The sequence below is a fragment of the Streptomyces sp. NPDC026673 genome (assembly GCF_040638135.1).
Lineage (GTDB): Bacteria > Actinomycetota > Actinomycetes > Streptomycetales > Streptomycetaceae > Actinacidiphila.
This window is the reverse complement of sequence record NZ_JBEZXR010000011.1, coordinates 1-113,930: the sequence shown is the minus strand read 5'-3', so window position 1 is coordinate 113,930 and position 113,930 is coordinate 1. Positions and strand designations below refer to the sequence as shown.

At 72.1% G+C, this 113,930-nt stretch carries 96 protein-coding genes, 1 tRNA gene, 2 pseudogenes and 2 CRISPR repeat arrays (1 of these 101 running past the window's edge); of the genes and pseudogenes, 58 read left to right on the top strand and 41 right to left on the bottom strand.

The window, feature by feature from the left end; genetic code table 11:
* Positions 1–670, top strand: partial view of an SDR family oxidoreductase gene (locus AB0F62_RS11650; RefSeq protein WP_361795660.1) — the 3' portion only. The gene continues 77 nt to the left of window position 1, outside the view; only the last 670 of its 747 coding nucleotides appear in the window; its start codon lies beyond the left edge, outside the window; its stop codon occupies positions 668–670.
* Between the two features lie 220 nt (positions 671–890).
* Positions 891–1,634 (top strand): VTT domain-containing protein, encoded by a 744-nt coding sequence (locus tag AB0F62_RS11645; RefSeq protein WP_361795657.1) that lies wholly within the window; start codon positions 891–893, stop codon positions 1,632–1,634.
* Positions 1,635–1,667: 33 nt separating this feature from the next.
* Here the strand turns inward: AB0F62_RS11645 and AB0F62_RS11640 are convergent, their stop codons facing one another.
* On the bottom strand, positions 1,668–2,327 hold the full coding sequence (locus AB0F62_RS11640; RefSeq protein WP_361795654.1) for a TetR/AcrR family transcriptional regulator: 660 nt from the start codon (positions 2,325–2,327) through the stop codon (positions 1,668–1,670).
* Positions 2,328–2,447: 120 nt separating this feature from the next.
* Between AB0F62_RS11640 and AB0F62_RS11635 the strand changes: the two genes are divergently transcribed.
* Positions 2,448–4,712 carry an MMPL family transporter gene (locus AB0F62_RS11635; RefSeq protein ID WP_361795652.1) on the top strand — a complete coding sequence of 755 codons (2,265 nt, stop codon included), beginning with the start codon at positions 2,448–2,450 and terminating at the stop codon, positions 4,710–4,712.
* Between the two features lie 15 nt (positions 4,713–4,727).
* Here AB0F62_RS11635 and AB0F62_RS11630 read toward each other — a convergent pair whose 3' ends face one another.
* The gene (locus AB0F62_RS11630) at positions 4,728–4,931 is read right to left on the bottom strand and encodes a MarR family transcriptional regulator (protein WP_361795649.1); all 204 of its coding nucleotides are present in this window, start codon (positions 4,929–4,931) and stop codon (positions 4,728–4,730) included.
* A 396-nt stretch (positions 4,932–5,327) separates the two neighbouring features.
* On the opposite strand from AB0F62_RS11630, the gene AB0F62_RS11625 reads away from it, so the two are divergent.
* On the top strand, positions 5,328–7,349 hold the full coding sequence (locus AB0F62_RS11625) for a M3 family metallopeptidase (protein ID WP_361795647.1): 2,022 nt from the start codon (positions 5,328–5,330) through the stop codon (positions 7,347–7,349).
* A gap of 139 nt (positions 7,350–7,488) precedes the next feature.
* Here AB0F62_RS11625 and AB0F62_RS11620 read toward each other — a convergent pair whose 3' ends face one another.
* Positions 7,489–7,926 (bottom strand): hypothetical protein, encoded by a 438-nt coding sequence (locus tag AB0F62_RS11620; protein ID WP_361795644.1) that lies wholly within the window; start codon positions 7,924–7,926, stop codon positions 7,489–7,491.
* A gap of 168 nt (positions 7,927–8,094) precedes the next feature.
* Between AB0F62_RS11620 and AB0F62_RS11615 the strand changes: the two genes are divergently transcribed.
* The 6 genes and pseudogenes from AB0F62_RS11615 (at position 8,095) to AB0F62_RS11590 (ending at position 11,284) form a co-directional block, all read left to right on the top strand.
* Positions 8,095–8,613, top strand: a complete 519-nt coding sequence (locus AB0F62_RS11615; protein WP_361795641.1) for an FxLYD domain-containing protein — start codon at positions 8,095–8,097, stop codon at positions 8,611–8,613.
* A gap of 486 nt (positions 8,614–9,099) precedes the next feature.
* Positions 9,100–9,321: a hypothetical protein gene (locus AB0F62_RS11610; protein ID WP_361795638.1), complete on the top strand. Its 222-nt coding sequence runs from the start codon at positions 9,100–9,102 to the stop codon at positions 9,319–9,321.
* A pseudogene (locus AB0F62_RS11605) lies at positions 9,315–9,404 on the top strand (hypothetical protein); the annotation flags it as partial. The gene AB0F62_RS11610 and the pseudogene AB0F62_RS11605, both read left to right, overlap by 7 nt.
* 64 nt (positions 9,405–9,468) lie before the next feature.
* Positions 9,469–9,795: pseudogene (locus AB0F62_RS11600) on the top strand (ATP-binding cassette domain-containing protein); the annotation flags it as partial.
* A gap of 9 nt (positions 9,796–9,804) precedes the next feature.
* The gene (locus tag AB0F62_RS11595; RefSeq protein WP_361795635.1) at positions 9,805–10,392 is read left to right on the top strand and encodes a flavoprotein; all 588 of its coding nucleotides are present in this window, start codon (positions 9,805–9,807) and stop codon (positions 10,390–10,392) included.
* A gap of 595 nt (positions 10,393–10,987) precedes the next feature.
* Positions 10,988–11,284, top strand: a complete 297-nt coding sequence (locus tag AB0F62_RS11590) for a hypothetical protein (protein ID WP_361795632.1) — start codon at positions 10,988–10,990, stop codon at positions 11,282–11,284.
* Positions 11,285–11,481: 197 nt separating this feature from the next.
* Here AB0F62_RS11590 and AB0F62_RS11585 read toward each other — a convergent pair whose 3' ends face one another.
* A complete protein-coding gene (locus AB0F62_RS11585) occupies positions 11,482–11,916 on the bottom strand; it encodes a hypothetical protein (RefSeq protein ID WP_361795629.1) in 435 nt (144 codons plus the stop codon).
* 195 nt (positions 11,917–12,111) lie between these two features.
* Between AB0F62_RS11585 and AB0F62_RS11580 the strand changes: the two genes are divergently transcribed.
* From AB0F62_RS11580 to AB0F62_RS11515, 14 genes are all read left to right on the top strand, one after another.
* Positions 12,112–12,240, top strand: coding sequence for a hypothetical protein (locus AB0F62_RS11580; RefSeq protein WP_361795626.1), 129 nt, complete (start codon positions 12,112–12,114; stop codon positions 12,238–12,240).
* Positions 12,241–12,493: 253 nt separating this feature from the next.
* Positions 12,494–13,798 carry an amidohydrolase family protein gene (locus AB0F62_RS11575; RefSeq protein ID WP_361795623.1) on the top strand — a complete coding sequence of 435 codons (1,305 nt, stop codon included), beginning with the start codon at positions 12,494–12,496 and terminating at the stop codon, positions 13,796–13,798.
* A gap of 266 nt (positions 13,799–14,064) precedes the next feature.
* The gene (locus AB0F62_RS11570) at positions 14,065–14,364 is read left to right on the top strand and encodes a hypothetical protein (RefSeq protein ID WP_361795620.1); all 300 of its coding nucleotides are present in this window, start codon (positions 14,065–14,067) and stop codon (positions 14,362–14,364) included.
* A 249-nt stretch (positions 14,365–14,613) separates the two neighbouring features.
* Positions 14,614–15,102, top strand: coding sequence for a hypothetical protein (locus tag AB0F62_RS11565; RefSeq protein ID WP_361795617.1), 489 nt, complete (start codon positions 14,614–14,616; stop codon positions 15,100–15,102).
* A gap of 376 nt (positions 15,103–15,478) precedes the next feature.
* Positions 15,479–18,374: direct repeats of the CRISPR family, unit length 29 nt; unit sequence CGGCTCACCCCCGCCTGCGCGGGGAGGAC.
* Between the two features lie 185 nt (positions 18,375–18,559).
* Positions 18,560–21,466 (top strand): CRISPR-associated endonuclease Cas3'', encoded by a 2,907-nt coding sequence (locus AB0F62_RS11560; protein ID WP_361795614.1) that lies wholly within the window; start codon positions 18,560–18,562, stop codon positions 21,464–21,466.
* A gap of 197 nt (positions 21,467–21,663) precedes the next feature.
* Positions 21,664–23,220 carry a type I-E CRISPR-associated protein Cse1/CasA gene (casA, locus tag AB0F62_RS11555; protein ID WP_361795611.1) on the top strand — a complete coding sequence of 519 codons (1,557 nt, stop codon included), beginning with the start codon at positions 21,664–21,666 and terminating at the stop codon, positions 23,218–23,220.
* A complete protein-coding gene (gene casB / locus AB0F62_RS11550; protein WP_361795608.1) occupies positions 23,217–23,930 on the top strand; it encodes a type I-E CRISPR-associated protein Cse2/CasB in 714 nt (237 codons plus the stop codon). Before casA ends, casB begins: the two co-directional genes overlap by 4 nt.
* Before the next feature lie 52 nt (positions 23,931–23,982).
* The gene (cas7e, locus tag AB0F62_RS11545; RefSeq protein WP_361795605.1) at positions 23,983–25,152 is read left to right on the top strand and encodes a type I-E CRISPR-associated protein Cas7/Cse4/CasC; all 1,170 of its coding nucleotides are present in this window, start codon (positions 23,983–23,985) and stop codon (positions 25,150–25,152) included.
* Positions 25,149–26,030, top strand: a complete 882-nt coding sequence (gene cas5e / locus AB0F62_RS11540; protein ID WP_361795602.1) for a type I-E CRISPR-associated protein Cas5/CasD — start codon at positions 25,149–25,151, stop codon at positions 26,028–26,030. Before cas7e ends, cas5e begins: the two co-directional genes overlap by 4 nt.
* Positions 26,027–26,683: a type I-E CRISPR-associated protein Cas6/Cse3/CasE gene (gene cas6e, locus AB0F62_RS11535; RefSeq protein WP_361795599.1), complete on the top strand. Its 657-nt coding sequence runs from the start codon at positions 26,027–26,029 to the stop codon at positions 26,681–26,683. The genes cas5e and cas6e overlap by 4 nt, the downstream gene beginning before the upstream one ends.
* A gap of 4 nt (positions 26,684–26,687) precedes the next feature.
* A complete protein-coding gene (gene cas1e, locus AB0F62_RS11530) occupies positions 26,688–27,659 on the top strand; it encodes a type I-E CRISPR-associated endonuclease Cas1e (RefSeq protein WP_361795596.1) in 972 nt (323 codons plus the stop codon).
* 31 nt (positions 27,660–27,690) lie between these two features.
* Entirely contained in the window at positions 27,691–28,017 is a 327-nt protein-coding gene (cas2e, locus tag AB0F62_RS11525; RefSeq protein WP_361795593.1) for a type I-E CRISPR-associated endoribonuclease Cas2e, read from the top strand.
* Between the two features lie 18 nt (positions 28,018–28,035).
* Positions 28,036–29,223: direct repeats of the CRISPR family, unit length 29 nt; unit sequence GTCCTCCCCGCGCAGGCGGGGGTGAGCCG.
* A gap of 304 nt (positions 29,224–29,527) precedes the next feature.
* Positions 29,528–30,763, top strand: coding sequence for a helix-turn-helix transcriptional regulator (locus AB0F62_RS11520; protein WP_361795590.1), 1,236 nt, complete (start codon positions 29,528–29,530; stop codon positions 30,761–30,763).
* Positions 30,760–31,323 (top strand): flavoprotein, encoded by a 564-nt coding sequence (locus AB0F62_RS11515; protein WP_361795587.1) that lies wholly within the window; start codon positions 30,760–30,762, stop codon positions 31,321–31,323. Before AB0F62_RS11520 ends, AB0F62_RS11515 begins: the two co-directional genes overlap by 4 nt.
* 215 nt (positions 31,324–31,538) lie before the next feature.
* On the opposite strand, the gene AB0F62_RS11510 is transcribed toward AB0F62_RS11515, so the two are convergent.
* Positions 31,539–31,934: a winged helix-turn-helix domain-containing protein gene (locus tag AB0F62_RS11510; protein WP_361795584.1), complete on the bottom strand. Its 396-nt coding sequence runs from the start codon at positions 31,932–31,934 to the stop codon at positions 31,539–31,541.
* Between the two features lie 164 nt (positions 31,935–32,098).
* Between AB0F62_RS11510 and AB0F62_RS11505 the strand changes: the two genes are divergently transcribed.
* From AB0F62_RS11505 to AB0F62_RS11450, 12 genes are all read left to right on the top strand, one after another.
* Complete coding sequence (locus tag AB0F62_RS11505) at positions 32,099–32,392, top strand: hypothetical protein (protein WP_361795581.1); 294 nt, start codon at positions 32,099–32,101, stop codon at positions 32,390–32,392.
* Positions 32,392–33,384 carry a DUF2637 domain-containing protein gene (locus AB0F62_RS11500; RefSeq protein ID WP_361795731.1) on the top strand — a complete coding sequence of 331 codons (993 nt, stop codon included), beginning with the start codon at positions 32,392–32,394 and terminating at the stop codon, positions 33,382–33,384. The genes AB0F62_RS11505 and AB0F62_RS11500 overlap by 1 nt, the downstream gene beginning before the upstream one ends.
* The gene (locus AB0F62_RS11495; RefSeq protein ID WP_361795578.1) at positions 33,381–34,028 is read left to right on the top strand and encodes a GGDEF domain-containing protein; all 648 of its coding nucleotides are present in this window, start codon (positions 33,381–33,383) and stop codon (positions 34,026–34,028) included. The genes AB0F62_RS11500 and AB0F62_RS11495 overlap by 4 nt, the downstream gene beginning before the upstream one ends.
* A complete protein-coding gene (locus AB0F62_RS11490) occupies positions 34,028–34,411 on the top strand; it encodes an RRQRL motif-containing zinc-binding protein (RefSeq protein ID WP_361795575.1) in 384 nt (127 codons plus the stop codon). Before AB0F62_RS11495 ends, AB0F62_RS11490 begins: the two co-directional genes overlap by 1 nt.
* Positions 34,412–34,491: 80 nt before the next feature.
* Complete coding sequence (locus tag AB0F62_RS11485; RefSeq protein WP_361795572.1) at positions 34,492–36,729, top strand: cell division protein FtsK; 2,238 nt, start codon at positions 34,492–34,494, stop codon at positions 36,727–36,729.
* Positions 36,730–36,868: 139 nt separating this feature from the next.
* Positions 36,869–37,120 carry a hypothetical protein gene (locus tag AB0F62_RS11480; protein WP_361795569.1) on the top strand — a complete coding sequence of 84 codons (252 nt, stop codon included), beginning with the start codon at positions 36,869–36,871 and terminating at the stop codon, positions 37,118–37,120.
* A gap of 37 nt (positions 37,121–37,157) precedes the next feature.
* Positions 37,158–37,346: a hypothetical protein gene (locus tag AB0F62_RS11475; protein WP_361795566.1), complete on the top strand. Its 189-nt coding sequence runs from the start codon at positions 37,158–37,160 to the stop codon at positions 37,344–37,346.
* An 11-nt stretch (positions 37,347–37,357) separates the two neighbouring features.
* Positions 37,358–37,951 (top strand): hypothetical protein, encoded by a 594-nt coding sequence (locus AB0F62_RS11470; protein WP_361795563.1) that lies wholly within the window; start codon positions 37,358–37,360, stop codon positions 37,949–37,951.
* A gap of 90 nt (positions 37,952–38,041) precedes the next feature.
* Positions 38,042–38,941, top strand: a complete 900-nt coding sequence (locus AB0F62_RS11465) for a bifunctional DNA primase/polymerase (RefSeq protein ID WP_361795560.1) — start codon at positions 38,042–38,044, stop codon at positions 38,939–38,941.
* Complete coding sequence (locus AB0F62_RS11460) at positions 38,938–40,092, top strand: AAA family ATPase (protein ID WP_361795557.1); 1,155 nt, start codon at positions 38,938–38,940, stop codon at positions 40,090–40,092. The genes AB0F62_RS11465 and AB0F62_RS11460 overlap by 4 nt, the downstream gene beginning before the upstream one ends.
* Complete coding sequence (locus AB0F62_RS11455; RefSeq protein WP_361795554.1) at positions 40,089–40,292, top strand: helix-turn-helix domain-containing protein; 204 nt, start codon at positions 40,089–40,091, stop codon at positions 40,290–40,292. Before AB0F62_RS11460 ends, AB0F62_RS11455 begins: the two co-directional genes overlap by 4 nt.
* Positions 40,292–41,680 (top strand): tyrosine-type recombinase/integrase, encoded by a 1,389-nt coding sequence (locus AB0F62_RS11450; RefSeq protein ID WP_361795551.1) that lies wholly within the window; start codon positions 40,292–40,294, stop codon positions 41,678–41,680. The genes AB0F62_RS11455 and AB0F62_RS11450 overlap by 1 nt, the downstream gene beginning before the upstream one ends.
* Before the next feature lie 175 nt (positions 41,681–41,855).
* Here AB0F62_RS11450 and AB0F62_RS11445 read toward each other — a convergent pair.
* A tRNA-Arg gene (locus AB0F62_RS11445) sits at positions 41,856–41,928 on the bottom strand.
* Positions 41,929–42,259: 331 nt separating this feature from the next.
* Here AB0F62_RS11445 and AB0F62_RS11440 point away from each other — a divergent pair.
* The 4 genes from AB0F62_RS11440 to AB0F62_RS11425 all read left to right on the top strand — a co-directional run bounded on the left by AB0F62_RS11440 (position 42,260) and on the right by AB0F62_RS11425 (position 47,719).
* Positions 42,260–43,903, top strand: coding sequence for a dynamin family protein (locus AB0F62_RS11440; protein WP_361795728.1), 1,644 nt, complete (start codon positions 42,260–42,262; stop codon positions 43,901–43,903).
* A gap of 4 nt (positions 43,904–43,907) precedes the next feature.
* Positions 43,908–45,506, top strand: a complete 1,599-nt coding sequence (locus AB0F62_RS11435) for a GTPase (RefSeq protein ID WP_361795548.1) — start codon at positions 43,908–43,910, stop codon at positions 45,504–45,506.
* A gap of 116 nt (positions 45,507–45,622) precedes the next feature.
* Positions 45,623–46,069 (top strand): single-stranded DNA-binding protein, encoded by a 447-nt coding sequence (ssb, locus tag AB0F62_RS11430; RefSeq protein ID WP_361795545.1) that lies wholly within the window; start codon positions 45,623–45,625, stop codon positions 46,067–46,069.
* Between the two features lie 234 nt (positions 46,070–46,303).
* Entirely contained in the window at positions 46,304–47,719 is a 1,416-nt protein-coding gene (locus tag AB0F62_RS11425) for an LAETG motif-containing sortase-dependent surface protein (RefSeq protein ID WP_361795542.1), read from the top strand.
* Between the two features lie 149 nt (positions 47,720–47,868).
* On the opposite strand, the gene AB0F62_RS11420 is transcribed toward AB0F62_RS11425, so the two are convergent.
* Positions 47,869–49,011: a VanZ family protein gene (locus AB0F62_RS11420; protein WP_361795539.1), complete on the bottom strand. Its 1,143-nt coding sequence runs from the start codon at positions 49,009–49,011 to the stop codon at positions 47,869–47,871.
* 389 nt (positions 49,012–49,400) lie between these two features.
* On the opposite strand from AB0F62_RS11420, the gene ettA reads away from it, so the two are divergent.
* From ettA to AB0F62_RS11405, 3 genes are read left to right on the top strand one after another with little or no spacing between them, the layout of a single operon-like run.
* The gene (ettA, locus tag AB0F62_RS11415; RefSeq protein ID WP_361795536.1) at positions 49,401–51,065 is read left to right on the top strand and encodes an energy-dependent translational throttle protein EttA; all 1,665 of its coding nucleotides are present in this window, start codon (positions 49,401–49,403) and stop codon (positions 51,063–51,065) included.
* A gap of 7 nt (positions 51,066–51,072) precedes the next feature.
* Positions 51,073–51,525: a thioesterase family protein gene (locus AB0F62_RS11410; protein WP_361795533.1), complete on the top strand. Its 453-nt coding sequence runs from the start codon at positions 51,073–51,075 to the stop codon at positions 51,523–51,525.
* Positions 51,522–52,214, top strand: coding sequence for a hypothetical protein (locus AB0F62_RS11405; protein ID WP_361795530.1), 693 nt, complete (start codon positions 51,522–51,524; stop codon positions 52,212–52,214). The genes AB0F62_RS11410 and AB0F62_RS11405 overlap by 4 nt, the downstream gene beginning before the upstream one ends.
* 42 nt (positions 52,215–52,256) lie before the next feature.
* Here the strand turns inward: AB0F62_RS11405 and AB0F62_RS11400 are convergent, their stop codons facing one another.
* Positions 52,257–52,661 (bottom strand): globin, encoded by a 405-nt coding sequence (locus AB0F62_RS11400; protein WP_361795527.1) that lies wholly within the window; start codon positions 52,659–52,661, stop codon positions 52,257–52,259.
* A 62-nt stretch (positions 52,662–52,723) separates the two neighbouring features.
* On the opposite strand from AB0F62_RS11400, the gene AB0F62_RS11395 reads away from it, so the two are divergent.
* Positions 52,724–53,884 carry a methyltransferase domain-containing protein gene (locus AB0F62_RS11395; protein ID WP_361795524.1) on the top strand — a complete coding sequence of 387 codons (1,161 nt, stop codon included), beginning with the start codon at positions 52,724–52,726 and terminating at the stop codon, positions 53,882–53,884.
* Here the strand turns inward: AB0F62_RS11395 and AB0F62_RS11390 are convergent.
* The 14 genes from AB0F62_RS11390 to AB0F62_RS11325 all read right to left on the bottom strand — a co-directional run bounded on the left by AB0F62_RS11390 (position 53,865) and on the right by AB0F62_RS11325 (position 72,351).
* On the bottom strand, positions 53,865–54,860 hold the full coding sequence (locus tag AB0F62_RS11390; protein ID WP_361795521.1) for an FHA domain-containing protein: 996 nt from the start codon (positions 54,858–54,860) through the stop codon (positions 53,865–53,867). The genes AB0F62_RS11395 and AB0F62_RS11390 overlap by 20 nt on opposite strands.
* Positions 54,861–54,899: 39 nt before the next feature.
* Positions 54,900–56,261 carry a VWA domain-containing protein gene (locus AB0F62_RS11385; RefSeq protein WP_361795518.1) on the bottom strand — a complete coding sequence of 454 codons (1,362 nt, stop codon included), beginning with the start codon at positions 56,259–56,261 and terminating at the stop codon, positions 54,900–54,902.
* Positions 56,262–56,314: 53 nt separating this feature from the next.
* A complete protein-coding gene (locus AB0F62_RS11380) occupies positions 56,315–57,502 on the bottom strand; it encodes a PP2C family serine/threonine-protein phosphatase (RefSeq protein ID WP_361795515.1) in 1,188 nt (395 codons plus the stop codon).
* Positions 57,503–57,507: 5 nt separating this feature from the next.
* Positions 57,508–60,126, bottom strand: a complete 2,619-nt coding sequence (locus AB0F62_RS11375) for a tetratricopeptide repeat protein (protein WP_361795512.1) — start codon at positions 60,124–60,126, stop codon at positions 57,508–57,510.
* Positions 60,123–61,409, bottom strand: a complete 1,287-nt coding sequence (locus AB0F62_RS11370; protein WP_361795510.1) for a hypothetical protein — start codon at positions 61,407–61,409, stop codon at positions 60,123–60,125. The genes AB0F62_RS11375 and AB0F62_RS11370 overlap by 4 nt, the downstream gene beginning before the upstream one ends.
* Positions 61,410–61,557: 148 nt before the next feature.
* On the bottom strand, positions 61,558–62,568 hold the full coding sequence (locus tag AB0F62_RS11365) for a glutamate ABC transporter substrate-binding protein (protein ID WP_361795507.1): 1,011 nt from the start codon (positions 62,566–62,568) through the stop codon (positions 61,558–61,560).
* Between the two features lie 17 nt (positions 62,569–62,585).
* Complete coding sequence (locus tag AB0F62_RS11360) at positions 62,586–63,995, bottom strand: hypothetical protein (RefSeq protein ID WP_361795504.1); 1,410 nt, start codon at positions 63,993–63,995, stop codon at positions 62,586–62,588.
* Positions 63,996–64,211: 216 nt separating this feature from the next.
* On the bottom strand, positions 64,212–65,228 hold the full coding sequence (locus AB0F62_RS11355; protein ID WP_361795501.1) for a BadF/BadG/BcrA/BcrD ATPase family protein: 1,017 nt from the start codon (positions 65,226–65,228) through the stop codon (positions 64,212–64,214).
* Entirely contained in the window at positions 65,219–66,481 is a 1,263-nt protein-coding gene (locus tag AB0F62_RS11350) for a 6-phospho-beta-glucosidase (protein ID WP_361795498.1), read from the bottom strand. The genes AB0F62_RS11355 and AB0F62_RS11350 overlap by 10 nt, the downstream gene beginning before the upstream one ends.
* On the bottom strand, positions 66,478–67,383 hold the full coding sequence (locus AB0F62_RS11345; protein ID WP_361795495.1) for a carbohydrate ABC transporter permease: 906 nt from the start codon (positions 67,381–67,383) through the stop codon (positions 66,478–66,480). The genes AB0F62_RS11350 and AB0F62_RS11345 overlap by 4 nt, the downstream gene beginning before the upstream one ends.
* 5 nt (positions 67,384–67,388) lie before the next feature.
* Entirely contained in the window at positions 67,389–68,336 is a 948-nt protein-coding gene (locus AB0F62_RS11340; protein WP_361795492.1) for a sugar ABC transporter permease, read from the bottom strand.
* Positions 68,336–69,673, bottom strand: coding sequence for an ABC transporter substrate-binding protein (locus AB0F62_RS11335; protein WP_361795489.1), 1,338 nt, complete (start codon positions 69,671–69,673; stop codon positions 68,336–68,338). The genes AB0F62_RS11340 and AB0F62_RS11335 overlap by 1 nt, the downstream gene beginning before the upstream one ends.
* 130 nt (positions 69,674–69,803) lie before the next feature.
* Positions 69,804–70,970 carry an ROK family transcriptional regulator gene (locus AB0F62_RS11330; RefSeq protein ID WP_361795486.1) on the bottom strand — a complete coding sequence of 389 codons (1,167 nt, stop codon included), beginning with the start codon at positions 70,968–70,970 and terminating at the stop codon, positions 69,804–69,806.
* 322 nt (positions 70,971–71,292) lie between these two features.
* Positions 71,293–72,351, bottom strand: coding sequence for a mechanosensitive ion channel family protein (locus tag AB0F62_RS11325; protein ID WP_361795483.1), 1,059 nt, complete (start codon positions 72,349–72,351; stop codon positions 71,293–71,295).
* 232 nt (positions 72,352–72,583) lie between these two features.
* Between AB0F62_RS11325 and AB0F62_RS11320 the strand changes: the two genes are divergently transcribed.
* Complete coding sequence (locus tag AB0F62_RS11320; protein ID WP_089226958.1) at positions 72,584–73,120, top strand: HNH endonuclease; 537 nt, start codon at positions 72,584–72,586, stop codon at positions 73,118–73,120.
* Positions 73,121–73,222: 102 nt separating this feature from the next.
* On the opposite strand, the gene AB0F62_RS11315 is transcribed toward AB0F62_RS11320, so the two are convergent.
* From AB0F62_RS11315 to AB0F62_RS11300, 4 genes are all read right to left on the bottom strand, one after another.
* Positions 73,223–74,701: an FtsX-like permease family protein gene (locus AB0F62_RS11315; protein ID WP_361795480.1), complete on the bottom strand. Its 1,479-nt coding sequence runs from the start codon at positions 74,699–74,701 to the stop codon at positions 73,223–73,225.
* Positions 74,698–75,402, bottom strand: a complete 705-nt coding sequence (locus tag AB0F62_RS11310; protein WP_361795477.1) for an ABC transporter ATP-binding protein — start codon at positions 75,400–75,402, stop codon at positions 74,698–74,700. Before AB0F62_RS11310 ends, AB0F62_RS11315 begins: the two co-directional genes overlap by 4 nt.
* The gene (locus tag AB0F62_RS11305; protein ID WP_361795474.1) at positions 75,399–75,938 is read right to left on the bottom strand and encodes a PadR family transcriptional regulator; all 540 of its coding nucleotides are present in this window, start codon (positions 75,936–75,938) and stop codon (positions 75,399–75,401) included. Before AB0F62_RS11305 ends, AB0F62_RS11310 begins: the two co-directional genes overlap by 4 nt.
* Positions 75,939–76,031: 93 nt before the next feature.
* Entirely contained in the window at positions 76,032–79,454 is a 3,423-nt protein-coding gene (locus AB0F62_RS11300) for a beta-N-acetylglucosaminidase domain-containing protein (protein ID WP_361795471.1), read from the bottom strand.
* Positions 79,455–79,650: 196 nt separating this feature from the next.
* Between AB0F62_RS11300 and pepN (AB0F62_RS11295) the strand changes: the two genes are divergently transcribed.
* Positions 79,651–82,224 (top strand): aminopeptidase N, encoded by a 2,574-nt coding sequence (gene pepN / locus AB0F62_RS11295; RefSeq protein ID WP_361795468.1) that lies wholly within the window; start codon positions 79,651–79,653, stop codon positions 82,222–82,224.
* Between the two features lie 334 nt (positions 82,225–82,558).
* Here the strand turns inward: pepN (AB0F62_RS11295) and AB0F62_RS11290 are convergent, their stop codons facing one another.
* From AB0F62_RS11290 to AB0F62_RS11280, 3 genes are all read right to left on the bottom strand, one after another.
* Positions 82,559–82,795: a hypothetical protein gene (locus AB0F62_RS11290; protein WP_361795740.1), complete on the bottom strand. Its 237-nt coding sequence runs from the start codon at positions 82,793–82,795 to the stop codon at positions 82,559–82,561.
* A 48-nt stretch (positions 82,796–82,843) separates the two neighbouring features.
* A complete protein-coding gene (malQ, locus tag AB0F62_RS11285) occupies positions 82,844–84,928 on the bottom strand; it encodes a 4-alpha-glucanotransferase (RefSeq protein WP_361795465.1) in 2,085 nt (694 codons plus the stop codon).
* Between the two features lie 306 nt (positions 84,929–85,234).
* The gene (locus tag AB0F62_RS11280; RefSeq protein ID WP_361795462.1) at positions 85,235–86,662 is read right to left on the bottom strand and encodes an amidase; all 1,428 of its coding nucleotides are present in this window, start codon (positions 86,660–86,662) and stop codon (positions 85,235–85,237) included.
* Between the two features lie 183 nt (positions 86,663–86,845).
* Here AB0F62_RS11280 and AB0F62_RS11275 point away from each other — a divergent pair, with 183 nt between their 5' ends.
* Positions 86,846–87,310 (top strand): hypothetical protein, encoded by a 465-nt coding sequence (locus AB0F62_RS11275; protein WP_361795459.1) that lies wholly within the window; start codon positions 86,846–86,848, stop codon positions 87,308–87,310.
* A gap of 72 nt (positions 87,311–87,382) precedes the next feature.
* On the opposite strand, the gene AB0F62_RS11270 is transcribed toward AB0F62_RS11275, so the two are convergent.
* Positions 87,383–90,697 (bottom strand): S8 family serine peptidase, encoded by a 3,315-nt coding sequence (locus tag AB0F62_RS11270; protein ID WP_361795456.1) that lies wholly within the window; start codon positions 90,695–90,697, stop codon positions 87,383–87,385.
* A gap of 419 nt (positions 90,698–91,116) precedes the next feature.
* On the opposite strand from AB0F62_RS11270, the gene AB0F62_RS11265 reads away from it, so the two are divergent.
* The gene (locus tag AB0F62_RS11265) at positions 91,117–92,868 is read left to right on the top strand and encodes a TIGR03767 family metallophosphoesterase (protein WP_361795453.1); all 1,752 of its coding nucleotides are present in this window, start codon (positions 91,117–91,119) and stop codon (positions 92,866–92,868) included.
* Between the two features lie 29 nt (positions 92,869–92,897).
* Here AB0F62_RS11265 and AB0F62_RS11260 read toward each other — a convergent pair whose 3' ends face one another.
* On the bottom strand, positions 92,898–93,872 hold the full coding sequence (locus tag AB0F62_RS11260) for a hypothetical protein (protein ID WP_361795450.1): 975 nt from the start codon (positions 93,870–93,872) through the stop codon (positions 92,898–92,900).
* Positions 93,873–94,117: 245 nt separating this feature from the next.
* A complete protein-coding gene (pepN, locus tag AB0F62_RS11255) occupies positions 94,118–96,697 on the bottom strand; it encodes an aminopeptidase N (RefSeq protein WP_361795447.1) in 2,580 nt (859 codons plus the stop codon).
* A gap of 142 nt (positions 96,698–96,839) precedes the next feature.
* Between pepN (AB0F62_RS11255) and AB0F62_RS11250 the strand changes: the two genes are divergently transcribed.
* Positions 96,840–97,493, top strand: coding sequence for a DsbA family protein (locus tag AB0F62_RS11250; RefSeq protein WP_361795444.1), 654 nt, complete (start codon positions 96,840–96,842; stop codon positions 97,491–97,493).
* 8 nt (positions 97,494–97,501) lie between these two features.
* Here AB0F62_RS11250 and AB0F62_RS11245 read toward each other — a convergent pair whose 3' ends face one another.
* The gene (locus tag AB0F62_RS11245; protein ID WP_361795441.1) at positions 97,502–98,203 is read right to left on the bottom strand and encodes an HAD family hydrolase; all 702 of its coding nucleotides are present in this window, start codon (positions 98,201–98,203) and stop codon (positions 97,502–97,504) included.
* A gap of 53 nt (positions 98,204–98,256) precedes the next feature.
* Positions 98,257–99,186, bottom strand: coding sequence for a carbohydrate kinase (locus tag AB0F62_RS11240; RefSeq protein WP_361795438.1), 930 nt, complete (start codon positions 99,184–99,186; stop codon positions 98,257–98,259).
* Positions 99,187–99,439: 253 nt separating this feature from the next.
* On the opposite strand from AB0F62_RS11240, the gene AB0F62_RS11235 reads away from it, so the two are divergent.
* The gene (locus AB0F62_RS11235) at positions 99,440–100,024 is read left to right on the top strand and encodes a biotin transporter BioY (protein ID WP_361795435.1); all 585 of its coding nucleotides are present in this window, start codon (positions 99,440–99,442) and stop codon (positions 100,022–100,024) included.
* A 68-nt stretch (positions 100,025–100,092) separates the two neighbouring features.
* On the opposite strand, the gene AB0F62_RS11230 is transcribed toward AB0F62_RS11235, so the two are convergent.
* Positions 100,093–100,683, bottom strand: coding sequence for an LPXTG cell wall anchor domain-containing protein (locus tag AB0F62_RS11230; RefSeq protein ID WP_361795432.1), 591 nt, complete (start codon positions 100,681–100,683; stop codon positions 100,093–100,095).
* Positions 100,684–101,026: 343 nt separating this feature from the next.
* Between AB0F62_RS11230 and AB0F62_RS11225 the strand changes: the two genes are divergently transcribed.
* From AB0F62_RS11225 to AB0F62_RS11215, 3 genes are all read left to right on the top strand, one after another.
* Complete coding sequence (locus AB0F62_RS11225; RefSeq protein ID WP_361795430.1) at positions 101,027–102,775, top strand: serine/threonine-protein kinase; 1,749 nt, start codon at positions 101,027–101,029, stop codon at positions 102,773–102,775.
* A gap of 152 nt (positions 102,776–102,927) precedes the next feature.
* Positions 102,928–103,416, top strand: a complete 489-nt coding sequence (locus AB0F62_RS11220; RefSeq protein WP_361795427.1) for a ribose-5-phosphate isomerase — start codon at positions 102,928–102,930, stop codon at positions 103,414–103,416.
* A gap of 7 nt (positions 103,417–103,423) precedes the next feature.
* The gene (locus AB0F62_RS11215; RefSeq protein WP_361795424.1) at positions 103,424–104,239 is read left to right on the top strand and encodes a DNA-formamidopyrimidine glycosylase family protein; all 816 of its coding nucleotides are present in this window, start codon (positions 103,424–103,426) and stop codon (positions 104,237–104,239) included.
* 7 nt (positions 104,240–104,246) lie between these two features.
* Here the strand turns inward: AB0F62_RS11215 and AB0F62_RS11210 are convergent, their stop codons facing one another.
* Both AB0F62_RS11210 and AB0F62_RS11205 read right to left on the bottom strand, forming a co-directional pair.
* Entirely contained in the window at positions 104,247–104,675 is a 429-nt protein-coding gene (locus AB0F62_RS11210; protein WP_361795421.1) for an MscL family protein, read from the bottom strand.
* Positions 104,676–104,849: 174 nt separating this feature from the next.
* The gene (locus AB0F62_RS11205) at positions 104,850–106,079 is read right to left on the bottom strand and encodes a GNAT family N-acetyltransferase (protein ID WP_361795418.1); all 1,230 of its coding nucleotides are present in this window, start codon (positions 106,077–106,079) and stop codon (positions 104,850–104,852) included.
* A gap of 128 nt (positions 106,080–106,207) precedes the next feature.
* Here AB0F62_RS11205 and AB0F62_RS11200 point away from each other — a divergent pair, with 128 nt between their 5' ends.
* Positions 106,208–107,350, top strand: a complete 1,143-nt coding sequence (locus AB0F62_RS11200; RefSeq protein WP_361795415.1) for a PP2C family protein-serine/threonine phosphatase — start codon at positions 106,208–106,210, stop codon at positions 107,348–107,350.
* On the opposite strand, the gene AB0F62_RS11195 is transcribed toward AB0F62_RS11200, so the two are convergent.
* Entirely contained in the window at positions 107,331–108,479 is a 1,149-nt protein-coding gene (locus AB0F62_RS11195) for an acyltransferase family protein (RefSeq protein WP_361795412.1), read from the bottom strand. The two genes, AB0F62_RS11200 and AB0F62_RS11195, sit on opposite strands and share 20 nt — an antisense overlap.
* A 451-nt stretch (positions 108,480–108,930) precedes the next feature.
* On the opposite strand from AB0F62_RS11195, the gene AB0F62_RS11190 reads away from it, so the two are divergent.
* A complete protein-coding gene (locus tag AB0F62_RS11190) occupies positions 108,931–109,125 on the top strand; it encodes a hypothetical protein (RefSeq protein WP_361795409.1) in 195 nt (64 codons plus the stop codon).
* 37 nt (positions 109,126–109,162) lie between these two features.
* Here AB0F62_RS11190 and AB0F62_RS11185 read toward each other — a convergent pair whose 3' ends face one another.
* The gene (locus AB0F62_RS11185; protein WP_361795406.1) at positions 109,163–110,167 is read right to left on the bottom strand and encodes an asparaginase; all 1,005 of its coding nucleotides are present in this window, start codon (positions 110,165–110,167) and stop codon (positions 109,163–109,165) included.
* 116 nt (positions 110,168–110,283) lie between these two features.
* Between AB0F62_RS11185 and AB0F62_RS11180 the strand changes: the two genes are divergently transcribed.
* A complete protein-coding gene (locus AB0F62_RS11180) occupies positions 110,284–110,736 on the top strand; it encodes an Lrp/AsnC family transcriptional regulator (RefSeq protein ID WP_361795403.1) in 453 nt (150 codons plus the stop codon).
* A gap of 22 nt (positions 110,737–110,758) precedes the next feature.
* Entirely contained in the window at positions 110,759–111,670 is a 912-nt protein-coding gene (locus tag AB0F62_RS11175) for a glutaminase (protein WP_361795400.1), read from the top strand.
* 23 nt (positions 111,671–111,693) lie between these two features.
* Here AB0F62_RS11175 and AB0F62_RS11170 read toward each other — a convergent pair whose 3' ends face one another.
* Both AB0F62_RS11170 and AB0F62_RS11165 read right to left on the bottom strand, forming a co-directional pair.
* On the bottom strand, positions 111,694–112,056 hold the full coding sequence (locus AB0F62_RS11170) for an arsenate reductase family protein (RefSeq protein ID WP_361795397.1): 363 nt from the start codon (positions 112,054–112,056) through the stop codon (positions 111,694–111,696).
* 21 nt (positions 112,057–112,077) lie between these two features.
* The gene (locus AB0F62_RS11165) at positions 112,078–113,064 is read right to left on the bottom strand and encodes a CorA family divalent cation transporter (RefSeq protein WP_361795394.1); all 987 of its coding nucleotides are present in this window, start codon (positions 113,062–113,064) and stop codon (positions 112,078–112,080) included.
* 357 nt (positions 113,065–113,421) lie between these two features.
* Between AB0F62_RS11165 and AB0F62_RS11160 the strand changes: the two genes are divergently transcribed.
* Positions 113,422–113,844 carry a hypothetical protein gene (locus AB0F62_RS11160; protein ID WP_361795391.1) on the top strand — a complete coding sequence of 141 codons (423 nt, stop codon included), beginning with the start codon at positions 113,422–113,424 and terminating at the stop codon, positions 113,842–113,844.
* The last annotated feature ends 86 nt before the right edge of the window (positions 113,845–113,930 follow it).

Here is a 113,930-nt window from a genome sequence, read left to right as displayed (position 1 = left end):
CCTCTTCGCCGAGGCCGGCGACCATGTGACCATCGTCGGCCGGCGCCGCGAGGTGCTGAGCGCCACCGCCGACGAGCTGCGCACCGAACACGGCTACGACGTCACCCCCGTCGCCTGCGACCTGGCCGACCCCGACGACGTGGAGGCGGCCCTCGAGCGGCTGCCGCGGCGCATCGACGTCCTGGTCAACAACGCGGGCAGCCGGGAGCTCGCCATCGGCGCCGGTCCGCACGGCGTGCTGGCCCGCTGGCGCGGGGACTTCGAGCGCAACGTCCTCACCACCGTGCTGGTGACCGAATCCGTGCGCGACCGGCTCCCCGAGGGCGGGAGGGTCATCACCGTCACCTCGGTGGCCGCCCTGCGCGGCGGGGGCTCCTACGGGGCCTCCAAGGCCGCCCTGCACGCCTGGAACCACTCCCTGGCCGCCCAGCTCGGCCCGCGCGGCGTGACCTGCAACATCGTGGCCCCTGGCACCGTGGCGGGCACCGAGTTCTTCGGCGCCCGGCTCGACGCCGCCGAGCTGACCCGCAGAGCCGGCCGGACCCTGGTCGGCAGGGTCGGACGGCCGGATGACGTCGCCTCTGCCGTGGTCTTCCTCGCCTCCCCGGAGGCCGGATTCATCACCGGGGAGATCCTGCAGTGCAACGGCGGCGAACTGCTCGGCCGCTGAGCCGCCGGACGCCCGGGCGGCGGGGAGTACGCCGTGCGTACTCCCCGCGCCACAGCCGGACCCGCCGGCCCCGTACCTGAGGATGAGGCGGCCCCGGGAAAACCCTGGGAATGCCCCGATCCCGGTGAAATCGCCTTGCCCCGTCCGTCGCGGCGCTGCGAGCGTTGAGGCCTGGGACGGGACACGGGGGACGGGCCGGGGCGGGAAGAGGGGCGGCCGCATGGACGTTGGACGGATCGTGTCGGCCCTGGACTTCACCGCGGGCCTCGAGGGGTATCTGCGGGACGGCCACGTGGTCTGGGCGTACGCGGTGCTCGCCGCCACCACGGCGCCCCCTCTGGTGCCCAACGCGGCCCTCCTGGTGACGGGCGGCGTGCTCGCGGCCCAGGGGCGGCTGAGCATCGCGGCGGTCCTGCTGGTCGTCGCGGGCAGCGCCCTGGCGGGGGACCTGCTGATCCACCGTACGGGCCGTGCGGTGAGCGGCCGCGTCCTGACCCGGCTCTACCGGCGGCCGCGTCGCCGCGCCCTGCTGGAGTGGGCCAGCGTCCGGATACAGCGGCACGGCGTGCCCTTCGTCATCGCCGTCCGCTTCCTGCCCAGCGGGCGGGTGGTCGGCGGCCTGGCGGCGGGCATCGTGCGCTATCCCGCCCGCCGCTACCTGATCGGCGCGGGCGTGGCCGAGGCGGTCTGGGCGACGTACTCGGTGGGCCTGGGCTACTTCGGCGGCCGCGCCGTTTCCAACTCGCTGTACGCCGTCGTCCTGGGCCTCGGCGTCTCCCTGGTGGTGGCCGGAATCGGAAGCGTGGCGCAGACGGTGTCCGGACGCCGCTCCGTCTCGGCGCCCGGGGGGCGCGTGGTGGCGTCCGGGGGCGCCGCGCCACCGGAACCGCGGCGCGGCGCGGAGGGGACGGAGGAAGCGGACGCCCAGGACACGGGGGCGTCCGGCAGGGCCCTCCGAGGCTGAGGCGGCCGCCGGGGGAGCCCAGGGGTGCCGGGGTCAGGGAGCGCCGACGGCGGGGACCTCGCTTATGGCGACGGCGCCGGTGCCGACATGCGGGGCGAGGTAGCCGTAGAGCGCGGCCTTGACCTCGGCGATGTACGCGTCCCGCTCGGGGCCTTCGTGGGCCAGGACGAGGGCCAGGCCCGCCTTGAACAACCCGAACGCCATGGCTGCCACACGGGCCCGCTCCTCGGCCGACAGGGCGGGTGCGCGCAGGCCCATCAGCGTCTCCACGCGCTCCAGCAGGGAACTGTGCAGCGCGTCGTGCTCCACGACGACCATGCCGGGGATGTCGCTGTCGTGGACCAGGGCGAGGAAGGCGGGGTTCTGGCAGTTGAACTCGATCATCGGGTCGACGATGACGTCGAGCATCTCGCGCAGCGGAAGAGCGGCGTTCTCGGGGGTGAACAGCTCCCCGTGCCCCTCCCGCATCCGGTGGTTGAGGATGCCGCCGAGCTCGATGGCGATGGCCTCCTTGTTCGGGAAGAACTGGTAGAGCGTGCCCGGGGACACGCCCGCCTCGCGGGCGATCGCGTTCGTGGTGGCAGCGGTGTAGCCCACCTTGCAGAACACGTCGGCCGCCGCCTCCAGCAGCTGTGCCACGCGCCGTTCGCCGCGGGCCTGCCGGCGTCGAGGCTGCTTCTGCTCCTCAGGCACGTGTAATCCCCAATCACTTTTGACAAACGCGAGTGGTCGCTCGCATTCTGAGTAAACGCGAGCGATCGCTCGTGTTCGCCAGTTTACGGCGGTTCCTCAGGGGGAGGGGACACCTCTGCCATGTCAGATGTCAACCGTGAGCACCCGCCGGGAGGCTGGACCCGGGCGATGACCGCCCGTCCTCGCCTCACGCTGCTGCTGGCCCTGCTGTTCACCGCGCTCGCCGTGGTCGCGGGCAGCGGTGTCGCGGACCGGCTGCGCGGCGGTGGATGGGAAGCCCCCGGCTCCGAGTCCGCCTACGCGGCCGAAGCGCTGGAGAAGCACTTCCCGGATTCGCAGCCGAATCTGATCCTCCTCGTCGGCGGCCGCGGCGCCGGTGTGGACTCGCCGGAGGTGGCGGCCGAGGGGCGGGAGCTCGGCCGCCGGCTCGCCGCGGACGAGGATGTCACCGGCGTCACTTCGTACTGGACCACCGGGGCGTCCACGCTGCGGGCCGAGGACGGCCGCGAGGCCATGATCGTCGCCCGGATCGGGGGCGACGACGACGCCGTCGCCGCGGCCGTCGAGCGCATCGCCCCCGAGTACCGGGGCCGGCACGGCGCGGTCGAGGTCAAGGTCGGCGGCATGGCCGCCTTCCGGCACGAACTGCAGACGACGATCCAGGAGGACCTGGCCCGGGCCGAGGTCATCGCACTGCCCATCACCCTCCTGCTGCTGGTCATGGTGTTCGGCAGCGCCGTCGCGGCCCTGCTGCCGCTGGGCATCGGCATCGTCGCCATCCTGGGCACGAACGCCGCGCTGCGGGGCATCACGACGTTCGCCGACGTCTCGATCTTCGCGCAGAACCTCACCACGGCCCTCGGCCTCGGACTCGCGATCGACTACGCCCTGTTCGTCGTGCGGCGCTTCCGGGAGGAGCTGGACACCGGCGCCGATCCGCTGACCGCCGTGGGGGCCACGCTGCGCACGGCCGGCCGTACGGTGCTCTTCTCGGCTCTCACCGTGGCCGCCGCGCTCTCCGCGATGTTCCTCTTCCCGCAGTACTTCCTGCGCTCGTTCGCCTACGCCGGCATCGCCGTGGTGCTGCTGGCGGCCGCCGCCGCGCTGGTGATCCTGCCCGCCGCCCTGGTGCTGCTCGGACACCGGGTCAACGCCCTCGACCTGCGCCGCGTCCTGCCTCAGCGGCGGAACAGGCGGGAGCCCGGTGCGGGATACGCGCGGCTCGCCCGACTGGTGATGCGCCGTGCCCCGCTGTTCGCGATCGGCACGGTCGCCGGGCTGCTCCTGCTCGGGCTGCCCTTCCTGCAAGTGCAGTTCGGCACCGCCGACGACCGCCAGCTCCCGGCCACAGCCGAGGCCCATGTCGTTCAGCAGCACATACGCGACGGGTTCCCCGGCAACCCGGGCGGCGAGATCACCGTGCTCGCCGAGGGCCGCCCCACTGCGGCCCAGCTCGGCGCCTACAGCAGCAGGCTCTCCGCGCTGCCCGGCGTGGTCCTCGTCGACGGCCCCGCCGGCCAGTACGCGCAAGGCCGGCGGACCGCGGCGCCCGGCCCCGCCGAGGAGGCCAGGACCGCCGACGGCGTCGCCTACCTGACGGTGCTGCCCAAGGCGGAGGCCGTGGACGAGGTGAGCCAGGACCTGGTGGGCGAGATCAGGGCGGTCGACGCCCCCTTCAAGGCCTCGGCCACCGGGACCGCCGCCCAACTGGTCGACACCAAGGACGTCATATCCGACCGTCTGCCGTGGGCGGCCGCCCTGATCGTCGCGGTGACGCTCCTACTGGTCTTCCTGCTCACCGGAAGCGCGGTCATCCCGGTGCTGGCCGTGGTGCTCAACGCGCTGAGCCTCACCGCCATGTTCGGTGCGGTGGTGTGGGTGTTCCAGGACGGGCACCTGTCCGGCCTGCTCGACTTCACCGCGACGGGAAGCATCGAGACCACGCTGCCGGTGCTGATGTTCTGCGTCGCGTTCGGCCTCTCGATGGACTACGGCGTCTTCCTCCTGTCCCGCGTCAAGGAGGAGTACGACCGCACCGGTGACCACCAGGCGGCGGTCGTCTTCGGAGTCCGCCGCACCGGCGGCCTCATCACGGCGGCGGCCGTGATCCTGGCGGTGGTGATGGTGGCCATCGGCACCTCTCGGATCGCCAACACCAAGATGCTGGGGCTGGGGATCGCGCTCGCGGTCCTGATGGACGCGATGGTGGTGCGCACCCTGCTCGTGCCTGCCGTGATGAGGCTGACCGGGCGGGCCACCTGGTGGGCCCCGCGGCCGCTCAAGGCGCTGCACAGCCGGTTCGGGCTGAGCGAGGGCGAGGGCCCCGGCCGGGCCCCGCTGAGGGAGGAGCCCGTACCCGACCGGGAGCCCGCCCACTCGGGCTGAGCGGAGGCCGGACCGTCAGCCGAGTTCCCGGCGTCCCCGGTTCCCGGGACGCCGGGAACTCCACAGACGGATGCTGTCCGCGTACCAGAACGGCTTGCCGCCCTCCACGACATCGGGGGGCGGCAAGTGCCCGTGCTTGCGGTACGAGCGCACGGTGTCGACCTGCACCCGGATGTGAGCGGCGATCTCGGCGTACGACCAGAGGGTCCGGTCCGTCATCTCCCACGCACCTCCCATGCGCCGGCCTCTCGGGGGGTGGCCGGCCTCGCCGGGACAACGACACTCGATGAGGGGTGGCAGGGCCTGTTGATCATCTGTGACGCGAAGCCCGCGTAACGGTGACAAATGTCGCGGAGGCATGACCGGCCTCCCCTCTTATAGGCCTTGTCCCACCGGGCGTGAAGGGGACAGGCGGCCGCGAAAGCACGCCGGTGACCCGGGCGGTACGCCGAGAACCTCGCCCGCGGCGGTCTCCGCGGTGCGCTGCGGCACCGGCCGACGGGGTCCGGTCGCCGCGTGCCCCCGGCTGCCCGGGACGCCCGGTCTCCACCCGGGCATCCCCATCCCGGAGCGGGCCGCCGCCGGGCCGCGGGCGCCGGGCGTAGGGTCGGACGGGTGACCTCGACGAATCCCTTCCTCAGCCCGAGCACCCTCCCGTACGAGCTGCCGCCGTTCGCGGACATCCGGGAGGAGCACTATCTCCCCGCCTTCGAACAGGGGATGGCCGAGCAGCTCGCCGAGACGGCGGCGATCGCCGCGGACCCCGAGCCTGCGGGCTTCGAGAACACGATCGTCGCCCTGGAGCGCTCCGGCGACCTGCTCAACCGTGTGTCCAACGTCTTCTTCAACCGCACCGGCTCCGACACCGGCCCGGGAATCCAGGCGATCGAGGCCAGGATCAACCCCGCCCTCGCCGCCCACGCCGACGCCGTCCACCTCGACCCCGCCCTCTTCGCCCGCGTGAAGGCGCTCTACGAGGCCCGCGGGGAACTCGGCCTGGACGCGGAGTCGCTGCGGCTGCTGGAGCGGTACCACACCCGTTTCGTGCGCGCGGGCGCCGAGCTCACCGAGGAGGGCCGCGAGCGCCTGCGGGCGCTCAACGCGCAGATCGCGGAGGCCTCCACCGCCTTCGAGCAGAACCTGTTCGCCGACACCAAGGCCGCGGCCCTCGTCCTGGACAGCGCCGACGACCTGGCAGGGCTCTCCGCGGACGCGGTCGCCGCCGCGGCCGCCAACGCCACCGCCCTCGGCCACGACGGGAAGTACGTCCTCAGCCTCAAGAACTTCTCCAACCAGTCCGAGCTGGCCTCGCTCGACGACCGTGCCCTGCGCAGGCGCCTGCTGGAGGCCTCCCTCGGCCGCGGCCTGGTCTCCAACCGCGAACTGGTCGTCAGGCTCGCCCGGCTGCGCGGCGAACGCGCCGCTCTGCTCGGCTACGAGAACCACGCCGCCTACGCCGTCGCCGACCAGACCGCGGGCACGCCCGAGGCCGTCACCGCCCTGCTCGCCCGCCTCGTCCCGCCCGCCGTCGCCAACGCCGAGCGCGAGGCCGCCGCCCTGGCCGCCGCCTCGGGCCTGACGGACTTCGCGGCCTGGGACTGGACGTACTGGTCGGAGAAGGTCCGCAAGGCGGAGTACGACATCGACACCGCCGCCATGCGTCCCTACTTCGAGCTGGACCGGGTCCTGAGGGACGGCGTCTTCCACGCCGCCGGCCAGGTCTACGGACTGAGTTTCACCGAGCGCACCGATCTGATCGGCTACCACCCCGACGTCAGGGTCTTCGAGGTCTTCAACGCCGACGGCTCGCCCCTCGGCCTCTACCTCGGCGACTTCTTCGCCCGCGCCTCCAAGCGCGGCGGTGCCTGGATGAACAGCCTGGTCGACCAGTCCGCGCTCTTCGGCCGCAAGCCGGTCGTGGTCAACAACCTCAACATCGCCAAGCCCGCCGCCGGCGAGCCCGCGCTCCTCACCTACGACGAGGTCAACACCCTCTTCCACGAGTTCGGCCACGCTCTGCACGGCCTGTTCTCCGACGTCCGGCACCCCTTCTTCTCCGGTACGGCCGTCCCGCGCGATTTCGTCGAATACCCCTCGCAGGTCAACGAGATGTGGGTGACCTGGCCGCAGGTGCTCGCCCACTACGCCCGCCATCACGAGACCGGCGAGCCCATGCCCGCCGACCTGGTGGCGCGGATGGAGGCCGCGGAGCGCTTCGGGCAGGGCTTCCGCACGGTCGAGTACCTGGCCGCCGCCGTGCTCGACTGGGCCTGGCACACCATCCCGGCCGGGCACGACCCCGGCGACGCCGAGGAGTTCGAGGCCGCCGCCCTCAAGGAGGCCGGGCTCGCGCTGCCCGCGATCCCGCCGCGCTACCGCAGCACCTACTTCGCGCACATCTTCGCCCACGGTTACAGCGCGGGGTACTACTCGTACATCTGGAGCGAGGTGCTCGACGCCGACACCGTCGAGTGGTTCAAGGAGAACGGCGGCATGCGGCGGGAGAACGGCGACACCTTCCGCCGCGAACTGCTCTCCCGCGGCGGAAGCGTGGATCCGATGCGGGCGTTCGAGGGCTTCCGCGGCCGCGCGCCGCGGATCGAGCCGCTGCTGACGCGACGCGGTCTGGCCGGCTGAGCCGCGGCCGCGGAAGCCGCCGCCGAGGCTGAGGCCGGCACCGCCGCCGTCGCCGGGCGGCGGGGGCGCGCCCGGTCAGGCCCGCGGCCGCGCCCCTGCCGAGCCGGTGGCCCTTCTCGCGGGCGGCGGCCCCGGCGCGTCAGCGCGGTTCCGTGCGGCGGGCCCGCTCGCGCACGCGGTCGCGCAGCGCCCGCAAGCGGTCGGCCGGGGCGCCGAGGCCGTTCAGTTGCAGGCGCGCGGCCTCGGTGCGGTCGTCCGCGTTGGCGGTGAAGGCCAGGTTGAGGGCCTGACGCACCATCCAGTGGTCGTAGGTGACCAGCCGTACCGCCTCGTCGCGGAGCTCGGCGAGGTCGCCGTCGACGGGAAGCTCCCCCAGCCGCAGGGCGATCCGCTGCAGCGCTGCCGCCTGCCGGCTGCCCTCACGGGCCAGTACGCCGGGCACCGGTTGGGGCTCCCCGCACGCCGCCACCACCCGGTCGGCCTCGGGCTGCGCCGCGACGGCCTGGTCCAGGAGCGCGGCCAGCGCGGCCAGTTGCTCGTACGCGGCCATGGCTCCTCCCGGGTGGGACGCGATCACGGAATCCCATGATGCGCCCCGGGCGGTCCGGTCGGGTCATTGGCGCAGACCTATCAGGAATGATCTGTACCGGATCGGTCACGGCCACATTACAGACAGCTCTTGTCTCTGCGCGCATGGTGAAGCTCTGTCACGGTGTCTTCACATCCGAGCCTCAGGGGGTTCACCATGTCTCAGCCGTCGCACGCCTCACCACCGGGTCAGTACCCGCCGCCACATGAGCCGGACTGGGGCCGGCCGCCGAAGAAGTCGGGCGCCGGGAAGATTCTCGGCTTCGGGGTCGTCGCCATCGTTGTCGTGATCGGCGGAAGCGTCGCCTTCGCCATGACGACCGGGGACGACAAGGACAGTTCCGGAGGTGACTCCTCGGCGGTGAGCGCCTCCCCGGCGGGGGACAGCGACGGGAAGCCGGCCCCGGACGACGCGGACGTCACCTCCTGCGGGCTCGGGGACTTCACCAAGTGGCCCAGCGCCGAGGTGAAGGTCACCAACCACAGCTCCGAGGAGTCCGACTACCAGGTGCGCATCGACTTCGTCGACGCCTCCGGAAACCGCATCGCCCAGGCCGTCGCGACCACGACCGGTCTGGCCGCGGGGGATTCGACGCAGGCGAGCGCCCAGGGCTCCGAGCCGGTCGCGGACGACATCAAGTGCAAGATCACCGAGGTGCTGCGCAAGGCGAGCTGACCTCTCGCCCTGCCCTGCCCTGCTCGCGGAAGGCGGAGGGGCGGCGTTCTCCGCCGCTCCTCCCGTCGTCATCGCCGACGAGGGGGAAGCCCCGCGCTCTTGTGTGTCTCCGCCGTGCGCCTCCACAGCGCGCCTCCACCGCTCCCCCTCACCGTGTGCCGTCACCCCGCGCTCCAACCGGGCGCCTTTACCGCGCGCCTTTGTCGCGCCCCTGCCCCGAACGGCCGGGGAACCGGCCGCCGAAGAGGTTTCCGCATCCCGTCGCGGCGTCTTGCGAGTCCGCGCCGCGTGGCGCAAAGCCGTCACCTCCGGGCCCGGTCACGGGTCTTGCCCTGCACTGCCGACGGCCCCGGCCCGGCCCCGGTCCGGCGCGGTGCCACGGGGCGCCGTGGCCGTGCGCGACGATCGGCCGCGGGCCACCCGGGCCGTGCGGAGTGTCACCGTTGCCCCGATCGCGATCACCTTGCGTGGACCTGCACGTCTCGTTTGGCGGCCCTGCTCCTCGGCTTCGCCGTGGACGTGGGCCTGCTCGGGCACGTCCGGCACGCCCGCGACCAGCAGGTGGACTACGCGGCCCTGCGCGGCGACCTCGCCGACGGGATCGCCCCGGTGGGCGGCTCGGGGGAGGGCGTCAAGCCGCTCACCTCCGGGTCCCCGGGCTCGGGCTGCGCGAGGTCGTCGGCGAGGGCACCACCTCGGAGGTGCTGACCCGCGGCCCGGGCCACCGCCGGGACACCCCGCTCCCGGGCCAGTCCGGCATCAGCGTCATCATGGGACGCCAGGCCACCTACGGGGGCCCTTTCCGGCATCTCGACGGACTGCACCCCGGCGAGCAGTTCACGGTGACCACCGGTCTCCGGCGGTCAGCAGCAGCGACTCTGCATCGCGCGCTCGCCGGCTGTGCGCCCCAAGGTGCTGCTTATGGACGAGCCTTGCTCGGCCCTCGACCCCACCTCCACCCGGCGCATCGAGGAGACCATCCGCGAACTCGCCCACGAGGTCACGATCGTGATCGTCACCCACAATATGCAGCAGACCGCCCGCGTTTCGGACCAGTGCGCCTTCTTCCCCGCCGAACAGGGCACCCCCGGCGGCATCGTGGAGCACGGACCCACCACCGTGATGTTTGGCAACCCCACCGATCCGCGTACCGCCGACTACATGGAGGGCCGATTCGGGTAGGGGCAGGTCATGCCTCCTCAACCGCCGCCACCCCCGCACGCCCGGCCCGTTCGCGGGGTCCTCGCCGTCGTCGGCTCGGCCGCCGACGGCGTCGAGACCCTGCGCGAGGGCCTCGTCCTCCCCGCCATCGCCCGCGGCTGGCGCGTCGCTGTGACCCTCACCCCGACCGCCGCGCGCTGGCTGGACGCGCGGGGCGAGATCGGACGGCTGGGCGACGTGACCGGACTCCCGGTCCGCGACCGGCCGCGGCTCCCCGGCGACCCCCGGCCCCATCCGGTCGCCGACTGCTGCGTGCTGGCCCCGGCCAGCGCGGACACCCTGGCCAAACTCGCCCTCGGTATCGCCGACAACCAGGCCCTCACCCTGCTCGCGGAGGTCTTGGGCACGCCGGGGGTGCCGCTGGTGGCCGTTCCGGCCGTCAACGCCGCCCACACCCGGCACCCGGCCTGGCCCCGCCATCTCGCCGCCCTGCGCGAGGCCGGCGTACATCTCCTCCACGACCCGGACGCGCGGCTCCCCGAACCGGGCGAGGCACCGGACGGGCGCGCCCTGCCCTGGCCCGAGGTCCTGGACGCCGTCGACCGCGCGATGGCGTGAGGGCGTGAAGGGGGGCGGGAGCAGGACGACGGCGTTCCCCGGGGCCAGGGGGCGTGGACGGAGAACGGACGGGTCCGGGGCATCGGCCACACCCTTACCGGTCGTACGGACCACCGCGGAGACGGCGACCGGAAGGCCGTCACACTGCTCGGACGCGGTCCGGACACGGTCCGGATGTGGGGCGGATGCGGGGCGGAAGGGTGCCCGACGGATGGCGCATGACACCCGTTTGCAGGAGCACGGGCCCGAGCACGAGGCCCATCGGGGCCGACTCGTCGTGGCGCCGGTCGGCCGCGCGGACACCCGGATCCCCCAAGGTCTCCATGCGGCGGTCACGTCTGCCGTGAGCTGCGAAAACCCATCCCGGCGGCTCGTTCTCGCGCCCTCTTTCTTTTGACTCCGGGCTCCACCCGTGTCACGGTCATGGTCACGGCGTTTGCGCCTTTGCATCGCGGCGTCCTTGCCCTGTGAGCCATAACCTCGTGGGTCGCGTGCCCCTCGTCCTACCGGCTCCGGACGCACGAAGCCGGTTCGACGGCGGTTGGCAGATGACACGGCCGTCGTCCAGCAATTTTCACCTCCAAAGGAGATTGAAATGCGCGCAAAGATCACCGTCCGTCAGGCTGTCGCCGCGGCGCTCGCGGTGCCAGTGATCGCCCTCGTCGGGGCGAGTGCCGCCGACGCGGCCCCGCAGACCACTGCCTCCGCTGTCCACCAGTCAGTCCAGGGCGGCGGTGGCGGCTTCGGCCCCTACGCCCCCATCGGCGGCTACGGCATCTACGGCGGCTACGGCCTCTACGGTGGCTACGGCTACTACGGCGGCTTCGCCCCCACCTACGTGCCGATCGGTGGCTTCGGCACCTTCTACCCCTACTTCCGCCCGCTGGGCTAGGGGCTCCTGCCGCCGGTGAAGCAGCACTGAACCGGCTGGAAGACCCGTGACCTGACGCGAAGGTCCGCGGGTCTTCCAGCCGCCGGTCCTGCCGGCGGCGATTCCCGACACGACTACGACCTCGGCGAATCGGCCCGGTGGAACGCCGACTTATGCCCGTGATTCCCGTGATTCCCGTGGTTCCGATGTGGGCTTTCCTACAGCGACATGCCGCAGTACAGGCGTCGCCGCGGCCCGGCGTCGCGGGCGAGTTCGCCGAGGCGTCCCAGGAAGTCGGCCATGAGCTCCGGGTCCGCCCCACCACCGTCCTCCGTGTGGGTCCACGCGGTGGCGGCTTCCAGCAGGCGCTCCGGGGTGGCCGCCGCGAGGGCGTCACGGAGGGTGTCGGTCAGCGAGACGAGCCAGGGCCCCTCGTGCTCGGCGTCGTTGAGCTGTTCGCAGAAGCGTGGGTCGGCTTCCACCTGGTCCGTGGGTACTCCCGTCAGGTGGGCCTCGACGGTTCCGAGGATCAGGTAGGGGTCTGCCCCTTTGAGGCCGAGGGTGCCGAAGGGGTCGGCCATGCGGTCGTCTTCGAACAGCGCGAGAGCTTGCGTGTCGTCGGTGGCCGCGTAGTAGTCGTAGACGTTTCCCATCGCTGGATTGTGGCAGCCCGGGGGAGCGTCGTTCGGGGGCGCTGTCGGATCGGATCAGGTGATGTGCCACCGCGGGTCCCACTTCGCGTTCCGGGCCTCCCCGGTGGCCGCGCGCCTTAGCGCTGCGAGCGGCGGGAGCACCTTGATGACGAGAGAACGTCCTACCGCGCACGCTCTTCCCCGACGTCTCGCCGGTTGCCCTCGGCCACCGGGAAGGCGACGGCGGACGGCGCGTACCGCTACGACTTCGCGAGCACGAGCCTGACCCGGGCCACGACCGGCTCGGCCGACTTCGTCGACGTGAAGCGAGCTCCGGACCGGTGAAGTGGCCGTCCGCCGCGACCGGTACCGCGGCGGACGGTCATCGGGACCAGGCCCGGTCTTTCACCGCGGAACAACGCCGCACGCGTACGGCTCGCTCCTGGTCGCTTCCGGGGTTCGGCCGCAGTGGGCTCAACGCGTTCTGAGGCGCGCACAGACCACGATTCCGCGCGCTGGGGACCAGTTGACCTGAGGTCGTACGTCGCTCTTGCGTCCCGAACCTCACCACCAAGCGCATCCGTCCGGGAGGGGCCTCGTGCCCAGAGCAACGGCGATCGTCAACGCGAGGGTCTTCGACGGCACCCGGCTGCGGCACTGGACGTCGGTCCGGTTCGCCGACGGCGTCATCACCGACTGCGCCACCGGCCCCACTGCCCAGGACGGCGACGAGGTGGTCGACGCGGAAGGCGGCACCCTCCTGCCGGGGCTGATCGACTCGCACATCCACCTGGTGCCCGGCGCCCTGGCGCAGGGGCTCACCTTCGGTGTGACCACCGCACTGGACATGTTCAGCCAGGCCGACGTGATGGCCGCGGCCAAACAACAGGCCGCCGCTCGGTCGGATGTGTCCGACGTGCGTTCCGCGGGAATCGGTGCCACTGCCCCGGGCGGGCATCCCTCGATGATGTACGACCCGTTCCCGACCGTGACCGGTCCGGAGCAGGCCGAGCAGTTCGTCGCGGACAGGGTCGCCGAGGGCTCGGACCATGTGAAGATCTTCGGCCCTTCGGGCAGAGCGGGTCCGTGGGCAATGCCGTCTTTGGACCTGGACACGATCACCGCCTTGACCGAGGCGGCGCATCGTCGCGGACTCGTGGTCGTCGCGCACGTCAACTCCGTGGCCGGGGTGGGTGACGTCGTGTCCGCGGGCATCGACGTCATCGCGCATGTGCCCGTGGACGGCGAACTGGACAGAGCCCTGGCCGAGCGGATCGCCGAGGCGGGAATCGCGGTCGGCCCGACGCTGGCCACCGTCGAGAACGTCCTGGGCGAAGCGGGCGGGGCCGCCGTGGCCGCCGATCCGCGACTCGCCGGGCCGCTTGGGGACGCACAGGTGCGGCGGCTGACCTCTGGCGGCACATCAGGGCGGCATGGGCAGCGAATGCCGCCCTATTCCCGTGCCGAGGAGAACGTCGGCCGCCTGGTCGACGCGGGCGTCACGATCCTGGCCGGCACCGACGCCCCGAACCCGGGAACCGTGTTCGGGGCAAGTCTGCACCGCGAGCTGGAACTGCTCGGCCGCTGCGGCCTCACGCCCGCTCAGGCGCTGAACGCCGCGACCGCCGCCCCGGCACGAGTGTTCGGCCTCGCTGACCGCGGGAACCTCGCACCCGGTCGGCGCGCGGACCTCATGCTCGTCTCCGGCGACCCCTTGGCCGACATCACCGCGACCCGAGCCATCGAACGGATCTGGCGGGCAGGCGTCCCATGCGACCGGCGTGCGTTCGTGGCCAATCCGGCCGAGGCGGCGGAACTCGACGCCTTCGACGCCCGGGTCGCCAAGGTCGTGGCGGCCGTCCGCGATCGCCGGTACGGCCTCGACCCGAAGAAGGCCGAGTGATACCGGACTGACGGAGCCTCGCGCCGGCTCGGGCCTGGGCCGGTCCTCAGCAGGTCTGCCAAGTGCGCCTTGCAGCCGGGGAATCGGCCGGGGTGGACCGACTTCCGCCGTGATCTTTCGGCCCGTTACGATCGCGGCTCGCCCGCGGATCAGGAGGTGCCGTGAGAGAGGGGCACTCTGTCGAGTGGGGCGCGGTCACGCTCCGGCCCTACGCGCGCGCAGCCCGCGGCTGCGCGGCTGCCCTCGTTTTCACCTTTGCCGCATTCGTGGTGTTCTTCAGTTTCCTGGGGACCGTCGAGATGGAGTCGTTTCCCGGGCTGCGGGAGAACATGGCGCCGATAGCCGTGTACATGTTGGGGTTCGCAGCCTTGGTGGCCGTCGGCGGACTGGCGCTCTCCGGATGGCGGTCCTATGGCGGATGGGCTGCCGTCGCCTGCCTCGGCGTCCTCATGGCACTGCGGATGTGGACGCTCGCGCCCATGCTGCACTGCTGGTCCTACGACAGCGTGGGGCGCAATGACGACGGCTCGTACAACTGCGTGAACCGGGGCGACATGCTTCCCTGAGGCCCCGGAAGCGCCCGAGGGACTGTCGCTCCGGCGATGTGGACTGCACGTGGCGCTGCCGGTCGGGAGCCGGAGGCATCCGGACTCACCGCGGATGACCTGGGTCGTTGCCATGCGCTGAGGCTGGTGGGCGTGGACGGTTCCGAACCGCCGACCGGTACCGGGGGCCGGTCTCCCACCCGTGCTGCTGCTCCACACCCCCAGCCTGAGGTGGGGAAGCGGTGGACGGACACCGGCAAGGTCGATGAGATGGGCGGGCTGAAGGGCAGGGGCAAGGACGACACCCGCGTCGTGCCGTGCCGTCCGGCGCTGACCCGCATCCTGCAGGAGCACGTGAAGGCCGAGGGCTTGAGGCCCGGGGAGCTGCTCTTCCCGGGGGAGCACGGGGACACCCGCGAGGGGTCGGTTTTCCGCCGCGTCTGGCGCACTGCCCGGAAGCAGGTTCCCGCGCCGGCGGAGTTCGCCTCGCCGCTCGGCAAGCGCGTCCATGACCTGCGGCATACGTCTGAGACCTCGTGGCTCAGCGCGATTGTCCCGCCGGCGCAGGCTGCCGAGTGGGCGGGCCGCGGCGCCCGCGTCCTGCGTGCCACCTACGCGCGTTGTAGCCCCGGTCGGCCAAGAGATCGCCGGAGGCGGATCGAGGCCGGGGGAGACCTCTCCGAGCCGGACGAAGTGCGCCGAACCGGTCCCCGGAACTTCGACACGTATGCGACGGAGCCGCCCGCGCGAACCCGGTGACAGCCGGACGGCGCCGGAGCACTCCCGTAATCACCCGCGGGCGGTCCGGGCGCTGCCGTACTCCGGATGGCAAGGCTCTGAACAGCAAAAAAGCCCCTCCATAGGGAGGGGCGCAGTGGGTGCCCCCGGTAGGACTCGAACCTGCGGCCAAGCGCTTAGAAGAGAGATGAGCGCTTTCGGGCAAGTGCGCCGCTGACCCGCACGCTTGCCGTGCAGGGCGTGGCCGGACGCCCGGCATGGCCACGTATTTGCCGGAGGGTGTCATTCCGGCTGTTCCGCGGAGTGCCACGGGGCCGCTGGCTCATGTGCCCGACATGCTTCTTGTCCCCCTCCGTTCAGGTGCTCTGCGGGCGTGTGGGCGTGTCCGGCTTTGAGGTAGCTCACCCCCGCCTGCGCGGGGAGGACGTGATGAAGTCCACGACCGCGCGCTCGAAGGGCGGCTCACCCCCGCCTGCGCGGGGAGGACTTACGGATCAGGTCTTCCGTCGTCTTGAGGGGCGACTCACCCCCGCCTGGGCGGGGAGGAATCGATACGAACTGAGGCCCCCGTGGCGACACGCGGCTCACCCCCGCCTGCGCGGGGAGGACGCACTCAATGCCGGGCCGCGACGGCTCACCTTCGGCTCACCCCCGCCTGCGCGGGGAGGACTCCGGGCCCATCGACAGGCGCTCCCGCTCGGCTGGCTCACCCCCGCCTTCGCGGGGAGGACAGGGTGAGGGCTAGCGTCACGGTGGTGTCCTCCGGCTCACCCCCGCCTGCGCGGGGAGGACGTGGTTCTCGACCATCCGCCGGTTCTCGGCGGCGGCTCACCCCCGCCTGCGCGGGGAGGACGCTTCGGTTCTGGTACCAGCGGACCAGGTCCTCGGCTCACCCCCGCCTGCGCGGGGAGGACACCTGAGCGTCCTTGGGAAGTCCACCCCACACCGGCTCACCCCCGCCTGCGCGGGGAGGACGGGAGCTTGGCGACCTTGCCGTGCATGTCGTACGGCTCACCCCCGCCTGCGCGGGGAGGACACGACGGCGCCGATCACCATGAGCCCGGCAACCGGCTCACCCCCGCCTGCGCGGGGAGGACGAGGACGGTCTCAAGTTCTCCACCGAGCCGGACGGCTCACCCCCGCCTGCGCGGGGAGGACTCACGCTCATTGAGCATCGGCATCTCCAGGTACGGCTCACCCCCGCCTGCGCGGGGAGGACACGCTAGTCCCATGCTCGTATCTGTGGATCGTCGGCTCACCCCCGCCTGCGCGGGGAGGACGAGACGACTCGGGCGGCGGGAACGCCCTTCGGCGGCTCACCCCCGCCTGCGCGGGGAGGACCGGCGCTGCAACGGCGGACTGCACACCGTCCGCGGCTCACCCCCGCCTGCGCGGGGAGGACGCCGTCGGCGCGCCCGGCGTGTAGTGCACGTGCGGCTCACCCCCGCCTGCGCGGGGAGGACTCCCGGGTCGTCATGCTGCGCCGCTCGCGGGCCGGCTCACCCCCGCCTGCGCGGGGAGGACAGGTTCCGGACCATTCCGGAGAACGTGTTGAGCGGCTCACCCCCGCCTGCGCGGGGAGGACATACTCACCACCGAGGACTTGGGACCAGCACCCGGCTCACCCCCGCCTGCGCGGGGAGGACGATGTCCGCGGTCACCGGACCACCCCTATCGACGGCTCACCCCCGCCTGCGCGGGGAGGACGGTGTAGGTGCCGGCGACCGAGTACAGGGTGCCGGCTCACCCCCGCCTGCGCGGGGAGGACATCTGGACCAGGCCCATGATTCCGGACACGTACGGCTCACCCCCGCCTGCGCGGGGAGGACGACTCCCGTCAGTGGGAGGACGCGGGTACGGACGGCTCACCCCCGCCTGCGCGGGGAGGACATGACGCGGGCGGTCTCCTCGGGGTCCTCGGCCGGCTCACCCCCGCCTGCGCGGGGAGGACGATTTTAGGTCTGAAATATCGACCCCTGAAGACGGCTCACCCCCGCCTGCGCGGGGAGGACGTCCCCGCGGCCACCGGACTGGCCGCGGTGGGGGGCTCACCCCCGCCTGCGCGGGGAGGACACCATCCCGGTGGCCGCGATGATCACCGCCACCGGCTCACCCCCGCCTGCGCGGGGAGGACGTGCTGGGGCTGACCCCGGCGCCGCCGTTCGCCGGCTCACCCCCGCCTGCGCGGGGAGGACTGCCCTTTGATGGCGCGTATCTCGGTCACACCCGGCTCACCCCCGCCTGCGCGGGGAGGACGCCGTCCTGCTGGCCGCCGCCTGACCGCCCATCGGCTCACCCCCGCCTGCGCGGGGAGGACCGCATCACCCCGGTCGGCACCGTCCGCATGGGCGGCTCACCCCCGCCTGCGCGGGGAGGGCCGCCGGCCACTCGCGGCGCTGGTACCGGGCCTCGGCTCACCCCCGCCTGCGCGGGGAGGACGTCGACCCGGCCCTGCCTGATCTCTTCCAGCACGGCTCACCCCCGCCTGCGCGGGGAGGACGCAGCCCGGTCGGCCCGAACGCCTGGCCCGAGCGGCTCACCCCCGCCTGCGCGGGGAGGACTCATCGCTGGTCGCGCTGGTGAGGTTCAGCTGCGGCTCACCCCCGCCTGCGCGGGGAGGACGCCGTCATGCCGGGCAACGTCCCTGGGATCTACGGCTCACCCCCGCCTGCGCGGGGAGGACGCCCGCAACCCGCCCCGCGGCGGCTGGCGGCCCGGCTCACCCCCGCCTGCGCGGGGAGGACGAGGACGGGGTGACGCCGGCCGGGGCGCCTTTCGGCTCACCCCCGCCTGCGCGGGGAGGACTGCCCGCCGGACGAGTAGAACACGGTCCACAACGGCTCACCCCCGCCTGCGCGGGGAGGACCGCGCCGCAATGGGGAAGTGACCATGCGACGCCGGCTCACCCCCGCCTGCGCGGGGAGGACGTCGTGAAGCGTCACACCCCGATGGCCTGGTGCGGCTCACCCCCGCCTGCGCGGGGAGGACCCGAGACGTCACCGACGCAGTCCGCTGGGCCGCGGCTCACCCCCGCCTGCGCGGGGAGGACCCATCACGCCACCGCCCTTGCTGCGGCGAGGCCGGCTCACCCCCGCCTGCGCGGGGAGGACCGTCGCCGGGTGCGAACGACAATTTCGCGTCGCGGCTCACCCCCGCCTGCGCGGGGAGGACCGCACCGGCACCGAACCGGCCGGGTACGGCTACGGCTCACCCCCGCCTGCGCGGGGAGGACGGTGAGGCGGTCGGCGAGTTTGTCGGCGACGGCGGCTCACCCCCGCCTGCGCGGGGAGGACCCTTCCGGACCTGGGGCGTTAGGGGGCCTTTGCCTTTTCTTGACCCAAAGTGTGGTGTTGCACGTTCCCGGTCCTAGGTGATCTGTCGCCGCGATCGAACGCTACGTGGTCGGCGGTCACCGCTTCATGCGTGTCGGTAAGTTTGGGCCTTTCAGGCTGTGTTGTCAGTGCTGGCTGCTATTTCTATGTCCGCGGTGAATGGTGCCGCAGGGGAGATGGGGGTCCGTATGGCGGCGGCTGTGGATGCGCGGTTGTGGGGGAAGAGTAGGGGCTTGCCGGGCTCGTATCCGGTGGTCTGTCATTTGTTGGATACCGCGGCAGTGGCTGGGGCCCTATGGGACGTGACCTTGACCGACGAAGCCCGGGACCGGGTGGCCAGCCAGCTTGGCGCGTCGGTGACGGCCTGTCGGCAATGGCTGTGCTTGTGGGCGGGGTTGCACGACATCGGGAAGATCAGCCCGCCGTTCCAGGCGATGGTGCCTGGCGTATTCAAGGGGTTGGCAGACGATCCGACCTATCAGGGTGCGGCAGGTTCCGAGAAGGAGCGGCTGCGCCATGACGTAGCGGGCCACTGGGCATTGACGCAGATCCTGGCTGAGTGGGGTTATCCGCAGACCCGGACTCCGTCTCGGTCGCCGCATCATCAGGTGGCGCAGCTGCTGGGCGGGCATCATGGCTGCTTTCACCGTGCGTTGGAGCCGAAACACTTGCGCGATCCCGTGGGATGGATGCCGGGGTTGGGCGGTTCTGGTTGGGAGATTCAGCGTCGGGAGCATGCGGACGCCGTGCGGCGGCTGATAGGTGGTGACGAAGCGGTGCCGGTACCGCAGGGGGCGTTGCCGGCCGACGTCGCAGTGCGGCTCCTCGGGTTGATCGTCGTGGCTGACTGGCTGGCGAGCCAGGAGACAGTCATCGAGCGCAGGATGCCAGCCGAGAGCTGGCAAGCCGGAGAGAGCGAGTTGCGGCAGCATTGGGACTTGGCGGTGTCCGAGGCCCGCACCATTGTGGGGTCGGCTCGGCTGGGCGTGGCGCGGTTTCATGAGCGCGGTTTTGACGAGCAGTTTCCGTTCCCGCCCAATGACCTCCAAGCCAGCCTCGCGGATGAGCTGACGCACCTAACTGCTGGCGGTGGCGGTGGTCTACTGCTGGTGACTGCGCCAACGGGGGATGGGAAGACAGAGGCGGCATTGCACGCGGCGTCGGTGATGGCCCGGGTGTCGGGCGCGAGCGGGTTGTTCTTCGCGCTGCCGACGATGGCCACGGCGGATGCCATGTTCGATCGGGTCGCCGACTTCGCCGAGGGCAACGTCGGCGGAGACCGGGCTCTAACGCTGTTGCACAGCATGGCTTGGCTGAGCGACGCCTACGCGCAGGCGGCTGTTCCTGCTGTGGTAGATGGCCTGGGCGCGACGGTCGCAGACGGGCACTCGGGCACGGATGCCGGCCGGTGGCTGCGAGGCGGAAAGCGTGGGCTGCTGGCACCGCTGGGTGCGGGCACGATCGATCAGGCGCTGACGGGCGTGCTGCCGGTCAGGTACAACGTGCTGCGGCTGCTGGGTCTGTCGAACAAGGTGTTCGTGGTGGACGAGGCGCACGCCTACGGGCCGTGGATGCATAGCCTGCTGGTGCGGTTGCTGGAATGGCTCGGGGCGATGGGTACCCCGGTGGTGCTGCTATCGGCGACGCTGGCCGGCCGTGCGGCCACGTCGTTGGTCGATGCCTACCGCCGTGGCTGCGGATTCTGTGACCCGAGTGTGGTGGAATCGGTGTATCCGGGCTGGCTCTACGTCGACGCCGCCACGGGCGATGTTTCCCCGCCAAGGCCGGTAACCAGCGGCCGGTCGCGCACCGTACGGCTCCAGATCGAGAGCGTCAAGTGGGGCACCGGCGGCGGACAAGCCATGGACGGTACCGAACCCGGCACCCGAAATGCCGCGCTGATCAAGCATCTGGAACCCGTGGTGTCGGACGGTGGCTGTGCCCTGGTGTGCTGCACCACGGTGGCAGAGGCGCAACAAACGTACAGGCTGCTGCAGACCCGGTTCCCCGAGCTGGCGGGCGAGCCGAACGGCTTGTCGCTGTTGCACTCGCGGTATCCGGCGCAGCGGCGCAGAGAGATCACCGACGCCTGCGAGGAGGCTTTCGGCAAGCCCCGGCCCGGTGACATGGAGGGGCGGCGTCCGCATCGGGCGATCCTGGTGGCCACGCAGGTGGTGGAGCAGTCCTTGGACTTGGACTTTGACCTGGTGGTGAGCGACCTGGCGCCACTGTCTCAGCTGCTGCAGCGGGCGGGCCGGTGCATGCGTCACGACCGGGGTTCCCGTCCTGGCTGGGTCGGAGAGGACCCGCGACTGGTGATCTTGGAACCTGTCGTGGACGCACGCATCACGGTGCCGCGCACGTGGGGAACCGTCTACGACACCGCGCTGCTGCAGCGCACGTCTGTGTTGCTGCGAGAGTCGCAGCCGACGGGGATCGCGGTTCCCTCCGACGTGCAGCGTCTTGTCGACGCCGTCTACGCGGAGGACTTCGCCGACCGTCTTCCCGAGGCGGCTGCTGCTGAGCTACGCCGATTGGACGCTGCCCGCGAGGCGTCGGGTTTGGCCGAGGAGCAATTGGCCGCCATGACTGCGGTCCCGCCGCCCACTGGTCTTCTGGACTTGTCCCGGCTGAGTGACGCCGGTCTGGGCCTACTGGACGAGGCGCTGGTTACCACCCGGCTAGGCGCGGACTCGGAGCGGGCTGTGTGCATATTCCGGCGACCCGGCGGAGACTTCACGCTCGATCCGGAAGGCCGGATCCCCGTGCCGGGCTCTGGGAGCTCGGGCAACCGCAAGCTGGCCACTGACGAAGTCCGGCTGGTAATGCGGCAGACCGTGCCAGTCCCGGGCCGATGGCTCTCGCAGCGTGGGGCCGATCAGGAACTGCCTGCCGGGTGGGCGGGACATCCGGTGCTGGCCGACTTGGTAGTCCTGCGGATGTCGCCCACGCCTGCCCAACTTCTGGCCGGCGATCCGCCCGGTAGTAGCTGGTCGTGTCAGGTCGGAGACCAAACGCTGACGATGGCTGATATCGGACTGCGACGTTCCTGAGACACCCACCCCACTCTTGTCCTACGTTGAGGCGGCACCTCCTCTGCGCTTGCAGGCAGATCGACCCAACACCCCCGCTCACGCGGGGAATTGAGACACGTTCAGGGCGTCTTCCCACCCCACTCGGCTCACCCCCGCCTGCGCAGGGAACCGAGCGGAGCTTACCCATTCGCTGTTTCGGAGGCCTCATGTCTGTTATGGACTCTTACGATCTGTGGGAGCGGCCTGCAGTACCTGTGCGCTGGGCGGAGCATGCACCCCCCGCTGACCGGCCCGAGGCAGTCGGGTTCAGGGAGCTTCTGACGCGCGCCCACGAGATCGCTGGGATTGCAGTGCCGTTGCCGCCCGCACTGTCGGCTCTCTACCGGATCCTGTACGCATTGGCCGCCCGCGTCACCGACCTGGACTCGCCAGACGGATGGCACGAGCGTCGCTACGAGGTGTTGGACCAGGGCCGGTTCACCGCGGTAGCGGTCGACACCTACGTCGACCGCTACCGCGGGCGACTGGGTCTCTACGACCCGCGGCGCCCGTTTCTGCAGGATCCGCGTTTGGCCGCCGAATGCGACAAGTCGGCCGGCGTGAACAAACTGGTGACTACCAGGCCGTCCGGCTCCAACCACTCCTGGTTCCAACATGCTGTCGACGCGCGGCCCGACCACGTCAGCTCCGCGGATGCGCTTCAGCATCTGCTGGTGTGGCGGTACTACGGCCCGTCGGGACGGTGCTCGGCCCGCAGCGTCGGCGGGAGGAAGGAAGCCAATTCCACGGCCGGACCCCTGCGCACTGCCCTCTCCTACCACCCAGTGGGCCGCACCTTGTTCGAGACGCTCCTCGCGGGAGTGGTCGAGCCCGCCCCCTACGCCCGTCCCGAGCAGGACCTATGCCCGTGGGAGCGCGACGACCTGCCTGACCCGCTCGACATCAAGGACGTGGTGACCGGACAGCTGTCCGGACTGACCGCCCGCTCGCAGCATGCGCTGCTTCTGGTACCTGACGACACCGGCGAACAGGTGAAGGACGCCTACATCACCTGGGCGTTCCGGGACCGCATTCCACGGGACGACGACTTCTTGATCTGGCAGATCAGCCAGGCCGGCAACCCCTACGCCCGGTACGCGGATTCCGGGAGGGCGTTGTGGCGGGACCTGGACGCGCTACTGCTGAAGGAAATGCCGGGCAAGGAGATCCGGCGGCCCCGCGTGTTCGACAGCGCCGTGGCCCTGGGGCTTGAGGACTTGCGCGTACAAGCACTGGGGATCGAGCAGGAGGGGCAGGCCAAAGACACACAACTGGTGTCAGCGTCCACGCCCCCGGTCCTGTCGCTGGCTGAGGAACGCGACCCTGAGACCGCCCGCATGGTCGCAAGTTTGAGGATCAGCGGCGAGGCGGCCGGGTCGCGACTGAACCGGGCCACCAAGCAGGCCTGGGCGGCCTTCAGCAGTATCCGCAAAGCGGAGGAGTGCGCCTGGTCCAGGGACGCTGCGGCACGGTACTGGCCACTCGCGGAGGCCGAATTCTGGAAGCGGCTGGCCGAGCGCCGCTTCGACGGCGCCGCCCGTTCGTTCCGGCAGATCGCCGAAGGCGTCTACGACCACGTCACACAAACCGCAGCCGGCACCCTGCGTGGCGCCAAGGCACGTGAGGGCGCCCGTATCGAACTGTACGGAGGACGACCCAAGAAGGCCGCCGGTCAGTCGGCGCGGCCCCTGACCCCCGCAGCACCCGGCAGCGCCGAGACGGAGACCCCATGACGAACCAGACACAGACGATGCCCAGCCCCGCTCCTCAGACGCCCGCCACTCCGACACCGTCAGCGTGGTTGACGCAGGCGCGCATGTTCGTCGCCCGCATCGAGGGGGTCTGTGCCAGCGATCCCGGCGCGCGCGCCGCCCTCCGCAGCGGCTTGGGCAAGCCCCTCGCTGAAGTGCCCCGCATGCACCGCATCGTCGCCCCGCTACTCCCACCTTCGGCGGGAGACGACGAAACCCAGCGCGCCTTCTACGCCGTGGCGTCGCTGATTGCCGCACAAAAGTCCGAGACACTCCGAGCCGGCCGACACAACCCGGACGGCGATGACACCACTGCTCACGCCGAGGCCAACGCAACCGCTCCGTCCAGCCCCCCCGCGTACGGAACATCGCTGGGCTCCACCTTCGCCATGGCGGTAGCCACCGACAGCCGTAACGGGCTACGCGAGAACGCCGCGGAGACCCGCCTCAACCTCCTCACCCGGCAAAGCACCGCTGGACTCCACCGCCACCTGCCCTCAGCAGTGCGACAGCTCTGCGACAAAAGGACCCCACCGGACTGGGCCCAGCTCCTGGTCCATCTGAGGGCCTGGCCGCGTGACCGCAAGGAGATCAGCCGGCGCTGGCTCCAGGACTTCTACCGAGCCCGACACAAAGCCACCCTCGACGCCGCACGCGAAAGCGCCGACACCATGCCTGACCACCAGCCCTAAACGCGTCACTCAGCCCACCCGACCCAGCACCCGCACTCGTGAAGGAACCGCCATGACCACACAGCCCGCCGCCGGCAGCCTCGGACGCTTCCTGTGCATTCACGTCCTGCAGTCCGTGCCCTACTCCAACCTCAACCGCGACGACACCAACTCCGTCAAGACCGTTCAGTACGGCGACCGCGAACGCACCCGCGTCAGCAGCCAGTGCTGGAAGCGCGCCGTACGCCGCTACTTCCAAAACACCATCGGTCAGCAGGCGCTGCGCACCCGCCGCATCGGCGAGGCCGTGGAAAAGACACTGCGCGACCAGCGGCAGTGGCCAGCCGACCTGGCCCGCCGCGCCGGGCAGCACATCGCGACCGGCAGCAGTATCAAGGCCGACCCCCCGTCCAACGACGACCCGGCTTGGAGCACCAACGCCATGGTCTACGTCCCCGCCACTGCGGTCGATGAACTCGCCGACATCGCCGAGACGCACCGCGCACAACTCGAAGCGGCGCAGGACATGAGGAAGGGCGGCAAGAGCATCCTCCCGACCGCCGACATCGACCAGGTCCTGCGCTCCCGCAACGGCGTCATCAACCTCTTCGGCCGCATGCTGGCCGAAATCGACGACGCCGGTGTCGACGGCGCCGTTCAGGTCGCCCACGCCCTGACCACTCACGGCACCGACGTCGAAATCGACTACTTTGCAGCCGTTGACGACATTACCGACGCCTGGAGCGACACCACCGGCAGCGCCCACATGGGCAGCACCGAATACAGCGCCGGCGTCTTCTACCGCTACGCGACCATCGACCTGCATGACCTGCTGCGCAACATCGGCGGCGACCTGGCAGCGGCCCGGGAGCTTACGGCGGCCTTCATCGAAGCGTTCGTGCTGTCCCTTCCTGAGGCCAAGAAGACGGCGACCGCACCGCACACCATCCCCGACCTGGTCCATCTCACCGTGCGTAGCGACCGTCCGGTCTCCTACGCCGCCGCGTTCGAGCAGCCGGTCACCGCCGACCGCACCGGCGGGTTCGCCGCGCCCTCCCGACACGCCTTGGACGCCTACGCGACTGCCGCGAGCCGTCTGCTCGGCGACCGCGCAATGCTGAACGCTGGGTGGGCCAGCTTGGAAACCAAGGACCTGACTGGCCTGGGCGACCGGGCCGACTCCTACCCCGACCTCATCGAGTCCGCCGTCACCGCCGCGCTCGGAAAGGGCGACCAGGCGTGAACTCCCCCAATGACCCGGGGCACGCCCCTGTCGGTATCCTGCTTCACCTGGCCGGACCGCTGCAGTCCTGGGGCACCCACAGCGCGTTCAACGAGCGCGACACCGCTCGCTTCCCCACCCGCTCGGGGATCATCGGCCTGCTCGCCGCCGCCCTGGGCCGGCGACGCGGCGAGCCAGTAGATGACCTGGCCCGACTGTCCCTGACCACCCGCACCGACCGACCCGGGGTACTGCTGCGGGACCTGCACACCGTCGGCGGCGGTCTACCCGTCAAGGGCACCGTCACCACTGCCGAAGGCAAGAAGCGCCCGCCCGCCCAAGGCACCCTGCTCTCCCACCGCACCTACCTCGCCGATGCGGCCTTCACCGCTGCTCTCACTGGCAGTAACTCCGCGTTGCTGCACGAGTGTGCCGAAGCCCTCCGCAACCCCATCTGGCCCCCCTACCTGGGCCGCAGATCCTGTCCACCACAAGGCCCTCTGCTCATCGGCCTCCTGCAAAACCCCCTCCAACACCTCGTCCACCTCCCGCTGGCACGGCGTGCCCGCGACCGAGCTGGGGACGGCAGCGCTAACCGTGCCGAGCCAGTTCCGACGGACAGCGCGACCTTCCACGGCGACGCCCCCCTGGACCGCCTGCCGATCCCCGCCGCCGGTGCCATGCCAGGTCCCCTCGACGGCGGCGCACCCGTCAGCGAACTGACTGACGACCCCATCGACCTGTCCCCACGGCGCCGCACCTACCGGGCCCGCCCGCTCTACCGCCGCACCGTTCACCTGCCCGACACCCCGTGCGGCGGTCTCGGTGCCGACTACCTGACCGCGCTGCACACCTACATGAACCGCCAGCCCAGCCCACTGCAAGGAGGCGCGGCATGACGCTGTGGCTCACCCGCATCCAGCCTGACCTCCGCCACCGCGATGCGCGCCGCGACCTCGCCAGCGCAGTTGGCATGCACCACCGGCTGATGATGCTCTTCCCCGACGACCTGGGACCCACCGCCCGCAACAGCATCGGCGTCCTCTTCCGCATTGAAGACGCCGCCAACCCGCACATACTCCTGCAAAGCCGCGAACGCCCCGACCCCGCCAGGCTCCCCGCCGGCTACGGCACGATCGTCACCAAGGACATCACCGCGGTCCTGGAGCTGCTCACCACCGGCCTGGCAGTCCGCTATCGCATCGATGCCAACGCGGTCCGTAAGCCCGGGCACACCACCCGGGCTGCTACCGGAGCCAAGTCCGTCATCCCACTCGCCGGCGCCGACGCCGACGAGTGGTGGACACGCCAGGCGGAAGAACGATCCGGCCTCAAACTCACCAGCATCCACAGCACCCCGCTTGCCGCCGCCCGCGGCGAACGCCGCCAAGACAAGCACCGGATCAGCCATGCCCGCACCCGCTTCGAAGGCACAGCCGTTGTCGCCGACCACACCGCCCTGCGCCAACGCATCCTCGACGGCATCGGCCGCGGCAAGTCCTACGGCTGCGGCCTTCTCAGCCTGGCGCCCCTGACCAACTCGGCAAGGTAACGCCATGTCCCCAGCGAACTCGGCGCGGCGCAAACTCGCCGCGCCGACCGTCGCCATGCTTCCACGCGTCGGTGACTCCCTGTCCTTTCTCTACCTGGACATCGTCCGCATTCATCAAGACGACACGGGTGTCTGCGCACAAGTCACCACCGAACAACGCGGCACCGAACTTGTGTATCTACCCACCGCGGCCCTCAGCTGCATACTCCTCGGCCCCGGCACCAGCATCACTGCGCGAGCGCTGGCCACCCTGGCACGCCACGGCACTACCGTCGTCATTACCGGATCCGGCGGCGTTCGTGCCTACGCCGGCATGACACCAGACTCCCTGAGTACCACCTGGCTGGAACACCAGGCGCGCTCGTGGGCCGACGACACCCAGCGCCTTGCCGTCGCCACCCGCATGTACGAGCGTCGATTTGGCCGGAACGCCGCCCCACCCGCCAGCACCCTCGCCCAACTCCGTGGGCTTGAAGGTCAACGGGTCAAGGCCCTCTACAAACTCCTCGCTGCACAGCACCGTATCGGACGCTTCAAACGCGCCTACGACCCCGAAGCGTGGGATACCCAAGACCCGGTCAACCTCGCCCTGTCCTCCGCCAACACGTGTCTGTATGGCATCGTCCACGCCACACTCCTGGCCATGGGCTGCTCACCCGCATTGGGCTTCGTCCACAGCGGCAACCAACAAGCCTTCGTGTACGACATCGCCGACCTCTATAAGGCGGAACTCACCATTCCGCTCGCCTTCTCCCTCCATGCCAGCACTGATCCGGAAGGCGAAGCGCGCCGCCGCTTCCGTGACGGCCTACGCCTGTTCAAACTCATGCCGCGCATCGTGGTCGACGTGCAGCGCCTACTGCAGCCCGAGACCGACGTTGACGAGCCTGACCCACAAGAGCAGCTCGTGGATCTGTGGGATCCCGTCTCAGGCGTACTGCCTGGGGGGACCAACTACGCCGGAGATGCCCAGTGATCCGCCCAGGACGGCCCTACGGGAGAGCGCCATGGCCTCCATGATTGCCCTCACAATGTCGGCAGTCCCCGACCATCTTCGAGGAGCACTGAGCCGCTGGCTTCTTGAAGTGACACCTCAGATGTACGTCGGCACAGTCTCTGCAAAGGTTCGTGACCAGCTGTGGTCGGCAGTTAGCGGCTGCGTAGGAGAGGGCGTCGCTGTCATGGTCTACCCAGCAGCAAACGAACAGGGCTTCGAACTACGCACTGCCGGCCATCACCGCCGCTATCCCATCGACTTCGACGGCCTCACTTTGATCGGGTTCCGTCCTTCTGGCGTCGACAACTCAGGTAAAGAAATGGCAAGCACGCTTTAACGGTGCAGGTCGCGAAGGGTCCTCCCCGCGCAGGCGGGGGTGAGCCGGAATCCGGGCCGGTTACTGCCTGTTCCCACCCGTCCTCCCCGCGCAGGCGGGGGTGAGCCGAACCTCCGGCTCCGGGCCGCCGTCCGGCAACAGTCCTCCCCGCGCAGGCGGGGGTGAGCCGGCTCTGGTCGACATCAGCCAGGAGGTCACGTTGTCCTCCCCGCGCAGGCGGGGGTGAGCCGTCCGTGAACTTCACGGTCAGCCGGTCGAAGCCGTCCTCCCCGCGCAGGCGGGGGTGAGCCGGCGACTTGGAGCAGGCCTGCCGCACCGCCGACGTCCTCCCCGCGCAGGCGGGGGTGAGCCGCGGATGGACTCCATCGTCGGGAGCAGGTTCCGGTCCTCCCCGCGCAGGCGGGGGTGAGCCGGCCGCCGGGGAGTGGGTTGAGGACCCGGAGTTGTCCTCCCCGCGCAGGCGGGGGTGAGCCGCCCTGCCCGGCCTTGCTGCCGGCGTCGTACAGGTCCTCCCCGCGCAGGCGGGGGTGAGCCGGTCGGCGGATACGACCTGTACATCGCCAACGCGTCCTCCCCGCGCAGGCGGGGGTGAGCCGTACCACGGCTGGGGCGAGCGGTCCGTCATCGCGTCCTCCCCGCGCAGGCGGGGGTGAGCCGTTCACCGGGAAGTTCTACACGGTGCAGACGAGGTCCTCCCCGCGCAGGCGGGGGTGAGCCGACTCGCGCGCCTACGTGGAGCAGGCCGCCCACGTCCTCCCCGCGCAGGCGGGGGTGAGCCGCCGCGGCCGCTGCCGTTCGAGCGGGCAATGAAGTCCTCCCCGCGCAGGCGGGGGTGAGCCGTAAGGAGGGCGATAGCCCATGAAGGCGGACAGGTCCTCCCCGCGCAGGCGGGGGTGAGCCGACGACGTTCACCGTGGTGGTGCCACCGCCAGCGTCCTCCCCGCGCAGGCGGGGGTGAGCCGTGTTCGTCATCGGCGGGATCATGACGGTGGCGGTCCTCCCCGCGCAGGCGGGGGTGAGCCGCTCGCGTCTCGGCCCGAGCTCGACAGGCTCCTGTCCTCCCCGCGCAGGCGGGGGTGAGCCGTCCGGAATCGTCAACCTGCTGATAGCGCGGCTGTCCTCCCCGCGCAGGCGGGGGTGAGCCGGAAAACGCCGGCGTCTTGGACTACCGCAACGGGTTCTTCCCGCGCAGGCGGGGGTGAGCCGGCTGCGGTCGCGTGGGCTGTCACACCACGGGTGTTACAGCCCTCTGTAACCGGACAGCCCGGACAGCGGCACTGTGAGGTGTCCGGGCTGTTCACGCAGCTGAGAGGAGCAGCCGGACAGTCGGACAACGCGGACATCACCTGGGTGCGCCACGAAACCCGGACAATCTGTCTGGGTCCTCTCAAGTTCTATGCCGCACGCTGGCCATGGCCAGCGTGCGGCGGGAGTTGAGGTCACCTACCCGTTCCCCGCCAGATAGGTACCGTGAGAGGTGCCCCTACTCAGCAGCGGGAGGCAACACCACATGCGTGGTCTTGGGGATCACCTGAGCATCGGCGAGCGCATCGCGTTCTACCGGAAGCGTCGGGGTTACACGCAAGAGGTGCTGGCTGGCCTGGTTGGCCGGAGCACTGACTGGCTCGCGAAGATCGAGACGGGACGTCGGAATCCACCTCGCATCGATATGCTCGCCGAGCTGGCGCGTACCTTGCGCGTGCCGCTTGGGGATCTGCTCGGTCAAAGCCTGCTGGTGGAAGATGAGCGGCAGCAGGACGATGTCCCGGCCGTGCGAGACGCTCTCATGAGCCCGCGCCGGCTTTCGCGTCTGCTGTTCGGCCCAGAGGCCGAAGCCCAACTTCCGGCACCATCACCGGTAGCTGTTCGGGTGGAGCAGGCATGGGATGACTACCAGGGCGGACGAATTGGCAACGTGATCGCTGCCCTTCCGGCACTGCTCCAGACCGCGCAAGAACTAGAGGACCGCGCGGCACGCCACGCCGAAGACCGCGGCGGCTGCTGGGCAGTGTCGGCCCGGACGCATCACCTTGCGGCCACGACGCTCGCGAAGATAGGTGAGTCCGACGTCTCGTGGCTGGCTGCCGAGCGTGCCATGCGAGCCGCTGACGAGTCGGACAACCCTCTTGTGCTGGCGTCGGCCGCGAGGTCCGGTACACACGCCTTGCTTGCCAATGGGCGCTACGACGACGCCTTGGAGCTTGGCAACACGGCAGCCACCTGGTTGTCCGCTCAGGTGACCGGCAGCGATCCCGTAGCGCTCAGTCTCCTAGGCATGATCCATCTGCGTGCCGCTGTTGCGGCAGCGCGACATCAGGACCGGTCCGCCGCGGCGGCGCTGCTCGATCGCGCCGAGCAGCTAGCAAATGACCTCGGGTCCGATGCGAACTACTGGCAGACCGGATTCGGGCCGACGAACGTACTGCTCCATCGGCTGTCCATCGAGCTGGATCTCGATAACGTCTCGTATGTAGTGGAACACGGACGGATCAACGTGGACCACATGCCAGAAGAGCGCAGCGTCTCGCACCGGATCGACTTCGCACGTGCTCTCTCCCTTGCTGGACAGGGAGACGAGGCTTTCGCCGAGTTGCGTACCGCTGAGCGGACTTCTCCGCAGCTCGTGCGGAACAATCCGAGGGTGCGCGAGACAATGCGGGACCTGATCAAGCAGTCGCCTGTGACTGGTGGCTCGCGTTCGTCTGAGGTGTTCGTGATGGCTCAGCGCTGTAGGGCGGTGCAGTGAGTTCAGGCAGGCGCGGGGTTCTTGGTGTCGTTGGGTCGGCAGCCGGCGGCGTGGAGGCCCTGCGTACCGGCCTCGTGGAGCCCGCGTTGGACCGTGGCTGGCAAGTGGCGGTCACCCTCACACCGACCGCGGGCAAGTGGCTCCGGATGATTGGCGAGGTTGAGCGATTGGAGAAGGCCACGGGCCTGCCAGTACGTTCCGAGCCGCGCCTTCCGGGGGAGGCTCGCCCCCACCCGCCGGTTGACTGCTACGTCGTAGCCCCAGCGTCGGCGAACATGGTTGCCAAGCTCGCGGTGGGCATCATGGACAATCAGGCGCTTACGCAGGTCGGCGAAGCCATCGGCACTATCTCTCTGCCCGTGGTCGTCTTCCCGCGGGTGAATGCGGCGCACGCTCGCCATCCTGCGTGGCAAAGCCATATTGCAGCCCTGCGGTCCGGAGGTGTGCAGGTCGTCGACGGTCCGGACGTCTGGCCGCTGTACGAGCCGCGGGAGGCACCCGCCGGGCGCGAACTTCCGTGGCTTGCCGTGCTGAACGCTCTGGATACGGCTCCCCGATGACGAACGTCAAGCCGCCTGATCCGCACGAAGACCGGACCCGGACAGTCTGTCCGGGTCCTTATCTGTTTCCGGATGCATGCTCGTTGTCATGTCAGGGATCAACGAGCAAAGCGGCGGATTACGGGGGCTGACCCCGACGGAGCTTGCCCTACTTGAAGCGGGCCTGAGCGAGACCAGAGCGCTGGTCGAACGACTGCTCAAGCGCGCGGATGACCTCACGGCGAGGGTTGAGTCCCGTTACCCACGATCCGTTCAAGGCGGTCCAGCCGCTCGCCGAGCAGGCGTAGGGCGTTATGGATCGAGCTGAGTTCTGTTGCCAGAGCTGCGAAGGCGGGACTGCTGCCCGGCTCCGTGCCGAGCGGCAGCGAAGGGTCGCGGACGAATGTGCCACGGCCTTGCTGGGTGAGGACGAGTCCTTCGTCGCGGAGTTGGCCGTACGCGCTCTGCACAGTCATCAGCTGCACGCCAAGATCCTTGGCGAGCTTACGTGCCGCGGGGAGTTGGTCTCCCCGTCCGTACTCGGGGTTCGGGCCCGTGATCTTCCCGCGAAAATCCGCGGCGATCTCCTTGGCCGTGGGTGGCTGCTGGCGCGCTTCTGGGCTCTGCTCCATGGCATCGAGAGTATCTGGACCTAGGTCAATCTCTGCGCCCTCATTTGACCCCCTTGACAGCTAGATTGACATAGGTCAATCTGAAGTCCTCGCGGCGATGGGACTCCCCAGCAAGGTCGCCCGCTGCCGCGGTTCTCCCTGTTCCTGCGACTCAGGAGAGCACTATGCGCACTTACGTCGGCGGTCATCAGGCCGTCAGCGACACCGATTTCGTAGAACTGGCCCTCGGGACTCCGGTTGAGCTGTGGCTCGGGGTGGAGGGCGAGAGCGAGATGGAGCGGGCTGCGCGGCTGGCTGCGGCTCGCGACATCCTCGCCGACCACCCGGATCTGCCGGACCTCGTGAGCCAGGTCGCCGCGGAGGCGATCGAGGCATACGCGCCGGAGTTGCTGAACGTTGTCCCGCTATCCCGTCCGGTGCGTCGTCGCCGGCCGCGCGGTAAGGGGGCGGCGGCATGATGGCTGCGACTGAGACGGCCCGGCCGGCGGTACCACCGCTGACCAAGCCGGAGAATGTGCTGCTGGGTACGGTTGCGTTCCTCGCTGCCGGAGTGGGCGCGTTAGGGCTCGCGTCCTCGTTCGAGGCAGTGTCCGCCGCAGGCGCCCGCTGGGGCTTTGCCTCGCCGTGGATGCTGCCGGTCGGTATCGACATTGCGATCCCCGTGTTCACGGCTGCGTTCCTGCTGCTGATCCGCACGGACATGCCGTTGGGCTGGGTGCGGTTCGTGCCCTGGGCTCTGACAGGAGTGACGTGTTGGCTGAACGTGGCGGCCGGGCATTCACTGTCGGCAAAGCTCGCGCATGGCACGATGCCGCTGCTGTGGGTGGTCCTGTCCGAGGTCGTTGCCCACGTCTACGCCTCCCGGATCGGCGCCGTCACGGGTCGGCGGATGGAGAAGATCCGCCGGTCGCGGTGGCTGCTGGCTCCGCTGTCGACATTCGCGCTGTGGCGTCGGATGACGCTGTGGGAGATCACTTCCTACTCCGTTGCGCTGAGCCGCGAGCGGGAGCGGCAGCTGGCCCGTGCGGAGCTGCGGGAGCGGCACGGCCGACGCTGGCGGTCGAAGACCCCGCGCCGGGAGCGGGTGCTGCTGAAGCTGGGCGAACTCTCCCCGGGAGCCGATGTACCCCTGCCGCAGGCCGATCCGATGCCGTCCGTCCCCCCGGCACCGCCGCAGGAGCGAGCGCCCAAGCAATCGCGGAAGCGTACAGCGAGGAAGCAGGCTCCGAAGGCGCCACGAACCCCGGCGGAGCTGCTGGCCGAGGCCCGCGAGGCCACCACTGAGTGGGCGGATGACGCGATCAATGCGGAAGCGATCCGGACCACGCTGCACTGCTCAGCTGCCAACTCACGCGTGCTGCGTGACCTGCTGCTGACCGAGCGGACCGACGGCCGCCGCCTGCACCCCATCGACGGAGACGAAAGCGACGACGAGGGGGCTGCGGCATGAGCACCCTGATAACGGCCCTTGCTGCCGCTGCTCCACTGGCGTCCGGCTGGAGTCTCCACACGCTGTGGATGCGCCGCCGCCTGAACTCCGCCCGCCGCGATCCGCTCACGGGCCTGCGGACCCGCGAGGGCTTCACCCGCCGTGCCGAGGTGCTGTTGCGGGACCCGCGGGCGGTGGTGGTGCTGGCGGACGTGGATCGCTTCAAGCAGATCAACGACCGCCACGGCCATGCCGCAGGGGACACGCTGCTGAAGGCAACCGCGGCCCGGCTCGCTCACTACGTCGGCAGCTCTGGCGTGGCCGGGCGGCTCGGAGGAGACGAGTTCGCCGCGGTAGTCATCGACGCCCACGGCACCGTGGCCGATCTGCTCGCTGTCTTGCACGGCGTATTGGCCCGGTCGGCTGGAGGTCTGGATGCCGCGGTGCAGACGACGGTGTCGCTGGGCTGGGTGCGGGCCGCGGACTTCCCGGGCGAGGACCTGTCCGCTCTGCTGCGGCGGGCGGATGAGGCCATGTACGCCGCCAAGCAGGCCCGCGCCGGGGTCCGCCGCGCCGGACTGGGCCACCTGTTCGCCACGCTGGCCGGACGCCGGGCTGGACGTCGCGGCGCCCGCGCTGCCGCCGGCCCGCAGGTGGTGGCCTGATGTCCCCAACCTTCGGTAAGTGCTACGACCCCCACGGCGCCCAGTACGGGGTTCCGACCTTCCCTTGGCGATACGCGCCCGTGGGTCTGGCCACCCGCCGGCAGTTGAGGGCCCGGGGCCTGCGGCCGGGGGGACAGCCGATTGCCGCGCAGGTGATGCGTCGCAACCGCCGTGCGGGCGGCGTCCAGGTCGCCTACCTCTTCGACATCGCGCGAGCGAAGCCCGTACGGCCCATGACGTCGCGGAAGTGGGGCGCGCTCGCCCTGGCGATGCTCGCCCGCCGCACCTGCTCGTCCTGCCAGACCGACGCCGGATACGTCATCCCGACCTCGCTCGGGATGTGCGTGGCCTGTGCCTATCCCGAGGAACAGCGCGCCGCCTGACCCGTCCACGTGGCCCGGCCGCCCACCTCTCACAGCACACGGCCGGGCCCGCCCTCCCTGACCTTCGGAAGGAAGCACCAGTGAATCACCCCGACGACGACGAACTGTTCAACCGGCTCGAAGCCGAGATGGCCGACGACCGAGGGGATGTGGTCGACCTCGGCAAGGCCCGCGCCGCCCGGAGCGAGTCGGCCGACCCCGCCCCCGACCGGTCGCCCGACTCCCACATCGACTCCCGGCCGACCGAGTCGGCCGATCCTGACACCGACGCGTCGCCCGACTCCCGCGCGGGCTTAGTGGACCGTCCCGGCCCGACCGGGTCGGGCCCGGGGCTCATCGACCGGATCAAGGACTCCAAGCGGCTGGACGTCATCCCCGCATGGATGCGTTCAGTCCCCGAGTTCGCCGACGGTCTGAAATGGCTGGGCGGGCATGTCTGGCACACCCTCGCCTTCCACGCAGTGCGGGTGCCGTTCTTGTACCTGCCCAAGCTGGTCTGGCGTTCCCCGCGCGGTCTGCTCACCGCGCTGGGCCGCATCGGGCGGTGGGGCGTGGACGCCGAAGGCGAGCCGCTGCGGCAGGCCGAGGCCCGCCGGGAGAACTCCGAGCTGTACCTGAAGCTGTCCCGGCAGCGGGACCGCCGGGTACGCCTGCGGATGATCCTGCTCGTCCTCGGAGCCGTGGGCAGCCTGGTCACGGGTCTGTGGCTGGTCTACGGGGCGAGCCTGTCCACGCGGCTCATCACCGCGCTGGTGGCGGTGCTGGTCTTCGGGTGGCTGGGTGCGCCGGCGGATGCGCCACTGGCCACGCGGGCGGTCATCAAGACCGAGGTACAGAAGCTGACCAGCGACATCGTGGTCAAGGCCATGGCGTCCATCGGGATCGGCCAGATCGCGAGCGCGGTGGCCAAGGGTGGCGACGGCATCAAGTTCGTCGCCCCGATCACCCGCGAGGGCCCCGGCTGGCGCGCCGACATCGACCTCCCTCTCGGTGTCACGGTCGCGGACGTGGCCGACCGCCGCGCCCGGCTCGCCTCCGGCCTACGGCGCCCGCTTGGATGTGTGTGGCCGGACGCCGACCCCAACGAGCACGAGGGACGGCTGATCCTATGGGTCGGGGACCGCGACCTGTCCAAGACCGGCATCGTCAAGTGGCAACTGGCCACTGCCCGCCGGCACGACGTGTTCAAGCGCGTGCCGTTCGGACTGGACCCGCGCGGCCGGGCCCAGTCGGTGCCGCTGATCCAGCACAACGTGCTCATCGGCTCCCAGCCCGGCCAGGGCAAGACCGCATCCGTCCGCGTCCTGGCCTGCGGCGCGGCCCTGGACCCGACCGTGGAGCTGTGGCTGCACGAGAACAAGGGCACCGGCGACCTGGACTCCCTCGCCCCGGTTTCTCACCGGTTCGTGTCCGGCATCGATGACGAGTCCATCCAGTACGCGGCCGACTCGCTGAAGCTGCTGCGCGGCGAGGTCATGCGCCGTGCCGCGTCGATCAAGAAGCTGCCGCGGGACCTGTGCCCGGACAAGCGCATCACCCGGCTGATCGCCGACAAGCGCTCGTTGAAGCTGTGGCCGCTGCTCGCCGTGTTCGACGAGTGCCAGAACCTGTTCGCCCACCCCACCTACGGCAAGCAGGCCGGCGAGGACGCCGAGTTCATCATCAAGCTCGGGCGCGCTCTGGGCGTGATCCTCGTCCTGGCCACCCAGCGCCCGGATAAGGACTCGCTGCCGACCGGGATCAGCGGCAACGTCTCCATCCGCTTCTGCCTCCGGGTCGCGGGCCAGGTCGAGAACGACATGATCCTCGGCACCTCCGCCTACAAGAACGGCGTCCGCGCGACCGCGTTCCGGCCGGAGATCGACGCCGGTAACGGCTACCTCGCCGGCGCCGGGCCCCTTCCCAGCGTGGTCCGCACCGCCTACCTGGACGACCCGGCCACCAACGCCATCGCCCAACGCGCCCTCGCGCTGCGCAAGGCCGAAGGCACCCTGTCCGGCTTCGCACTCGGAGACGAGACCCAGACCCCGGCCGGCCCGTCCTACGACCTGCTCGCCGACATCTCCGCCGTCGTCCCGGAGAGCGAAGAGCGGGTGTGGAACGAGCGGATCGCCACCCGCCTGACCGAGCTGCGGCCCGAGGTCTACGCCGGATGGAAGGGGGAGAACGTCACCAGCGCGTTGAAGCCGCACGGCATCCGCACGCGCGACGTCGCCGGCACCACCGACGACGGAACCCGCACCACCCGGCGCGGCATCGTCCGCGCCGACCTCACCAAGGCGATTGCGGAGCGTAACGGAAACCCGGGCGCCGCATAACCCCACAGGGCCGCTACCGGTAGCACCACAACCTGCTACCGGTAGCACCCCCGCTAGCGACCCACACTGCCCCCACCAGCGATCTAGTGCATAGCACCCCACCTGCGGAAACCCCGAAAACCGCCCCGGAGGGACCCTGATGACCCCCATCGTCCTTGCTATCGCCTGCCTGCTCGCCGTCACGCTCGGTTACGCCGCTCTGTGTGCGGGAAGCCCGTTCGGCCGCTGCCGCACCTGCGCCGGGCTCGGCTTCGCGCTCACCCACGACCGCAAAGGACGCCCGAAGCGCGGCAAGGCCTGCCGCCGCTGCAAGGGCACCGGCCACCGCATCCGCGCCGGCCGCTGGCTGTTCAACCGCGCCCAGCGCATCTACCGCGACGGCACCCACTGACCACCCGCCCACCCCCACCGAAAGGAGCCCCCCGGCCGTGGCCGTCACCGTCTCGCTCGTGGCCCTGTTCGGACTCGTCCTGATCTTCCTGCTGCGCTCCAAGTCCCTCAGCTACGGCGCCGCCTTCATCGCCGCCGCCTTCGGGTTCTTCCTCGCCTCCACCGGCGCCGCAGGCCCCATCAACCAGCTCACCCACGCCGTCATCGACGCCATCCCGAACCTGTGAGGAGACCCATCGTGAACGAACAGCTCACCGCCCGGCACTGGCTCCCCGCCACACTGCCCAAGGCCGCACCCGCCGTCGCCACGTCCACCATCCTCATCCTGGCCCGGATCTGGAACGCCAACGGCGCCGAACACTCCCTGGGCAACGCCGTCCTGATGACTGCCCTGTCCCTCGCAGCCGCCGCGGCCGGCGCCCTCGCCGCCCTCGGCCGCTTCGGGGACAGCGTCCTGGCCGGAACCGCCTTCGCCGCCTCCGGCGCCCTGGCTCTGGCAGGCGTTGCCGGATATACCGACGGCCTGCCGCTGCCGCTGCTGCTGTGGGCCCTGGCCACCGCCATCGCCTACGGCCTTGCCGCCCGCTACTGGCGCACCGACCGCCGCGACACCGTCGCCCACCAGCGGCACATGACCGAGCGGCGCGAGGAACACGCCCACATTGAACGCATCGAGACCCTGCGCGCCCACACCCAGATCGAGGTGGCCCGCGAGGGCGCCGCCTACGCCGCCGCACTTGCCGAAGCCATGACCGCCCGCGCCGCACTGCCCGGCTTCAACCCCGAGGCACTGCAGAAGGCCGGACTGCCCGAACTGCCCAACCCTCGCTAGCAACGCCGCGGCGGCGGGACTCCCCAGCAAGGTCGCCCGCCGCCGCGGTTCTCCCTGCCCGTCCGAAGACAGAACAGGAGAACCCCCAGAATGCCGCACCTAGTCGGCTCTGCCCACCTCACCGCCGCGCTTGCCGCAGCGGCGCGTGACTGGCGTGTCTTCCCCCTCGTCCCCGACGACAAGCGCCCGGCCATCTCCAATTGGGAGAACCGCGCGACTACTGACCCGGACCGCATCACCTGCGCATGGTCCGTCGCGGCCTTCAACGTCGGCATCGCCACCGGTCCGTCCGGCCTGGTCGTCATCGACCTGGACAAGCCCAAGCACCCTGGCGATACCCCGCCGGCCTCATGGGCTGAGCACGGTGTCGCTGACGGAGCCGACGTGCTTGCCGCGCTCTGCGAACGCCACGGCCAGCCCTTCCCCACCGACACCTACACGGTGCGCACGTGGAGCGGCGGCACCCACCTGTACTTCCTCGCGCCCGAAGGCGAGGAACTGCGCAACACCGCCGGGGGCAGCGCTCGCGGACTGGGCTGGAAGGTGGACACCCGCGCTGTTGGCGGACTCGTGGCCGGTGGGGGCAGCACCATTGCCGGACGCCCCTACACCGTCACCCACGACGTGCCCGTCGCGGCACTGCCGGAATGGCTGGCCAACCTCCTGTGCCCGGCGCCACTACCCCCACAGACCCCCGTCACAGTTTCCCTCGCTGGCCGCGGACGCCGCGCTGCCTTCCTTCGATCCGCGGTCAACGGGGAAGTGGAGCGCGTCACCGGCTCCGGCCCGCACGCGCACAACAACGCGCTCTACATCGCCGCCGTCGCCCTCGGACAGCTCGTTGCCGGAGGCGAACTGAACGCCTCCGACGTCACCAGCTGGCTCCTCACCGCCGCGCTCCAAGTCGGCCAGGACGAGCGCGAGGCGCAGCGCACCATCACCTCCGGGCTCAGGGCCGGAGCGCGGCGCCCCAGGACGGTCGCCGCATGACCACCAACCCCATCCCGCCCCTGCACCTGTACTCCGTCCCCAGCGACCCTCCGCCGGCACCCACCGATCCACCGAAGCGGGAGCGCCCGCGTACCGCGTGGACCGCGGATCAGCTCATGGCCGCGCACTTCCCCGAGCCGAAATGGGCTGTACCCGGCATCCTCGCCGAAGGCGTCAGCCTGCTCGCCGGACCACCCAAGGTCGGCAAATCCTGGCTCTCTCTGGGCCTCGGCCTCGCCGTAGCGGCCGGCGGCCGGGCTTTCGACTCGGTGCCCGTTGAGGGCGGCCCGGTGCTCTACCTCGCTCTGGAGGACACCCCGCGCCGTCTCCAGACGCGCATGGGCAAGATCCTCGGCGGCCAGCACGCGCCCGCGGGTCTGACCCTGGTCACCGAATGCCCGCCCTTCCCCCAGGGCGGGACGGAGGCCATCGCCCGGTGGCTGGACCGCAACCCCGACGCGCGCATGGTCGTCATCGACGTGTTCGCCAAGATGCGCGGCCAGGCTCCGCAGGGCGTGTCCGCCTACGACGCCGATTACGTCTCCGTCGGCTACGCCAAGCGGCTCGCGGACCACTACGGCATCGCCGTCGTCCTGGTCCACCACGTCCGCAAAGCAGGCTCCGAAGACTTCTTGACCGAGGTGTCCGGGACCAACGGCATCGCCGGAGCTGCTGATGCCACCCTCGTGCTCAAACGGGCCCGCGGCCAGGCAGACGGCATCCTCCACGTCACCGGCCGCGATGTCGACGAAGCCGAGTACGCCCTTAGCTTCCAAGCCGCATCCGGTGCCTGGCACTTGCTGGACGGGCCAGCCTCCGACCACACCGTCAGCGACACACGCGCCACGATTCTTCGCTACGTCCGCGCCCACCCTGGCACTAAGCCCAAGGACATGGCCAGCGAGCTGCCCCACGTCGACATCGACACGATCCGCCGGACCTGCAACCGCATGGCGGACGCCGGGCAGCTCAGCAAAGACCCCAGTGGCCGGTACTACCCGGACTCCGAGGCCCGGACGAAGGGCGCCCCCGAGGTGTCCGCACTGTCCGGCTGTCCGGTTAGCCCTTCCGACCAGTGCGAACAACCCGGACAGCCGGAACTCGGGCTGTCCGGCCTGTCCGGCTCGAACCACGAAGGGAGGGCGCGGTGACGACGGCCTTGTCCAAGTCACGAGACGACAAGCTCACACTCGCCGAGCTCTGCAAGGACCTTAAGATCTCGCGGTCCACCTTCTACGACTGGCGTGCGAAGGGACGGGCCCCACGCTGCATCAAGCTGCCCAACGGGGATCTGCGAATCCGGCGCAGCGACTACGAGCACTGGCTGAACGGCCGGGAGGACTGTGCCTGATGGACACGACGTACAACGTCAAGATCTGGAGCATCAGGATCTACCGGGGCAAGCACAAGACGTCTTACAGCGTTCGCTGGGCGCTGGAGGGACGCGAGTGGCGCGCGCCGTTCGACACGCGGGCACTTGCAGACGCATTCCGCTCTGAACTGGTGAGTGCCACCCGTCGTGGGGAGGCGTTCAGCGTCACCACCGGGCGACCCGTCTCGCACCAGTCCGGAGCGAACACGGTGAGCTGGTACAGCTTCGCCGTCCAGTTCGCCGACGCTCAGTGGCACCGCACCGCGGGCAACAGCCGGAAGAACACGGCCAAGGCCTTGATGACGGCGACCGCCGCCCTCTTGCGCACGCCACCGACCGCATTCAAGCCAGTCGACGTGCGCACAGCCCTGCGAGAGTTCGCGTTCAATGCGCGGCGACGCGAGCAGGCCCCGCCTGAAGTGGCAGTGATCCTGCGTTGGGTGGAACGGAACACGCCCTCCATGGCCACGTGGGAGGACCCGGTCAAGGTCGACCAGGTCCTGCACGCCTTGGGTGAGAAGTTGGACGGCACCCGCGCGGCCGCCAGCTCCGTGAAGCGCAATCGGCGCATCCTGAACGTGGCTATGGAGTACGCGGTCAAGCACAGGATCCTTCGCACGAATCCCCTGCCGAAGGGCAGGGGATCGGTGCCCAAGACGTCATCCGCAGTCGACAAACGGTCGCTCCTCAACCCCGACCAGGCAGCCCGGCTGCTCGACTGGGTGCGTCGCCGTCCCCGCGGGGGCAAACGGCTGCACGCGTTCTTTGCAACCCTCTACTACGCCGGCCCCCGCCCAGAGGAGGTGGTGGCGATGAGGGTGGGAGACGTGCGGTTACCGGCGGAGAGTGCTGAGGATCAGTGGTGCGAACTGTTGTTCCATACGGCTCAGCCAGAGGTCGGCAAGAACTGGACCGACGATGGGGAGATCCACGAAGAACGGGGGCTGAAAGGGCGAGCTGTCGACGACATCCGTGTCGTTCCCGGGCACCCTTCCCTCGCGAAAATCCTCCGCGAGCACATCCAGGCGGAGAGCCTCAAACCCGGAGACTTGCTCTTCAGTGGCGAGAGGGGCGACATGCTCGCAGGCTCTGTCATTCGCCGGGCATGGCGAAGTGCCCGCAAGGTTGTCCTCACGCCGGAGGAGTTCGCGTCGCCTCTCGGTAGGCGGGTCTACGACCTGCGGCACACCTGTCTGACGAACTGGCTGAACGACGGTATTCCGCCGGCACAGGTCGCCGAGTGGGGAGGCAACAGCGTCCCCGTGCTGCTGGCCACGTACGCGCGCTGCATCTCCGGGCACCTACAAGATCTCAAGCAGCGGATCCTGGCCCGTGGGGACCTGCCGGACGTCCGCGAGGGCACTTGACGAAGCCAGACCACTTCGCCACGCATTTGCCATAGCCACCCGCAGTAACCCGGTGACAGCCGGACAGCGTCGGACCCTCTCCGTATGCCACGGGAAGGGCTCGGCGCTGTTCTGTCAGGAGCCACATTGGTCCTGAGCAGCAAAAAGCCCCTCCGCGGGGGAGGGGCGCAGTGGGTGCCCCCGGCAGGACTCGAACCTGCGGCCAAGCGCTTAGAAGGCGCCTGCTCTATCCACTGAGCTACGGGGGCCGGACGTTGGCCGCGACCGAACCCGCCCCTTGTGTCGACGGTTCCGTGACCTTGCCGGGGACAAGGATAGGGCGCGGCTGATGTGCGGCCGGTTGCTTCGCCTTCATGACACGTTGTGTAGGTTCGGTGAAGCGGTCTGATAATCGCAGGCAGGTGCGAATGTCGCACCAGTTTTGTCGCCTCAGTCGACGGCTGTTGTGCACTCGTTATGCCGGTGTCTCTTCCGGCTCTTGTGTCCCGTTCCGGCGTTCTTGCGGGCCGAAAGGCGTGAACTGGGCGAAATGCGCTTCAAAAACCCATCAAAATGGGGCATTCTGCCACTGTGGCGATCTTGGATGTACGGCCCGAACTCCTCGACGCGCTGTCCGCGCTGCGCGACCGCGTCGAGGACGCGCGCTTTCCCCTTCCCCTTCCCGGAGCCGAGCGGGCCCGCCGCACACGCCAGGAACTGCTGACACAGCTCGACGACTATCTGGTGCCCCGGTTGCGGGCGCCCGAAGCGCCGCTGCTGGCGGTGGTGGGCGGGTCGACCGGAGCGGGGAAGTCCACGCTGGTGAACTCGCTGATCGGGCGGCGGGTGAGCGACGCGGGCGTGCTGCGCCCCACGACGCGCACACCGGTGCTGGTGTGCCATCCCCAGGACCGGGCGTGGTTCGCCGATCCGCGGGTGCTGCCGGGCCTCGCCCGGGCGTGGGCGCCGCGGCCCCGGACGGCGGCCGACGCGGACGGGGTGGAGGGGGCGGACGAGAACGACGAGGAGTGTGAGGCGGAGGACACGCGGCTGTGGCTGCGGCTCGAGACCGACGACACGCTGCCGCGCGGACTCGCCCTGCTGGACGCGCCCGACATCGACTCCCTCGTCTCCCGCAACCGCGAACTCGCCGCCGAGCTGCTCTGCGCGGCCGACATCTGGATCCTGGTCACGACCGCGGCCCGCTACGCCGACGCCGTGCCCTGGCATCTGCTGCGTACGGCCAAGGAGTACGACGTCACCCTGGCGACCGTCCTCGACCGGGTGCCGCACCAGATCGCAGACGACGTCTCGCAGCACTACGCGGCCCTGCTCACCCGGGCCGGCCTGGGGGACGTGCCGCGTTTCACGGTGCCGGAACTGCCCGAGTCCGCGGGCGCCGGCGGGCTGCTGCCGCACACCGCGGTCGCGGCGCTGGGCAGCTGGCTCGCGCACTGCGCCGAGGATCCGGCCGCGCGGCACCAGGCGGCACGGCGTACCGCGTCGGGGGTGCTGGGCTCCCTCGGCAACCGTCTCCCGGAGCTGGCCGGCGCCTCTGCGGCGCAGCACGCCGCCGCGGTGCGTCTGACCCGGCAGGCGGACGACGCCTACGACGAGGCCGAGACGCGGGTGCACGAGGCCGTCGGGGCGGGGGCGCTGCTCGCCGGGGACGCACTGGCCAGCTGGCGCGGCTACCCGGACTGCGGCCCGGAGGCGCTGCAGGCCGCGCTCGCCGAGAGCCTGGCGGCCCTGCTGCGCACCGAGGTCGCGAAGGCGGACGAGCAGACCCTGGAAGCGTGGCGCCGGGACGGGGCGGGCGCCGTCCTGCTGGAGGACGCCGAGGAGCGGTCGACGGCGGCCGACGACGCCGAGGAGCGGATCGAGGACGCCGTCGACGCGTGGCGGTGGACGTTGGCCCGCCTCGCGAAGGAGGCGGTGCGGGCCACCGCGGAGGGCGCCGACCCCGAACACGCCGCGGCGCTGCTCGCGGTCGCCGTGCTGGGCGGCCGCAAGGGCTCGGGCGCGGGCGAGCTGCTCGCCTCCCTCGTGGGCGCGTACTCGGCGCTGAGGGCGGGCGACCGGGCACGCGAGGAACTGGAGAGCCTGGTCGGGGACGTGCTGGACGCCGAGCGGGAACGGCGGGTCCTCCCGGTGGACGCGCTGGATGTGACGGCCCGCCAGCAGGCGTCGTTGATCGCGGAGCTTTCGGTCGTGCAGAAGTCGTACGGACTGTGGGAGAGGTGACCAGGTGCTCACGGAGCGGGTGGACGCGCTGTCGGAACTGCTGGGGCTGTCGCGCACCCGCGTGAGCCACGAGGCGCTCGACGGGGCGGGGGAACTGCTGGAAAGGGTCGGCGACCGGCGCCGGCTCTCGGCGGACCACACGGTGGTGGCGCTGGCCGGGGCGACGGGCAGCGGGAAGTCGTCCCTGTTCAACGCGCTGACCGGACTGGAGCTGTCGCGCATCGGGGTGCGCCGCCCGACGACCTCGGCGCCGGTCGCCTGCGCCTGGGACCCCCGCGGCGCCTCCGGGCTGCTGGACCGGCTCGGCATCGTGCCGAAGGCGCGATTCGCCCGCCACAGTGTGCTGGACCAGGGGGCGGAGCAGGCGGACGACGGGCCGGCCGGCCTGGTCCTGCTCGACCTGCCGGACCACGACTCGGCGGCGACCGGGCACCGCGACCAGGTGGACCGCGTGCTCAAGCTCGTCGACGTGATCGTGTGGGTGCTCGACCCGGAGAAGTACGCGGACGCCGCCCTGCACGAACGGTATCTGCGGCCGCTGGCCGGGCACGCGGACGTGACGATCGTCGTCCTCAACCAGATCGACCGGCTGCCCGAGGAGGCCGTCGAGCAGGTCCTGGACGACCTGCGGCGGCTCCTCGACGACGACGGGCTCGCCGTCGGCGAGCACGGCGAGGACGGCGCCATGGTGCTGGCTGTCTCGGCACTGAACGGCGACGGCGTGCCGGAACTGAAGGCGGCGATCGGCCAGGTCGTGGCCGAGCGCGCCGCCGCGAGCCGACGCCTGTCCGCGGACGTGGACGGGCTCGCCGAGCGGCTGCGCCCGCTGTACGTCGCCGAAGGCGCGACCGGTCTCACCGACCGGGCCCGCGAGGACTTCACGGCGAGCCTCGCGCACGCCGTCGGCGCCGCGGCGGCGGGCCGGGCGGCGGAGCGCGACTGGGCCAGGGCCGCCGACGAGGCGTGCGGCACACCATGGCGGCGGCTGCGCCGCGTCCGCGGCGACCGTCCGCGCGGCAGCTCCCTCGGCGGTCGCCGGCCCGCGCTCACGGCGTCCCGCGCGGCGGTCGACGAGGCGGTGCGCGCGGTCGCGGCGGACGCGGTGGTGGGCCTGCCCGCTCCCTGGGCGCAGGCGGTGCGCGAGGCCGCCCGTCGCGGTGGCCGGACGCTCCCCGAGGCACTGGACGCGGCGTTGGAGCGGACGGCGCCGGACGAGCCGCAGCGCCCCAGGTGGTGGTCGGCGATCGGCACGGCGCAGTGGCTGCTGGCGCTGCTCGCGGCGGCGGCGGTGGTGTGCGGCATCGCGACGGCGGCGGGCGGGCTGCGGCTGCCGTGGTGGCCGGCGCCCGCTCTGCTGGTCGTCGGCGGCCTGAGCGGTCCGCTGCTCACGCGGGTGAGCCGGTTCGCGGCCCGCGGCCCGGCACGCCGGCACGGGCAGGCCGTGGAGCGCCGGATGGGCGACGCGGCGGCGGACTGCGGACGGGCGCGGGTGCTGGAGCCGCTCGCGGCGGAATTGCTGCGGTACCGGGAGGTGCGGGAGCAGTACGGAGTACTCGCCGGAACGCACTTCCGGGTGACGGAGTTGTCCACAACCAGCCAGTAATCCACAGGTTGAATCCGATTTCTCCACGGGGGGCGCGGCGGGCGCACCATGGATCCATCGCGGGGACGGCGGCATGGGGCCGCCGTCCGGCGAGGGCAGACGGGGGAGTATCGGCGATGAACGAGACAGTGGTCACCGTCGTGGGGAATGTCGCCACGAGGCCGGAATTCCGGAAGACGCCCACGGGCGTCGCGGTCGCCAGGTTCCGGCTGGCGACCACCGCGCGCCGCTGGGACCGGGAGCGCGGCGGCTGGTCGGACGGGCACACCAGCTTCTACACGGTATGGGCCTGGCGGCAGCTCGGCGAGAACGTGGTGGCCTCGGTCGGGGTCGGCGAACCCGTCGTCGTCCAAGGGCGCCTGAGGGTCCGTGAGGAGGAGCGCGACGGGCAGCGCTGGATCTCCGCCGACGTCGACGCGATCGCCTGCGGCCACGATCTGACGCGCGGCACCTCCGCGTTCCGGCGGGTGTCCGCGACCCCTCCGGAACTCATGGTTCCGAATTCCGTCCCGGCCGCCGGGGGCGCGCCGGCCGGTGATCCCATGGCCGCACTGTCGGGATAAGACGGACAGCTGCGCATTCGGCCGGCGTCAAAACGTCGATGATTTATCGACAATTGCACGTTCATGCCTACGCGCGGGTAACGATTGCGATTCGAATTCCTGGGCGGCCGTGAATCCTGATGGCCTTGGTGCGGTTGGTTCCTAGGATTCAGCGGTACCCCCGGCTTTCCGCGGGGATCCACAGCTGTCGGCGAGGCCTGCCCCCACGACCAGCCTCGCCCGGAGGGGAAATTCATGTTCACTGTACGGAGGCGGGGAGCTGCCCGTCTTGCCGTCGCGATGGTGGCCTCCGGGCTCCTCGCGGCAGGTTCCATAGCCGTTGCCGGGTCCGCCATCGCGGACGACGCGACCCCCACCGCGCCCGGTGCCTCGGCTACGCTCGGCGGACTGAAGACGTTCGACAAGGCCGTCATCAACGAGGGCGGCAAGACGAAGAACGTCCTCGCCGGTCTCTTCGAGATGTCGGTGGACGGCGGCGGCACGATCCAGACGTACTGCATCGACCTGCACAACCCGACCCAGGGCAAGGCCGCCTACAAGGAGGTCTCCTGGGACGAGTCGAGCCTCCACGACAACAAGGATGCCGGCAAGATCAACTGGATCCTGCAGAACTCCTACCCGCAGGTGAACGACCTCGCGGCGCTGCAGAAGACCGCGGAGTTGTCCGGCAAGCTCACCGAGAAGCTCGCCGCCGCCGGCACCCAGGTGGCCATCTGGCGCTTCTCCGACAAGGCCGACGTGACGGCCGCCGACCCGGTCGCGGAGCAGCTCGCGGACTGGCTGCAGGAGCACGCCGAGAACCTCGAGGAGCCCGCGGCGTCGCTGACCCTCGACCCGCCGGCCGTCTCCGGCAAGGCCGGTGACCTGCTCGGCCCGATCACCGTCCACACCAACGCCTCCAGCGTCCAGGTGAACCTCGCGCCCGGCGCCCCCGCCAACGTCAAGATCACCAACAAGGACGGCGGCGTCCTGCCCGCCGACGGTGTCAAGGACGGCGCGACGCTCTACTTCGACGTGCCCGTCGGCACCCCCGACGGCACGACCTCGCTGACGGCCAGCGCCAACACCAAGCTTCCGGTCGGCCGCGCCTTCACGGGTGTCGACAGCACCACTCAGGTCCAGATCCTGGCCGGCTCCAGCGACAGCTCCGTCTCCGCCACGGCGACCGGCACCTGGGCCGCCAAGGGCCCGATCCCGGCGGTCTCCGCCGAGGTGAACTGCGCCAAGAACGGTCTGGACGTCACGGCGGCCAACGAGGGTGACCAGCCCTTCACCTTCACGCTGGCCGACAAGGAGTACACCGTCGAGGCCGGCAAGTCCGAGACGATCACCGTGCCGGTCGCCGAGGACCAGCACTACAAGGTCACCATCACGGGCCCCGAGGGCTTCACGAAGACCTTCGAGGGCGTCCTCGACTGCCAGACCGCCGGCGACGGCGGCAGCACCCCGTCCTCCTCGCCCAGCCCCGCCACGGCCGGCGGTTCCTCCGAGGGCACCGGTGACACCGGTTCCACCGGCGGCGACCTCGCCGAGACCGGTTCGAGCAGCGCCACCCCGGTGATCGCCGGCATCGCGATCGCCCTGGTCGTCGTCGGTGGCGGCGCGGTCTTCCTCCTCCGCAAGAAGAAGGCGGCCCCGTCCGCCGAGTGAGCTGACGCGCACTGATCGCTCCTGAGTGAAGGGGGCGGAGGTCCTGGACCTCCGCCCCCTTCACCGTTCGCCGTTCGCCGTTCGCCGTTGGCCCGGCCGAGAGCCACCGAGGTCTCCGCAGGAACGGCTCCGGGGGCGTCGCCAGGCTGTCAGCCGCAGTCCCCAGGGGTCTCCTTCGGGCCGCCGCCGGCGGCTGCGGCGAGGCGGATGCCGAGGAGGCGCCCGGCGTCGTCGACGGTCACCTGGAGCGACGTCACGGCCGGCATGCGGTCGTCGCGATAGGGATAGGTGACGGTCCACGTCTCCCCGGGGCCGTCGTCGGCACGGTCCGCCACCGGCCGCTTCGCGTCGGCGGTGGGGTAGTGCGCGCCCACGTACCCGCCGGCGGCCCGCTCGGCCGCCGCGGCGTCGTGGACCGGCCCGGAAGAGCCGGGGATGGGGTGCCCGGCCGGACCGCCCCGGGCCTGGGGCCCCACCGACAGGTTGATCTGGAGGCGGTCCCGGCCGGGCCAGCTCATGGAGGCGATTCCGCTCGGCTTCAGAACGGCCCACACCTCCTCGTTCACGCCGTCCACGCCGCACGGCGTGTTGTCCATGGCGTGATCGACCCTGAAGCCGGCTCCCAGCGCCTGGCGGACCGCCTGCCCGAGCACCGCCCGCTGTTCCGCGGAGGCCGGCCTGCTCGGCTCGGCGTGGTCGACGACCCGTACGTCGACGACCGTGGCCGGCAAGCAGGCGACGGCAGCGAATCCCGCCCCGGTCGCCACCGTGAACCAGCGACGCCGCGCGGGCCAGGGCGCCAGCCGCGCACTCGTGAGGCGAAGGGAAGGGACACCGAGGGCCACACCCGCGGCGGCGCCCACGACGTTGGTGGTCAGGTCGGCGGTGTCGCAGTAGCGGCCGATCACGGGGAGGACGGCCTGGAGACTCTCGATCCCGCATGCCAGGAGGACGGACAGCAGCAGAGGAGGCACCGGGCGCCGGGCCGCGCGCACGCCGAAGAAGCCGATCGACACGAAGAGGGCGACGTTCATCCAGCCCTGAGTCGTGCCGAACGGCTCCCACACGTCCCGGCTCACCGTGCACCCCACCACTCCCGTGCCGACGGGTCTGAGCCAGAGCGTCAGGAACAGCGCGGCGGTCGTCGTGGCCGCCCAGGCCGCGTAGGCCCAGGGCCGGTCGGAGCGGCCACGGAGGGCGGAGGCGACGCCACCCAGCACCGCCGCCGAGATGAGGGCGACGAGGGCGACGTACAGCAGGTGCCCTCCGAAGACGAGAGTCAGCAATGCCATGCCTTTCGACAGCGCGAGGGGGTCGGTCGACGGCGCGGGGGATCAGCGCGCCGGGCATCACCCTGGCGCTCGCACGTCTTGGCCTCTGGCTCACCGCATGACCAAGTCGTAACGGCCGGTCGCCGCGGATGGCCCACGGCTTCGTGATCGCGCGCCGCTTGCCGGTACGCGAAGCCCTCCGGAACGCGGACAGCGGCCTCCGGGCGTCCCCGCGGCCCGCCGGATCACCCCGGGTCGGCCGGCGGCGATCCATGACTGCGGGACGCGCACGGCCCCGGCCCAGGTCAGCGGCGTGCGCGGGGTCGCCCGGGTACTCGTTTCCGCCGAGGGGTGGCGGTACGGCAAGATGGGGTGTATCTGCCCACACATCGATTGCCGGACGGTTTCTCTTGGCTGAGTTCATCTACACCATGCGCAAGACGCGCAAGGCGCACGGCGACAAGGTGATCCTCGACGACGTCACCCTGAGCTTCCTCCCCGGAGCGAAGATCGGTGTCGTGGGGCCGAACGGCGCGGGTAAGTCCACCGTGCTCAAGATCATGGCGGGGCTGGAGCAGCCGTCCAACGGCGATGCCTTCCTCTCGCCCGGCTACAGCGTCGGCATCCTGCTGCAGGAGCCCCCGCTCGACGAGTCCAAGACCGTGCTGGAGAACGTCCAGGACGGCGTGGGCCCGATCAAGGGCAAGCTCGACCGCTTCAACGAGATCGCCGAGCTGATGGCGACCGACTACTCCGACGCGCTGCTCGACGAGATGGGCAAGCTGCAGGAGGAGCTGGACCACGCCAACGCCTGGGACCTGGACGCCCAGCTGGAGCAGGCGATGGACGCCCTCGGCTGCCCGCCCGGCGACTGGGCGGTGACCAACCTCTCCGGTGGCGAGAAGCGCCGCGTCGCGCTCTGCAAGCTGCTGCTGGAGGCCCCCGACCTGCTGCTGCTCGACGAGCCCACCAACCACCTGGACGCCGAGTCCGTCCAGTGGCTGGAGCAGCACCTGGCCAAGTACGCGGGCACCGTCGTGGCGATCACCCACGACCGGTACTTCCTGGACAACGTCGCCGAGTGGATCCTCGAGCTCGACCGCGGCCGCGCCTACCCGTACGAGGGCAACTACTCCACGTACCTGGAGACGAAGCAGTCCCGTCTCAAGGTCGAGGGCGCCAAGGACGCCAAGCGCGCCAAGCGGCTCAAGGAAGAGCTGGAGTGGGTCCGCTCCAACGCCAAGGGCCGCCAGGCCAAGTCCAAGGCCCGCCTCGCGCGTTACGAGGAGATGGCCGCCGAAGCCGAGAAGATGCGCAAGCTCGACTTCGAGGAGATCCAGATCCCGCCGGGCCCGCGTCTGGGCAGCATCGTGGTCGAGGTCAACAACCTCTCCAAGGCGTTCGGCGACAAGGTCCTCATCGACGACCTGTCCTTCACCCTGCCGCGCAACGGCATCGTGGGCATCATCGGCCCCAACGGCGCCGGCAAGACCACGCTGTTCAAGATGATCCAGGGCCTGGAGGCGCCGGACGCCGGCACGATCAAGGTCGGCGAGACCGTCAAGATCTCCTACGTCGACCAGAACCGCGCCAACATCGACCCCAAGAAGACCCTCTGGGCGGTCGTGTCGGACGAGCTGGACTACATCAACGTCGGCCAGGTCGAGATGCCGTCCCGCGCGTACGTCAGCGCCTTCGGCTTCAAGGGCCCGGACCAGCAGAAGCCGGCCGGCATCCTGTCCGGCGGCGAGCGCAACCGCCTGAACCTGGCGCTCACCCTCAAGCAGGGCGGCAACCTGCTGCTCCTCGACGAGCCGACCAACGACCTCGACGTCGAGACGCTGTCCTCGCTGGAGAACGCGCTGCTGGACTTCCCCGGCTGCGCCGTGGTCGTCTCCCACGACCGCTGGTTCCTGGACCGGGTGGCCACCCACATCCTCGCCTACGAGGGCGAGTCCAAGTGGTTCTGGTTCGAGGGCAACTTCGAGTCCTACGAGAAGAACAAGATCGAGCGGCTCGGCGCCGACGCGGCCCGGCCGCACCGCGCCACCTACAAGAAGCTCACCCGGGGCTGATCGGCAGATGGCGCGTCACATCTACCGCTGCCCGCTGCGCTGGTCGGACATGGACGCCTTCGGGCACGTCAACAACGTGGTCTTCCTCCGCTACCTGGAGGAGGCCCGCATCGACTTCATGTTCCGGCTGGCGCCCGGGGAGGGCAGCGAGTCGTTCACCGGCGGGTCGGTCGTCGCCCGTCACGAGATCGACTATCTGCGTCCGCTGGTGCACCGGCACGAGCCGGTGACCGTCGAGACGTGGGTGACCAAGGTGGGGGCCGCCTCGCTGACCGTCGCGTACGAGGTCAAGGACGCGGAGACGGTGTACGTGCGCGCCTCCACGATCGTGGTGCCGTACGACCTCGAGAAGGGCCGGCCGCGCCGGATCACCGCGGAGGAGCGGTCGTTCCTGGAGGCGTACCGCGACGACGGCGCGGGTGCCCCGGCCGGTGCCGGCAAGGAGGCCGTCGCCGCATGACGGCGCCCCTGCGACTCGCCGATGCCAGGGAGGCGGACGGTTTCGCCGCCTTCCTGGCCCGGCTGCTCCGCTGGGACAAGGCCGCCGTCGTCCGGCTGCGGGCCTCGGACACGGTGCTCGCCGTGTTCGGGCAGCCGCCGTTCGGCGGCGGGGTCCTGGCCGTCCGCACCGCGGAGCTCGAAGCGTCCGCGGGCGACCTGGACGCGACCGTCTCCGCCGGGCAACTGCTCGACGGGATCGACGAGACGGCGGGTACGGTCACCGTGCCCGCGGCCGTCACCGGGCCGGCCTGGGCCGGACTGCTCCCGCCGCGCGGCGGCTGGGAGCGGGTGGAGGGCCTGCCGCCCGCGGAGGACGTGCGCGCGGTGGCGGCCGCCGCGGTGACCGAGTTCCGGCACCGCAGCGAGGCGCTGGTGCCCGAGCTCCGCACCCGTGCGGAGCTGGACGCCATCGCCGACGACATCTGGTCGCGGCGGCTCGGCGCCACCGGCCTGCCGCTGCGGGCGGTGCACGCCGCCCACGCGCTGGGCTTCCTGCATCCGGTGCGCGCCACCGTTCCGGCACCGCGTGCGGCCGAGCAGCCCGCCGTACTGCTGCTGGCGGCGGGGCCGTGGCTGCGGCTGCGCACACCGTACGGCTCGGTCGCCGTCCGGCGCGGCGGCCCCGGGCTGTCGGTCAGCCCCGTCTGACCCGCGCCCTGGCCGGCCCGGCGGGCCCGGGCCGGCCGCGGCTCATCCCGCGGTGTTGACCATCGACGCGGCCGCGTAGACCAGGTAGTCCCACAGCTGCCGTTCGTGGTCGGGCTCCAGCTCCAGTTCGTCCACGGCGGTACGCATACGGGCCAGCCACGCGTCGTGGGCGGCCTGGTCGACCCGGAAGGGCGCGTGGCGCATCCGCAGCCGGGGGTGGCCGCGGTTCTCGCTGTACGTTCGGGGGCCGCCCCAGTACTGCATGAGGAAGAGCCTCATGCGCTCCTCGGCGGGGCCGAGGTCCTCTTCCGGGTACATGGGGCGCAGGATCGGATCCTCGGCGACGCCGTCGTAGAAGCGGCGGACGAGCCGCCGGAAGGTCGGCTCGCCGCCGACCGCCTCGAAGAACGTCTGCTGCTCAAGGGTGTCCCGCGGGATCTCATTCACGTCCCCCATGGTCTCAGACGGTCCGCGTTGTCCGGAGGGGGTCACCGTCGCAGAGTGGTCATATGACGGAAGGTGACCGGTACGCGACGGCGGCGCTCCCGCTGCGGGCCCGGCTGGTGCGCCGTATCGCCGCGGCCGGGGGGCTGGCGGACCCGAGGTGGCGATCCGCGTTCGACGACGTCCCGCGCCATCTGTTCGTCCCCGTCTACCACCGGCCCCGGTCGGGCGGCGGGTTCACCCGGTTGTCGGTCGACGATCCCGATCCGCGCGCCCGGGCCCGCTGGCTGTCGGGCGCCTATGCCGACGTGCCGCTGGTCACGCTGGTCCGGGACGGGGAGCCGGTCTCCTCCAGCAGCCAGCCCTCGCTGATGGCCGCGATGCTGGAGGCACTGCGCGTCGAGGACGGGCAGCGGGCGCTGGAGATCGGCGCGGGGACCGGGTACAACGCCGCGCTGCTCGCCCGCCGCCTCGGCCCCGAGGCGGTGACCACCGTCGACCTCGACGCGGAGATCACCGGCGCCGCCCGCGCGCACCTGGACGCCGTCGGCTGCCCGGTCGCGGTGGTGACCGGCGACGGGGCACTGGGCTGTCCGGAGCGGGCGCCCTACGACCGGATCGTGGCCACCTGCGAGCTCCCCTCCGTGCCCGAGGCGTGGCCGCGCCAGTGCCGGCGCGGCGGGCTGATCCTGGCGCCCTTCGCGGCCGGGCTGATCGCGCTGCGTGTGACGGGCCCCGAGCGGGCCGAGGGGCGCTTCCTGCACACCCCGGCGTACTTCGTGTCGCTGCGGGGTACCGGTGCCGCCCCGCGCCGTGACGGCTCCGGGGCGCCGGACGGCACCGGCACCGGTGGGCGCAGCCGTGCGAGCGACACCCCGCCGCGGGTGCTGGAGAGCGAGCTGTTCCGCTTCCTGCTCGGGTTGTACGCCGGGGACGCCGACGTCCGCTGGACGCCCGGCGGCCCCACCGTGACCGCGGCCGACGGCTCCGCCGCGCACGCCGTCCGCGAGGGCACGGTCCTGCTCACCGGGCCGCGGGATCTGTGGTCGGCCGTGGAGGAGGCGTACGCCCTGTGGTGCAGCGAGGGGCAGCCGCCCCGGGACCGCTTCGGCATGAGCGTCGAGGACGGCCGCCAGTGGACCTGGCTGGACCACCCGGACGGGCCGCATCGCTGGGAGGTGCGGCCCGCGCCGGGAGCGGCCGGGGTCAGTCGCGGACGATCGTGATCGTCGTCCAGGCGCCGACGTGGACCCGGTCGCCGTCCTTCAGCGGGATGGGCACGAAGGGGTCGACCGGGTCCTCGCCGCCGTTGACGGTGGTGCCGTTGGTGGAGCCCTGGTCCACCACCGACCAGCTGCCGTCCGGCTGCTGCACCAGGACGGCGTGCTGGTGGGAGACGCCCGGGTCCTCGGGCGCCCGGGACAGGTCGATGTCGGGGGCCTCGCGCGTGCTGTGCCGGCGCCGTCCGATGGTCACCTGGGGGCCGGTCAGCGGCATCCGCTGCTCGGGGGAGTAGGACGGGAAGTACAGCCCGCGCGCCTCCGGGCCGCTGCGGGCCATCATGCCGGTGAAGTAGTCGCGGTCGGCGACGATGACGGCGGTCCAGGTGGCCGGGCCCGCCGGTACGGGATCGGGCTCGGGCGCGGACGGCGGAGTGAGCAGGAAGTCGCCCGAGCCGGAGGTCACCGACTCCGGGGCCAGCGGCTCCGCGGGGCGGTTGATCTGCGACGGCCGGGACCGCTGCGACTCGTAGCGCTGGTACGGGGGCCCGTCCGGCGGGAAGCCGGGGGAGCCGGGCGGCGCCGGCGGGACGAAGGTCGTCCCGGCGTGGGTGACGAAGTTGTAGCGGCACTCCTCGCAGAACTGGGCGTAGCCCTCCCGCGGTGTGCCGCAGTTGGGGCACGGCTCGGCGGCCGCGGTGGCGTCCGGGTCGTAGCCGATCCCGCCCTGGCCCTGGCCGTACCCGGGGTCGTAGCCGAGGCCGGGGTCGTACGCCGGGTCGTAGGCGGGCTCGTAACCCGGCGTGTGGCCCGGGGAGTAGCCGCCGGAGTACGGGGGCGGCGGGGGCGGTGGCGGCCCGGGCGCCGTGTAGGTGGAGGGCGGGGCGGGGACGGAGGGGGACGGTGGCGCGGACATGCGCATCCCGCACACCTCGCACCAGTCGTCCGTCGCGGACTGGTGACCGTTCGGACAAGTCGACATGTCGCTCTCTCCCCCTCTGCCCCTCTGGGTCCCGCTGCTCTATTTCTTCACACGGACGGTCTTCGTCGAACGTGTCTCGAGCGTCATCTCGTCGGCGTCGGCCACCCGGGCCTTCAGCCGCACAGTACCCGTGGCCGCGTCCACCACGTCCACCACCTTCGCCAGCAGCTTGGCGGTGTCGTCGTTGCCGGAGGCGCTCGCCAGCTGTACGGCGCGGCCGAGTTTGGCGGTGGCGGAGTCGAAGTCGCCCTGCTTGCGGGCCTCCAGGCCCTGCTGGATGACCTGGGCCAGCTCCGCCTGTCCGGTGTAGTGGGCGACCTGGGGGTTGATCCGCGTGGAGGCCGCCATGTCGTCGGTCCAGACCGCCCGCACCAGGCCCTGGCCCAGCACCCGCGGGGTGCCGTCGGGCTGGGGCAGGACGAGGGAGATCCGCGCGGCCAGCATCTCCTGGCCGATGCCGGCCATCGGCACCAGCACGTTGACGTGGTAGTCGCGCGACTCGTCGCCCCAAGAGCCCGTCGGGTAGTCGCCGGCGCGGGGTCCGGCCTCGGTACGGCGGGCGGTGAGGTTCTCGACGGTGGGCGCGACCTGCTTGACGTACTGGATCTCCGCGCCCTGCGGGGTCCACACGCGCAGGGCGACGTCGGCGACCTCCTTGCCCATCGCGTTCTCCATCATCCGCCGGAAGTCCGCCTCCAGGCCGGAGGGGTCGGCGACGATGTCGACCGTGCCGAGCAGCGCGGAGGCGATCCCGGTCAGCTCCTTGACCTCCCAGTCGGTGCCGACCCCGCGCGCGTCGCAGGTGAAGCGGCCCGCGCAGGCGTCCAGCGCGGCGCGCAGGGTCTCCGGCTTCTCGTGCTCGTTGCGGCCGTCGGTGAGCAGGATGCCGTGCCGTATCGCCGCGTCGGACGTGGCCAGCAGCCGGTCGGCCAGCTTCAGCCAGGTGCCGATCGCGGTGCCGCCGCCCGAACTGAGCCGGCGCAGCGCCTCCTTGGCCTGGTGCCGGGTGGCCGGGTCGGCGACGGCGAGGCCGCCGTCGGCCGGGTAGATCTCCTTGGCCTGGTGCGTGCCGGCGACCACGGCGAAGGCGACGCCGTCGCGGAGGGTGTCGATGGCGGCGGCGGTCGCCTCGCGGGCGCTGCGCATCTTGGTCGACGGGTAGTCCATGGAGCCCGAGCAGTCCACCATGATCACCACGGCGGCGCCCGGTCCGGTGCCCGGTCCGGTGCCCGGCACATCTCCGGGCGCGCGCGTGGCCAGCGGCAGTCCGCCGGTGGTGCCGCCCCCGGTCGAGGTCACGGTGACGATCGCGTTGACCTCGCGCCCGCCCTCCGGCAGGAACTCGTTCTGGTAGACGTCGACGGAGAACTGCGGCACGTTCGACTTCGAGAAGTTGGCCATCGGGTGCGCTCCTTGCGCTTGTTCAGCCATCGGAAGAGAGCATCAGGGAGGGATCACGCGGCAGGGAACGGCAGCACGGCGACGGTGATGTTGTCGTGGCCGCCGCCGTCGATGGCGACCCCGACCAGGGTCCGCGCGCAGTGCAGCGGCCGGGTGCGGGCGTCCGCGGGCACCACGGAGGCGAGCTCCGCGGCCGACTCCGCGTAGTTCCACAGTCCGTCGGTGCACACCACCACCACACCCGGTTCGTCCGGTTCGAAGGAGGCGGTGTGCGGGTCCAGTTCGACGGCGTCCGCGCCGAGCCACCCGGTGATGGCATGGGCCCGCTCGTCCGCGTACGCCTCGGCCTGCGTCATCAGGCCCAGCGCCACCATGCGTTCGGCCCAGGAGTCGTCCTCGGTCAGCCGGGAGGCGGGCACCGAGCGGTCGTCGGGGACCCAGTAGGCACGGCTGTCCCCGATCCAGCCCACGGTGAAGCTCTTGCCGGAGGTGATCGCGCTCACGCAGGTGCAGGCCGGTGCGTTGTGGTGCCGCCGCGCCTCCTCCTCGGTGGTCTCGGCCGCCAGGTCGGTCACCGCCTGGGCGGCCACCAGCAGCGCGTCGCGCATCGCCTCCTCGGGGTGCGCGCCGCGGGCCAGGGCATGCGCCAGGGCCTTGCTCGCGGTGCCCGCGGCCGCCTCGGAGGCGTCGTCGGGCCGGTACGCGGAGGACACGCCGTCGCACACCACCGCGACGACGGCGGGCGTGCCGTCGGGCAGCGCGGTCGTCGCCAGCGCGAAGGCGTCCTCGTTGCGGTGGTGCCGCAGTCCGCGGTCGGTCACGGCGGCCACGCCGTCGTACTCCTGCTCCTGGTGGTCGCGCGGCCGGGGCTGCGCGTGCCCGCAGTGCTCGCAGTAGCCGTCCGGGTCGACGTCGCCCACGCCGCAGGCGACGCAGCGCGGAGCGGCGGTCGACAGCCCGCCCGGCGACGGGTCGAGCCGCGGGTCGGTGATCCGCGTCCGGGGCAGGTCGGCGGTGCCCAGGCCGAAGGCGAGGGTGTCCGTGTCCCCGCCCGGCGGGGCCAGTTCGTACGACTCCGGCTCACCGCCCGGCGGTGGCGGGGCGGCCGCGGGGTCGGGCGGCGCCAGTTCGTAGGCGTCCGGCTCCCGCGGGGCGGACAGGTCGGCGCCGCAGACGCCGCAGAACTTGTCATCGGGTTCCAGAGGCTCGCTGCACTCCGGGCAAACGGTCTGGTGCGGCATGGCGGTTACACCCACGTCCGGGGGCGGAGGCGGTTGGCCCGCTCCACCAGTTCGATCCTTGTGCGGCCCTGGTCGGCGAGCCGGGCCAGTACCCGGTACGAGTGTTCCAGGCCGAAGCGCAGCCCTCGCTCGTCCAGCACCCGGCCCAGGAGCCCGGGCGTGGCGGATCCGGCGGCTTGGCCGCCCGACGCGCCCTGCCGCCCGGCCAGTACCCAGTCCAGCGCGCCGCCCAGCACCTCGGTGGACAACTGCTCGCGCAGCCGTGTGTCGAGACCCAGCCGCTGCAGGTCCTCCACCTGCGCCGCGGCGGCTCTGAGGTCGTCCAGCAGCGCCTCCTGCGGGGCGCGTCCGCGCAGCCGCGCGCGGACGGCCGCCACCCGCGCCGCCGTGTAGTGGATCGAGGACTCCGGGACCGACTCCAGGGCCGCCACCGCCCCGGCCCGGTCGCCCGCGGCGAGGCGGACGCGCGCCAGGCCGAAGGCCGCGCTCACATAGCTCTGGTCGGTGGTCCACACGAGGCGGTAGTACTCGGTGGCGTTGTCCAACTGGCCCAGCAGTTCGGCGCAGACCGCGAGCGCCAGCTTCGGCGCGGGCTCGCCGGGGAAGGCGTCGTAGACCGCGTCGAAGGACAGCGCGGCGGTCTCGTCGTCGCCGGTGACGAGCGCGCCCAGGCCGCGGTGCCACACCACGCGCCAGTCGTCGGGATGCTCCTCCTGCAGCGTCCGCAGCGCCTCGCCTGCCGTGGACGCGTCGCCGTTGTCGAGCCGGGCGCGCACCAGGCGCAGCCTCAGCTCCGGCGATCGCACCGGCGCCGCCTGCAGCGCGGCCACCAGCTCGGACGGCGCGGCGGCGGCGAGTCCCGCCAGGAAGCCGGCGTTGGGGTCGGCCGGGTCGACGTGCGGCACGGGCAGCGCGAGCGCCGCCGCCCGTACGTCGAGGCGCGTCACGGCGGGGCCGGCCCCGGCCGGGGTCGGGGCGGTCCGCTGGGCGGGCACGGTGAACGGGGTGCCCGGCACGGTCGCGCTGTACCCCCCGGGACCCGGCGTGGGGAGCGGCACCGAAGCGGCGGGCAGCGCCGGTGCGGCGGCGGGGGCCGCGGGCAGGGCCGGCCGCGCGCGCCCGCGGCCGCCGTTCGCGCCGCCGGTCACGCGGTCGCCGAGGGCCGAGGCGTCCACGGCGGGGGCCAGCAACTCGGTGTCGACCACCCGCAGTTCCGGACCGAACAGCGTGGACAGCGCGGGCCGCGGCTTTCCGCTGCCGAGCGCCACGACCTCGCGCAGCACGCCGAGCAGCTGCTCGCTCATCTCCTCCGCCGAGGCGAACCGCCGCCCCGGGTCGGGGTCGGTGGCCCGGACCAGGAGCCGGTAGAAGGACTCGTAGCGGGAGAAGACCTCGATGCCGTCCGGATCCGGCAGGCTGTCGGCGAACACGTTCGTGTAGCCCTGGAAGTCGAAGGTGAGCACGGCCAGCGTCCGGGCGACCGTGTACAGGTCCGAGGCGACGGACGGGCCGACCTCCGGCACCTCGGGCGCCTGGTAGCCGACCGTGCCGTAGATCGGGCTGTCCTGGTCGTCCATCCTGCGGACGGCGCCCATGTCGATGAGTTCCAGCCGGTCCTCGGTCTGGATGGCGTTGTCGACCTTGAAGTCGCAGTAGAGCAGGTTGCGGCTGTGCAGGTGGCCGAGCGCGTCCAGCGCCTCGATGGCGTACGCGATGGCCTGGTCGACCGGGAGCGGCTCGCGTCTGCCGTCGGCGGCCCGGCGCTCGTTGGCGATCTCCTTCAGGGACTTGCCGCCGACGTACTCCATGACGATGTAGCCGTCCAGGGTGCCGCCGCGGGGGTCCAGGTGCTCGACGAAGTTGTAGATCCGCACGATGTTGGGGTGCTCGATCTCGGCGAGGAAGCGTCGTTCGGAGACCGCCGCGGCCAGCGCGTCCTCGTCGCCGGTGTCGAGCAGGCCCTTGAGCACCACCCAGCGGTCGCTGACCGCCCGGTCCACCGCCAGGTAGATCCAGCCGAGCCCGCCGTGCGCCAGGCAGCCCACCACCTCGTACTGCCCGTGCACCACGTCCCCCGCCCGCAGCTTGGGCGTGAACGAGTACGGGTGGCCGCACTTGGTGCAGAAGCCCTCGGTGCGCCCGGGACGGTCGCCGCGGCCGCGGCCGACCGGCGCCCCGCAGTCGCCCCGGCTGCAGAACCGCTTCCGCTCGGGGACCTGCGGGTCCTGCAGCACGGCCGCGGCCGGGTCGGGCCGGGGGATGGGCGGCACGGCCACCAGGCCGGCGCCCAGCTTGCCGCGGGTCGGGCCGCTGGAACCGGAGCGCGAACTGCGCACCGAGACGGAGGCGCCGCTCGTACTGCCGCTCAGCGAACGCGACAGCCGCCCGGACACCGAACGGCGTGAGGAGCGGGACGTGCCCGAGGTCCGCGACGAGCGCGAGGACGCGCCGGAACCCGCGCCCGTCCCGGCGGCCCGTGACGGCCGGGACGGCGTGGCAGGGCCCGCGCCCGCGCCCGGCTTCCCCGCCGCCGGCAGCGGCGCGAGCCCGCACGTGTCGCAGAACAGCTCACCGCCGCCGACGTCCTCGATCGTCCCGTCGCAGTCCGGACGCTGGCACTTCATCGCCCATCCCCCTTGTGATCGGCAGGTTCGGCCTGCCCCGGCACCAGCACTTCGGCCACGGCCTGCTGATAGCGCAGCACCGCGTTCCCCGCCGCTCGCAGATCGCAGGGCGCGCTCCACAGAAGCCGCCGCGCGTGGTCGTACCGCTCCATCAGGAACGGGTCCTCCGCCATCCCGTGACGCGCCACCTTCGCCCGGTAGGCGTCGAGCCGGCCGCGCAGTTCGGCGCGGACGGCGAGCGGCGCGGTGACCGCGGTCAGGGACTCGCGGGCGCGCAGCAGCTCGTCGTCCGCCCGCTGCTCGAGGCCGTCGAGCAGCGGCGACAGGCGGTGCCACTGACCGGTCCTGCGGTAGTCGACCGCGGCGGACAGCTGCTCGTGCAGCGCGACCGGCGCACCGCTGACCGCGGGCACCTCCGAGGCCGCGATCTTGGCGAGCACCTCGACCCGCGCGCTGCGCGCCTCGGTGAGGGTGCGGTCGGCGCGCGACAGGACGTCCCGCAGCCGCATCAGCCGGTGGTCGGCGTCGTCCCGGACGTGCAGTACGGCCTCGACCTCGCGCCGTATGTCCTCCAGACTCCGCCCCGCCCGTTCGTAGCGCCCGATGTCGGGCCGGCCGCCGGACCAGAAGGCGAGCGGGTCGGAGACCACCTCGGCGCGCAGCGCCGCCAGCGCGTCCAGCATCTCGGCGAGGTCGCCGCCCGAGGGATGGGTGCCCGGCCGCACGCCGACGGACTCGGCGAGCGAGCGGACCCGTTGCGCCTCGGCGGCCAGCAGGTCGATGCGCGCGGGCAGCGCCGACCACACGGCGTCGGCGGCGGAGACGACCTCCATCACCTGCGCGTACCACCCGTTCATCCGCGCCAGCAGCTCCTCCAGACTGAGCCGTTCGCTCAGCCGGGCCGGCCCGGTCAGACTCCGCGCCGCCTCCGGCAGGGCGCCGCCGGAGACGGTGACGCCGGAACCGCGCAGCAGCTCGGTCAGTTCCCGCAGCTCGTTCTGGGTGGGCCAGCGGCGGCGGGCGCGCAGGGCGCGTGCGGTGGTCAGGGCCTCGGTGTACATGTCGAAGTGCGACCACAGCAGGGCGACGGCCTGTTCGGCGGCCGCCCAGCGCTCCTTGGTGGCACCGCTCAGCTCCGCGCCCTCCAGCAGCCTGCGACCGGAGTGGTCCTGCAGCGCCAGCAGGGACGCCTCGACCGCGTTCCGTTCGTCACCCAGCCGTGCCAGGGCACGGTCGACGTCCTCGCGGCTCATCGCCGGTCCGGATGGTCCCGCGACCGCCATCGCACCCTCTTTCTCTCCCGCCGGTCCCCGTGCTTCCCGTCAGTCCCCGTTGGTCCCCGTCAGTCGCCGTCAGGTCCCGCACGTATCGGCCGGCACCCGCGAGTTCCCGCCGGTCGCTTGCCCGGACGTGCGGCACCTCGCTGTCGCCTCAGTCCTTGTAGAGCGGTTCGGGCGGGCCCTCGATGCCGGGAAGGTCCGCCTCCAGCCAGGTACGGTACGCCTGCATCCACAGACTGTCCGGACCGCCGTCGCGGTACTCCTCCAGCACCTTGTTGACCCGGCGCACCAGGTCGGTGTCCTGCTCGTTCATCGCCACGCCGTAGTACTCGGTGGTGACCGGCTCGCCGATCAGGCGCACCGCCGGGTCCTGGGCGGCCTGGCCCGCGGCGAGCGCGTTGTCGGTGAAGACGGCGTCGGCCTCACCCAGTTGGAGCATCACCAGGCAGTCCAGCTGGTTCGCGACGAGGAGGATGCGGGGCCGCAGCCGCTCCTTCTCCTTCTCGAGCTCCGCCTGTCCGGTGCTCCCCTGGGCGACGCAGATCCGTTTCCCCTTCACGGAGGCGTCGAAGCCCTTGATGGCGGAACCCTGACGGGGGACCAGCAGCTGCTGCCCCGCCTTGAAGTAGGCCGTGGAGAAGGCGATGTGCTTCTCCTTGATCCGTTCGCAGGTGATGCTCACGGTGCGGACCAGCAGGTCCACGTCGCGGTTGTTGACGGCTTCGAAGCGCTTGGCGGTCGGGACCGTCTTGTACAGGATGGCGTTCTCGCTGCCGAGGATGTCCTTGGCGATGGCCTTGGCCAGGTCGATGTCGAAGCCGACGATCTTCCGGGAGACCGGGTCGCGGTAGCTCCACCGGTAGCCGTTCTGATCGACCCCGATGACCAGCTTGCCGCGCTTCTTGATCCGTTCGATCGCGGGGCCGCTCGCGGACGACGGCCGCAGGCTCGCCTCCGGATGGCCCCCGCAGTCGTCGTCGGCCGCGGCCTCCCGCGGTGCGGCGGCGGGGGCCTTCGCCGTCGGCCCGGTCTCGCGGCGATCGCCGTCCGTGCCGTCCCGCAGCGGCAGTACGGCCCCGGCGGCCGCCAGCGCGCACAGTCCGGCCGCCGCCGCGACAGCCGTCCAGCCCCGCACGCGCCGCCCACGCTCCTCGCGCCTCATCGGCTTCCTCCCCCCGTTCACCGGTACTCCGACAGCCGGCGCCCGATGCCGAGCACCGCGCCCACCGCGGCGAGCACCGCCAGCAGCGCGGCGCCCAGCACCAGCCCGTCCAGCGCGCCGCGCCCGTCGGCGGCGGCCTCCTCGAACTCCCGCTGCTCGTGGCCGACGGCCTGTTCGAGGTTCTTGTCGACCTCGTCGAAGCAGAAGCCCGTGTACAACTCGGGCCGTTCGCCGCTCTCGTACACACCGCCGATCGTCTGGGCCACGGCGTCCAGGTAGTTGCCCGCGTCGTCCTTCTCGCGGGCCTCGCCGTGCAGTCCCCACCAGGCCTTGGCGGCCTTCATCGCGGAGGTGATGCTCTTCCGGCCCTGATCGTCGTCGGCGAGGTCCAGCGCCCGCGCCAGCAGGCCCGTCCGCCCGTCGGCGCCCGTGCCCGCCAGGCCCTGCAACTGCTCGTCGTACGCCGAGCTGTAGGCGTCCCCGCCGCCGCGGGCGACCAGGGTGAGATTCTCGTTGCCGCGGGCCTGCAGGGTCTGGATCCGGGCCTGGTTGAGAACCTGCAGCGACTGCGCGCCGTGCGCGTAGGAGTCGTCGAGCTTGGCGCGCGCGACGCCGTGCCCGGCCACCAGCCACAGCAGCACCACGGCGGTGGCCACCGTCCCGGCCACCATGCCCGGGTTGAACACCCGGTGCGTACGGCGGTACGAGCGGTGCTGCGCCCAGCCCAGCGCGCCCAGCGCGACGACGCCCAGCGCCCAGGCGGCCCAGGGCAGCGCCTTGGCGTCCTCGTAGTCCTCGCCCAGCCGTGCGGTCTCGATCGTCCACAGCTGCTTGGCGTCCGGGAGGAGCTCGTCGCTCATCATCTTGTTCGCGCGCCGCAGATACGCCCCGCCGACTGGGAAGCCCTGGCGGTTGTTGGCACGGGCCCGCTCGACCAGGCCGGTGTAGACCGACAGCCGCTGGCTGAGCCGCTCCAGGCGGGCCCGGGCCTGGGCGGAGTCCTCGGAACTGGCCGCCGCCTCGGCGATGTTCCGCGAGGCGACCCGGATGTCCTCCGCGTACCGCTCGCGGTCCTGCGCCGGGTCGTCGCCGCCGGCGAGGAAGCCGCCCGCGGCGGTGGCGTCCGCGTCGGCGAGCGAGCGGTAGATGTCCGCGGCCCGTGCGCTCAGCGGCTCACTGTGGTGGATCACGTCGTCGGCCGCGGCCGAGCGCTCGGTGATCTGCCACGCCGTCACCGTGCCGAACGCGACGACCAGCATGACCAGCGCCGCCCCGATGATCCGCAGCCGGCCGGGTTCCGTGGTGGCCGCGCCGCGCCAGACGCGCAGCTGCTCCACCCATGCCCACGCCCGCGGCCCCCCGCCGCCGGGCGCGGGCGTGCCCGCCCGCGCGGTCGGCAACTCCGTCTCCATCGGCGTCCGTGTCACCTGCCGGCCCTCCCCCCGACCCGTTCGCCCGCGCGTACGCGCGACGAGCCCATGACCAGCAGTATGGCCGTCGTCACCGGCGTTCACCCAGGTATTGGGTGGATCTTGCCGCCCGTGCCACCGGCCTGCCGCCCGTCGGGTCCGCCCCGCGTGCCGCCCCCTCGCAGGTCACCACGCACGGGGGAGGGGGTTCGGTTCCCCCGGCGTGCGCGCCGGTTATGACACGGAGCCCACCGATTCGTAATGCGCCCTCAGCCGGGCGTGGACCTCCGGCCCGGCACCTGTGCGGTCCAGTCCCAGCAGGGCGGCGCCCAGCACCGGCGGCGAGGTGACGACCTTGGGGACGGCCCTGGGCGCCGCGGCGGCCAGCAGGGAGGTCACGGAGTCCATCAGCAGGGGATGACGGGCGGCCAGCACACCGCCGCCGAGGACGACGCCGGTCTCCGTGTCGAGCAGGTCGAGCCGGCGCAGCGCGACCGTGGCCATGACCACGATCTCCTCGGCCTGCCGCTCCACGATCGCCCGCGCGACCGGATCACCGGCCTGTGCGGTCTCGAAGAGGACGGGCGTCAGCTCGTGCTTGCGGGCGAGGGCGATGTGTCCCAGGTGCAGCGCCTCGATCAGGGCGTACATCGAGGTCAGCCCGAAGTGCCCGGGCAGCGTGGCGGCGAGCGCGGTGGCGCCGCCGCGCCCGTCCTCGGCGCGCGCCGCCCACCACAGCGCCTCGTCGGCCAGGCCCGCCCCGCCGCCCCAGTCCCCGGACAGGTGACCGATGGCGGGGAAGCGGGCGGTACGGCCGTCCGGCAGCATGCCCGCGCAGTTGATGCCGGCGCCGCACACCACGGCGACCCCGCGCGGTTCGTCGACGCCCGCGCGCAGGAGGGCGAAGGTGTCGTTGGCGACACGGGTGCCCACCCCCCAGCCCCGGGCGTGGACGGCGCGTTCGAGCTGCTCCTCCTCGACGGGCAGGTCGGCGTTGGCCAGGCACGCGGAGACGTGCCGCACCAGCGGCACGCCGGGCCGCGGGGAGAGACCGGCGGCGTCGGCCGCCCGCTCGACGATGCGCGCGATCACCTCGACCGCCGCCTCGGTGCCGACGATCTGCGGCTGGAACCCGCCGCCGCGGGCGGTGCCGAGCACCGACCCGTCGGCGGCGACGAGCGCGACGTCGGTCTTGCTGTTGCCCGCGTCGACGGCGAGCACGCCGTCGGCGAGGAGAGGGTTCAGGCCCACGCGAGGTGCTCCCGGTTGTGCGCGATCAGACGGTCGGTCAGGGCCTCGGCGTACTCGTACTGGCCGACGAGGGGGTGGGAGAGCAGGGCCTTGAAGACGCGGTCCCGGCCGCCGTGCAGGGCGGCGGTCAGCGCCAGGTCCTCGTAGGCGGTGACATTGGCGACCAGACCGCCGTAGAGCGGGTCCAGGGGCGGGACGGGCAGCGGGTGCGTCCCGTTCGCGTCCACGGTGGCCGGGACCTCGATGACGGCGTCGTCGGGGAGGAAGGGGAGGGTGCCGTTGTTGCGGGTGTTGACGACCTGGACGTCGCCGGTGTCCCGCAGCAGGGAGGAGGCGAGGGCCACGGCGGCCTCGGAGTAGTAGGCCCCGCCGCGCCGGGAGAGCAGCTCCGGCTTCTCGTCGAGGGTCTCGTCCCCGTACATCGCCAGCAGTTCCGCCTCGATGGCGGCCACCTCGGCGGCCCGGGAGGGCTTGGTCCGCATCTCCCGGACGACCTCGTCGTGGGCGTAGTAGTAGCGCAGGTAGTACGAGGGCACCACGCCCAGCCGGTCCAGCACCGCGCGCGGCAGGTGGAGGTCGGCGGCGACGGCGTCGCCGTGCTCGGCGAGCAGCTTCGGGAGCACGTCCTCGCCCCCGGGGCCGCCGATGCGGACGCCCCGTTCCCACGTGAGGTGGTTGAGGCCCACATGGTCCAGGTGGACCTCCTCGGGCGCCACGCCGAGCAGCCCGGCGAACTTCCGCTGGAAGCCGATGGCGACGTTGCACAGGCCGACGGCCTTGTGGCCGGCCTGCAGCAGGGCGCGGGTGACGATGCCGACGGGGTTGGTGAAGTCGATGATCCAGGCGTCGGGGGCGGCCCGGCGGACCCGCTCGGCGATGTCCAGCACCACCGGCACCGTGCGCAGCGCCTTGGCCAGCCCGCCCGCTCCGGTGGTCTCCTGGCCGACGCAGCCGCACTCCAGCGGCCAGGCCTCGTCCTGCGCCCGGGCGGCCTGGCCGCCGACGCGCAGCTGCAGCAGCACGGCGTCGGCCCCGGCCACGCCCGCGTCCAGGTCCGAGGTGGTGGTCACGGTGCCGGGGTGGCCCTGCCGGGCGAAGATCCGCCGGGCGAGCCCGCCGACCAGCCGCAGCCGGTCCTCGGCCGGGTCCACCAGGACCAGCTCCTCGACCGGCAGCGTCTCCCGCAACCGTGCGAATCCGTCGATGAGTTCCGGGGTGTACGTGGATCCGCCGCCCACGACCGCCAGTTTCATCCCTTGACTCCCGTCAACGTCACGCCTTCGATGAAGGCCTTTTGTGCGAAGAAGAAGACGACGATCACGGGTGCCATGACCAGCACCGTCGCGGCCATCGTCAGGTTCCAGTTGGTGTGGTGGGCGCCCTTGAAGGACTCCAGGCCGTAGCTCAGGGTCCAGGCGGCCGGGTTCTCGCTCGCGTAGATCTGCGGGCCGAAGTAGTCGTTCCAGCAGTAGAAGAACTGGAACAGCGCCACCGCGGCGATGGCGGGCTTGGCCATCGGCAGCACCACGCGCAGCATCGTGCGCAGTTCGCCGCAGCCGTCGACCCTGGCCGCGTCCGTGTACTCCTTGGGGATGGTGAGCAGGAACTGCCGGAGCAGGAAGATGGTGAACGCGTCGCCGAAGGCCATCGGGATGATCAGCGGCCACAACGTGCCCGACAGATGCAGCTGCTTCGCCCAGAACAGGTACATGGGCACGATGACGACCTGCGGGGGCAGCATCATGGTGGAGATCACGAGCATCATCGACAGATTGCGCCCGCGGAAGCGGAACTTGGCGAGCGCGTAGGCGACCGGCGTGCTGGAGACGACGGTCAGCACGGTCCCCAGGCCCGCGTACAGCAGGGTGTTGCGCCACCAGGTGAGGAACCCGGGGGTGTCCCAGACGGTGCCGAAGTTGCCCCATTCCCAGGTCCTGGGCCACAGGTCGCGGGTGAGGGCCTGGTTGTCGCTCATCACCGCGGTGAGGAAGACGAAGACGAACGGCAGGACGAAGAAGAGCGCGGCGGCGATGCCGAGGGCGTGCACCGCGATCCAGTGCAGCGCCGCCTTGCGGGCCGCGGTGCGCCGCGCACCGGAGGGGAGGCCGGTGGCGGCGGCCGGGGCGGTGGGGGAGAGGGTCGCGTGGGTCGTCATGGGTGTCAGTCCTCCGCCGTCAGGAAGCCGCTGCGGCGGCGCATCAGGAGCGCGGTGAAGGCCATGGCGAGCGCGAAGAGCACGAGGGCGATCACACAGGCCGAGCCGGTGTCGAAGCGCTGGAAGCCGAGGTTGTAGACCAGTTGCGGCAGGGTCAGCGTGGACTTCTCCGGGTAGCCGGGCTCGAACTGCTGGCCGGAGCCGCCGATGACGCCGCTGGCGACCTTCCCGGCGACCAGGGGCTGTGTGTAGTACTGCATCGTCTGGATCACCCCGGTCACGACGGCGAACATCACGATGGGCGAGATGTTCGGCAGCGTGACGTAGCGGAACCGCGCCCAGGGGCCGGCTCCGTCCAGCTCGGCGGCCTCGTACTGCTCCTTGGGCACGTCGAGGAGCGCGGCCATGAAGATGACCATGAGGTCGCCGATGCCCCACAGTGCCAGCAGGGTGAGGGCGGGTTTGGACCAGGACGGGTCGTTGAACCAGCCCGGCTGCGGCAGCCCGATGCTGCCGAGCAGGTGGTTGACCGGTCCGGTGCCGGGGTTGAGCAGGAAGGCGAAGGCCATGGTCGCGGCCACCGGCGGGGCCAGATAGGGCAGGTAGAAGGCGGTGCGGAACAGCCCCGCGGCCGTCCTGATCTTCGTGATCAGCAGCCCGATCCCGAGCCCGAAGACGACCCGCAGGCTGACCATGACCACGACCAGCCACAGGGTGTTGCGCAGGGCCGGCCAGAAGAACGGGTAGTCGTTGAAGACGTACGACCAGTTCCTGACGCCGTTCCAGGTCGGAGCGGTGAATCCGTCGTACTTCATGAAGGAGAAGTAGACGGTCGAGATCAGCGGGTAGGCGAAGAAGACGCTGAAGCCGATCACCCAGGGCGACATGAAGGCGAGGGTGCGAAGCGCCTCGCGGCGGCGCTTCGCCCTCAGCATCGGGTGGACGGTGCTCATCACTTGGCCTGCGCGATGTCCTTGTCGACCTGCTCGTCGACGCCCTTGAGGCCGGCGGCCAGGTCGGTCTGCTTGCCCGCCTCGAAGGCGTAGCCGAAGTCCTGCAGCGTCAGCTGGTAGGTACCGCCGTTGACACTCGCGGGGGTGGTGGTGCTGTTGGGGTTCTGAGCGATCTCCACGAAGGTGCGGAAGAGGGGATCGGCGTCCAGCTCAGGGGACTTCAGGGCCGCCAGCGTGGAGGGCACGTTGTGGATGGCGTTGGCGAAGCTCACCACCGCGTGGGTGTCGGTGGTCATGTACTTCACCAGCTCCCAGGCGGCGTTCTTCTTGGCGCTGGTGTTGGCGACGCCGATGATCGTGCCCGACAGGTAGCCCTTGCCGTAGGTGTCGGCCTGGTCGTCCGGCACGGGGAAGGGGGCGACGCCGATCTCGAACTTCGTGCCCGCCTCCTTGGCCATGCCGGCCCGCCACTCGCCGTCGATGGCCATGGCCACCTGGCCGGTGTGGAAGGGGTTCTTGGCGCCCCACTCGTCACCGAAGCCCGACCGGTACTTCTCCAGCTTCTTGAAGCCGCCGAGCGCCTTCACCATGTCCTGCTGCCAGGTGAACATGGCCGCGAAACCGGGGTCCTTGGCGACGTTCGACTTTCCGTCGGCGTCGAAGTACTTCGCGCCCCACTGCGCGGCCAGGTGCGTGGTGGTCGACTCGTAGCCGTGGAAGTTCGGCATGAAGCCGAGCTGGGAGTAGGAGTCGCCCTTGTTCTTGGTGAGTTTGACCGCGTCGGCCTTGAACTCCGAGAGCGTCTTCGGCGGGGCGGAGATGCCGGCGGCCTTGAAGGCGTCCTTGTTGTAGTACAGGCCATAGGCGTCGCCGAGCAGCGGCAGCGTGCAGCGCTTCCCCTCGAACTGGGTGTACTCCAGCATCGGCTTGGGGAAGGTGGCCGCCGGGTCGATGCCGGACTTCTTCAGGAACGGGTCGAGGTCGGCGAAGGCGTTGGACGAGCAGAACTTGCCGACGTTGTCGGTGGTGAAGGAGGAGACGACGTCGGGGGCGTTGGGGCCGCCGGCCCGCAGCGCCTGGTTGATCTTGTCGTCGGTGATGTTGCCCTGCACCTTGACGTGGATGTTGGGGTGGGCCTTCTCGAACGCCTTGACGTTGGCGTCGATCGCCTTCACCTCGCTCGGCGCGGACCAGCCGTGCCAGAAGGTGATGGTCACGTCCTTGCTGGGGTCGTCGCCTGCGGTGTTGTTGCTCGAGCCCGTGCACGCGCTCGTCAGCAGGGTTATCGCGGCGGCTGCTGCGACGGCGGCCGCGGCCGTCTTGGTGGAACCGGACACTTCGCTTCCTCCGGGGGACTTCGGGCGGTTCGAGGGTGTGCGAGACCGGCGGAGGGACCCTCGGGGGTCCGTCCGCTGCGTGTGCGGGTGGGCGGGTGTGCGGGTGGGCGGACAGGTGGGGCTGGTGCGTTCAGCGCGAGGTGTCGAACACCTCGTCGCGGGTGGTGGCGAGGGCGCTCTGCAGCGCCCCGGACAGGACGGGGTCGTTCGGTACGCCGCCGAGTACCAGCCGGGGCCGGGGCACGGCCAGTTCGGCCAGTTCGGCCTGGACCAGGGAGCGCAGCGGCTCCCCGCCGGCGGCGATGACGCCGCCGGCCAGGACGATCAGCTCGGGGTCGAGGACGGTCACCAGCGAGGCGAGCCCGACGGCGAGTCCGGTGGCGAAGCGCCGCAGCAGGTCCGCGTGGGCGTCGTCACCGGTACCGGCCGCCGCGCCGAGCAGCGCCGAGGCGCTCTCGGCCTGGGTGCCGCGGGGGACGGCCAGGCCGAGTTCCCGGGCGATGCGCAGTACCGCGTTGCAGCCGGCCAGTTCCTGGAAGCCGCCGGCGTTGGCCTTGGCGACGTGCCGGACCAGGGGGGTGCCCGGCACCGGCATGAAGCCGACCTCGCCGGCGCCGCCGGTCCGGCCGCGGTGCAGCCGGCCGCCGATGACGATGGCCGCGCCGATGCCCTCCTCGTTCCACAGCAGGACGAAGTCGTCGTGGCCGCGGGCCGCGCCGAGCCGCTGCTCGGCGACGGCGGCGAGGTTCACGTCGTTGTCGTACTCCAGGGGGACGGGCAGGGCGGCGGCCAGCTCGTCCAGGAGGGCGGGGGAGTGCCAGCCGGGGAGGTGGCTGGCGTACCGCAGCCGGCCGGTGCTCGGGTCGAAGGCGCCGGGGGTGCCGACGACGATCCGGTGCAGGTCGGTGCGGTGCAGCCCGGCGGCCTTGACCGCGCCGTCGACGGCCTGCACGACCTGTTCGACGGCGCCGCCCTGGCCGCGCCGGGGGCGGCCGGGGGTGGCGAGTTCGAAGGTGCCGGTCACATGGCCGGTGATGTCGGCGACCGCGGCACGGATGTGCTCGGTCGTGACGTCGAGACCGGCGACATGGGCCGCCGCGGGGTTGACCGCGTAGAGCTGTGCGTTGGGTCCCGGGCGTCCTGCGGTCGTGCCGGTGGCGAGTACCAGCCCGGCGGCTTCCAGGCGGGCGAGCAGCTGGGAGGCGGTGGGCTTCGACAGGCCGGTGAGCTTGCCGATCCGGGTGCGGGAGAGGGGGCCGTGTTCGATGAGCAGGTCGAGCGCGGCGCGGTCGTTCATCGCCCGCAGGACGCGCGGTGTTCCGGGGGTGCCAGGCGTGCCTGGGCTTCCGGGGGTACCGGCCACGGTCTCGTCCTCCCTCGTGATGACGGCTCGCGCCGCAGGCTACGGCACGGGGCCGGCGGGCTGGCTGGGGTTGTGGGGCGGGGTGTGCCCGATGTTGGTAGTTAGGAAACTTTCCTGTTGGTGAAAGGCAAGGTAGGCGCCCGTGGCCGGAGCGTCAAGGGCCGGTCCCGGGGTCGGCGCCAAAGCGTTATCCGGCGGGCCGGGGCATGGAAAAGGGGCGCCGGGCGGTGCCCGGCGCCCCTCGTGGGCGGATCCGCTACTTGACCGTGCTCGGCTGCGCCGACGCCGACGGCGTGGCCAGCGGCTGGGCCGCCAGGGCCTGGGGGGAGGCGGGATTGGCCAGCGCGGACGGCGGTGCGACGGCGGCCGCGGGATCGGCGGCCTCGTCCTCCTCGGCCGCCTGCGGGGTGCCGCCGACGATCGCGATGCCGGCTGCGTCGAAGGCCCGCTTGATCCGCCAGCGCAGCTCGCGCGCGACCGCGGCGGCCTTGCCCGGCATGGTCTTGACCTGCGCCTGGATCAGTACGGAGTCCGCCGTCACGGCCTCCAGGCCCAGCACCTCGACCGGCTCCCAGAGCACCTCGTCCCACGGCTGGTCCTTGGCCATCGCGGCGGCGGCCTCCTCGATCACCGTACGGGCCCGGTCCAGGTCCTCCCCGTAGCCGACCTGGACGTCCACCACGGCCGTCGCCCAGCCCTGGCTGAGGTTGCCGATCCGCTTGACCTCGCCGTTGCGGATGTACCAGATCTCGCCGTTGTCGCCGCGCAGCTTGGTCACCCGCAGTCCGACCTCGACCACGGTGCCGCTGGCCACGCCCGCGTCGATGACGTCGCCGACGCCGTACTGGTCCTCCAGGATCATGAAGACGCCGGAGAGGAAGTCCGTCACCAGGTTGCGCGCGCCGAAGCCGATCGCCACACCGGCCACACCGGCGCTGGCCAGCAGCGGAGCCAGGTTGATCTTCAGCACAGACAGCACGGTCAGTGCCGCCGTCCCCATGATCACGAACGAGGCCACGCTGCGCAGCACCGAGCCGATCGCCTCGCTGCGCTGGCGCCGCCGTTCGGCGTTGACCAGCAGCCCGCCGAGCGCGCTGGTCGCGGCGGCCTCGGCACCGCGGTTCATCCGCTCGATGAACTTGGTGATCATGCGGCGGACCACCGACCGCAGCACCAGCGCGATCACCAGGATCAGCAGGATGCGCAGTCCGGCGGCGAGCCAGTCCGCCCAGTTCTGACCGATGTAGTCGGCGGCGTCGGTCGCGCTCTTCTGGGCGTCGTCGATCGTCGTGACGGCGGCCGGCGATGTGGACACGGGCGGAAACCTCCGGGTTGGGCAGGCTTCCCACACTAACGGGGGAGGCGAAGTGTCCCGTTGTGTTGTCCGAGCACGACGTGCGGTGATTCAGGGCATGTAAAGGAGTGTGGTTGAAAACACCCTCGCTCCGTTACCCGGTCATGGTGGCGCCGCGACCGGGCTTCCGGGGAGACTGTGGGCAGATCGTCCCGGCGCGAGCCACGCGCCGCCGGCGTAAAAGGAGGCACCCGTGCCGCATGTCCTGGTCCTCAACGCGTCGTACGAGCCGCTCGGCGTCGTACCGCTCCGCCGCGCGCTCATCCTCGTACTGAACAAGAAGGCCGTGTGCCTCGAGGAATCCGGCGCCTATATGCACAGCGCGACCTGTACTGTCCCCGCTCCGAGTGTCGTCAAGCTCACCAAATTCGTTCGAGTCCCCTTTCGCGGCCCCGTGCCCCTGACCCGGCGGGCGCTGTTCGCCCGGGACGGCGGCCGGTGCGCGTACTGCGGAGCCGTCGCAACCAGCGTCGACCACGTGATCCCGCGCAGCCGCGGAGGCCAGCACACGTGGGACAACGTGGTCGCGGCCTGCCGCCGGTGCAACCATCTCAAGGCCGACCGCCATGTCGCCGAACTCGGCTGGCGGATGCGCCATCAGCCCGCCCCGCCGTCGGGCCTCGCCTGGCGGATCATCGGGACGGGGCATAGGGACCCGCGCTGGCTGCCATACCTGCAGCCATTCGGCGCGGAGGACGCCATGGCCCGGATCGACGGCATATCCGCCTGAGACCGGGCCTTTGTGTTGTCCTGAACCGTCCCGGACCGGGCTCAGGGCCCCGGACCGCACCCCCGTGCCGGTCCGGGGCCCCGTGCCGCGCCCTTCGCGTCGCTACTCGTGGCGCAGCTGCGCCGGGTGGACGGTGCGGCGCAGCAGCGGCAGGGAGGCGGCGGTGGCCAGCAGGGCGGCGGTCAGCAGCCCGGCGGCCGTGAGCAGGGGCTCCAGCACCGGCAGCGGCGCCGAGACGTGCATGTCCGTCGCCGCCCACCAGCTGCCGGTGATCGTCATGGCGCAGGCGCTCGCCAGGACGACGGTGGGCACCAGGGGCAGCGCGGCCTCAAGCAGCGCCGCCCGGACGAGCACCCCGCGGGGCACTCCGGTGGCGGTCAGCGTGGCCAGGGTGCGGCGACGGGTGATCACCGATTCGATCGCCCCGACCACGAGCCCGGCCGCGGTGACGGCCGCGAGGATCGCGATGGCGATCCCGGCGATGGTGAGACCTCCGTGGAGGAAGGCCAGATGGGACCGTGAGTACGGTACGAGCGGGAACGGCCGCGGCGCGGCCAGGTAGTCGAGCATGACCCTGCGGACGCCGGCGAAGCCGACCCCGAGGACCACGGCGAACATCACCGCCGCATGGGAGCGGGCCGCCGCCCAGGGATCGGCCAGCAGCCGCTCCCCGGCGATCAGCAGCTCCGGACGGCCCGAGCGGGCGGCCAGCCGGCCGGTGACCACGGCCAGCCCGGCGGCGCCGAAGAGCAGTCCGGCGGCGAAGAGCGCGACGGCCGCCGCGGTGATGAGTTGGTAGGTGCCGAGCACCGACCCGCGGTGGGAGCCGGAGCCGTCGTAACCGATCACGAAGATGTTCAGCAGCTGCAGCCCCACCGCGGCCACCAGCGCCACCGGCGCCCACACCCACGGCAAGAGCCCGTTCGGTCGCCGTCCGGTCCGCCGGCGGACCCCGGCCGCCACGCCCAGCGGGTGTTCCCCGGCCCGGCGCAGGGTGAACCGCGCCTCCAGCGTCGCCAGTGCCGGCACCACGGCCGTCATCAGCAGCATCGCGGCCCACGGCACCTGCACCTCGGTCGGCCAGGTCAGGAGTCGGACCGGGCCGTCGGGCCAGGAGGTCTCCGGCTGGTCGGTGGCCAGCCAGGCGCGCAGCACCAGGAATCCGCCCAGTCCGGCCAGCGAGCCCAGGGCGCTCACCATGCCCGTCTCCAGCGCGGCGATCCTCCGGACCTGGCCCGGGGTCGCCCCGGCCAGCCGGAGCGCGGCCATCCGTCGTTCGCGTCGTAGTGCGCCGATCCGGGCGCACTGTCCGATGAACGCCAGTACGGGGAGGAGTAGGAGCAGCAGGCTTGCGACCACGCCCGTCCGCTGGCTCGGATAATTGAGAAGGTCGTTGGTGTAGCTGGTGATCCCGCCGCCTCCGTAGCGGGTGCCGATCGCGGTGACGGTCAGCGCCGCCAGCGCGAACACCGTTCCCAGCGCCGCGCCCACCCCCGTCAGTCCGAGCCGCCACCACTCACCGCGTGGGGAGCCGCGCAGCAGTGACACGGTGAGCACGGTGTCCGTCTTCAGGGTCGTCATCGGGCGATCTCCTCGGCGCCGACGACCGCCGGCTCGTTCTCCACGACGCCGTCACGGACGGTGACCTCGCGGTCGGCGTACGCCGCGATCCGGGCGTCGTGGGTGACGAGCAGCACCGCGGTGCCGGTCTCGCGGGCGGCGCGGGTCAGGGCCGTCATGACATGCTCGCCGGCCAGCGAGTCCAGGGCGCCGGTCGGCTCGTCGGCGAAGACCGCCTTCGGCCCGGTGACCATGGCGCGGGCCAGGGCGACGCGCTGCGCCTGGCCGCCGGACATCTCCCCGGGACGCAGTGCGGCCTGCCCGCGCACCCCGAAGCGCTCCAGCCACGCGCCCGCGCTGTCGTGGGCGGCTGAGCGGGACGTTCCGGCCAGGAGCAGCGGCAGGGCGACGTTGTCCAGTGCGGTGAGTTCGCCGACCAGTCCGCCGAACTGGAAGACGACGCCGAAGTCGGTGCGCCGCAGGGTGGAACGGCGGGTCTCCCCGGCCTGGTCCAGCCGTTCCCCGTCGGCGTACCGGACTTCGCCGGAGTCGGGGCGGACGATGCCCGACATGCAGTGCAGCAGCGTGGACTTGCCGCTGCCGCTCGGCCCGCTGACGGCCAGGATCTCGCCGGGGTGCAGGCGCAGCGAGGCGCCGCGCAGCGCTTCGGTCGTTCCGTACCGCTTGACGAGGCCGCGGGCCTCGATCAGGGGTGTGGTCATGCGGAGGTGACCTCCTGGGCCAGGGCGCCGAGGCGCTGCGCGGCGTTGTCCATCCAGCGCAGGTCGGCATCGAGATGGGTGAGGGCGTAGTCGGCGGAGAGCACGGCCGACAGCGGGGCGCCGGGCGCGGTCTTCACGGCGGTGAGCTCGCGCATCCGGGCGAGGTGGGCGGCGCGCTGGAGGCGCAGGAAGCCGGCCGGGTCGCCGAAGCCGGAGGAGATGATGGCCGTGACCTTGGCGAAGATCTCGTTGGCGGCGGTCACCGGGGCGGGTGGCACGGGTTCCTCCAGCCAGCGGCGCAGGATCAGGACGCCGTGCTCGGTCATCCGGTAGGTGGTGCGTTCCGGGCCGCCCTCGTGCTCGGTGGCGTCGACCTCGGCGAGGCCGTCGCGCACCAGTCGCTGGAGGGTCGTGTACACCTGCCCGTAGGCGAGCGGGCGGGCCTGCGGAAAGCGTTCGTCGTGCCGCCGCTTGAGGTCGTAGCCGTGGCCGGGCTCCGCGGCGAGCAGGCTCAGCAGGACGTTGCCGGTGCTCACGCACCCACCTCCTTCTATTCACTCAATACATGTATTGAGTGAATAGTTGCATCGACGGGGCCGCTTGGCAAGCAGCCCAGGGGAACCCGACGCTCAGCCGGTGACGGCGTACGCCTGCATCGAGTACAGCGAATAGCCGTACTTCGTGCCGCGCTCCAGCCCCTGCACGCGGATGAAGCGGGTGTCGGACGGGGCGTCCAGCCGTACGGACTCGGTGCCGCCGCGGCCGTCGGAGACCGCCGCCGCCGTGTGCCAGCTCTGCCCGTCGGCCGAGGTCAGGACCGTGTAACGGGAGGCGTACGCGTCCTGCCAGCGCAGCACCACCCGGCCGATCCTGGCGGCCCGCGGCAGTTCGGCCTGCACCCAGGCGTCGTCCCGTACGGGGGAGGACCAGCGGGTCGCGGGGTCGCCGTCGGTCAGCGCCGAGGCGGGGAAGTCCGCCGTCTCGTCACCGGAGGAGGTGGCCTGGGCGTTCGCGGCGAGGTCGGGGCCGCCGGTGCGCGGATAGGCGTGCACGGTGACCGTCTGCCGCACCGTGCGGCCCTCGGCGCGGAACGCCAGCGGCACTTCGTACAGCCCGGGCACGCCGTCCGCGGGCAGGGACAGCCGCACCGGCACCACGACCCTGCCGCCGCGCGGCAGTTCCACCTCACCGGGCGTCACGGCCTCGACCCCGGCCGGGGCCTCGGCGGTCAGCGACACCCTGGCCGCGGCGGGCGAGGCGTCGGTCAGCTCCGCGGTGACGGTCGCGGGGGCGCCGCCGAGCTCGAGTTCGGTCTCGGTGCGGTCCAGGGTCATCCGGGCCGCGGGCCGGTCCGCGTACCAGGGCACGATCTCGTGGACGACCGGCGGGCGGGCCCCCGCCGAGGGGGTGACCCGCACCGCGTCCGCCCGCAGGTCCCGCGCCGCCAGCTCGGTCCAGCCGCCGCCCAGCGAACCGAGCCGGTGCCAGCCCTGGCCGGGCACGCGCACCTCCACCGAGCCGGCGGCACCCGGTCCGGTGTCGGTGAGCACGGTCAGCGCCTCCAGCGGGCGGGCCGCACCGTACTCCAGGGTCAGCCCTGCGGCGGGCACGCGAACGGTCGTCGTGGCGTCGCCGTCGGAGGCCGCCAGGGAGGCCGGGTCCTCGGTAAAGGCGCCCGAGCCGCGGTCGTCCTCGGTGGTGACGGTGAACTCCCTTACGGTCAGGGCGTTCTCCTGCGCGGCCGTCGCCCGCAGCCGTACGTAGCGCGCCCGGGTGCCCTCGGGCAGCCGGGCGGTGACGGTCCGCTCGCCGTGCACCGTGGTGACGGTCCGCCAACCGGCGGCGTCACCCGCCGAGTACTCCAGCACCGCGTCGCGCAGATAGTCCTTCCGCTCGGGGCCGGGCTGGGCGGCGCCCATCGCGACGCGCACCTCGTGGATGGTGCGGGTGCTGCCGAGGTCGACCCCGAAGGCGTCGTCCTGCTGCGGCGGGGCGTCGCTCGCCCAGGCGGTGGTGTCCTTGCCGTCGGTCATCAGCGACGGATCGGTGGACCGGGCCGAGCCGAGCGTGGCGGTGGCCTTGCGGCCGGCGGTGCGCACACCGGTCCACGCGTCGGCCGTGGCCAGCGCCTTGGTCAGGAACGGATCGAGCACCCCGTGCCCCACGCTCGCCGGGCTGTCGGCGATCCGCCGGCGTGTCCGTTCCAACGCCAGCCGGTCCTGCCACGCCCCGGTGCCGTCCCCGGCGCGCAGCGCCACCAGCATGTCGACGGCGTGCTCGCCCGCCGACCCGTAGCGGGCCAGCTGGCTCAGCCACGGCCGCACCTCGTCGCCGAAGGAGCCGCCCGCCAGTCCGTCCAGCCGCCCCGGGGCGCCGCGCATCGTGGTGAACGCCCCGCGCAACCGGCCGGCCGCCCTCTCCAGCCGTTCGCGGCCGCCGTGCGCGTAGGCGTCGAGGAACTCCCCGATCAGCGGCCGCAGATACGCCGACTCCGAGTAGTCCAGCGCCGAGGAGGCGTCGTTGCCCGCCAGGGCGCGCAACGCGGCGCGGGCCCCGGGATCGTTCCCCGCCAGGTCGTCGATCGCCGCCCGCCAGGACGCCTCGCGGTCGTACGCGCGCGGGTTCCACGCGTAGTCCGCCACCGTGAACAGCGCGATCCGGGAGGCGGAGGGCTGCCTCATGGCGGTCGCCAGCAGTCCCGCGGACGCCGTCGCGACGGCTGGTTCGCGGCCGGTGTAGGGGCCGAGGAAGATCCGGTCGTCGGTGAAGTCGTTGACCGGGTAGTTGTCCATCGTCAGCAGCGGGTGCCCCAGCGCCGCCCGGGCGTCGGCCACCTGCCGGCCGGTGATCTCCCGCGGGACGACCCCGACACCCGTCCACGCCACCTCGACGCCGCGGTCCAGCAGCCGGGCCAGCTCCCGGCGGAAGTCGGTGGCGCCGTCCTGGTAGTACTCCGTCGGCAGCAGCGACAGCGGTACGGCGGCGCCGTGGCGCTCCGCCAGGTGCGCGGCGAGCGCGTTGGCCACGTCGGCCTGCGCCCGGGCCGCCGCCTCGGGGCCGTCGCCGTACGCGTCCGCGTCGGCGTCGCAGTGCCACTCGCTGTAGCTCACGTCCTGGAACTGCAGCTGGAAGGCGCGTACGCCCAGGGCCCACATCGCGTCGGCCTTGCGCAGCAGCGCCTCGCGGTCCTCCCGCGAGGAGAAGCAGAGCGCCTGGCCCGGCGACACCGCCCACGCCAGCGTCACGTGGTTGGCGCGGGCCCGCTCGGCCAGCGCGCGGAACTCCGCGCGGCGCCCCGCGGGGTACGGCTCGCGCCAGCGCTCCCGGCGGTAGGGGTCGTCGCCGGGGGCGTACAGATAGCGGTTCTGCTTCGTACGGCCCAGGAAGTCCAGTTGGGCGAGGCGCTGCTCCTGGGTCCACGGTTCGCCGTAGAAGCTCTCGGCGACGCCCCGCGCGGCGGCCGCGGGCCAGTCGCGCACAATGACGCCGGGCAGTCCGCGGGCGGTCGTCAACTGGCGCAGTGTCTGCGCCGCGTGGAACAGCCCGTCCTCGCCGGTGCCGTCCAGCGCCACGACGCCGCGGCCGCCGCTGCGGCCCACCGCCAGCCGGTAGCCGCCGGAGGGGAGGTCCCCGGTGGGCGCGGCGCCCAGGGCGCGCAGCGCGGAGTCGGCCCGCGGGCCGCCGGCGTACACCGTCAGTCCCCGAGGGGGGCCCGCCTCCTCGTGCAGCGTGGTCACTCCCGCGTCGCGCAGGACGGCGCGCAGGGCGTCCAGGGCGTACGGGTCGGCTCCGGGCCCGGCGACCAGGGTCGCCGTGTCCGGTACGGCGACGGTGCCGCCGCGACTGCGCAACGACTGCGGCCGGGGGTGCACGGCGGGCACGGCGTCCACCGCCGCGGTGCCGACCGGCGTGCCGGGCGTCGTCGCCGGAGTGGCCGCCGGAGCGGCGGGCGGGGTGGCCACGGCGGCCGGCGCGGTCCCGAGCACACCGCCGACGACGGCCGCGACGAGCGCCGCCGTGCGCGCCAAGCCGGTTCTCCTGCCCGCGGTCATGGTCCGACAGCCCATCACCCACACGGAGGGCGTGTCAACGTTCGGACGCGCCCCTTCCGGCCCCCGCCCGCGCCCCCGTACCGCCGGTAGCCCGGCCCGGCCGGGGACACGACCCGCCGGTCGAGGGAAAACCCCCGTCCGCCCGGCCCCTCCCGCGTGCGAGGATGGCCGAAAACCCGACGAAGGAGACGGACACGTGCCCGGCACCAACCTCACACGTGAGGAGGCGCGGCAGCGAGCGCGCCTGCTCACCGTGGACGCGTACGACATCGAGCTCGACCTGAGCGGAGCCCAGGAGGGCGGCACCTTCCGGTCGGTGACCACGGTGCGCTTCGACTCCGCCGAGGCGGGTGCCTCGACCTTCATCGACCTGGTCGCCCCCGAGGTCCACGAGGTGGTGCTCAACGGCACCGCGCTGGACCCGGCCGAGGTCTTCGCGGACAGCCGCATCGCCCTGCCGTCGCTCCAGGCCGGCGCCAACGAGCTGCGGGTCGTCGCGGACGCGGCCTACACCAACACCGGTGAGGGCCTGCACCGCTTCGTCGACCCGGTCGACAAGCAGGCGTACCTCTACACCCAGTTCGAGGTGCCGGACGCCCGCAGGGTCTTCGCCAACTTCGAGCAGCCCGACCTCAAGGCCGCCTTCACCTTCACCGTGAAGGCCCCGGCCGGCTGGACGGTAATCTCCAACTCCCCGACCCCGGAGCCCGTCGACAACGTATGGAGCTTCGCGCCCACCCCGCGCATCTCCACGTACATCACCGCGCTGATCGCCGGCCCCTACTACGCCGTGCACAGCACATGGGAGGGCGAGGGCGGCCGCAGCGTACCGCTGGGCCTGTACTGCCGCCCCTCGCTGACGGAGTTCCTCGACGCCGACGCGATCTTCGCGGTCACCCGGCAGGGCTTCGACTGGTTCGAGGAGAAGTTCGACTTCCCGTACCCCTTCGCGAAGTACGACCAGCTCTTCGTGCCGGAGTTCAATGCCGGCGCCATGGAGAACGCGGGCGCGGTCACCATCCGCGACCAGTACGTCTTCCGCTCCAAGGTGACCGACGCCGCCTACGAGGTGCGCGCCGAGACGATCCTTCACGAGCTGGCCCACATGTGGTTCGGCGACCTGGTCACCATGGAGTGGTGGAACGACCTGTGGCTGAACGAGTCGTTCGCCACCTACACCTCCATCGCCTGCCAGGCGTACGCGCCGGGCAGCAGGTGGCCGCACTCCTGGACGACCTTCGCCAACTCCATGAAGACCTGGGCCTACCGGCAGGACCAGCTGCCGTCCACCCACCCGATCATGGCGGAGATCAACGACCTGCAGGACGTCCAGGTCAACTTCGACGGCATCACCTACGCCAAGGGCGCCTCGGTCCTCAAGCAGCTGGTGGCCTATGTCGGCATGGACGAGTTCTTCACCGGCGTCCAGGCGTACTTCAAGCGCCACGCGTGGAAGAACACCCGGCTGACCGACCTGCTGTCCGCCCTGGAGGAGACCTCCGGCCGCGACCTGAAGACCTGGTCGAAGAAGTGGCTGGAGACCGCGGGCATCAACATCCTCCGCCCGGAGATCGAGACCGCCGCCGACGGCTCCATCACCTCCTTCGCCGTGCGCCAGGAGGCCCCGGCGCTGCCGGCCGGCGCCAAGGGCGAGTCGATCCTGCGGCCGCACCGCATCGCGATCGGCGCGTACGACCTCCAGGACGGGAAGCTCGTCCGCGTGAAGCGCGTCGAGCTGGACGTCGACGGCGAGCTGACCGCGGTGCCGGAGCTGGCCGGCGTGAAGCGTCCGGCGGTCGTGCTGCTCAACGACGACGACCTGTCGTACGCCAAGGTGCGGCTCGACGAGGTCTCGCTGGCCACCGTCCGCGAGCACCTCGGCGACTTCACCGAGTCGCTGCCGCGCGCTCTGGTGTGGGCGTCCGCGTGGGACATGACGCGCGACGGGGAGCTCGCCACCCGCGACTACCTGGAGCTGGTGCTCTCCGGCATCGGCAAGGAGTCCGACATCGGCGTCGTGCAGTCGCTGCACCGCCAGGTGAAGACGGCGCTGGAGCTGTACGCCGCGCCCGAGTGGCGCGAGACCGGTCTGGCCCGCTGGACCGAGGCGACGCTGGAGCACCTGCGCGCGGCCGCCCCCGGCGGCGACCACCAGCTCGCCTGGGCCCGCGCGTTCGCCGCCACGGCCCGCACCAAGGACCAGCTGGACCTGATCGCCGGGCTGCTCGGCGGCACGGAGACGATCGAGGGCCTGGCCGTCGACACCGAGCTGCGCTGGACCCTCCTGGAGCGGCTGGCCGCCACCGGCCGCGCCGACGAGGACGCCATCGCCGCCGAGCTCGGCCGGGACGCCACGGCGGCCGGTGAGCGGCACGCCGCGACCGCGCGCACCGCACGCCCGACGTCCGAGGCGAAGGCCGAGGCGTGGGCCTCGGTGGTCGAGGCGGAGAAGCTCACCAACGCCGTCCAGGAGGCGGTCATCGGCGGCTTCCACGAGCCGGACCAGCGCGAGCTGCTGGCGCCGTACACGCAGCGGTACTTCGCGGCGGTGTCGGACGTCTTCGCGACCCGCAGCCACGAGATGGCCCAGCAGATCATCGTCGGGCTCTACCCGGCGCTCCAGGTCTCCCAGGAGACGCTGGACGCCACCGACGCCTGGCTGGCGGCGGCCGACCCGGCGCCCGCGCTGCGCCGCATGGTGACGGAGTGCCGTGCCGGGGTCGAGCGCGCCCTGAAGGCCCGGGCCGCGGACGCGGCGGCGGCCGGCTGATCCGGCAACACGGCGAAGAGGCCCCCCGCGGCGTACCGCCGTGGGGGGCCTCGTGTCTTCCGTGCTCCGGGTGTGCGGCGGCGCCGCGGAGGCCGCGGCCGTGCGACGTCCCGGCGGCCGCTGCGCCGTTCGGGGGAGCGCTACGCGCCGCCGCGACACCGGCCGCCGGCGGGGCGGATGCCGACGGCGGGGGCGCGACGGGGCGGCCGGACGGGCCGCAACGGCCCGGGGCGCCCGATCACTCCCGATTAGGGTCGGACCGGCACCTCGCGCCGGGAAACGCCTGAACCGGGACGCGCCGACGCGCGTCCCGGCCGGTGGGGCGGTGAGGCGATCAGCCCTGGGTCTTGCGGGACTTGTCGGTCGCCATGACCGCGCCCGCGATGACCAGGAACAGGACGATCGGCAGGGCGACGTACAGGCCCAGCGTCTGGAGCACGCTCAGGCCGGAACCCGGGTCGTCGCCGTCGTCGCGGGTGTTCGCGAACGCGGGGGACGACATCAGCAGCATCAGCGCCGTGCCGGCCGTGACGGCACCGGCGCGCAGGGCGTTCTTGTTGAGCTTGTCCACGCTCTCAAACTAGCGAACGCTCCGGCGGCCCGCGCGTCCGGGGTGGGGTTACGGTACGTCCGGCGCCGCCATCGCGGTCCGCACCTCGTGCGCCAGCGCGTGCAGCCGGGGCGAGGCGGTCAGCTGCTCCAGGGTGAGCGGCCGGCCCTCGGCGTCCGCCACGGGCAGCCGCCAGTTGGGGTACTGGTCCCAGGTCCCCGGCAGGTTCTGCGGACGGCGGTCGCCGACCCCGTCCGGCAGCCAGACGCCCACCATCCGGGCCGGCGTCCGCGCCAGGAAGCGGTGGACGGCCTTGACGACCGCCTCCTCGTCACGGGTCCCCTCCGGCAGCATCCCCAGCCGGCCGAGGAGCGCCAGCCACTCCGCGATCTCCACCGCGTCCTCGGCCTGCTCCACCTCCAGCGGCCGGGTCAGCAGCCCCAGCCGGTGCCGCAGCCCGACGTGCTCGCCGGTCAGCCGGGCCGCCGTCGTCGGCAGATCGTGCGTGGTCACCGTCGCCAGCGCGTCCGTCCGCCATGCCCCGGGCGGCAGCGGCCGGGCGCGCCCCGGACCGCTCGCCGCCGCCCAGTCCCGCTCGAACCAGAGCACGGACGTGCCCAGGATGCCGCGGTCGGCCAGCTCTTCGCGGACGCCCGGCTCCACCGTGCCGAGGTCCTCCCCGATGACGACGGCACCGGTGCGGTGCGCCTCCAGGGCGAGGACGCCGAGCATCGCCTCGGCGTCGTAACGGACGTACGCGCCCCGTGTCGGGGGCTCGCCCTCCGGGACCCACCACAGACGGAAGAGCCCCATCACATGGTCGATGCGCAGGCCCCCCGCGTGCCGCAGCACATTGCGCAGCAGGTCGCGGTAGGGCGCGTACCCCGTGGCGGCCAGGGCGTCCGGCCGCCACGGCGGCAGGCCCCAGTCCTGGCCGTGGGCGTTGAAGGCGTCCGGCGGCGCGCCGACCGACATCCCGCCGGCGAGGGCGTCCTGCAGCGACCAGGCGTCCGAGCCGCAGGGGTGCACCCCGACCGCCAGGTCGTGGACGATGCCGACCGCCATACCCGCGTCCCGTGCCGCACGTTGTGCCGCGCCGAGCTGGGCGTCCGTCAGCCAGGCCAGCCAGCAGTGGAAGTCGACCTGGTCCAGCCGTTCGGCACGGACCCGCGCGACCTGCCCCGAGCGCGGGTCGCGCAGGCCCGCCGGCCAGCCGCGCCAATCCGGGCCGTGCAGCTCGGCCAGCATCGACCAGGTGGCGTGGTCGTCCAGCGACTGCCCCTGCTCGGCCAGGAAGTCGCAGTACGCGGCCCGGCGGCCCGGAGACAGCGGCACCTTGCGGACCAGCGCCAGCGCCTCGCGCTTCAGCTCCCACACCGCGTCACGGTCGATCAGGGCGTCCTTCAGCAGCACCGAGTCGCGCAGCACGGCCGCCTTGCGCAGCAGATCCGCCGCCCGGTCACGGTCGTCGGGGTCGAGGTAGGCGTACTCGGGGATCTCCTCCACCCGTAGGTAGACCGGGTCGGGGAAGCGCCGGGAGGACGGGCGGTAAGGCGACGGGTCCGTCGGATGCCCGGCCACGGCCACGTGCACCGGGTTCACCTGGAGGAACCCCGCGTGCAGCGCCCGGCCCGACCACGCCGCGAGGTCCGCGAGGTCACCGAGATCGCCCATGCCCCAGGACCGCGAGGAGAGCACCGAGTACAGCTGCGCCATGAAGCCGAAGACCCGCTCCGGGGGGCCTGGCAGCCGCTCCGGGGCCACGACCAGCTGCGCCCGCGCGGTGCGCCCGTCGGGGGCTTGCGCGCACAGCACGTGCCGGCCCACCGGGAGCGGCGCGCCGCCGTCCCAGCCGGTCTCGGCGCCGTCCTCCGTCGTGACCCGCAGCGCGGTGCCCTCGGGCAGCGGGTGCCGGAGGGGGCGGCCCGCCCGGAGGGCCACGCTGCGGGGGAGCAGCCGGCGCCCGGCGCGGTGATCGTGCTCCGCCAGGGCGTTCCGTACCGCCGCCGGGGTCGAGGCGTCGACACCCAGCGCCGCCAGCACCGCCACGACCGTCTCGTCCGGCACGCGCACCTCGCGGTCCGGCGACGGGCGGTAGGTGACGTCCACGCCGTGCAGCGCGGCGAGTCTGTCCCGGTCGGCGGCTTCGGTCATGGGGTGCCCTCCCGGGGCGTCATCGCGGGTGCGCTTTCTCCGGACAGCCTCAGCCATACCCACTGCGTGGCGACGCAGTCGCATTCCGTGCACGACGTCACCGCCGCGGAGGGGCGCTCCGGGCCGAATGCGGCGGGGCGGCCGCCGGGGCGCCGACGCCGCGCCGTCCCCGAACGGTGCCCGGCGCGCCGACGCCGCCCCCGGAGCGCGGCGACTCCAGGGTCGGCGTCCACGGTGGGCGGGCGGCCGGGGCGGCAGCGCCGCGCGGACCGCCCGCAACCGGTCCGGTCGATGCCGCGCCGGTGGTCAGGCGGGTTCCCCCGCACGGAACGCGCGGGCCGTGCGGCCGAGCCAGGGGGACGCGGCCTCGACTTGGGCGGCGAGCGCGAGGAGCGGGCCCTCGTCGCCGTGCCGGGCGCCGAGCATCATGCCGATGGGCAGCCCGGTCGCGGACCACTCGAGCGGCAGCGAGACCGCCGGCAGCCCGGCGATGTTCCACGGCGCGGTGAACGGCGTGAACGCCAGCTGCGCCGCGAAGTCCGCCTCCGGATCGGCGTCGTCGCGCAGGGCCCCCACCGGCGCCGGGAGCTGCGCCAGGGTCGGGGTGAGCACCGCGTCGTACGGCTCGACCGCCTCGGCCAGCTTGCGGCCCACCCCCTGCATCACGCCCAGCGTCCGCGCGTACTCCAGGCCGCCCACGTCCTGGCCCTGGGTGCGCAGCCAGCGGGTGAGCGGCAGCAGCTCCCGCTCCCGTTCCGGTGCCACGGGGGTCAGCGCGGCGAGCACGGCCCACACCGGCGTGAACGCGTCGCGGTCGCCGGGCGCGAGCGGTTGCGGCACGTCCACGATCTCGTGCCCGAGCCCGGCCAGCAGCGCCGACGTCCGCTCGTACGCCGCCAGGACCTGCGGATCGACCGCGACACCCGCGACGTCCGGCACGGCCCAGCGGGCGATCCGCAGCCCGCGCGGCTCGTGCTCGCACCACCTCAGGAACGACCGTTCCGGCGCCGGCAGCCGGAAGGGGTCACCGGGCGCGGGCACCGCCATCACGTCGAGCAGGGCGGCGGTGTCCCGGACCGTCCGTGCGATGGGGCCGTTCACGGCCAGTCCGCTGCCGTCGCCCCACGGCGCGGGACTCACCCGGCCCCGGCTGGGCTTCAGGCCCACGACCCCGCAGCAGCTCGCCGGGATGCGGATCGAGCCGCCGCCGTCGCTGCCGTGCGCGGCCGCCGCGAGCCCCGCCGCCACCGCCGCGGCGGCCCCGCCGCTGCTGCCACCCGCGCCGCGCCCGAGGTCGTACGGGGTGCGGGCAGGCGGCCCCACGGCGCCCTCGGTGTAGGCGGGCAGCCCGAACTCGGGGGTGTTGGTCTTGCCGGTCAGCACGGTTCCGGCGTCCCGCAGCAGCCGGACGAGGTGGGCGTCCTGATCGGCGACCCGGTCCGCGAAGACCGCGGACCCGGAGGTGAAGCGCACCCCGGCGACCGGCGTCAGGTCCTTCACCGGCACCGGTACGCCGAGCAGCGGCGGGAGCGCCCCGCCCCCCTTGAGCACGCGTTCGGCGCGGCGCGCGTCCTCCAGGGCCCGTTCCGGCGTGACCGTCAGATAGGCCCCGACGGCGGGGTCGAGCCGCTCGATCCGTTCGAGGTAGTGGGCCGTCAGCTCCACGGGCGACAACTCGCCCGCCCGGACGGCCGCGGCCTGTTCCAGCATCGTCAGTTCATGGGGGGCGGTCACCCGGCCAGGCTAGGCCCTGCCCCGGGGCCTGTCCCGGGAGTCGCCCGGGGGACCGGGGGACCGGGGGACCGGGGGGAACGGTTTCCCCCTCCACCGCGTCAGAGGGGAAACCGCGGACGGGGACGGGTCCGCCTCCCGGGGCGCGCGAGGGGAGAGCGGCACCGGATGACGGGAGTGATGGCCATGGGGAACAGGACGGGACCGGCGGTCACCGCGGCGGCGCTGCTCGCGCTCGCCGCGCTCGCCGGCTGCGGGGCCGGCTCGGGCGAACCCGAGACCGAATCGGTCCGCCTGACCGACGCGGAAGTGCTGGCCTGCACCGAACTCGTCGCCGAGGGAACGGTGTTGCGGGTGACGCCCGCGGAGGGACCGGACCGGGTGTCGGTGCGGATGGAGGTGGACCGCTATCTCAAGGGGGAGCGCGGGGACCGCCGGCTGACCGTCGACGTCGAGCGCGACGAGGAGGGGGAGCCCGAGATGGCCGTCGGGAGCCGCGTGCTCGTCAGGGTCATGCAGCGCCCCAGGGGCAGCACCTTCGTCCACCAGGGCGAGGAGATCGCCTCTGAGCGGGAGTGGGTGGAGCGGGCGCTGCCCCGCTCGCGCACGCTGCGCTGCGGGGAGCTGGAGTACGAGTGGCGGCAGAGCTGAAGAGGCGGGCGCTCCGGGGAGCGCCCGCCCCTTCAGGCGGTGATCAGGCGGTGATCAGGTCACGGCCACGGGTCAGCCCGCGTTGACCTTGTCGATCAGCACGCTACCGGTGCCGGCGGCGGTGCCGTCGGCGTTCAGCAGTTGCACCTCGCCGAAGAACTGACGTCCCTCGGGAGCCGGGGCCGCGACCAGGACGTTCGCCGCGACGTTCGCGGAGGCGCCGTTGGCCAGCGGAAGGGTCGCCGCCTCGTCGACGGTCACCGAGCCGAGCGTCGTCGAGTAGAAGACGTCGCGGTAGTCGTACTCGGTGGTGCCGGCCGGGACCGAGTAGCCGTCCACCTGGATGGTGTACGTGCCGGCCGCCGGGTTGGCGATGCTCACGGCCTCCTCCGAGTCGCCGTCCGCGGCCTGGGCGACCTGCGTGCCGTTGAGGAACACGGTCAGGTCGAGGTCGGCGGAGGCGTCGGAGGTGCCGCCGATGGCGACGTCCAGCCGGGACGCGCCCGCGGGGACGACGACCGTGCTGGTGACGCTGTCACCGTCGGCGATCGACGGGCGCGAGGCCGCACGGGAACCGAGCGCGCCGCCCTTCAGCTTGCCCTGGACGGGGGCGTAGCCGTTGGTGACCTTCCACGAGACCGGGGCGGCGGTGCCGACCGTGGCCTCCTCGACGGTCTGGACCTCGGGGTCGAAGGAGACGCCGAGCGCGGTCGCGGTCAGGTTGTACGGGTTGTTCAGCACCGGAGACGTACGACGCGATTCGACCTCGATCTCCCACACGCCCGGGATCGGGTCGGTGTAGGAGCGCAGGTCGGGACGGCACCCGTTGGTGGTGGTGTAGTTCGGGTAGCAGAACGTCGTGGTGGTCGGGTCGGCGGGGATGCCCCACGGGGTGATCGCGATGAAGCGGGTCTGGCTGCCGGTGGCGAGGCCGCCCATCTTGATCTCGAGCGTCTTGGCGCCCTCGGGGACGGTCACGAAGTAGGACGTGGTGCCGTTGCGCTGCACCGAGCCCGACGCCTTGACCGCGAAGGACGGCTTGGCCTGCGGGGTGGCCACGATCACGGTGTTGAGGATCTGCTGGTCGGTGCCGCGCGTCGCCGGGTCGTCGACCGTCAGGATCGCGCTGTGCAGACCGGCCGAGCCGGGCTTGGCCTTGACGCGCACGGTCACCGGCTTGTTCAGCGGCAGCCACACGTTGTCGTAGTCGGCGAAGCGGAACGTGCCGTCGTTGTTCACCCACTCCAGGTCGTGCCGGATGGACCGGTTCGGACCGGTGGTGCGGGTGATGGTGACGTTGTACGTCTTGGTCTGACCGGCCTTCAGGCCGCCCTCGCGGTCGTAGATGCCGGTGCCGTAGCCGGGCGTGGCGAGCGCGTCCGAGAAGAACGTGTTGACCGGGGCCTTGACCGTGTAGGTGTGGGCGCTCGCGCCCGCCTTGATGAGGCGCCAGGCGTCGACGATGTCGATCAGACCGGAGCCCTGGGCGTACGCCGGGACGTCCTTGATCTTGTTCGCCGTGCTGGTCAGCGCGGTGCGCAGGGTCGCCGGGGACAGCGGGATGCGCGCCTGCTTGGCCGCGGACAGCAGCAGCGCGGAGGCGCCGGCCGCCTGCGGGGAGGCCATCGACGTGCCCTGCAGCATGGCGTAGCCGGGCGGCAGGCTGTAGCCGGCCTCGGCGACCGGGCCACCGGGCTCCCAGGTCGGGATGGTGTTGATGGAGGCACCGGGCGCGGAGATGATCGGCGCGAAGCCGCCGTCCTCACGCGGGCCGCGCGAGGAGAAGGGCATCATGTCGTACGCCTTGGTCACCTGCGAGCCGTAGTTGGCCGCCCAGGTCTCCTTGGAGATGCTGGCGCCGACGCTGAGGACCTTGTCGGCCAGACCCGGGTCGCCGATGGTGTTGGCGCCGGGGCCGCTGTTGCCGGCCGAGATGACCAGCTGCACGCCGTACTCGTCGATCAGGCGGGTGTACGTCTGTGCGCGGGCGTTGTTGCCGTCGTTCAGCGGGGGCAGACCGCCGATGGACATGTTGACGATGTCCACACCGCGGTTGACCACCAGGTCGATCATGCCCTCGGTCAGTGCGACGTTGGTGCAGCCGCCGGACCAGGTGCAGGCGCGCGACGAGACGATCTTCGCGCCCGGCGCGGCGCCGTTCATCTTGCCGCCGAACAGGCCGTTGGCGGCGGTGATGCCCGCCACGTGGGTGCCGTGCTCGGACTCGATGACGCCGATGTTGACGAAGTCCGCCTTCTGCCCGACGTAGGGGCCGCCCAGCGGGTCGAGCGGGACGTCCTTGCGGATCTCGACCACGAACGGGATGCGCTCGGAGATCGCCGTGTTCGGGTCGTCGGTGCCGAAGTAGCCGATCTGGAAGCCGTTCTTGTACGGCTTCATCGACTCGCTGTCGGAGAAGGTGCCGTCGTCGTTGATGTCGACGCGCACGGTCCCGGTCGCGGGGTCGTAGAGCACGCCCCACCAGTCGGTGGTGTCGCCGTCCCGGTTGAGGTCGCCGGCCATGTCGCCGCCGACGGTCGCGCTCTCCAGGATGCGGTTGACGTAGTACGAGCCCGCCGGCGCCGTGTAGGTGCGGTCGCGGTAGGAGAACGTCGGCCCCGAGACCGGGGTCAGCATCGCACGCCAGGTGCCGTCGCCGTCCGTCAGCGGGTCGGTGGAGGTGACCCAGTCGACGATCTTGCGCTCGCCGGTCGTGGTCTTCTGCAGCGCCGGGTGGCCGAGGTCCACGCCCGAGTCGAGGATGCCGATGGTGATGCCGCGGCCGTCGGCCTTCGGGTTGTCCTTGACGAAGTCCACCGCGCCGGTCTCGAACGCCGGCTGGTAGGGGTTCTTCGCCGGGGTCTTCGCGTCGGGACCCGGGTAGGTGGTGGAGCCGTGGCCGTGGCCGTGGCCCTTCGAGGAACCCTTGCCGCCGTCGGCCGACGGGGACGGGTCGTCGAGGACGATCTCCTGCTTGAGGTCGATCGCCTGCACCGAGGAGAGCTTCTGCGCCGCCGCGATCGCCGCGTCCGCCTTGGCCGTCGGCACCGTGGCGCGGACGTAGCCGAGGCCGTCGTAGGTCCGGTCCACCGAGGCGCCCTTGAGGGCGTCGAGCTCGTCCGAGACCTGCTCGGTGGAGCCCTTCTTGGTGGCGATCATGAGGGTGACGTTCTTGTCGCCGCCGGCCTTGGCCCCGGCGAGCAGTTCGGCGTCGGCCGCACCGAGCTTGTCGGGCGCGGTCTTCACCGCCGCGTCCGCGGGGTCGCCGGCCGAGTCGGCGAAAGCGGTGGACGAGGAGACTCCGGTCGCGGTCAGCGCGGCCACCAGGCCGGCCGCGAGCGCGACACGGACCACGCGTCTCTTCCCGCGTATGTGATCGAGAGACATGGGCATCCTGTTCAAGATTTGGGCGCCAGTTGACCGACACATTGCGCCATCTGGGGGGTTGTTGGGGAGTGCCGAAGATGGCGTAAGACCGACATGACGCGAATACGTCAAGGGCCCATCTCGGGTGGCGGCAGGCGAAGCGTCCCGAACCGGATCATTGCGCCCGCCACCCGGAGCCCCGCGGATGCCCGGCGGCCCCGGGCGCCGGGGCGGCCGGTGAACACCGGATGAGCGTCCGGCCACCCGGGGACCTGCCGCCGGTGACCGGCAGGCGGACTGCTGATCCATGTCCGGAGATGGGTGCCCGGCGTTCCGCTTCCGTTGCACGGCAGGCCATCCCCGCTGCCAACGATCCCGGTGAACGACGCACTTCGACGATGTGCCGTCGCAGTCGCCGCCCACCGGGAGGGGAACTCGTCATGCCTGGCCCCGTGTCCGCCGCCTCAGCCTTCAACCGCCGCCGCTTCCTGATCGCCTCGGGAGCCACCGCCGCCGGTACGGGGCTCTCCGTCGCGTTCCTGTCCGGCTCGGGCGACGCGAAGGCGCAGCCGCCCGTCGCCGGGTCCGCCGCGGGGACCGCCACGTCCGCGCCGGCGACACCGGCGACACCGGCGGCGCCGTCCGCCGTGGAGCCGTTCGCCGCCGGCACGACCCTGCACTCCGTCGCGGCCCCGCGAGGCGGCCGGGGCTACCGCCGGCTGGGCGACGGGCCGGGCTGGAAGCGCGTCGTCCGCGCGGAGTTGGCGGCCGCCCGCAAGGACCGGGCCGGGCGCCGTACGACGCTCTCCTGCTTCGTGCAGTTCACCGACCTGCACCTCACCGATGTGCAGAACCCCCAGCGCTACGAGTGCCTGCGCTCCGCCGCCGCGTCCAACTGGCGGCCGCAGGAGGCGCTCACCAACGCCGGTGTGGTCGCACTCGTCGAGCGGGTCAACGCGCTGCGCCACGGGCCCGCCACCGGTGCGCCGATCGACTTCGTCATGACCACGGGCGACAACACCGACAACAACTCGCGCATCGAACTGGACTGGTTCCTCACCGCGATGAGCGGCGGGCGCTTCACGCCGAACACCGGTGACCCGCGCCACTACGAGGGCGTGCAGGACTCGGGTCTCAAGCTCTTCTGGCAGCCGGACGCCGCGCTGCGCGACGCGGACAAGGCGCTCGGCTTCCCCCGGCTGCACGGCTTCCTCGACGCCGCGCTGCGCGAGGTCAACAGCCCCGGCCTGAGCGTGCCCTGGTACTCCACCATCGGCAACCACGACGACCTGTTCGGCGGTTCCTACGCCTCGTCCTCGTTCTTCCACGACCTCGCGGTCGGCTCACGCAAGCTGTACTCCCTGCCGACCGCCGAGGCGGTGGCCGTCAACGACCTCCTCCGCAAGGGCCCCGACCCGCGCGGCGAGCGCTTCCGGGAGGCCTGGAAACGCCACCGGCGCGCCGCCCGCACCGTCACCCCCGACGCCCGCCGGGCGCCCGTCACCCCGCGCGAGTACGTCGCCGCCCACCTGGACCCGGCGCACGCCGGAGCGGGTCCCGTCGGCCACGGCTACACGCGGGACAACCTGGAGTCCGGACGGCTCCACTACACGTTCCGGATCTCCGACGACGTGGTCGGCATCAGCCTCGACACCACCGACCGGGGCGGGGACTACCGCGGTTCCCTCGGTACGGCCCAGTTGGGCTGGCTGGACCGGACGCTCACCGCGCACGCCGACGACATCGTCCTGGTCTTCAGCCACCACCCCAGCTGGTCGATGACCAACACGGTCCGCGACCCCGCCCGCCCCACCGAGCGGCGGCACGGCGGCGACGAGGTGCTCGCCCTGCTCGGACGCCACCGCAACGTGGCCGCCTGGATCACCGGCCACAGCCACAAGAACAAGATCGTTCCCCGCGGCACCTTCTGGGAGGTCTCCACCGCCTCCCACGTCGACCATCCGCAGCTGGCCCGGATCATCGAGCTGACGGACAACCACGACGGCACGCTCTCCCTGCTCTGCACGCTCGTGGAGTCCGCGGCCCCGTACCGCACCGACTTCTCCGACCTGTCGCAGACCGGCCTCGCCGCGCTCTACCGCGAACTCGCCTTCAACTCTCCGGGAGCCCGTCCGCAACTCGCCGGCGAGCCCGGCGACCGCAATGTCGAACTGCTGCTGAAGAAGCGCTGACCGCCGACGGCCGCCGCCGAACGCCGTCCTCACCGCGGCAGGACCACGATCCACGAGGCGGGATCGCGGTCGGCCGCGGCCATCAGGGCCGTGCGGACGACGGTGGCCTGCTGCTCCAGGGACTCCCGGAGCTTGCGCGGCGTGAGGTGCACGACCGAGATGCCGAGGCGCTCCAGGTGCTCGCGCTTGCGGGCGTACTCGGCCCACAGGGCGTCGTCCTCCTGCCGGGGCACACGGGCGTCGAGCTCCACCGCCACCGCGTGCTCCGGCCAGTACGCGTCCACGCCGCCCAGGTGCGGGCCGCCGGGCAGCCGCAGGTCCACGTTCCACAGCGGATCGGGCAGTCCGAAGCAGCGGACCATCGTGTACAGCCTGCTCTCGGCGATCGCGCGGCCCTCGGCCACCAGCGCGTCCACCGCATCCACCACGTGCGGCCGGGACAGCAGGCGCGCCCGGCTCAGCTCCCCGACCAGCGCCGTCGCCTCGCAGTGGCCGCCGCGCACCGCCTCGGTCAGCACCTGGCGCACGGCCTCCGCGTCCTCCAGTTCCTCCACCGCGTCCGCCAGCGCCCGCGGCAGCGGCGCGCACGGCACGCCCCGCACCTCCCGCGGGCGGGGCGGGGTCGGGGTCCGCACGAGCCCCACGTCGCCGACCGCGCGCAGCCGGCGCTGCCGGGCCACCAGCAGGTCGATCCGGTCCAGGCCGACCAGCGGGGGCACCGAGGAGAAGCGGTGCAGCGCCAGCGCCGCCAGGCCGGTGACCATCGCCTCGCGGCCCGCGTACAGCAGTGCGGCCAGCACCCGCTCGTCACCGGTGGGCCGCCCCCGGTGCAGGACGTAGACCCGGGGCAGCACCTCCTGCCACGGCCCACCGGGCCGGCAGCGCTCGGCGAGCGTCTCGGGGGCGACGCCGTGCTCCCGCAATTGGCGGGCGGTCAGCACGGTCGGCCGCGTACGGGAGAGGTGGTCGAGGGGGCGGGGGCTGAGGGGGATGTTGTGGCTCATGGCGGGTCAATTCCCGCATCCCTCGGGGAGCCTAACGGCTGTTACCGTTCCGTCGACAAATGCGGACATCCCCGCACTAAAGTTCAGACGTTCGGTTGCCGACGGGATTTTTTCACCTATTCGGGTGACCGACCGCTCTCCGCCTGCTGCTCGGCCCCGGTGGCGCTGCACGCCACCGGGGCCGGACGGTGTCCGGAGTACGCCATCCGGGTGATCGGTCACCCGTTCGCCTCGCGGCGGGAGCGTCAGACGGCCGCCGCCGCGGCGTCCCGTTCCTGGGCCCGCAGCGCCCGCGCGAGGTCGTCGCGGCACTCGGCGACGAGCCGGCGCAGCGCGGGCGGCGCGTCCGTGTGGCCGGCCAGCCAGGCGTCGGCGGCGTCGAGCGTGGCGGGCCGGTCCTGGTGGTGCGGGAAGAGCCCGCGGACGACGGCCATGCCGATCTCGATGGAGCGTTCCCTCCAGATCCGCTCGATCACCGCGAAGTAGCGGTCCGCGTACGGGGCGAGCAGGTCGCGCTGACCCGGCTGGTCGAAGCCCGCGATGGTGGCCTCGACGAGCGCGTTGGACAGCGCGTCGGACTCCACGACCCCCGCCCAGCACTGCGCCTTGACCGCGGCGGAGGGCCGCGCCGCCAGGCAGCGCACCTGGTGCCGCTTGCCGGAGGCGGTGTCGTCGCGGGCGAGTTCCGCCGCGATGGCGGCCTCGTCGGCGGCGCCCCCGGCGGCCAGCGCCTCCAGGAAGGTCCAGCGCAGCTCCTGGTCCACGTCGAGCCCGTCGATCTTCTCGGTGCCGTCGAGCAGCCCGCGCAGCACCTCCGTCCCGGCGTCCCCGGAGGCGACACCCGCGTAGAAGCGGGCCCAGGCCAGCTGGTGGCCGCTGCCCGGCGCCGCCGCGCGCAGTTCGCGCAGCGCGCCGTCGGCCAGTTCCCGCGCGCCCTGCTCGCGCCACTCGGGTGCGGCGTAGTCGTTCAGGGCCGTACGGGCCTGCAGGTGCAGCCCCTGCAGCACGCCGATGTCGGTCTCGGCGCCGGCGAAGCGCAGCACCAGGCCGAGGTGGTCACGGGCCGGCATGAGGCCGTCGCGGGTCATGTTCCACACCGCGGACCAGGCCAGGGCGCGGGCCATCGGATCGGTGAGCGAGCCCAGGTGCTCCCGGATCGTGGCCAGGGAGTCCTCGTCGAAGCGGATCTTGCAGTAGGTCAGGTCGTCGTCGTTGACCAGCACCAGGTCGGGCCGCTCGGCCCCGGCCAGCTCGCCCACCACCGTGCGCGGCCCGGCCACGTCGGTCTCGGCACGCGCGTAGCGCTCCACGGCGCCCTCCGCGGTGCGCCGGTAGAGCCCCACCGCCACCCGGTGCGGGCGCAGCTCGGGGTGCGAGGCGGCCGCCTCCTGCAGCACGGCGAGCTCCGCGACCCGCCCGTCGCCGTCGTACGTCACCTGCGGGGTCAGCGAGTTGACGCCCGCGGTCTGCAGCCAGGACCGGGACCACTCGCCCATGTCCCGCCCCGAGGTCTCCGCCAGCACGGACAGCAGATCGCCCAGCTCGGTGTTGCCGTAGGCGTGGCGCTGGAAGTAGCGGCGCGCGCCCTCCAGGAAGGCGTCCCGTCCGACGTAGGCGACCAGCTGCTTGAGCACGCTGGCGCCCTTGGCGTAGGTGATGCCGTCGAAGTTGAGCTTGGCGTCCTCCAGGTCGCGGATGTCGGCCGTGACCGGGTGGGTGGAGGGCAACTGGTCGGCGCGGTAGGCCCAGGCCTTGCGGCGGTTGGCGAAGGTGATCCAGCCCTCCTTGTAGCGGGTGGCCTCCACCAGCGAGAAGGCGCCCATGAAGTCGGCGAAGGACTCCTTGAGCCACAGGTCGTCCCACCACCGCATGGTGACCAGGTCGCCGAACCACATGTGCGCCATCTCGTGCAGGATGACGTTCGCCCGGCCCTCGTAGGACGCCTGGGTGACCTTGCCGCGGAAGACGTACTCCTCGCGGAAGGTGACCAGCCCCGGGTTCTCCATCGCGCCGATGTTGTACTCGGGCACAAAGGCCTGGTCGTACTTCCCGAAGGGGTACGGGTAGCCGAAGTGGTCGTGGAAGAAGTCCAGGCCCTGCTTGGTGACGGTGAGGATCTCGTCGGCGTCGAAGTGCCGGGCCAGGCCCTTGCGGCAGAGCGCGCCCAGCGGGATCTCCAGCTCGGAGCCGTCCGGCAGCGTGCGCCGGTAGGTGTCGTGGACCATGTGGTACGGCCCGGCCACGACCGCCGTGATGTAGGTGGAGATCGGGCGGGTCGGCGCGAAGTGGCGCGTCTCGCCGCCGTCGGAGACCCCGGTCACCCGTTCGTTGGCGAGCACCACCCAGGACTCCGGGGCGGTCACGGAGAAGGTGAACGGCGCCTTGAGGTCGGGCTGCTCGAAGTCGGCGAAGACCCGGCGAGCGTCGGCGGGCTCGTACTGGGTGTAGAGGTAGACCTCGCCGTCCTCGGGGTCGGTGAAGCGGTGCATGCCCTCGCCCGTCCGGCTGTAGGCGCACTGCGCGTCCACGACCAGCACGTTCTCGGCTGCCAGGTCGTCCAGTGTGATCCTCGTCCCGTCGAAGACCGCCGCCGGGTCCAGCTCGCGTCCGTTGAGCGTCACCGAGGTGACGGAGGGCGCGATCAGGTCGGCGAAGCTCGACGCCCCCGGCTGCGTGCAGCGGAACCGGATCGTGGTCACGGACCTGAACGTCCGCTCCTCCGGGCGGAGGGCCGACCGCAGGTCGAGCGCCACCTCGTAACCGTCCACGGCCAGCAGCCGTGCCCGCTCTCGGGCCTCGTCACGCGTGAGGTTCTCGCCGGGCACGGAGTCTCCATTCGTCTCGTCTTGTGGACGCCCGCATCTTCGCACGCGGCCTCGCACCCGGGCACGCGGGAATGAGCACGGCGACCGCCGGTGTTCTCCCCCTGATCCGTGCACCGATCAGCCGTTCCGCGAGGAGATTTCCGTGACCGAGACCACAGTCGAGACCCCCGCCGAGAAGACTCCGGTCGACTTCTGGTTCGACCCCGCCTGCCCCTGGGCGTGGATGACGTCCCGCTGGATGCTGGAGGTCGAGAAGGTGCGCCCCGTCGAGGTGCGGTGGCACGTGATGAGCCTCGCGGTGCTCAACGACAACCGTGACGAGCTGCCCGAGGAGTACCGGGAGTTCCTGACCACGGCCTGGGGCCCGGTGCGCGTCTGCATCGCCGCCGAGCAGAAGTACGGCAGCAAGGTGCTCGGCCCCCTCTACACCGCGCTCGGCACCCGTATCCACAACCAGGGCCTCGGCCACAAGGACCACGACGTCATCGTCGCCGCCCTGGAGGAGGCGGGCCTGCCCGCCGACCTCGCCGACTTCGCCCGCAGCGACGCGTACGACGCCGAGCTGCGCGCCTCCCACCAGGAGGGCATCTCCAAGGTCGGCCAGGACGTCGGCACCCCGGTCATCGCGGTCCCCGGCGCCGACGGCGAGCAGATCGCCTTCTTCGGTCCGGTCGTCACCCCGGCGCCCAAGGGCGAGGCCGCGGCCCGCCTGTGGGACGGCACCCTGCTCGTCGCGTCGACCCCGGGCTTCTACGAGATCAAGCGGACCCGCGACCAGGGCCCGATCTTCGACTGAGCCCCCTGCTAGAAGTGCCGGAGCAGTTCGGGGAAGGCCGCCAGCCGCAGCACCCGCTCGTCGGCCGGGTCGAGCTCGGACCGCTCCAGCACCCAGGTGTTCTCGTTCGGGATGAACACCGCGCTCATGCCGGCCTCGCGCGCGGGCAGGATGTCCGACTTCGGGGAGTTCCCGATCATCCAGCTCCTGCCCGGCGCGAAGCCGTACTCCGCCAGCAGGGCCCGGTAGGTGTCCGCGGCCTTCTCCGGCACGATGTGCACCCCGCGGAAGTGGTCCGCCAGCCCGGAGGCCGTCACCTTGCGCGACTGCTCCTCCTGGTCGCCCTTGGTGAGCAGCAGCAGCTCGTGCCGGGTTCCCAGCTCCTCCAGCGTGTTCGCCACGCCGGGCATCAGCTCCACCCGGTGCTCCACGAAGGCCACCGCCAGTTCGTCCACCCGCCGGAGCTCGGCCTCCGTGACAGGCCGCTCCCGCAGCCGCTCCAGGAGCTCGCCGAGGCTGCGCAGGAAGACCTTGCTGCCGTAGCCGTGGACGACCGCGTTCGCCGCCTCGATCTCGTTGAGCAGCTCCCTGATCTGCGCCCGGTCCAGGACGGGATGGTCCACCCAGTCCAGGAAGTCCTCTATGACCCGCTCGAAGACCACGTTGTTCTCCCACAACGTGTCGTCCGCGTCGAAGACCAGTACCTGCCGGGTCAGCCGTGCCTCGTTCATCCCGCGAGCGTATCCAGCGCCCGCCCCCGGCGGCCGCGCATTTTCCGGCGGCGCTACGCGAGCCGCCCGGCGAGCGCCGCGTCCAGCTCGGCGCGGGAGGGCGGATCCGCGCCGACCCGCGTGCAGTTGAGCGCCGCGGCCGTGACGCAGCGCTCCAGCACGGCGGTGAGCCCTTCCGGGGAGGCGGGGACACCCGAGCCGGCGATCGCGTCGAGCAGCGCCGCCTGGAAGGCGTCACCCGCGCCGATGGTGTCGACGACGTCGACCTCCGGCGCCGCCACCCGCACCAGGGCGCCGTCGGTCACCGCGAACGCGCCGTCCGCGCCCAGGGTGACGACCGCGAGCCGGGGCCCCTCGGCGAGCAGCACCCGGGCCGCGTCGGCCGGGTCGAGGCCCGGGAAGAGCCAGTCCAGGTCGGCGTCGCTCGCCTTGACCACGTCCGTGACCGCGGCCAGCCGCAGGCACGCCCCGCGGTAGGCGCTCCGGTCCGGCTGCACGGCCGGCCGCACGTTGAGGTCGGCGACGACGGTGCGCCCCGGCAGGGCGTGCAGGTCGCGGCAGAGTTCCAGCACCCGCGTCGCCCCCGGCTCGACCACCGCGGCGAGCGACCCGGTGTGCAGCACCGCGGTGTCCGCGGGCAGCGGCAGGCGCTCCGGGTCCCACGCCGCCAGGAAGTCGTACGAGGCCGAGCCGTCCCGGTCGAGATAGGCCATCGCCAGGGTGGTGCGCCCCGCCGGGCTCGCGGCCCGTACGACCTCGATGCCCGTCGACTCCAGATGCGCCCGGACCAGCTCGCCGGGCGGGTCGTCGCCCCAGGTGGTGACGAGGGTGGTGGGACGCCCCAGCCGGTGCAGCCCGACCGCCACGTTCGCCGGGCTGCCGCCGGGCAGCGGGGTGACCTGCCGCTCCCCGGAACGCCACAGCAGGTCGACGAGGACCTCACCGACGACGCCGACGCGGGAGGGGGAGGACGGAGCGCTCATGCGGGCAGCATAGGAGGCCGGAATGCGGGCGCCGGAGCGGCGCCTCGTGTCGCCGAGAGCGCCGCTCCGAGGCCGATTGGAGAAACCCCACAGCGGCTCCCGTGACGAAGCTCACGCCCGGCGCCCCTTCCTTGTAGGAAGGCGACCAAGGCTGTGATCAGGCCTTTGTGATCGGCGGACGATGATCGGCGAGGGCCCGGCGGGTTAACGTCACGATGTCCCGAACCGACCCTCACCCTCGCGGAGTCACCCGATGGCCAGCGCATTTCCCGCCGTGCGGACCCACCCGGTCCTCGCCGACCTCATCCCCGCGTCGCGGCTGCGCGACGTGGCCCTCGTGACGGGCGGCGCCGTACTGACCGGCCTGGCCGCGCAGTTGTCGGTGCCGGTACCCGGCTCCCCGGTGCCGGTGACGGGCCAGACCTTCGCCGCCCTGCTGGTGGGCACCGCCCTCGGCGCGCGCCGCGGCTTCCTGGCGCTCGCGCTGTACGCGGTGGCCGGTGTCGCCGGGATGCCGTGGTTCGCGGAGGGCTCCTCCGGGGCCGCGGCGCCGAGCTTCGGGTACATCATCGGCATGATGCTGGCGTCCGCGGTGGTGGGCGCTCTCGCCCGGCGCGGTGCGGACCGCAGCGTGTGGCGGATGGCCGGCGTCATGGTGGTCGGCAGCGCCGTCGTCTACGCGGTGGGCGTCCCCTACCTGGCGCTGGCAGCGCACTGGACCCCGGGCAAGGCCATCGCGTTCGGCCTGACGCCCTACCTGATCGGGGACGCGCTCAAGGCCGCCCTCGCCATGGGCGTGCTGCCCGCCGCCTGGAAGCTGGTCGGCCGCCGCCGCTGACCTTCTCCGACCGTACGCACCCGGGTGGGGGCGGGGCCGCGGCCCCGCCCCCACCCGTTCGTTCTCCGTCAGTGCCGTGGCGCCGGCCCGCGCCGGGTCAGCCACAGGCCCGCGCCACCGGCCGCCAGCAGCAGGCCGCCGGCCAGCACCAGGACGACCGTGCCGTCGGAGGGGCCGGTGTCCGGCAGGGTGCCGGGCGCGGAGGGACTGGCACTCGCGGAGGTGTCGGGACCGAAGGGCACGTTGTCGGTGCCCAGCAGCAGCGGGGTGTCCGGGGCGTTCGGTGTGGGCTTGCCGGTGCCGAACGGGACCGGTCCCTGCTGCCACAGCAGGGTGCCGGAGCCGCCGAGGGTCACGGGCAGGCAGATCTTGCCCTTGCCCTGGAGGTCGTAGGTCGCGGACACGGAGTAGGTCTTGCTCTTTCCCGCCGCCAGTTTCCCGACGGCGCAGCTGAATCCGCTGTTGGAACCCTCGGGGAGCTGTGCCCTGGGAATCGCGGCGCAGCCCTTCACCGCGGTCACCTTCAGGGCGTCGAAACCGACCACGGAGAGCTTGAGTTCCGGGGACTCCGTGTCCCCCTTGTTGACCACCCGGGCCGTGATCGAGGTTTTTTCCGTCGTGTTGTCGACGGAGATCGTGGACGGCAGTTCCGTGCTCACCTTCACCCCTGCCGGTGCGCTCGGCCCCGGCGTACCCCCTTGACTGCTGCCTGGTCCGGGCTCGGCCCCGTACACCGGTCCGGCGAACGCCAGCGCCAGTGCGGCGGCCGCGGCGGCCGCGGCGGCCGCCTTCCGAACATGAATTCGCCGATTGAAAAGGCGCATTGCACTTCCCCCTTCTGCCCCGCATCAGCGGTATCTGAAGAGGTACCACAAGATTCCCGGCAACTATGCTGTCATGGTGGCAAGTTCATACTTCTGTCCCGGTCCCGGCGTGAATTGTGGGCCGCCGGACAGGAATTGATGGGGATGGGGAATTCTTCCCGCAGTGGGGAGTCCGGGCATGGTGGGAAATGCGGGCGGTGGGGTGCGCGGCCGGCTGGTGGCCGATCGCTACCGACTGGGGGAGCCGATCGGCCAGGGCGGCATGGGCCGCGTCTGGCGGGCGGTCGACGAGGTGCTGGACCGGCGGATCGCCATCAAGGAGATGCGGCTGGACGGCATGGAGGCGGAGGACGCCCGGGTCCGTCGCGAGCGCAGCCTGCGGGAGGCGCGCGCCACGGCCCGGATCGACCATCCGAACGTGGTGCGGATCTACGACGTGGTCCAGGAGGAGGACCGGCTCTGGATCGTGATGGAACTGGTCGACTGCCGCTCCCTGGAACAGGTGCTGCTCCAGGACGGTCCCGTGGACGTGGCCGAGGCCGTGCGGATCGGGACGGGGCTCGCCCGCGCCCTGCGCGAGGTGCACGCGGTGGGCGTGCTGCACCGCGACATCAAGCCCGGCAACGTGCTGATCGACACCCGGGGCAGGGTCGTCCTCACCGACTTCGGCATCGCCGCGATCCAGGACGCCACCGCGCTGACCATGGCCGGCATGCTCGTCGGCTCCCCGGACTACATGGCCCCCGAGCGGGTGGAGGGCCGCCGGCAGGGACCGCCGTCCGACCTGTGGTCGCTGGGCGCGACGCTCTGCGCCGCCCTGGAGGGCCGGTCGCCGTTCTCCCGGGCCACCACCCTGGCCACCCTGCACGCGGTGCTCTACGAGGAGCCGCGACTGCCCGAGGGGGCCGGGGCGCTCCGCGCCACCCTGGCCGCGCTGCTGCGCAAGGACCCCGCCGAGCGCATGACGCTGGACGCCCTGGACGAGGCGCTCGCGACGCTCGGCACGCCCTCCGGCGGCCCGACCGTCGTCACCCGGCAGGCACCACCGGCACCGGAGGAGGGGCGTACGCCGACGCTCGCCGTCGGCCGGGCCGCACCGGCGCCGGTCGCCGGGCCCGCTCCCGTCGCCGTTCCGCCGCCGGTTCCGCCGCCGGTTCCGCCGCCTGTACCGGAGCCGGTCCCGGAGCCCGAGGACGCCGTCCCGCCGGGCTGGGAGCGCCGCGCTCCGGCACCGCCCGTCCCGGAACCCGCCCCGGAACCCGCCCCGGAACCCGCCCCGGGGCCGGTCGTGCCCCCGGAGCCGGTGCACCCGCTCCCGTCGCCGCCGCCCTCGCGGGGCCCCTCGCGTGTCCGCCGGGCGGTCCTGCCGGCCGCCGCGGGAGCGGCCGCCGTCGCCGTCACCGTGGTCCTGATCACCGCCCCGCGCACCGGTCACCGCGAGGGCCCCGTCGTCGCCGGCACCAGCCGCCCCCCGGCCACCGGCGGCACGTCGCCCACCGGCACGGACGCCCCCGGGACGCGGGACGAGACCGGCTTCGCCTGGGAGCCGCCGCGGGGCTGGACGCGCAGCGCCAAGAGCCCTTCCAACGTCCACTACCACGCTCCGGACGGACAGCGGGAGATCGCCGCCTCGTACGCACTCGCACGGGGCGGCGATCTCCTGAAGCAGTGGCGCACCTTCGAGGCCGGCTCCCACGACGTGCCCGGCTACCGGAAGACCCGGCTGGAGCGGACGTCCTTCCGCGGCCGTCCCGCCGTCGTCTGGGAGTACTCCTTCACCCAGGCCGGCGCGCCCTGGAAGGCGCGGCAGCTCGGCTTCACCGAGGGAGGCAAGTCGTACCAGCTGAACATCTGGTACGCGGCTGCCGCCGAGTCCGCAGCGCTGGCCGCCTACGACCGGGTCGGGGACTCCTTCCGGCCCTTGTGAAGGACCTGGCGCAGCACCGCCACGGCGACCACGCCGAGCCCCACCGGCACCGGGACGACCACCTGGTCCCGGCCACCGCCGTCGGAGCTCGCATCCCCCTCACCGAATACCCACGGCATGTCGCCCAACGTGGCCGTGCCACACTCGTCCGTATGCGCGTGTACCTCGGTTCCGACCATGCCGGCTTTGAGCTCAAGAACCATCTCGTGGAGTGGCTCAAGGCCAACGGCCACGAGCCCGTGGACTGCGGGCCCCACATCTACGACGCCCAGGACGACTACCCGCCGTTCTGCCTGCGCGCCGCGGAGCGCACCGCCGCCGACCCCGGTGCCCTCGGCATCGTCATCGGCGGCTCCGGCAACGGAGAGGCCATCGCCGCCAACAAGGTCAAGGGCGTGCGGGCCGCGCTCGCGTGGAGCCAGGAGACCGCGACCCTCGGCCGCGAGCACAACAACGCCAACGTCATCAGCGTCGGCGCCCGCATGCACACCACGGACGAGGCCACCAAGTTCGTCGAGGTGTTCCTCGGCACGCCCTACTCGGGTGAGCCGCGCCACACCCGCCGCATCGACATGCTCACCGCGTACGAGACCACCGGCGAGCTGCCCCCGATCCCCGCCCACCACCCGCAGGAGGGCTGATCCGGGCATGCCCGAGGGGCATACGATCCACCGCCTCGCCGCGGACCACGAGGAGCGCTTCGGCGGCCGCGTGGTCCGCGCGAGCAGTCCGCAGGGCAAGTTCTCCGACGGCGCCGCCCTCCTGGACGGCACCGTGATGGAGACCGCGGAGGCCCACGGCAAGCACCTCTTCCTGGGGTTCGGACCGGTCGGCTGGGTCCATGTCCATCTCGGGCTCTACGGCAAGTTCGGCTTCGGCGCCGGGCCGGGCGGGGCCCCCGTCGGGCAGGTCCGGCTGCGCCTGGCCACCGACGAGCACCACGCCGACCTGCGCGGTCCGACCGCCTGCGAGCTGATCACCGAGGCAGAGAAGCAGGCCGTACACGACCGGCTCGGACCGGACCCGCTGCGCCCCGCCGACACCGGGGAGCGCGCCTGGGCCCGCATAGCGCGCAGCCGCACCAGCATCGCCGCGCTGCTGATGGACCAGAAGGTCGTCGCGGGCGTCGGCAACGTCTACCGCGCCGAGGTCCTCTTCCGCCACGGCATCGACCCGTACCTCGCGGGGCGGGACCTGGACCGCGCGCGGTGGGACGCGATCTGGGCCGATCTGGCCGCCCTGATGCGCGAGGGCGTGCGGAACAACCGGATCGACACCGTGCGCCCCGAGCACACCCCCGAGGCCATGGGCCGCCCGCCGCGTGTCGACGACCACGGCGGCGAGGTCTACGTCTACCGCCGCGCCGCCATGCCGTGCCACATATGCGGCGCCGAGGTGCGCACCGCCTCCCTGGTGGCGCGCAACCTCTTCTGGTGCCCCGCCTGCCAGCCCGCCGGGGGCTGATCCCGGGTCACACCACGAGGGCCTGCTCGCTGCCGCAGTGGCGGCACCTGCGGGCCGCGGCGGGCAGATCCTCCGACAGGCACTCGGGGCAGGTCTTCACCGGTCCGGGGTCGTCGAACACCGTGAGGCCGCGCCGGGCCTGGTAGGCCTTGTACGGCAGGATGATCACGAAGTAGACGACGGCCATGAAGATCAGGAAGTAGATCAGCGTGGCGATGAAGGCCCCGATGTCCAGGTAGGTCTCGCCGTTGCCGGGCCTGCCGAGCTGCCAGCCGAGACCGGGGGACGACCCGCCCTGGGCGCGGGCGATGATCGGGTTGATCACGTTGGTGGTGAACGACAGGATCAGCGTGCTGAACGCCAGGGCGACGATCAGGCCCACCGCCACGATGATGACGTCGCCGCGCAGCAGGAAGTTCTTGAAACCCTTGAGCATGGCGATTCCTCCGCGCCGCTCGACCGGACACCTCGGCGGGGCCGGGCCGCGGTGGTCCGTCCCGCATCTCCCCAGACCAGCCGGTGGGGAGCGGGGCCGCAAGCGCTGCGGGGCCGGCCGGGGGACCCCCGCGTGCGGGAGCACCCCGGCCGGGGGAGGGGCGTCGGAGCGGGTCTAGAAGCCGTGCGGCAGCCAGGGGGCGACATCGCCGCCGAAGGCCACCGCGGCCTCCCGCAGGACGCCCTGGCGCAGCTCCCGCACCCGGCCGGCCCGGGCCAGCGCGGTGAGCGAGACGTCGCCCAGGTAGGCGGCGCCCAGCTCGCGTGCCGACAGGGCCAGGTCCGCGGCGTCGGTCGTCCGCTCGCACGAGGCGCCCTTGGCGTCGCCGGCCAGCCGCCAGCGACCCTCGTTCCACGGGCAGAAGGGGTCCGAGACCTCCAGCACCACGTCCAGCGGAGCCGCGTAGGTACGGGCCGACAGGGCCGCGCCCACCTCGACCGGGCGCAGCAGCAGGCCTTCCCTGACGCGCATGCCGCAGCGGCGCACGTCGTCGACCAGGTGCAGGACCGGATCGTCGGCGGGACGGTTGCGCGCGGTGATGCGGCAGGTGAGGTCGATTCCGAACAGGTAGCGCCACAGCGCGGCATATGTGTCCGGATCCAGTGCCTCCAGGTCGCGCAGCACCACCGTTCCGTCCGGTCCGGCCGCGTTCCAGGCGGACTTCACCGCGTACCGCGTGTAGCCCCGCACCTCTCCGTCGCGCTCGGCGACCACGCAGAGCAGTTTCGACGCGCCGTCCCGGAACGCCTCCGGGTCGAGTACGCCCTTGCGCTCCCAGTTCGGCCGCCGCTCCAGCATGCCCGGCCGGGTGGGTACCCGCCGCGCGTAGACCTCCTCGCAGGCCGCCAGGGCCTTCTCCGGGTCGGCGAAGCGCAGCGTGACCGCGTCGGCGCCCGCGGGGACGGTGAGGCCGGCCCGCAGGGTGTCGACCTCCAGCGTCGTCTGGCGGGTGGCGACCTCGTAGCCGTAGCGGCCGTAGATGGCCGGCTCGGACGCGGTGAGCACCGCAAGGGGCTCGCCCAGTTCGTGCACCTCGTCCAGCTGCCGCCGCATCATCGAGGTCAGCAGCCCGCGCCGGCGGTGCGTCGAGGCGACGCTGACCATGGTGACGCCCGCCGCCGGGACCACGGCGCCGCCCGGCACCGCCATGCGGAAGGAGAACGCCCCGGCGGTGCCGACGACCTCCGTGCCGTCCCAGGCCGCGATCGACCGGGAGAACTCGGTCACCCCGCGGTCGAACTCCCGCTCCTCCGCCGGCCAGACCGCGCTGCCGAACGCGCGTTCCAGCGTGCTGAACCACTCGTCCCACTGTTCGGACTCGAGAACCCGCAACTCCACCGTCATGTGCCCTGCCTACCAGCCGCCCCGGGGGCGGGCGAGCGGTTTTCGCCGGTCGCGGCGGCGAATCGGCGCACCATGAGGGGCACCTCCCATGCGGAGAACGGGTGAGGGTGGATAGGGTCGCCGGGAACATGGCACGACGCCCGGTAGGAGACGGATTCGGGGCCCGGTGGCGCAGGACGGTCCACCGGGCCCGCGTGAGCCTGCGCAAATCCGCCGTGGACTACTTCCGCGGCGACGCCGCCGACTGGCTCGCCCTGGCCGTCCTGACGCTCAGCGTGCCGCTGATCGCCTGGGGCACGGTCCTGGCGCCGCAATGGTGCCCGCCCACCACCCTGGTGCTGCCCGTCCTCGTCGGCGGCCTGCTGCTGCGCCCCTCCAGCCTCCTGCTGCTGTACGGCGCCAGCGCCGCCGCGATGGTCGTGGAGTCCGCCGTCCTCGGCCCGTACGGCGGGGGCGTGGGCCGGGTCACCCCCGGCACCGTGCTCGTGGTGGCGGCGGTGGCCCTGGCCGGCCTGATCGTCGCGCAGTTCCGCGCCCGGGTCGGCGTGCCCTGGATGCGCGGCGGCACGATGCTCTTCGACCTGCGCGAACGCATCCGCGTGCAGAGCCGGATCCCGCGGCTGCCGGACGGCTGGCACGCGGAGATGGCGCTGCGGCCGGCCGGCGGCCAGTCCTTCTCCGGCGACTTCGTGGTGGCCACCCGCACCTCGGGCGGTCGGATCCTGGAAGCCGTCCTCACCGATGTGTCGGGCAAGGGCATGGACGCCGGTTCCCGCGCCCTGCTGCTGTCCGGCGCCTTCGGCGGCCTGCTCGGCTCGCTGCCGCCGCACGCCTTCCTCACCGCCGCCAACGGCTACCTGCTGCGGCAGAACTGGGACGAGGGCTTCGCCACCTCCGTCCACCTGGTGCTGGATCTGGAGACCGGCGACTACGAACTGCTCTCGGCGGGCCACCTGCCGGGCATGCAGCTCAGCGCGGGTACCGGCCGCTGGGAGGAGAAGGCGGCCGAGGGACCGCTGCTCGGGGTGTACGACGGCGCCGAGTTCAACAGCGTCAAGGGGACCCTGCGCTCCGGTGACGTGATGCTCCTCTTCACCGACGGCCTGGTCGAGGCCGCCGGCCGCGACCTCACGGAGGGCATCGACCGGCTCATCGGCGAGGCCGACCGCTATGTGCCGCACGGCTTCCGGGGCGCGGCCTGGCAGCTGATCGAGGCGGTCGCCAAGGACGTCAACGACGACCGCGCCCTGCTCATCGTGTGCCGGGACTAGCCACCGGCCGGAACGCCCAGGGCATCCTCGGCTCCATTGCGAAGCGAAACGCCCTCTGCACCGGCGTCGAGCAGAGCGCGGTGATCACCACGACGGCGATCGCGGTCACCGCGACCTGGCCCAGCGGGGTGTGGATCCAGTCGTGGTCGTACCAGTCGCCGAAGCGCGAGCCCTTGGCGAGGAAGCCGTGCAGCAGGTAGCCGTAGAGCGTGCCGGCGCCCAGGGCCGTGAACCACATGCGGCGGCGCGGCACCCAGGCGAAGAAGCACACCGACAGCGCGACGGCGCAGCAGAACAGCGCCAGCGTCATGACCGGCCCCGTCCACCAGGGAGCGCCCAGCTCCTGCGCGCTCGAGCGGTGGTAGAGCCACGAGCGGTTCATCCGGGGCGCCGCCCAGTAGGAGACGGCCAGCGCGGCGAGGCACACAGGGACGGACAGCACGCGCACCACCCGGCGCCGCGCGAGGTGGAAGTGCTCCGCCTTCAGGCACATGCCCAGCACGAAGAAGGGCAGGAACTGCAGGACGCGCTGGAGGTCCAGGTCGTCGCCGATGCTCGGGGAGAGGGAGGCGAGGGCCGCGATCACCAGGGCGACCGCCACCGGCTGCCGGATGACGCGCCAGATCGGGGCCGTCAGCCGCCAGATGAAGAGGGCGCCGAGGAACCAGGTGAGGTACCAGGGGTCGAGCAGGCTGACGGAGTGCCCCGAGGTGCCGCCGGCCACGTTCCTGAAGAGGGAGTAGGCGGCCTCGAAGAGGACGTAGGGGACGACGACGCCGGTGACCAGTCTCCTGACGCGGTCCGGGCGGGAGTCGAAACTCCGTGAGAAGTAGCCCGAGATGACGATGAAGGCCGGCATGTGGAAGGCGTACACCAGGAGGTAGAGCGCGCCGGCGGTCCTGCTCTGCCCGGTGAGCGGTTCCCAGGCGTGGCCCATTGCGACGAAGACGATGGCGAGGTACTTGGCGTTGTCGAAGAACGGGTCGCGCCGCGTGGGGTGGGGGGTGGGCGCGGCGGGTGCGGCCGGCCGGGGCGCGGGCGGGGCTTCCTTGCGGGGGTTCGGGAGAGCGGAATTCCCGGTCTGGACCCTGCCGGGGGACAGGGTGTTCGTGTGGGGGGGCTGGAACATCTGATGCACCATAGCGGGCGCCTCTGCCTGAGTAAATTCTCGGAGGGAATGGGGTCGCCGCGCTGCTACCCGGGAATGTGTGCGTCATGCCACTGTCCGTTCTGTACCACTATGGGTGGTCATATAAGGGTTGAACGGGGCATATGGGCAGACGAGTTGCGTGTTGTGCAGGTTTTTTGATGATCGTTCGTGTGACAAGTGGGCGTGCGGGGAAATAGTTTGGAGAAATTCACTCGAACGAGCCGTGCAATTGCGAGATTCGCCTCATCCGAAGTGATCAGAAGTGATCGCGATGTTCTGCGTCACAGGTGTGCGGCCCCGGCGCGCGGGGAAGGGTGTGTCCCGCGGGGTCTCGGTGTCGGTGGCAGGTGGCACGATGGACGTCGCGGGGGTGCGGCCGGCGTGGCTCCCCTCGGAACGGTGAGGCGTCAGACCGAGGATGTGATCCCCAGTGGCCATCTCCCTGTCCGTGGTGCTGTTGTTGGCGATCATCATGATCGTCCTGATACGGGGCAAGACGCTCAAGGTCGGCCCGGCCATCGTCGCCGCGCTCTTCGGCTTCTTCCTTGCCTCCACGGGCATGGCGCCGGCGATCAACAAGTTCCTCGACTCGCTGGCCGACACCATCAACCAGATAAACCTCTGATGCGCGGCCCGGCGCGGTGAGCGCCGGGTGCACGGAGTCAGGCCGCGGCGGGCGTACGGTCCTCGGCCGTCCCGACGATGCGGCGCAGCGCGGCGGTCCGCTCCTCGGGGCGCCGGGCGGACAGCAGCGCCGCCAGCACCGCGATGCGGGCCTGCCCCGCGCGCAGCGTCCCGGCCAGCACGGCCCCGGCCGCCGCGAGGTCCACGGCCCCGCCCCCGGTGTACATCGGGGCCACCGGCCCCGCCGGCACCCGCGTGCTCACGGCGACCAGCACACCCGACTCCACCGCGCGGCGCACCGCCTCCGCGAACTCCGGCGTGGCGTTGCCCGCGCCGGTGCCGAGCAGCACGACCCCCTCGGCGCCCGCCCCCAGCGCGGCCTCGAAGAGCACGGGGTCGGCGTCGACGTGGTGCATCACGATGTCGACGCGCGGAGCCTTCGCGGCGGCGTCCGGCAGCGGCAGCGCCGCGGCGCGCGCCCGCGGCCCGCCCCAGGCGATCTCGCCGAACTTCACCCGGCCCAGCGGTCGTCCGGAGGGGTCGGCGAAGGCCTGGACGTCCAGAGTGTGCGCCTTGACCGTGCCCCGGGCGGCGTGCACGAACCCGCCGAAGGCGATGACCACGCCGATGCCCTCGCCGGTCGCGGCGGTCAGCAGCGCGTCGTAGAGGTTGCCCGCGGCGTCCCCGTCCACGGAGTCCAGGGGCAGTTGTGCACCGGTGAAGACCACCGGGCGCCGGTCGTCGTGGTGGAGGTCCAGCAGGAAGGCGGACTCCTCCATGGTGTCGGTGCCGTGCGTCACGACGACGCCGTCCACGGCGGGGTCGGCCAGCACCTCGTGGACCGTCCGCAGCAGCTCCAGCTGGTGGGCGGAGGTCAGCCGCGAACTGTTCACCGTGAACAGATCGCGAACGGTCACCTCGACGCCCTCGGGGATCGCGCCCGCCGCCAGCACCTCGTGCCCGGCGGCCTCGGCCGCGTACCCGGCCCCCTGCCATCGGCTGGCGATCGTCCCGCCGGTGCCGATCACGACGATGTGCTTCACGTTTTCCTCGCTCGCGTGTTCGCCCAACCCTCCACCGCAAGGATATGCGCTGATGCCCGGCATCGGATTGCCAATCAGCCCGCGTAGACTCGCAATGAGTGGTATCTATTGCCGCCATGGACGCCATCGACAGAAGAATCTTGCGCGAACTCCAGGCCGACGGACGGCTCACCAACCAGGAGCTGGCCGCCCGCGTCGGCCTCACCCCCTCCCCGTGCCTGCGCCGCGTGCGCCAGCTGGAGGAGGACGGGGTGATCCAGAGCTACCGGGCCGTCGTCGACCCCGCCGCCGTCGGCCGCGGCTTCGAGGTCTTCGCCTCCGTCGAGGTGCGGCGCGACCGCGAGTCCGTCGCGGCCTTCGAGGAGCAGGTGCAGGCCATCCCCGACATCGTCGAGGCCTACCGGCTCTACGGCGCGCCCGGCTGCCTGCTGCGGATCGCGGTGGCCGACAGCGACGCCTACGAACGCTTCTGGACCGAGAAACTGATCGGCCTGCCGGGGGTGAGCGAGGTGAACTCGCAGATGATCATGAAGCGGATCAAGGGGCCGAAGGGCGTGCCGGTCCAGTAGCCCTCCGGGGTTCAATGGCCCCGTGGACTACCAGCGCTTCCTCGAGCAGGCGATGGCCGCGGCCCTCCCCGCACTCGGCCGCGGCAAGGTCGCCGACTACATCCCGGCGCTCGCGGCCGCCGACGCCGGCGCCTTCGGCATGGCCCTGGCCACCACCGACGGGGAGGTGCACGGCGTCGGCGACGACACCACGCCGTTCTCCGTCCAGAGCGTCTCCAAGCTCTTCACCCTCGCCCTCGCGCTCCACCACGGCAGCGACGCCCTGTGGCGCCGCGTGGGCCGTGAGCCCTCGGGCAACCCGTTCAACTCGCTCATCCAGCTGGAGACCGAGCAGGGCATCCCGCGCAACCCCTTCATCAACGCCGGGGCCCTCGTCGTCACCGACGCCCTCCAGACCCTCACCGGCGACGCCTCCGGGGCCGTACGCGAACTGCTGCGCGCCGAGTCGGGCAACCCGGCCGTCGCCACCGCCCCGGCGATCGCCGCCTCCGAGGCCGCCCACGGGCACCGCAACGCCGCCCTCGCGCACTTCCTCGCCCACTTCGGCAATCTGCGCAACCCCGTGGACACCGTCCTGGAGCACTACTACGCCCACTGCGCCCTCGAGGCCTCCTGCCGCGACCTCGCCCTGGCCGGCGGCTTCCTCGCCCGCCACGGACTGCGCGCCGACGGCAGCCGCCTGCTGTCCCGCACCGACGCCAAGCGCCTCAACGCCGTGATGCTCACCTGCGGCACGTATGACGCCGCGGGCGAGTTCGCCTACCGGGTGGGACTGCCCGGCAAGAGCGGCGTCGGCGGGGCCATCCTCGCCATCCTCCCGGGCCGGGGCGCCCTCTGCGCCTGGAGCCCCGGCCTCGACCCGGCCGGAAACTCCGTCGGCGCCATGGCCGCCCTCGACGCGTTCACCACCGCCACCGGGCTGTCGGTCTTCTAGCCGTACGCGACGCCGGACGGGATCTAGGCGCGCCCGAGAGCGTCCCGCACCGCCTCCTCGGACCGTGCCACCACCGCCGTGCCGTCCTCGGCCGTGATGATCGGCCGCTGGATCAGTCGCGGATGTTCCGCCAGCGCCCCGATCCACCGGTCGCGCTCGGCGGGCTCCCGCGGCCAGTCCTTCAGTCCCAGCTCCTTCGCCTCGGCCTCCTGCGTCCGGACGATGTCCCACGGCTCCAGCCCGAGCCGACCCAGCACCGCCCGCAATTCCTCCGCGTTCGGCGGGTCCTCCAGGTACCGGCGCACGGTGTACCGCGCGCCCTCCTCGTCCAGCAGATGCAGCGCGGAGCGGCACTTCGAGCACGCGGGATTGATCCAGATCTCCATGCGGCCAATGTAGTGAGGGGCTCACCGGTCGTCGCGACCGTCGTCGCGCAGTTTCCGCCAGATGCGGGTGCGGTGCAGCGCGTACAGGGCGATGAACAGGACCAGCGCCTGCAGTCCCACGGCGAGCAGCCAGAAGACGATCCTGCTCTCCAACTCATCCGTCATGTAGGTGAAGTTCATGCCGAAGAAGCCGGTGAGGAAGGTCAGCGGGAGGAAGATCGTCGACACGATGGCCAGCCGGTTGATCACGCCGTTCTGCTCGCCGGACACCAGGGACGAGTAACTGGCGAAGGTCCGCCGGGAGGCGTCCTGGAGCGACTCGATGCTGGCGAGCACCATCCGCGCGGCCCGCTGGTAGGAGGCGGCGAGCCGCTGCCGCTCCTCCGGGAAGCTGCCGCTCATCATCCGCCGGGTGATGGTCTCGTCGGCCGCCTGCAGGTACGGCAGCAGCGCGTGGTGCAGCTCGGCCGCGCGCCGCCGCAGCCGTGCCAGCCGGTACACCTGCTGAGGGTGCCGGTTCTCGAACATCTCGTCCTCGAGGTCCTCCACCTGCAGCAGCGCTTCCACGGCGGACCTGCGGAAGGTCTCCAGGGCGTCCTCCAGCAGCAGGAACAGCGCCGCCGTGGTGTCCGCGGGCCGCTCGTGCGGCAACCGGCCGAAGAAGCCCCCGATCAGGCCGCTCGGTCCCCGGTGGATCGTGACCAGGTACCGCCCGGTCACGAAGGCGTGGACGTCGGTGACCCGGCCGTCCTCGACGAGGGGCACGACGAAGCGGGCGTTGTCCCCGAGGAACTCCGCCCGCGCCGATTCGCCCTCCCTGCCCAGCCACGCCAGGTCCTCGGCCTCCAAGCCGAGTTCACGGGCGATCGGGGTCGTGTCGGGCGGTCCCTCACGGGGCAGTTCGACGTCCACGAGCAGGAAACGGGAGGCCGCCATCCGTTCACGCGCCGCCGACACGGTCGCGCGGGTGACGATCCCCTCCGGCATCGACACCACCGATACGATCATCGTCCCTCACCGTGGATCGCCCGCACACCTCCCAGCCTGCGCAGGCTCCGGCATCCACGCATGCGGAGGGGCGCGTTCGCACCGCCCTGCCGGCCCCGAACGGGTGAGGGCCGCCGCCGCCAAGGCGTCAGCGGCGTCTACCGAGGCCGCGTCCGCCTGTCAAGTCCCGAAATGCAGCGACATGACGCGGCCGGAATGCCCGGGCTTAATTGAGTCATGAGGTCGCGCAGCGCAGACCGAACCGCAACACCGGGAAACCTCCCGGTGGCGCATTCACCGGGAGATTCCCCCCGGTACCGGAATCCCTGAAAAGGATTCTCCGGAATTCCCACTGTGACTCACCTGAGGAGAACTGCCATGTCCCGCACCCGCAAGATCGTCATGCTGACCGCCGCCACCACCCTGGCCGCCGGTGGCGCCCTGCTCCCGACCACCGCATTCGCCGCGGCTCCGGCACACGCCGACGCCGTGAAGGCGGCGCCCCAGCAGCATCAGAGCCTGCACAGCCGTGACGGCGGCGGGGTCAACAACAACATCCCGATCGTCAATAACGGCGGCGGTGGCTTCTTCGGTGGGCCGGTGAACAACAACATTCCGATCGTCAACAACAATGGTGGTGGTTTCTTCGGCGGCGGGGTGAACAACAACATCCCGATTGTCAACAACAATGGTGGTGGTTTCTTCGGCGGCGGGGTGAACAACAACATCCCGATCGTCAACAACGGTGGTGGTCTCTTCGGCGGTGGCGTCAACAACAACATCCCGATCATCAACAACTGATCCGCCGGGCCGCCCGAGGCGCGCGGCCGGGGTCCGCAGCTCGGTCGGGGTGAGCGCGAAGACCTCGCGCACGGTGTCGTTGAAGG

What these genes read in the sequence shown, in the direction of transcription:
- AB0F62_RS11215 (WP_361795424.1), top strand. Translation starts at nt 103,424, where the DNA reads ATGCCCGAGGGGCATACGATCCACCGCCTCGCCGCGGACCACGAGGAG.
- AB0F62_RS11595 (WP_361795635.1), top strand. Translation starts at nt 9,805, where the DNA reads ATGCCTCCTCAACCGCCGCCACCCCCGCACGCCCGGCCCGTTCGCGGG.
- AB0F62_RS11615 (WP_361795641.1), top strand. Translation starts at nt 8,095, where the DNA reads ATGTCTCAGCCGTCGCACGCCTCACCACCGGGTCAGTACCCGCCGCCA.
- AB0F62_RS11405 (WP_361795530.1), top strand. Translation starts at nt 51,522, where the DNA reads ATGACGGCGCCCCTGCGACTCGCCGATGCCAGGGAGGCGGACGGTTTC.
- AB0F62_RS11480 (WP_361795569.1), top strand. Translation starts at nt 36,869, where the DNA reads ATGACCCCCATCGTCCTTGCTATCGCCTGCCTGCTCGCCGTCACGCTC.
- AB0F62_RS11260 (WP_361795450.1), bottom strand. Translation starts at nt 93,872, where the DNA reads ATGAGCCACAACATCCCCCTCAGCCCCCGCCCCCTCGACCACCTCTCC.
- AB0F62_RS11450 (WP_361795551.1), top strand. Translation starts at nt 40,292, where the DNA reads ATGGACACGACGTACAACGTCAAGATCTGGAGCATCAGGATCTACCGG.
- cas1e (WP_361795596.1), top strand. Translation starts at nt 26,688, where the DNA reads ATGTCCCCAGCGAACTCGGCGCGGCGCAAACTCGCCGCGCCGACCGTC.
- AB0F62_RS11410 (WP_361795533.1), top strand. Translation starts at nt 51,073, where the DNA reads ATGGCGCGTCACATCTACCGCTGCCCGCTGCGCTGGTCGGACATGGAC.
- AB0F62_RS11345 (WP_361795495.1), bottom strand. Translation starts at nt 67,383, where the DNA reads ATGACGACCCACGCGACCCTCTCCCCCACCGCCCCGGCCGCCGCCACC.
- cas2e (WP_361795593.1), top strand. Translation starts at nt 27,691, where the DNA reads ATGGCCTCCATGATTGCCCTCACAATGTCGGCAGTCCCCGACCATCTT.
- AB0F62_RS11420 (WP_361795539.1), bottom strand. Translation starts at nt 49,011, where the DNA reads ATGGCATTGCTGACTCTCGTCTTCGGAGGGCACCTGCTGTACGTCGCC.
- AB0F62_RS11590 (WP_361795632.1), top strand. Translation starts at nt 10,988, where the DNA reads ATGCGCGCAAAGATCACCGTCCGTCAGGCTGTCGCCGCGGCGCTCGCG.
- AB0F62_RS11370 (WP_361795510.1), bottom strand. Translation starts at nt 61,409, where the DNA reads ATGGCGGTCGCGGGACCATCCGGACCGGCGATGAGCCGCGAGGACGTC.
- AB0F62_RS11160 (WP_361795391.1), top strand. Translation starts at nt 113,422, where the DNA reads ATGTCCCGCACCCGCAAGATCGTCATGCTGACCGCCGCCACCACCCTG.
- AB0F62_RS11490 (WP_361795575.1), top strand. Translation starts at nt 34,028, where the DNA reads ATGTCCCCAACCTTCGGTAAGTGCTACGACCCCCACGGCGCCCAGTAC.
- AB0F62_RS11520 (WP_361795590.1), top strand. Translation starts at nt 29,528, where the DNA reads ATGCGTGGTCTTGGGGATCACCTGAGCATCGGCGAGCGCATCGCGTTC.
- AB0F62_RS11240 (WP_361795438.1), bottom strand. Translation starts at nt 99,186, where the DNA reads ATGAGCGCTCCGTCCTCCCCCTCCCGCGTCGGCGTCGTCGGTGAGGTC.
- malQ (WP_361795465.1), bottom strand. Translation starts at nt 84,928, where the DNA reads ATGACCGAAGCCGCCGACCGGGACAGACTCGCCGCGCTGCACGGCGTG.
- AB0F62_RS11300 (WP_361795471.1), bottom strand. Translation starts at nt 79,454, where the DNA reads ATGACCGCGGGCAGGAGAACCGGCTTGGCGCGCACGGCGGCGCTCGTC.
- AB0F62_RS11395 (WP_361795524.1), top strand. Translation starts at nt 52,724, where the DNA reads ATGACGGAAGGTGACCGGTACGCGACGGCGGCGCTCCCGCTGCGGGCC.
- AB0F62_RS11265 (WP_361795453.1), top strand. Translation starts at nt 91,117, where the DNA reads ATGCCTGGCCCCGTGTCCGCCGCCTCAGCCTTCAACCGCCGCCGCTTC.
- casA (WP_361795611.1), top strand. Translation starts at nt 21,664, where the DNA reads ATGGACTCTTACGATCTGTGGGAGCGGCCTGCAGTACCTGTGCGCTGG.
- AB0F62_RS11225 (WP_361795430.1), top strand. Translation starts at nt 101,027, where the DNA reads ATGGTGGGAAATGCGGGCGGTGGGGTGCGCGGCCGGCTGGTGGCCGAT.
- cas6e (WP_361795599.1), top strand. Translation starts at nt 26,027, where the DNA reads ATGACGCTGTGGCTCACCCGCATCCAGCCTGACCTCCGCCACCGCGAT.
- AB0F62_RS11205 (WP_361795418.1), bottom strand. Translation starts at nt 106,079, where the DNA reads ATGACGGTGGAGTTGCGGGTTCTCGAGTCCGAACAGTGGGACGAGTGG.
- AB0F62_RS11425 (WP_361795542.1), top strand. Translation starts at nt 46,304, where the DNA reads ATGTTCACTGTACGGAGGCGGGGAGCTGCCCGTCTTGCCGTCGCGATG.
- AB0F62_RS11165 (WP_361795394.1), bottom strand. Translation starts at nt 113,064, where the DNA reads ATGATCGTATCGGTGGTGTCGATGCCGGAGGGGATCGTCACCCGCGCG.
- AB0F62_RS11565 (WP_361795617.1), top strand. Translation starts at nt 14,614, where the DNA reads ATGGGCGGGCTGAAGGGCAGGGGCAAGGACGACACCCGCGTCGTGCCG.
- AB0F62_RS11460 (WP_361795557.1), top strand. Translation starts at nt 38,938, where the DNA reads ATGACCACCAACCCCATCCCGCCCCTGCACCTGTACTCCGTCCCCAGC.
- AB0F62_RS11505 (WP_361795581.1), top strand. Translation starts at nt 32,099, where the DNA reads ATGCGCACTTACGTCGGCGGTCATCAGGCCGTCAGCGACACCGATTTC.
- AB0F62_RS11385 (WP_361795518.1), bottom strand. Translation starts at nt 56,261, where the DNA reads ATGGCCAACTTCTCGAAGTCGAACGTGCCGCAGTTCTCCGTCGACGTC.
- AB0F62_RS11390 (WP_361795521.1), bottom strand. Translation starts at nt 54,860, where the DNA reads ATGTCGACTTGTCCGAACGGTCACCAGTCCGCGACGGACGACTGGTGC.
- AB0F62_RS11645 (WP_361795657.1), top strand. Translation starts at nt 891, where the DNA reads ATGGACGTTGGACGGATCGTGTCGGCCCTGGACTTCACCGCGGGCCTC.
- AB0F62_RS11235 (WP_361795435.1), top strand. Translation starts at nt 99,440, where the DNA reads ATGGCCAGCGCATTTCCCGCCGTGCGGACCCACCCGGTCCTCGCCGAC.
- AB0F62_RS11560 (WP_361795614.1), top strand. Translation starts at nt 18,560, where the DNA reads ATGTCCGCGGTGAATGGTGCCGCAGGGGAGATGGGGGTCCGTATGGCG.
- AB0F62_RS11315 (WP_361795480.1), bottom strand. Translation starts at nt 74,701, where the DNA reads ATGACGACCCTGAAGACGGACACCGTGCTCACCGTGTCACTGCTGCGC.
- AB0F62_RS11180 (WP_361795403.1), top strand. Translation starts at nt 110,284, where the DNA reads ATGGACGCCATCGACAGAAGAATCTTGCGCGAACTCCAGGCCGACGGA.
- cas7e (WP_361795605.1), top strand. Translation starts at nt 23,983, where the DNA reads ATGACCACACAGCCCGCCGCCGGCAGCCTCGGACGCTTCCTGTGCATT.
- AB0F62_RS11170 (WP_361795397.1), bottom strand. Translation starts at nt 112,056, where the DNA reads ATGGAGATCTGGATCAATCCCGCGTGCTCGAAGTGCCGCTCCGCGCTG.
- AB0F62_RS11210 (WP_361795421.1), bottom strand. Translation starts at nt 104,675, where the DNA reads ATGCTCAAGGGTTTCAAGAACTTCCTGCTGCGCGGCGACGTCATCATC.
- AB0F62_RS11585 (WP_361795629.1), bottom strand. Translation starts at nt 11,916, where the DNA reads ATGGGAAACGTCTACGACTACTACGCGGCCACCGACGACACGCAAGCT.
- AB0F62_RS11495 (WP_361795578.1), top strand. Translation starts at nt 33,381, where the DNA reads ATGAGCACCCTGATAACGGCCCTTGCTGCCGCTGCTCCACTGGCGTCC.
- ssb (WP_361795545.1), top strand. Translation starts at nt 45,623, where the DNA reads ATGAACGAGACAGTGGTCACCGTCGTGGGGAATGTCGCCACGAGGCCG.
- AB0F62_RS11630 (WP_361795649.1), bottom strand. Translation starts at nt 4,931, where the DNA reads ATGACGGACCGGACCCTCTGGTCGTACGCCGAGATCGCCGCTCACATC.
- AB0F62_RS11365 (WP_361795507.1), bottom strand. Translation starts at nt 62,568, where the DNA reads ATGAGGCGCGAGGAGCGTGGGCGGCGCGTGCGGGGCTGGACGGCTGTC.
- AB0F62_RS11195 (WP_361795412.1), bottom strand. Translation starts at nt 108,479, where the DNA reads ATGTTCCAGCCCCCCCACACGAACACCCTGTCCCCCGGCAGGGTCCAG.
- AB0F62_RS11500 (WP_361795731.1), top strand. Translation starts at nt 32,392, where the DNA reads ATGGCTGCGACTGAGACGGCCCGGCCGGCGGTACCACCGCTGACCAAG.
- AB0F62_RS11200 (WP_361795415.1), top strand. Translation starts at nt 106,208, where the DNA reads ATGGCACGACGCCCGGTAGGAGACGGATTCGGGGCCCGGTGGCGCAGG.
- AB0F62_RS11270 (WP_361795456.1), bottom strand. Translation starts at nt 90,697, where the DNA reads ATGTCTCTCGATCACATACGCGGGAAGAGACGCGTGGTCCGTGTCGCG.
- AB0F62_RS11340 (WP_361795492.1), bottom strand. Translation starts at nt 68,336, where the DNA reads ATGAGCACCGTCCACCCGATGCTGAGGGCGAAGCGCCGCCGCGAGGCG.
- AB0F62_RS11310 (WP_361795477.1), bottom strand. Translation starts at nt 75,402, where the DNA reads ATGACCACACCCCTGATCGAGGCCCGCGGCCTCGTCAAGCGGTACGGA.
- AB0F62_RS11635 (WP_361795652.1), top strand. Translation starts at nt 2,448, where the DNA reads ATGTCAGATGTCAACCGTGAGCACCCGCCGGGAGGCTGGACCCGGGCG.
- AB0F62_RS11330 (WP_361795486.1), bottom strand. Translation starts at nt 70,970, where the DNA reads ATGAACGACCGCGCCGCGCTCGACCTGCTCATCGAACACGGCCCCCTC.
- AB0F62_RS11380 (WP_361795515.1), bottom strand. Translation starts at nt 57,502, where the DNA reads ATGCCGCACCAGACCGTTTGCCCGGAGTGCAGCGAGCCTCTGGAACCC.
- AB0F62_RS11350 (WP_361795498.1), bottom strand. Translation starts at nt 66,481, where the DNA reads ATGAAACTGGCGGTCGTGGGCGGCGGATCCACGTACACCCCGGAACTC.
- AB0F62_RS11465 (WP_361795560.1), top strand. Translation starts at nt 38,042, where the DNA reads ATGCCGCACCTAGTCGGCTCTGCCCACCTCACCGCCGCGCTTGCCGCA.
- AB0F62_RS11375 (WP_361795512.1), bottom strand. Translation starts at nt 60,126, where the DNA reads ATGAAGTGCCAGCGTCCGGACTGCGACGGGACGATCGAGGACGTCGGC.
- AB0F62_RS11245 (WP_361795441.1), bottom strand. Translation starts at nt 98,203, where the DNA reads ATGAACGAGGCACGGCTGACCCGGCAGGTACTGGTCTTCGACGCGGAC.
- AB0F62_RS11510 (WP_361795584.1), bottom strand. Translation starts at nt 31,934, where the DNA reads ATGGAGCAGAGCCCAGAAGCGCGCCAGCAGCCACCCACGGCCAAGGAG.
- AB0F62_RS11220 (WP_361795427.1), top strand. Translation starts at nt 102,928, where the DNA reads ATGCGCGTGTACCTCGGTTCCGACCATGCCGGCTTTGAGCTCAAGAAC.
- AB0F62_RS11275 (WP_361795459.1), top strand. Translation starts at nt 86,846, where the DNA reads ATGGGGAACAGGACGGGACCGGCGGTCACCGCGGCGGCGCTGCTCGCG.
- casB (WP_361795608.1), top strand. Translation starts at nt 23,217, where the DNA reads ATGACGAACCAGACACAGACGATGCCCAGCCCCGCTCCTCAGACGCCC.